This window comes from Comamonas sp. DB36, from assembly GCF_057914905.1.
The window spans coordinates 1433141-1547274 of record NZ_CP196631.1; the positions used below are offsets into that span (position 1 = coordinate 1433141).

A 114134-nucleotide genomic window follows, 5' to 3' on the forward strand; every position below is an offset into this window, starting at 1 on the left:
AGGGCTTCACCCTGTACGTGGTCGGCGAAGGCATTGAGAAGAAGGTGGACGACTTCGCTGCTGAAGTGGCTGCCCAAGTGGCTGCTGCCAAGGCTGGCGCTTAAGTCATCCGTAGACCGTTTTCTTTCCCCTGATCCCATTTTTTACCGTACGGAGTATTTTTCATGACCCACGCAGCACCAGCCCACAAGCGCATCTTGCTCAAGTTGTCTGGTGAGGCGCTCATGGGCGACGACTCCTTCGGCATCAACCGGGCCACCATCGTTCGCATGGTGGAAGAGATCGCTGCCGTCACCCGCGTGGGTGTGCAGGTGGCGGTCGTTATCGGGGGCGGAAACATCTTTCGTGGCGTGGCGGGCGGCTCCGTAGGAATGGACCGTGCAACGGCCGACTACATGGGCATGCTGGCCACGGTCATGAATGCCCTGGCCCTGGCCGATGCCATGGACAAGCAGGGCCTGACGGCCCGCGTGATGTCGGCCATTGCGATCGAGCAGGTGGTCGAGCCTTACGTGCGCCCCAAGGCGCTGCAGTACCTCGAAGAGGGCAAGGTCGTGGTGTTCGCCGCTGGTACGGGCAACCCGTTTTTCACCACCGACACCGCCGCCGCGCTGCGCGGTGCGGAAATCGGTGCCGAAGTCGTGCTCAAGGCGACCAAGGTGGATGGCGTTTATACGGCCGATCCGTTCAAGGACCCTGAAGCAACCCGCTACACGAAGCTGAGCTTCGATGAAGCCATTTCGCGCAATCTGGGCATCATGGATGCAACCGCTTTCGCGCTGTGCCGCGACCAGAAGCTGCCGGTGCGGGTGTTCTCCATCGTCAAGCATGGAGCGCTGCTGCGCGTGGTGATGGGCGAAGACGAAGGCACCTTGGTGTACGCTTGAGCATCATGCACCACGCAGGTGCATAGCCGATCCCCGAGGAATAGACATGACGATTGCTGACATCAAGAAAACCACCGAAGCCAAGATGGACCAGTCCATCACGGCGTTCAAGAACAACCTGGGCAAGATCCGTACGGGCCGTGCCAGCGCCGGCATGCTCGACAGCATCATGGTCGAATATTACGGCTCCATGGTGCCGCTGACGCAGGTGGCCAACGTGTCGCTGCTCGATTCGCGCACGCTGAGCGTCCAGCCCTGGGAAAAGCCCATGGGAGCCAAGATCGAAAAGGCCATCCGCGAAAGCGATCTGGGCGTGAACCCTTCGTCGCTGGGCGATCTGATCCGCGTGCCCGTGCCGCCGATGAGCGAAGAGCGCCGCAAGGAAATGACCAAGCTGGCGCGCAATGAAGCCGAAGGCGCGAAGATCGCCATCCGCAACCTGCGCCGCGATGCCAACGATTCGGTCAAGAAGCTGGTCAAGGAAAAGCTCGCGTCCGAAGACGACCAGAAGCGCGCCGAAACCGACGTGCAGAAAGTGACCGACCGCCACATCGCTGAAATCGATCAGCTGGTGGCGGCCAAGGAACAAGAGATCATGGCGGTTTGACAGGTCACGTCACCGTAGATCACGCCTTGCAGACGTTCACCGAACTTTCCGTGCCCGCGCATGTTGCCATCGTCATGGATGGCAACGGTCGCTGGGCCAAGCGCCGCTTCATGCCCCGGCTGACGGGGCACGCGCAAGGCGTCAAGGCCTTGCGCCGCTGCGTCAAGGCCTGTCTCGAGCGCGGAGTGAAGGTGCTCACGGTGTTTGCGTTTTCCTCGGAGAACTGGCAGCGGCCCGAAGACGAGGTCTCCGGCCTGATGGGCCTGCTCACTTCGGCGCTGGGCCGCGAAGTGGCGCAGCTGGGCCGCGAAGGCGTGCAGCTGCACTTCGTCGGTGAACGCCGCGGCCTGAGCGAGCGCATCTGCGCCGGGCTCGATGTCGCCGAGCGCGAAACGGCGCACAATAGCCGCCTGGTGCTCAATATCTGTTTCAATTATGGCGGACGCTGGGACATCACCCAGGCGGCAGCCGGTCTGGCCGCCCGCGGCGAGCCCATCACCGAAGCCAGCCTGAACGCGGCCATGGGGCTGGCGCATGTCGCCGATCCCGATCTGCTGATACGCACGGGCGGAGAAATGCGCATCAGCAATTTCCTGCTGTGGCAGCTGGCCTACTCGGAACTGTTTTTCAGCCCTGTCCTGTGGCCCGACTTCGACGAAGCGGCATTGGACGAGGCTTTTGCTGCCTACGGCGCGCGCGAGCGCCGCTTTGGCAAAACTTCTGCACAAATTCAGTCGGCCCCTCCCGCGCAGTTGCCGGTCTGAGAAAGGGAACCATGCTCAAGCAGCGTGTCATTACCGCTCTGGTCCTGCTGGCTATTCTTCTTCCCGCATTGTTCTATCCGGACCCGCTGCCGTTCTCGGTGGTGGTGCTGGTATTGATGACCGCGGGTGCCTGGGAGTGGGGGCGCATGCACGGCCTGGGCCAGGCCGGCGCGAGCGCGCTGGGTGCGGCCTGCCTGCTGCTGTGTGGCCTGAGCTGGTATCTGGGCTGGCTTGAGCAGCCGCTCAATCGCCTGTGGCTCATAGGCGGCAGCCTGTGGGTGCTCCTGGGCGCGGCGCTGCTGCGCGCGGGCGTGGGCGCCTGGGCGCGGGTGCCGCTGGCGCTGCGCCTGGTCGGCGGCGTGCTCGCGCTGTGGCTGGCCTGGCTGGCCGTGCTGCAGGCGCACCGCATGGGTGTCAATTTCCTGCTGTCGGTGCTGCTGCTGGTCTGGGTGGCCGACATCTTTGCCTATTTCGCGGGCCGCGCTTTCGGCCTCAAGTTCACGCGCAACAAGCTCGCGCCTTCGATCAGTCCCGGCAAGAGCTGGGAAGGGGTCTGGGGCGGCATGGCCGGCGTGCTGGTGCTGGCCGCGGTCTGGGTGCTCGTCGACCGCCAGCTGGGCGCGACGCTGCCTAGCTTCTATTCTCTTTTGCTGCGCCAGGGCCTGTGGTTCCTGGTGCTGGCCGTGGTGTTCATGGGAGCCATGAGCGTGGTCGGCGATCTTGTCGAGTCGCTGGTCAAGCGCAGCGTCGGTGTCAAGGACAGCAGCGCGCTGCTGCCGGGCCACGGCGGCGTGCTCGACCGCATCGATGCGCTGCTGCCGACTCTGCCATTGGCCATGATGCTTTCTTCTTTTGTAAATCCATGAAACAACGTCTCACCATTCTCGGCTCTACGGGCTCTGTCGGCACCAGCACGCTGGATGTCGTGTCGCGCCACCTCGAGGATTACGAGGTGTTTGCGCTGAGCGCAGCGACCCAGGTCGAGCTGATGCTGGCGCAGTGCGCGCAGTTCAAGCCGCGCTTCGCGGTGATGGCCAGCCCGGCCCATGCGCGCGAACTGGCCGAAAAGATCAAGGCCAACGGCCTGGCGACCGAAGTGCTGCAGGCGCCCGATGCGCTCGAGCAGATTGCGGCGCATGAAGACGTAGACGCCGTCATGGCAGCGATTGTCGGTGCCGCGGGCCTGGGGCCCTGCCTGGCCGCAGCCCGGGCCGGCAAGCGCCTGCTGCTGGCCAACAAGGAGGCGCTGGTCGTCGGTGGCGCGCTGTTCATGGACACCGTCAAGCGCCACGGCGCGACGCTGCTGCCCATAGACAGCGAGCATTCGGCGATCTTCCAGTGCCTGCCCGAGGACCGCACGACCTGGGCGCAGCGCGTGGACAGCATCCTGCTCACGGCCTCGGGCGGGCCGTTTCGCGCGCGCGATCCCGCGAGCCTGTCGCAGATCACGCCCGAACAGGCCTGCGCCCATCCGAACTTCTCCATGGGCCGCAAGATTTCGGTCGACTCCGCGACGATGATGAACAAGGCGCTGGAGGTCATCGAGGCGCGCTGGTTGTTCGACATGGCGCCCGATCAGATCAAGGTGGTGATCCACCCGCAGCAGATCGTGCACTCGATGGTGCAGTTCAACGATGCCTCGGTGCTGGCGCAACTGGGCACGCCCGACATGCGCGTGCCGATTGCCTGCGGCCTGGCCTGGCCCGAGCGCATCACGAGCGGCGCGGCGCGGCTGGACTTCTCCAAACTCAGCGCGCTCACGTTCGAGGACGCCGATGCCCAGCGCTTTCCGGGCCTGCACCTGTCCTGGCAGGCGCTGCGCGCCATCGAAGGCACGACCACGGTGCTCAACGCGGCCAATGAAATGGCCGTGGATGCCTTTCTGCAGCGCCGGCTGACTTTCGACCGCATCCATGCGGTCAACCTCGAGACGCTCGAGAAGATGCAGCTGCCGCAGGCTCCGGGCTCGCTCGAAGACCTGCTGGCCGTCGATGCCCAGGCGCGTGCCTGCGCGAACGCCGCGGTCGAACGCTGGGCGCTGGCCTGAACGGCCGGGCCCGACCCTCTTTTTTTCGAGATAGGCGCCACCCATGTTGATGACTGTCCTCGCTTTCGCGCTGGCGCTGGGCGTGCTGATCGCCGTGCACGAGTACGGCCACTACCGCGTCGCGGTGGCCTGCGGCGTCAAGGTGCTGCGTTTCTCGGTGGGCTTCGGCAAGCCCTTGCTGCGCTGGACGCCCAAGGGTTCGTCGACCGAGTTCGTGCTGGCCGCGTTTCCGCTCGGCGGCTATGTGCGCATGCTCGACGAGCGTGAAGCACCGGTGGCCGAAGGCGAGCGCCATCTGGCGTTCAACAACAAGCCCTTGCGTGCGCGCGCGGCGATTGTCGCGGCCGGCCCCGCGGCCAACCTGCTGCTCGCGGTGCTGCTGTATGCGGGTGTGAACTGGATAGGGGTGCAGGAGCCCAAGCCCTATGTGGCCAGCCCGCCGGCCGGCTCGCTGGCCCAGGCTGCGGGCCTCAAGGGCGCGGAGCTGGTGCAGGCCGTGGCGCGCGGCGATGGCCCGCTCGAGCCCGTGGTGTCGTTTGACGAGCTGCGCTGGGCGCTGGCGCGCGCAGCGCTCGAAGGCCAGGATGCACGCCTGCAGATCGTGCGGCCACAGACCGCCGCGGCGACCGAGCTCAAGCTGCCGCTGGGAACGCTGGAAACGCGCGAAGCCGACGAAAAACTGTTCGAGCGCATAGGCGTGGTCGCGCCCTGGACGCCGGCCGTCATGGGCGAACTGCTGCCCGACGGCGCGGCCCGGCGCGCAGGCCTGCGTGAAGGCGACAAGGTGCTCGCCGTGGGCGCGGTCCCGGTGGTCGACGGCCAGCAATTGCGCGGCCTGATCCGCGCCTCGGTGCGCGGCACCGAAGCCGTGGCGCAGGACTGGCGCATAGAGCGGGGCGGTCAGCCCATGCAGCTGTCGGTACGCCCGGATGCGGTGCAGCAGGACGATCAGTGGGTGGGGCGCATAGGCGCATTCGTGGGCGCCGCGCCCGAAATGACGCTGGTGCGCCGCGGCTTTGTCGAAGGCCTGCAAAATGGCGCGCAGCGCACCTGGGATCTGTCGGTATTGACGCTGCGCATGATGGGCCGCATGGTCATCGGTGAAGCGTCGCTGAAGAATATCAGCGGTCCGCTGACGATTGCCGACTATGCGGGCAAATCGGCCAGCATGGGCTTCACGCAGTACCTGGCTTTCCTCGCGCTGATCAGCGTGAGCCTGGGTGTTCTCAACCTGCTGCCCCTGCCCGTTTTGGACGGCGGGCACCTGATGTATTATCTTTGGGAAGGCGTGACGGGCCGGCAGGTGTCCGAAGCTTGGATGGAAAGATTGCAGCGTCTCGGCGTGGCTGTGCTGCTGCTGATGATGTGCATCGCCTTTTTCAACGATATCAACCGGCTCTTGGGCTAACTAATTTTGCCGAATTTTGCCAAGCAAGTCGGCGGCAATTCACTCATGAAAAAACACATCAATCGCTTAGGCGCGCGTACCGCTTCGGCCTTGACCGCCATGGTTCTTGCGGCCAACGCCGCCTGGGCACTGGAGCCTTTCAAGGTCCAGGACATCCGCGTCGAAGGTCTTCAGCGGGTGGAAGCGGGTACCATTTTTGCGTCCATCCCCCTGCGTGTGGGTGATGATTACAACGACGAAAAAGGCTCGGCCGCGATCCGTGCGCTGTTCGCTCTGGGCCTGTTCAAGGACGTGCGTCTCGAAGCCAACGGCAACGTGCTCACGGTGGTCGTAGAGGAACGTCCGACGATTGCCGACGTCAACTTCGCCGGCACCAAGGAGTTCGACAAGGACACCTTGAAGAAAGCCATGCGCGACGTGGGTCTGGCCGAAGGCCGGCCTTTCGACAGCGCGCTCGCCGACCGCGCCGAGCAGGAACTCAAGCGCCAGTACATCAACCGCAGCCTCTATGGCGCGGAAGTCGTCACCACCGTGACGCCCATCGAGCGCAACCGCGTCAACCTGACGTTCACGGTGACCGAAGGCGAACCCGCGAAGATCAACGAGATCCACGTGGTCGGCAACAAGGCCTTCAGCGAATCCACGCTCAAGGGCCTGTTCGACCAGGACACCGGCGGCTGGCTCAGTTGGTACACCAAGTCCGACCGCTATGCGCGCTCCAAGCTCAATGCCGATCTGGAGACGCTGCGCTCGTACTATCTGCAGCGCGGCTATCTCGAATTCCGCATCGAGTCGACCCAGGTCGCGATTTCGCCCGACAAGCAGACGATTTCGCTCACGGTGAACATCCACGAAGGCGAACGCTATGTGGTGTCGGACGTCAAGCTCGAAGGCAACTACCTCGACCGCGACGACGAGTTCAAGTCCATGGTCACGATCAAGCCCGGCGAGCCCTACAACGCCGACCAGGTCACGCAGACCACCAAGGCGTTTTCCGATCACTTCGGCAACTTCGGCTTTGCGTTTGCGCGCGTCGAGGCCGTGCCCGAGATCGACCGCACCAACAACCGCGTGTCCATCGTGGTCAAGGCCGAGCCTTCGCGCCGCGCCTATGTGCGCCGCATCCAGGTCAGCGGCAACAACCGCACGCGCGACGAAGTGATTCGCCGCGAGTTCCGCCAGTTCGAAGCCTCGTGGTACGACGGCGACAAGATCAAGCTGTCGCGCGACCGCGTCGACCGCCTGGGCTTCTTCACCGAAGTCAATGTCGAGACCCAGGAAGTGCCCGGTTCGCCCGATCAGGTCGATATCGTCGTGTCCGTGGCCGAGAAGCCCACAGGCTCGTTGCAATTGGGTGCAGGTTTTTCAAGTGCTGAAAAAATCTCGCTGTCGTTCGGCATCAAGCAGGAAAACGTCTTCGGGTCCGGTAACTATCTGGGTATTGATGTAAATACCAGTAAATACCGCCGTACCCTGGTGCTGAGCACCACCGATCCTTATTTCACCAAGGAAGGCATCTCGCGCACGCTTGACGTCTACTACCGCACCGACAAGCCTTACGAAGACCAGGGCGGCAACTACGAACTCGTCACGGCCGGTACGGGCGTGCGTTTCGGCGTGCCGTTCAGCGAGCTCGACACGGTGTTCTTCGGCGCCGGCCTGGAGCAGACGCGCATCAAGCCGGGCACCAATATTCCCGCAGCCTATCTGGCCTATGGCGACACCTATGGCTATACCAGCACGGCCGTGCCGCTGACCATAGGCTGGTCGCGCGACAGCCGCGACAGCGCGCTCGCTCCCAATGCAGGCCGCTACCAGCGCCTGAACACCGACTGGTCGGTGGCCGGCGATGCGCGTTACGTGCGCGCCAACTACCAGATCCAGCAGTACGTGCCGCTGAGCAAGAAGTTCACGCTGGCCTTCAACGGCGAGCTGGGCTGGGGCAAGGGCCTCAATGGCCGGCCGTTCCCGGTGTTCAAGAACTTCTACTCGGGCGGCCTGGGCTCGGTGCGCGGTTTCGACCAGGGCACGCTGGGTCCGCGTGACGTGATCGGCTCGTCGCTCGGCGGCCCGAAGAAAGTCACGCTGAATGCCGAATTCATGGCGCCGCTGCCAGGCGCCGGCAATGACAAAACTTTGCGTGTGTTCACCTTTGTTGACGTCGGTAATGTGTTTGGCGACCGCGAAACGGTTGACTTCTCGCTGATGCGGGCTTCGGCTGGCATTGGTTTGAGCTGGATTTCCCCGTTGGGGCCATTGCGCTTGGCGTATGCTCATCCCGTGCGTAAATTCGCTGGGGATAAAATCCAGAAACTTCAATTCCAAATCGGAACGTCCTTCTAATGAAATCACTTTCTCGCCAAATCTCTCTGGCCGTGCTGATGAGCACCATGGCTCTGGCTGCGCATGCGCAAGAATTCAAGGCCGGGTTTGTCAATACGGACCGTATCTTCCGCGAAGCCACCACGGCCAAGGCTGCACAGGCCAAGCTCGAAGCCGAATTCTCCAAGCGCGAAAAGGAGCTGGTCGACGCCGGCAACACGCTCAAGACCGCTTCGGACAAGTTCGAGCGCGAAGCCCCCACGCTGTCGGAATCGCAGCGCACCGCACGCCAGCGTCAACTGGTCGACCAGGACCGTGAATTCCAGCGCAAGCGCCGCGAATTCCAGGAAGACCTGAACTCGCGCAAGAACGAAGAGCTGTCGCAAGTGCTAGAGCGCGCCAACCGCGTGGTCAAGACCGTTGCCGAAGCCGAAAAGTACGACGTGATCCTGCAGGAAGCCGTCTACATCAACCCCAAGCACGACATCACCGACAAGGTGCTCAAGGCGCTCAACGCCGCCAAGTGATCTGCTGCTGAAGACGTACAGACAGTGAGCTTGCTACTCGGGCAAATTGTGGGTGCGCTGGGGGGGACGCTGGAGCTGGCGGACAGCGATACGGAAATTTCCCGTATTGCTCCGCTGGACTCCGCAGGCGCGGGAGACTTGAGTTTCCTGAGCAATCCACGCTACCAGCAGCAACTGGCCGCCTCCAAGGCGGCCTGTGTCATTGTGGCGCCTGCCATGCGGGACGCTGCAATGCAACGTGGCGCCTGTATCGTGGCGCCCGATCCCTATGTGTATTTCGCGCGCGCGACCCAGTTGTGGAAGCGTCTGCACGAGCGCGCGCCGCTCAGCGGCGTGCATGCCAGCGCCGTGGTCGACCCCGAAGCGGTGATCGATCCAACGGCCTATGTAGGCCCGCTGTGCGTGGTCGAGCGCGGCGCGCGCATAGGCGCGCACACGGTGCTCAAGTCGCGCGTCACGGTAGGCGAGAACTGCGTCGTGGGTGCGCGCTGCCTGCTGCATGCGGGCGTGGTGCTCGGCTCCGACGGCTTCGGCTTCGCGCCCGAGCGCGGAACCTGGGTGAAAATCGAGCAGCTCGGCGCGGTGCGCATCGGTGATGATGTGGAAATCGGTGCCAATACCTGCGTGGATCGCGGCGCGCTCGATGACACTGTGATTGAAAACGGCGTGAAGCTGGATAATCTCGTCCAGATCGGACATAACGTCCATGTCGGACAGCATGTCGCCATGGCCGGGTGCGTGGGCGTGGCGGGCAGTGCGCGTATCGGTGCGCATTGCACCGTCGGCGGCGGCGCCATCGTTCTCGGGCATTTGCAATTGGCCGAAAATGTACATATCTCGGCGGCGACTGTGGTGACGCGTTCTTTGAACAAGCCCGGCGTCTATACAGGAATGTTTCCTGTCGATGAAAACAACAAATGGGAAAAAAATGCTGCCACTCTGAAGCAGCTGCACAGCTTGCGCGAGCGCATCAAGGCGCTTGAGCAGCAGCAGCCGCAGGGCAGCAAGATCGGAACGCAATGATGGATATCCACGCAATTCTCAAGCAACTGCCCCACCGCTACCCGTTTCTGCTGGTGGACAAGGTTCTGGAGCTCGAGAGCAACCAACGTATCAAGGCGATCAAGAACGTCACGTTCAACGAGCCTTACTTCCAGGGCCATTTCCCCGGCCGTCCCGTGATGCCCGGCGTGCTGATGCTCGAAGCATTGGCCCAGGCCGCGGGCCTGCTGGCGTTCGACGCCATGGGCAAGGTGCCGGACGAAAACAACATCTACTATTTCGTGGGCATCGATGCCGCGCGCTTCAAGCGCCCGGTCGAGCCCGGCGATCAGCTGGTGCTGGAAATCACCATCGACCGCGTGCGCGGCGGCATCTGGAAGTTCAAGGGCGTGGCCCGCGTCGGTGACGAAGTGGCCTGCGAAGCAGACCTGATGTGCACCATGCGGGCCGTGGGCTGAAAGCGCTGGGTTGGTCGTGAGCCGTATTCACTCTACCGCGCTGGTTGATCCGGCGGCCCAGCTCGACGCATCGGTGACCGTGGGTCCCTATGCGGTGATCGGTCCCGATGTGCGCATAGGCGTCGGCACTTCGGTGGGCGCGCATTGCGTCATTGAAGGCCATACGACGATAGGCGCGGACAACCAGATTTTCCAGTTTGCCTCGCTGGGCGCGCAGCCGCAGGACAAGAAGTACGCGGGCGAGCCCACGCGGCTGGTCATCGGCGATCGCAATACCATCCGCGAGTTCTGCACGTTCAATCTCGGCACGGTCCAGGACCAGGGGCTGACCCAGGTCGGCGACGACAACTGGATCATGGCCTATGTGCACATTGCGCACGACTGCGTCGTGGGCAATCACACGGTGCTGGCGAACAATGCCACGCTCGCCGGCCATGTGAAGGTCGGCGACCATGCAATTCTGGGCGGCCTCACGGGCGTGCACCAGTTCACGCAGATCGGCGCGCATGTGATGGCCGGTTTCGCCAGCCATATCTCGCAGGACGTGCCGCCGTTCATGCTGGTCGACGGCAATCCGCTGTCGGTGCGCGGCTTCAACCTCGAAGGCCTGCGCCGGCGCGGTTTTTCGCCCCAGCGCCTGGCCGCGGTCAAGCAGATGCACAAGCTGCTGTACCGCCAGGGGCTGACGCTCGAAGCCGCACGCCAGGCGATTGTCGCGCTGGCCGCGCAATTTCCCGAAGCCGTCGCCGATATCGACGCGCTGAGCGCGTTCATCGCCGGCTCCAGGCGCGGTCTCGCGCGCTGAACGGGAGCTTCCAATGACTGCAGCGCGTGTGGCGATGGTGGCCGGCGAGACTTCGGGCGACCTGCTGGCCGGCCTGATTCTCGACGGTCTCAAGACCCAGTGGCCGGCGCTGCAGAGCGCAGGCATAGGCGGCCCGCAGATGCGCGCGCGCGGCTTCGACGCCTGGTGGGACAGCCAGCGGCTGGCCGTGCACGGCTACAACTGGGAAGTGTTCCAGCGACTGGCCGAGCTGCTGCGCATACGCCGGCAATTGCGCGATCGGCTGCTGGCCGATCCGCCCAGCGTGTTCGTCGGCGTCGATGCGCCTGATTTCAATCTCGGGCTCGAAGCCGATCTGCGCGCCAAGGGCGTCAAGACCGTGCATTTCGTCTGCCCGTCGATCTGGGCCTGGCGTGCCAACCGCGTGGAGAAGATCCGCCGCGCGGCCGACCATGTGCTGTGCATTTTTCCGTTCGAGCCCGAGCTGCTCGCCGGCCATGGCATTGCGGCGACCTATGTAGGTCATCCGCTGGCCAGCGTGATTCCCCTTGCGCCCGATCGCCAGGCCGCGCGCCAGCGTCTGGGCCTGGCGCAGGACGCGCTGGTGCTGGCCGTGCTGCCCGGCAGCCGGACTTCCGAAATTCGTTATATCGCGCCCGCGTTCTTCGCGGCCGCAGCCCTGGTCAGCCAGGTATTTCCGGCGGTGGAAATCATCGTTCCGGCCGTGCCTTCGCTGATCGACACCGTGCGCCAGGCGGCGCGTGCCGCGGGCATCGAGGCGCGCATCCGCATTCTGTCGGGCCAGTCGCACGACGCGCTTGCGGCCTGCGACTGCACGCTGATTGCCAGCGGCACGGCCACCCTCGAAGCGGCGCTGTTCAAGCGCCCGATGGTGATCGGCTACCGCATGCAGTCGCTGAGCTGGCGGCTGATGCGCCGCAAGCAGCTGCAGCCCTGGGTCGGACTGCCCAATATCCTGTGCGGCGAGTTTGTCGTGCCGGAATTGCTGCAGGATGCCGCCACGCCCCAGGCGCTGGCCGCCGAGGTGCTGCGCTGGCTGCGCGCGCGCGATGATTCTCCTTCAACCATTGAGGCGCTGGAGCAGCGCTTCACAGCGCTGCACCATCTGCTGCGGCGCGATACCGCCCGATTGGCCGCTGATGCAATCCAGAAAGTTGTCTCTTCCACCTGAACAGGTCTGCTTGCCGTGGCATCCGCCCGGCCTGGTAGCCGGGGTGGATGAGGCGGGGCGCGGTCCTCTGGCCGGCCCGGTAGTGGCGGCCGCCGTGATTCTCGACGACCTGAACCCGATAGCGGGCCTGGCCGACTCCAAGAAGCTCACGGCCGCGCGCCGCGAAGCGCTGTTCGACGAAATCCGCGCGAAGGCGCTGTGCTGCTCGATTGCCGAAGCCAGCGTGCAGGAGATCGACGAGCTCAACATCCTGCAGGCCACGATGCTGGCGATGCGCCGCGCCGTCATGGGGCTGCGCCTCAAGCCCGTGCTGGTGCTGGTCGACGGCAACCGCATTCCGGTGCTCGACATGCATGCCGAAGCCATCGTCAAGGGCGATGCGCTGGTCAAGGCGATTTCCGCGGCGTCCATTCTCGCCAAGGTGCACCGCGACCGCTGGTGCGAGCGCCTGGACGCGCAATACCCCGCCTATGGCTTTGCCGGCCACAAGGGCTATGGCACGCCCGCGCACCTGAGCGCCTTGCAGGCGCATGGCGCCTGCCCCGAGCACCGCCGTTCGTTTTCGCCTGTCGCCCAGGTGCTGGCCCCTTCCTTTTCCTGAACTGCCATGACTTCACCTGTGACCGCCATCCATTCGCGTGACAACGCCTTCGTCAAGGAGTTGCGCAAGCTGTCGCACGACAGCACGGCCTACCGCAAGCAGGGTCAGGTCTGGCTCGAAGGCGACCACCTGTGCCGCGCGGCGCTGGCGCGCGGCCTGCGTCCCGCGGTGGCAGTGTTTGCCGAATCGTTCTGGCCCCAGGTGCCGGCCGAATGGGCCCAGGCCGCGGACAAGGTGGTGGTGCTGGCCGACGCGCTGTTTGCCGATATCAGCGGCCTCGAATCGCCGGCGCGCATGGGCTATCTGCTCGAATGGCTGCCGGGCCAGGCGCCGCAGGCCGGGCTGGCGACCGTGGTGCTGGACCGCGTGCAGGACGCGGGCAACGTGGGCTCCATTCTGCGCAGCGCCGCGGCTTTTGGTTTCCTGCAGGTGGTCGCGCTCAAGGGCACGGCCGCGCTGTGGAGTCAGAAGGTGCTGCGCGCAGGCATGGGCGCGCATTTCGGCCTGCATCTGGTCGAGTCGGCCGATGTGGAGGCGCTCGACGCGCTGCAGGTGCCGCTGATCGTCACCAGCTCGCACCAGGGCAAGCTGATCCAGCACACCCAGCTGCCCTGGCCCTGCGCCTGGGCCATGGGCCATGAAGGGCAGGGCGTGGGCGCGGCCGTCGAGGCGCGCGCAGCGCTGCAGGTGCGCATAGGCCAGCCCGGCGGCGAGGAATCGCTCAATGTGGCGGCGGCGGCGGCAATCTGCCTGCATGCGAGTGCGCTGACGGCGGCCGTATAGGTGCGGCCGGCCAGGTGCGGCCGGCGAGGTGCGGCCGGCGAGGTGCGGCCGGCGAGGTGCGGGACTGTAGGGCAGGCCGTTCATGGTTCGACGGGCTCACCACGAACGGTTTTCCCCGGTCGCCCTGAGCCTGCCTGCGCAGCCCGGTCGAAGGGTCAACGGCCTGCCCTAGGAAAAGATGCAAAAGCCTCTGGCAAGGCGCATCACAAACGCGCGCAACGTGCGCCTATAGGTCCTCTGCGCTCTCGGGTAATCCCGGGCGCGGCCACGGGCCTGTCATGGCACACGGCTATAATGGGCGGCTTTCAAGCATTCCACATCTACGCCTAGCGCCGCTTCGAGCCTTCCCCCGCAACACAAGCTATAGCCAGACTCACGTCTAGGCTCGCTGGGCGTAACCGTAATTAGAACCGGAGAACCCAGTGCTTTTGTCTCTCAAGGGATCCTTCCCCCCAGCCATCCTGGCGCTCGCAGACGGCACGGTCTTTATCGGCAACTCGATCGGTGCAGTCGGCACCACCGTCGGCGAAGTGGTGTTCAACACCGCGATCACCGGCTATCAAGAAATCCTCACCGACCCAAGCTATTGCCAGCAGATCGTGACCCTCACGTATCCGCACATCGGCAACTATGGTGTCAATGCCGAGGACATCGAGGCTGAAAAAGTCCACGCCGCAGGTTTGATCATCAAGGATCTGCCGCTGCTGGCAAGCAACTTCCGCTTGACCCACACCTTGCCCCAGTACCTGGTGCGCGAGAACACCGTTGCCATCGCCAACATCGACACCCGCAAGCTCACGCGCCTGCTGCGCGACAAGGGCGCGCAAAACGGTGCGATCGTCGGCCTGGCCGAAGGCGAAAGCGCGACCCCCGAGCGCATCGCGCAGGCCGTGGCTGCAGCCCAGGCCGCGCCGTCGATGAAGGGCCTGGACCTGGCCAAGGTGGTGTCGACCACCAAGACCTACACCTGGGACCAGACCGAATGGCAACTGGGACAGGGCTACGGCCAGCAGACCGCGCCGCGCTTCCACGTCGTCGCCTATGACTACGGCGTCAAGCTCAACATCCTGCGCATGCTCGCCGAGCGCGGCTGCAAGCTCACCGTGGTGCCCGCGCAGACGCCGGCCGCCGACGTGCTGGCAATGAACCCCGATGGCGTGTTCCTGTCGAACGGCCCTGGCGATCCACAGCCCTGCGACTACGCCATCCAGGCGACCAAGGAGTTGATCGAGGCCGGCGTGCCCACGTTCGGCATCTGCCTGGGCCACCAGATCATGGCCCTGGCTTCGGGCGCGACCACGTTCAAGATGGCCAACAGCCACCATGGCGCGAACCACCCGGTCAAGGACCTGGACACCGGCCGCGTGAGCATCACCAGCCAGAACCACGGCTTCGCGGTCGACATGGCATCGCTGCCGGCCAACCTGCGGCCCACGCACGTGAGCCTGTTCGACGGCACGCTGCAAGGCCTGGAGCGCACCGACAAGCCCGCGTTCTGCTTCCAGGGTCACCCCGAAGCATCGCCCGGCCCGCACGACATCGCCTACATGTTCGACCGCTTCACGGCACTGATGGCCAAGGCCCAGGAGAATAAATAATGCCAAAGCGCACAGACCTCAAAAGCATTCTGATCATCGGCGCCGGCCCCATCGTCATCGGCCAGGCCTGCGAGTTCGACTACTCGGGCGTGCAGGCCTGCAAGGCGCTGCGCGAAGAGGGTTACAAGGTCATCCTGATCAACAGCAACCCCGCGACGATCATGACCGACCCGGCCACGGCCGACGTCACCTACATCGAGCCCATCACCTGGCAGACGGTCGAGAAGATCATTGCCAAGGAGCGTCCCGACGCCATCCTGCCCACCATGGGCGGCCAGACCGCGCTGAACTGCGCGCTGGACCTGTGGCGCAATGGCGTGCTTGACAAGTACAAGGTCGAGCTGATCGGCGCCACGCCCGAAGCCATCGACAAGGCCGAAGACCGCCTGAAGTTCAAGGACGCCATGACCAAGATCGGTCTGGGCTCCGCGCGCTCTGGCATCGCCCACAGCATGGACGAAGCCTGGGCAGTGCAAAAGCAGATGGGCTTTCCCACGGTGATCCGCCCCAGCTTCACGCTGGGCGGCACGGGTGGCGGCATTGCCTACAACCCCGAAGAGTTCGAGACCATCTGCAAGCGCGGCCTCGAAGCTTCGCCGACCAACGAGCTGCTGATCGAAGAGTCGCTGCTCGGCTGGAAAGAGTATGAGATGGAAGTGGTGCGCGACAAGGCGGACAACTGCATCATCATCTGCTCGATCGAGAACCTGGACCCCATGGGCGTGCACACCGGCGACTCGATCACCGTGGCACCCGCACAGACACTGACCGACAAGGAATACCAGATCATGCGCAATGCCTCGCTGGCAGTGCTGCGTGAGATCGGTGTCGACACCGGTGGCTCCAACGTGCAGTTCTCGGTCAACCCCGTCGACGGCCGCATGATCGTCATCGAGATGAACCCGCGCGTGTCGCGTTCGTCGGCGCTGGCGTCCAAGGCCACGGGCTTCCCCATCGCCAAGGTCGCGGCCAAGCTGGCCGTGGGCTATACGCTCGACGAACTCAAGAACGACATCACGGGCGGCGCGACCCCCGCGTCGTTCGAGCCCTCGATCGACTACGTGGTCACCAAGATCCCGCGTTTCGCGTTCGAGAAGTTCCCCACCGCAGACAACCGCCTGACCACGCAGATGAAGTCGGTCGGCGAAGTCATGGCCATTGGCCGCACCTTCCAGGAATCGTTCCAGAAGGCGCTGCGCGGCCTTGAAGTCGGCGTCGACGGCATGAACGAGAAGACCCAGGACCGCGAGACGCTGGAAAAGGAACTGGGCGAACCCGGTCCCGACCGCATCTGGTACGTGGGCGATGCGTTCGCCATGGGCCTGTCGGTCGATGAAGTGTTCGCGCTGACCAAGATCGACCCCTGGTTCCTGGTGCAGATCGAGCAGATCGTGAAGATCGAACTGGAACTCGACGAGCTGTATGCCGCCAAGGGCGAAGGCGCGCTGGCCGCGCTCGACGCCGCGACGCTGCGCTCGCTCAAGCAAAAGGGCTTCTCGGACCGCCGCCTGGCCAAGCTGCTGCACACCACCGAGCATGTGGTGCGCGCCGCGCGCCATGCGTTCAATGTGCGCCCCGTGTACAAGCGCGTCGACACCTGCGCCGGCGAGTTCGCCACCGACACGGCCTACATGTACTCGACGTATGACGAAGAGTGCGAAGCCGCGCCCACCGACAAGAAGAAGATCATGGTGCTCGGCGGCGGTCCCAACCGCATCGGCCAGGGCATCGAGTTCGACTACTGCTGCGTGCATGCCGCGCTCGCCATGCGCGAGGACGGCTATGAAACCATCATGGTCAACTGCAACCCCGAAACCGTGTCCACCGACTACGACACCTCTGACCGCCTGTACTTCGAGTCGCTGACGCTCGAAGATGTGCTCGAGATCGTCGCCGTCGAGAAGCCCGCGGGCGTGATCGTGCAGTACGGCGGCCAGACGCCGTTGAAGCTGGCTCTGGGTCTGGAAGAAGCCGGCGTGCCCATCATCGGCACCACGCCCGACATGATCGACGCCGCCGAAGACCGCGAGCGTTTCCAGCAGATGCTGCACACGCTGGGCCTGCGCCAGCCGCCCAACGCCACCGCGCGCACCGACGCCGAAGCGCTGGAAAAGGCCGCCACGCTGGGTTACCCGCTGGTCGTGCGTCCCAGCTATGTGCTGGGCGGCCGCGCGATGGAAATCGTGCACGAGCAGCGCGACCTCGAGCGCTACATGCGCGAAGCCGTCAAGGTCAGCCATGACTCGCCGGTGCTGCTCGACCACTTCCTGTCGAACGCCATCGAATGCGATGTCGACTGCATCCGCGACGTCGAAGGCAAGGTCTTCATCGGCGGCGTGATGGAACACATCGAACAGGCCGGCGTGCATTCGGGCGACTCCGCCTGCTCGCTGCCGCCTTACTACCTGGCCAAGGACACGATCGAGGAAATCAAGCGCCAGACCGCGGCCATGGCCGAAGGCCTGAACGTGGTGGGCCTGATGAACGTGCAGTTCGCGATCCAGGAACGCGACGGCAAGGACGTGATCTACGTGCTGGAAGTCAACCCGCGCGCCTCGCGTACCGTGCCTTTCGTCTCCAAGGCCACGGGCATACAGCTGGCCAAGGTCGCGGCACGCTGCATGGTCGGCCAGACGCTGGCCTCGCAGGGCGTGACCAAGGAAGTGACGCCGCCTTACTTCAGCGTCAAGGAAGCCGTGTTCCCGTTCGTCAAGTTCCCCGGCGTGGACACCATCCTCGGCCCCGAAATGAAGTCGACCGGCGAAGTCATGGGCGTGGGCAAGACCTTTGGCGAAGCTTTCGTCAAGAGCCAGCTGGGCGCGGGCACGCTGCTGCCGCAGTCGGGCCGCGTGTTCCTCACCGTGAAGAACAACGACAAGGCGCGCGCCGTGAACATCGCGCGCGAGCTCGCCGCCATGGGCTTCGAGCTGGTGGCGACCAAGGGCACGGCCGCGGCCATTGCCGAAGCCGGCATCGCGGTGCAAGTGGTCAACAAGGTCACCGAAGGCCGTCCGCACATCGTCGACATGATCAAGATGGGCGACATCGCGATGGTGATCAACACCGTCGAGGAACGCCGCAACGCGATCGCCGACTCGCGCGCCATCCGTACCAGCTCGCTGCTGGCACGCGTGACCACCTTCACGACCATCTTCGGCGCCGAAGCCGCCGTCGAAGGCATGAAGAGCATGAACAACCTGGAGGTCTATTCCGTCCAGGAGCTGCATGCGCAGCTGGCCCAGGCCTGAACGCCGGGCCGGGTTATACCGGGTGAATGCCGCGCCAAACGCGGCATAATGAGCCCATGACCAGAAACCGCCGCGCGGCAACGTGCGGCGGTTTGCTTTTGGGGCGTGCGTTGGCCGCCCCGGGCTACGCAGCCCCGTGTCACGGGCATCCGCTGGTTTTTTTATGAATTGCCGCGCAAGCCGCGGAGCATGCTGAACGTGGAGATTCAACAATGACCACCATTCCTATTACCAAGCGCGGTGCGGAAAAACTCAAGGCCGAGCTGCACCGTCTGAAGACCATAGAGCGCCCCAGCGTGATCCAGGCGATCGCCGAGGCGCGCGCCCAGGGCGACCTGAGCGAAAACGCCGAATACGAAGCCGCCAAGGACCGCCAGGGCTTCATCGAAGGCCGCATTCTTGAAGTCGAGGGCAAGCTGTCGGCCGCGCAGATCATCGATCCCACGGCCGTGGACGCGGGCGGCCGCGTGGTGTTCGGCGCCACCGTCGACCTCGAGGACGAGAAGACCGGCGACAGCGTGACCTACCAGATCGTGGGCGAGGACGAAGCCGATCTCAAGCAGGGTCTGATCAACATCTCCAGCCCGATCGCGCGCGCGCTGATCGGCAAGGAAGAGGGCGATACCGCCGAAGTCCAGGCCCCGGGCGGCCTGCGCCGCTACGAAGTGGTGGCCGTGCGCTACCTCTGAGCCCAGGCGATGGCGAATTTCGCTTCCCGGCTGTCCGAGCGCCTGCCGGCGCTGGCCGCGGCGCTGTGGTGGGGCGGGCTGAGCGTGGTCGGCTTCATCGTCGTGCCGCTGCTGTTCGCCCACCTGCCTTCGCCAGCCGTGGCCGGGCGCATGGCGGCGACGCTGTTCGCGGCCCAGACCTGGGTGTCGGTGGCCTGCACCGCCTTGCTGCTGGTGCTGGCCAAGCGCCGCCATGCCGAGGCCGAGGAGCCCTGGGCGCGCGATGTGCTGGTATGGGTGATCGTCGGCATGCTGCTGGCGCTGCTGGTGCAGTTCGGCGTCGCGCCGCGCATTGTCGCCAAACAGGACCTGAAGCTGTGGCACAGCGTGGGCACGCTGATGTATGCGGTGCAATGGCTTTGCGCCTTGCGCGTGCTATGGCGTCTGTGCGCCGCGCAGCGTTGAGCGCCGCGGCGCGGCGCGCCGGAGCGAAAAAAAGGCGGTTCCAAGGAACCGCCTTTTTTGTCTGTCCGGGCGCCGGGCGCCCGGCAGAATCACTCGTGCCAGTAGTCCGCGACCCAGGTCGCGGGTTTGATGAAGCGAAAACGGCGGTTGCGTCGGCCGGCCAGTGCGTCGGGCGGGTTGCATTCGCCGTGGAAGATCACCACGCGCGCGCCTGCGGGCACGAACGGCGCTTTCCAGTAGTTGGTCGGCCAGGGCGGAATGCCGTGGTATTTGAAGCTCGGGCACCACTCGGCGGGCCAATACTGCAGCTTTCCCTGGCGGTGCAGGAAGTCGGACAGATAGGCCTGCTCGTTGCGGAACTGCTTGCGTATCTCCTCGAAGTGGCTGCGAAAGTACGCGAGCACATCGGGATGCGCACCCAGCTCCCAGCGGTACACGGAAGAATTGCCCGTGATTCGCCAAGGGCGCTTGTAGTCGTGGATGATCAGGAACTCGCCGGGCTGCGTGAAGAAGTCGTCCAGCGGGCCGGTGACAACCACGTCGACGTCGAGAAACAGCGCCGTGCCGCGCAGACCGTGAAGGTCGGGCGTGAACGTGGCGAGCTTGGTCCAGCCGCGCTCGGGCAAGCCCTTGGGCAGGTCCAGCGAGGGAATCGGCAGGCACTCGACCTCGGCGCGAATCCCCTGACTGTCGTCGGTCAGGCAGATGAAGCGAAAATCACCTTGCAGATTGCGCCGCACCATGGCGTAGAGCCGGTTGACGTATTCAGGGCCGTATTTCGTGCCCCACTTCATGCAGATGACATGGCGCTGGCGCGCTGGAATATTCGGAATGGCGTTCATGGACAGCGCAACAAAAAGACTTTAGTCGCCTTGTTGGCGCTTTTTGACGGATTTTTGTTTCACTTTGGCGCGTTTTACCATGCCGCCTGCGGTCAGGCGCTGGTTGCCCAGCACGCGCAGTTGCTTGACTTCGGGGCGCTGGCCACCACGCGAGCTGAACTTGAGCACCTTGACGTCGCGTGGGCCGGGCATGCGGTCCTCGTCGACGGTCTTTTCCTTTTCGGGAATCGGGCGCCACAGCACGAGCAGCTTGCCGATGTGCTGGATAGGAGCGGCGCTGAGTTCTTCGGCGAGTTGTTGGTAGATCTGGTCGCGTGCGGCACGATCGTCATTGAAGACGCGAACCTTGATCAGACCGTGCGCATTGAGCGCCGCGTCTATCTCTTTTTGCACGGCGGGCGTGAGGCCGTCGCCACCGATCATGACCACGGGGTCGAGATGGTGGGCGTTGGCGCGGTGTTCCCGGCGCTCGGCGGGAGTCAATTGAATTTGGGGCATGGCCCGTATTATCTAGGCAGGACGTAATCAGCATGAAAACCAAGACCAAAAGCAAGAAGGTCAATAAGGCATGGCTCAATGACCATGTCAACGACACCTATGTGAAACTCGCCAAAATTGAGGGCTTTCGCGCCCGCGCGGCCTACAAGCTCAAGGAGATCGACGAGCAGCTCAACCTGATACGGCCCGGCGATTTCGTGGTCGATCTGGGCTGCACTCCCGGGGCCTGGAGCCAGTACGTACGCCGCAAGCTGTCTCCCAAGGGCGCTGCGGTGGGCGAACTCAACGGCCGCATCATCGGGCTCGATATCCTGCACATGGAGCCCATCGAGGGCGTGCATTTCCTGCAGGGCGATTTCCGCGAAGAGTCGGTGCTCGCCGAGCTTGAGGCCCTGCTCGAAGGCAAGAAGGTCGATGTGGTGGTGTCCGATATGGCACCAAATTTGTCGGGTAATGACGCCACCGACGCCGCGCGCATTGCGCTGCTGGTCGAATTGGCCGTGGATTTCACCAAGCAGCACATGAAGCCCGAAGGCGCGCTGGTGGTGAAGCTGTTCCACGGCAGCGGCTACAGCGAGCTCGTCGAGCTGTTCAAGCAGACCTTCAAGGCCGTCAAGCCGATCAAGCCCAAGTCGTCGCGCGTCAAGTCGTCGGAAACCTTTCTGGTCGGCATGGGTCTGAAGTAGACGCAGCGCCGGATCCGCCTCGGTCAGCCGCTGTCATCTGCCCAGGGAATACCCTCGAATGTCCTGCGCATCTGCGCGACATGAAGGGAATTAGGGGTGCGTCGCCTTGAAGCACCTAAAATGGTCCCCAAATAGGTCATGAAGATTTCGTGACCCTTTCTCTGCATTCCATCTGGAGCCCCGCTTGAACAATCAGTGGTTTTCAAAAATTGCCGTGTGGCTGGTCATCGCCATGGTGCTGTTTACGGTGTTCAAACAATTTGACACCCGCACCAGCGCTGCGTCCGGTCACATCGGCTATTCCGAATTTCTGGAAGAAGTTCGCAACAACCGCATCAAGAGTGCGACCATCCAGGAAGGGCAGGGCGGCACCGAGATCGTCGCTGTCGCGGCGGACGGCTCCAAGCTGCGTACGACGGCCACCTACCTGGACCGTGGTCTGGTGGGCGACCTGATCGCCAATAACGTCAAGTTCGACGTCAAGCCCCGCGAAGAAGGCTCGCTGCTGATGTCCCTGCTCGTGAGCTGGGGCCCCATGCTGCTGCTGATCGGCGTGTGGGTCTACTTCATGCGCCAGATGCAGGGCGGCGGCAAGGGCGGCGCCTTCAGCTTCGGCAAGAGCAAGGCGCGCATGCTCGACGAGAACAACAACACCGTGACGTTTGCCGACGTCGCGGGTTGCGACGAAGCCAAGGAAGAAGTCAAGGAAGTCGTCGACTTCCTCAAGGACCCGACCAAGTTCCAGAAGCTTGGCGGCCGTATTCCGCGCGGTCTGCTGCTGGTCGGCCCTCCGGGTACCGGCAAGACCTTGCTGGCCAAGTCGATCGCCGGCGAAGCCAAGGTGCCGTTCTTCAGCATCTCGGGTTCGGATTTCGTCGAAATGTTCGTCGGCGTGGGCGCGGCCCGCGTGCGCGACATGTTCGAGAACGCCAAGAAAAATGCCCCCTGCATCATCTTCATCGATGAAATCGATGCGGTCGGTCGCCAGCGTGGCGCGGGCGTGGGCGGCGGCAACGACGAACGCGAACAGACACTCAACCAGATGCTGGTCGAGATGGACGGCTTCGAGACCAACATGGGCGTGATCGTGGTCGCGGCCACCAACCGTCCCGACATTCTCGATGCGGCGCTGCTGCGTCCCGGTCGTTTCGACCGCCAGGTCTATGTGACGCTGCCCGATATCCGCGGCCGCGAGCAGATCCTCAACGTGCACATGCGCAAGATCCCTGTGAGCCAGGACGTGAACCCCGGCATCATTGCCCGCGGCACGCCCGGCATGTCGGGTGCCGATCTGGCCAACCTGTGCAACGAAGCCGCCCTGATGGCCGCGCGCCGCAATGCGCGCACCGTCGAGATGCAGGACTTCGAGAAGGCCAAGGACAAGATCATCATGGGCCCCGAGCGCAAGTCCATGGTCATGCCCGAGGAAGAGCGCCGCAACACGGCCTACCACGAAGCCGGCCATGCGCTGATCGGCAAGCTGCTGCCCAAGTGCGATCCGGTGCACAAGGTCACCATCATTCCGCGCGGCCGCGCGCTGGGCGTGACCATGAGCCTGCCCGAGAAGGACCGCTACTCCTTCGACAAGGAGTTCATGCTCAACCAGATCGCCATGCTGTTTGGTGGCCGCATCGCCGAGGAAGTGTTCATGCACCAGATGACCACGGGCGCGAGCAACGACTTCGAGCGCGCGACGCAGATTGCGCGCGACATGGTCACGCGCTACGGCATGACCGAAGCGCTGGGCCCCATGGTCTACGCGGAAAACGAAGGCGAAGTCTTCCTGGGCCGTTCGGTGACCAAGACCAACAACGTCAGCGAGCAGACCATGCAGAAGGTCGACGAGGAAGTGCGCCGCATCATCGATGAGCAGTACGCTCTGGCGCGCAAGCTCATCGAAGACAACAGCGACAAGATGCACGCCATGGCCAAGGCCATGCTCGAGTGGGAAACGATTGACGCCGAGCAGCTGGACGACATCATGGCCGGCCGTGCGCCGCGTCCGCCCAAGGACTGGACGCCGCGCATTCCTCCTTCGGGCGGCGACGATGCCAGCGGCGGCACGCCTGCGGTGAAGGCCGATGCCGCGGCAACGCCGCCAGCAACGCCTGGCGCGGATGCGGCGCCCAACGCCGCATGACGCCTCAGGCAGCGACAGCATGACAGCGGGGCCCTAGGGCCCCGCTTTCTTTTGGGTAAGGACTTTTCAATTCGGAACAATGACCATGCAGCAATGGCAAACCAGCCGCTTCCTGTTGGACCTTGAGCGCCCGCAGGTGATGGGCATCGTCAACGTGACGCCCGATTCGTTCTCGGACGGCGGCGCGCACGACAGCCTGGGCGCCGCGCTCGCACATTGCGAGCAGCTGCTCAAGGACGGCGCCGACATTCTCGATATCGGTGGTGAATCCACGCGCCCGGGCAGCCCTGCGGTGGGCCTCGCGGATGAGCTGGCGCGCGTTGTGCCGCTGGTGCGCGAAGCCGTGAAGCTGGGCGTGCCGATCTCGGTCGACACCTACAAGCCCGAAGTGATGCAGGCCGTGCTCGACCTGGGCGCGGACATCATCAACGACATCTGGGCGCTGCGCCAGCCGGGCGCGGCCGCGGTGGTGGCAGGGCACGCGCAGTGCGGCGTCTGCCTGATGCACATGCACAGCGTGCCGCAAAGCATGGACCGCGACCACATGCAGGGCGATGTGGTGGTCCAGGTACGCGACTTCCTGCAGGCTTCGGCGCAGGCGCTGCAAGCGCTGGGCGTGGCGCGCGCGCGCATCGTGCTTGACGCGGGTACGGGTTTCGGCAAGACCGTGGCACAGAATTTCGCGCTGCTGGCGCGTGAGCCGGAGCTGGCCGCGCTGGGCTATCCGCTGCTGGCCGGCTGGTCGCGCAAGGGATCGCTGGGTCAGGTCACGGGCCTGCCCGTGGGCGAGCGCATGGTGCCCAGCGTCGCCGCGGCGCTGCTGTCGGTGGAGCGCGGCGCGCGCATTGTGCGCGTGCATGACGTGCGTGACACCGTGATGACGCTCAAAGTCTGGCAGGCCATGAACGACAATGCAGCATGGGCCGGTTGACCGCCGGCATTAATCCAGACAAGAAGGTTTGCAATGGCTCGTGAATATTTCGGCACCGATGGCATTCGAGGCACCGTGGGGCGCACGCCCATCACTCCCGACTTTGTGCTGCGCCTGGCGCATGCGGTAGGGCGCGTGCTGCGCCGCACGCAGGAGCGCCCCACGGTGCTGATCGGCAAGGACACGCGGATCTCGGGCTACATGCTCGAAAGCGCGCTCGAGTCGGGCTTCAACTCCGCAGGCGTCGATGTGGTGCTGCTCGGGCCGCTGCCGACACCGGGCGTGGCCTACCTCACGCGCACCCAGCGCGCGAGCCTGGGCGTGGTGATCAGCGCCAGCCACAACCCCTATCCCGACAACGGCATCAAATTCTTCAGCGCCCAGGGCAGCAAGCTGCCCGACAGCTGGGAAGAGGATGTCGAGCGTGCATTGAAGGAAGACCCCGTGTGGGCCGACTCCGCGGCGCTGGGCAAGACCCGCCGGCTCGATGACGCCGCGGGCCGCTACATTGAATTCTGCAAGAGCACTTTTTCGCACGAACTCACGCTCAAGGGCTTGAAGATCGTGGTCGATGCGGCCCACGGCGCGGCCTACCAGATCGCGCCCAAGGTGTTCCACGAGCTGGGCGCCGAAGTCATCGCCATGGGCTGCGCGCCCGATGGCCTGAACATCAACGACGGCGTGGGCGCGACCCATCCCGAGGCAATGGTGCGCGCGGTACGCGCCAATAATGCCGACTACGGCATTGCGCTGGACGGCGATGCCGACCGCCTGCTCGTGGTCGACGCCAAGGGCCGGCTGTACAACGGCGACGAACTGCTGTATCTGCTCGCGGCTGACCGCCTGGCGCGCGGCGAGAACGTTCCCGGCGTGGTCGGCACGCTGATGACCAATCTGGCCGTGGAATCGGCGCTCAAGGCCCGGGGCGTGGGCTTTGTGCGCGCCAAGGTCGGCGACCGCTATGTGCTCGAGGAGCTCGCGCGCAATGGCTGGCTGCTGGGCGGCGAAGGCTCGGGTCACCTGCTGGCGCTCGATTGCCACAGCACGGGCGACGGCCTGATCAGCGCGCTGCAGGTGCTCGAGGCCTGTGTGCGCAGCGGCAGGACGCTGGCGCAATGGCTCGAAGCCGTTCCGCTTTATCCCCAGGTGCTGATCAACGTGCGCCTCGCGCCCAGCCAGGACTGGAAGAACAACCAGCTGCTCGAGCAGACGCTGGCGGCCGTGCAGGCCGAGCTCGGCGATACCGGCCGCGTGCTGATTCGTCCCAGCGGCACCGAACCGCTGCTGCGCGTCATGGTCGAAGCGCGCGATCAGCAGCAGGCCAGCCGCTGCGCGCAGCAGCTCGCCGACGCAGCGCGCGCAGGCTGACCACTGCTGTGCGCCTGAAACGGGCGCGCGGGGCTCAGAGCGGCAGGGCGGGCGTTTTGGAGAACCCCGGCGCCTGGCGGCTGCGCAGGAATTGCAGCAGGTCCTCGCCGGGCGGCAGGGGACGGCTGAAGTAGTAGCCCTGGGCTTCGTCGCAGCCCATGTCGCGCAGGAACTGCAGCTGGGCTTCGGTTTCCACGCCTTCGGCCGTGGTCTGCATGCCCAGCGCCTGGGCCATGCGGATGATGGCGCTGACGATGGCGCGATCGTTGCCGTCGTGGTCCAGATCCTGCACGAACGACTGGTCGATCTTGAGCTTGTAGATCTGGAAGCGCTTGAGCTGGCTCAGCGACGAGTAGCCCGTGCCGAAGTCGTCTATCGACAGGCGCACGCCGCGCGAGCGCAGCTGGTCCATGGTCGCGGTCGCGGCGCGCGGGTCGTCGACGGCCACGCCTTCGGTCAGCTCGAGCTCCAGCGCATCGGGCGGCACGGCCGCCGCGTGCAGGATCTGGCTGACCAGATCGGGCAGCTGCGGCTGGTGGAACTGGATGGCCGACAGATTGACCGCGACCTTGAGATCCGTGAGGCCCGATTCGCGCCAGGCCTTGAGCTGCTTGACCGCATTGCGCAGCACCCATTCACCGATCTGCAGGATCTGGCCCGTGTCCTCGGCCACGGGAATGAACTCCGAAGGCGAGATAGGGCCGAGCTTGGGGTGGTTCCAGCGCAGCAGGGCTTCCACGCTGTGCACGCGGCCCGTGCGTATGCGCACCTGGGGCTGGTAGTGCAGTTGCAGCTCGTCGCGCTCGAGCGCGCGGCGCAGCGCATTTTCCAGCTGCAGCGCGCGCAGCGACTGGGCGCGCATCTCGGGCGTGAAGAAGCGGAAGGTGTTGCGGCCGTCGAGCTTGGCGTGGTACATCGCGACATCGGCCGACTGGGTCAGCGTGTCGAAGTCCATGCCGTCCTGGGGGTACAGCGCAATGCCCATGGACGGCGCCATGGTCAGTTCGTGGTGGTCGATCTGGTAGGGCTGGCGCGAGGCCTCTAGCAGCTTGTCGGCGACGCGCGCCGCGCCGTGCGCGTTGGCGCCGGGCAGCAGCAGCACGAATTCGTCGCCGCCTATGCGCGAGACCGTGTCCTTTTCGCGCACCACGGAGCGCAGGCGCTTGGCGATCTGCACCAGCAAGGTATCGCCCACGCGATGGCCCAGCGAATCGTTGACATGCTTGAAGTGGTCCAGGTCCAGAAAGATTGCGGCCAGCGGCGTGTCGTTGTCGCGCGCCAGCTGTATGGCCTGGGTGCTGCGGTCGGCGAGCAGCGTGCGGTTGGGCAGGCCGGTCAGCGGATCGTAATGCGCGAGCCAGTAGATGCGGTCCTGGTCGCGCTTGCGGTCGGCCATTTCGCGGTGCAGGTCTTCGACCGTGGCGCTGAGTTCGCGCGTGCGGTCGCGCACCTGCTGCTCGAGCTGCTCATGCACCTTGGCCAGCGCGGCCTGGGCCTGGGTGCGTTCGGTGATGTCGACCGTGATCCAGATCGTGCCCTGGCTGGGATCATTGGCGTCGATGAGCTTGCAGCGCACCTCGCAGATGACCGTGCCGCCGTCCTTCTTGCAAAGCATCATCTCGCCCTCGAAGCTCAGGCCCACGGTCAGCTGGCGCGTGAAATTCTCCTCGAGGCGCTCCCATTCTGCGGTGCTCGCGAACCAGTTGTGCGCGCTGGTGCCTATCAGCTCGCCGGGCCCGTAGCCCAGCATGGTCTCGAAATGGCCGTTGCAGCGCGTCAGATGTCCGCGGCGCATGAAGATGATGCCCACGCTCGCATGGTCGAACAGCAGCTGCTTTTCGCGCAGCGCGGTGTTGAGCATGGTCTGCGCCTGGCGCTGCTCGTCGATGTCGTTGAGCGTCCAGATGGACCCTTCTTCGGGCCGCGTGGGATTGATCAGCCGGCCCGTGACGCCGCCCCAGAAAAGCGCGCCGTTGCGGCGGCGCAGCTGGCATTCGGTGCGAAAGGTGAGGCCCTTGGCCATCCGCACCCGCGCAAGCTTGCCCAGGCGATAGAACGTTCGGGCATCTGGATGAAATGACGCCCCATGGCGCCCCAGCATCTCGTCGGCCGCGGAATGGCCGAAGATTTCGGCGCAACGTTCGTTGCAGCGAACGATTTCCTGTCGATGCATGAAAGCAATGCCTACGCCGGCGCTTGCCAGAAGGGTGTGCTGCTCGCGCATGATGCGCTCAATTGCGTCGATTGGGACGGTATTGGAGGACGGCACGTGGAGCGCTCTAGCGAATGGGGTGGGCCCGGTGCGGCAAATGCTGGCGCTCCACTGGGCAATGGATGTTACTGAAGTGTAGCATTTGATACTTCTTCACCAGTCCCTCGGGTTCTCCCTGGTTGTGGGGCTGACTCTTTCATGTGTCGGCACATTAAGGTAGGACCGGCGCCGTCGCGCGCAGACCATACAGCAGGCCGTGGCGCAGCGATCCCTGGGTGACGCGCATCTGTTCTATACCGAACAGCTCGAACACGGCCTGCATCACGCTCACGCCGCCGCCTATCACCGGGCGCAGCTCTTCGCGCAGGCCCGCAAGATGCACGGCGCTGCTGTGGCCGTCCTGCTGCAGCCGCGCCTGAAGCCAGGTCAGGCCGGTGCGCGTGATCAGGCCGGGGACACCGGTCTGTGCCGCGAGCACCCGGCTGATGGCACCGGCCGTGCCCGACGCTCCATAGGCCTGTTCCCAGTTCGTGGCGGCGAAGTCCTCGGCCTGGGGTTGTAGCAGCGCCAGCGCGCTGGATCGGGCGGCTTCAAATTGCGCAGGCCGCAGTCCCCCGTCGACAAAATGCCGCAGCGACCAGGCCACGCTGCCTATCTCCACCGAGCGCGTGACCCGGGCTTCGAAACCCTGGCCCAGGCACAGTTCGGTGGAGCGGCCGCCGATGTCTATCACCAGGCGTCTGCGCGCCGAGGGCGGCAGCAGCCGGGCCACGCCCTGATAGATCAAACGCGCTTCTTCCTCGCCATTGATCACTTCGATCGGAACGCCCAAAATATCGCTACCGCGCGCGAGAAAAAGTGCCCGGTTGGTGGCTTCGCGCAGCGTCTGGGTCGCCACGGCGCGCACGCGTTCGCGCGGCAGATCGGCGATCAGCGGTGCGAAGCGTTGCAGGCAGGCCCAGCCCCGCTCCATGGCTTCGCTGCTGAGTTGGCCCTGCGCGTCCAGCGATCCGCCCAGGCGGATGGTTTCTTTGCGGCAGGTTTGTGACACGAGGCGATCACCGACGAAATGTCCGATCTCCAGCAGGCAGCTGTTGGAGCCGATATCGATGGCGGCGAGCAGGCTGGCATCTTGCATGGAAGAAGGGAGATAGGTCAAAAAAGCGCGCAGCTTAGCACCTTAGCTGCGCATCGTCCGAGCTCCATGCCAGTCGCAGGCGCAAGACAGCTTGCGCGATGGCTGAATGTCATTGTCATCTTGCTGACACAAACGCGGTCAATACTCAGCGGCGCCGCGTCTTTCGCACGTTGTAGGATTGTTTGTGACCACTCTGACCTCTACCCATCCGGAGCGCGCTGCCCCTTTGGAGGCCGAATCGATAGACCTGACATCGCCTTCGGACGGCGATCCCTCGGGCGTCGAATCCCCCTCCGACGCGCAGGCCGCTGCGGTCGAACCCATGGACATTGCCGAGCCCGAGCCCGAGTCGGTCCACAGGCTTGTGGCTCTGCCCGGCAGCGTGCTGCTGGACCGCGATCACTGCATCCTGGCGTTCAACGACCGGGTCCTCGATTGGGCGGTGCGCGCCGACGTCCCCTTGCTCGAGCGTCTGCGCTACCTGTGCATCGTGTCGTCCAACCTCGATGAGTTCTTCGAGGTCCGGGCCGCGCCGCACATCACGGCCGAACTCAGCGGCGACGGGCAGGGCGTCTACACGACGGCCTCGTTCCAGGCCTTGATGGAGCAGGCCCACAACCTGGTCGCACGCCAGTACGAGCTCTACAACAAGGCGCTGGTGCCGGCGTTCGAGCGCCATGGCATACGCATTCTTTCGCACGGCGATCGCTCTAGCGTGCAGCGGCGCTGGGTGCGCGAATATTTCCTGACCGAAGTCCGGCCCTTGCTGATTCCGCTGGGGCTGGACCCCGCGCATCCGTTTCCCCAGGTCGCGAACAAGGCGCTGAACTTCATCGTGCGGCTCAAGGGCCCCGATGCGTTCGGTCGCACCAATGAGGTTGCGATCGTGAAGGTGCCGCGCGCCTTGCCCCGGCTGGTACGCCTGCCGGCCAAGGTCGCGGGAAAGCAGCGCGTGTTCGTCAGCCTGTCGAGCATCGTGCGCGCCCATCTCAAGGAGCTGTTCCCCGGGCGTGAAGTGGTCGAGTTCTCGCAGTTCCGCGCGACCCGCCACTCGGAGCTGGCCGTGGACGAGGAAGATGTCGGCAACCTGCGCATGGCCTTGCGCCAGGGCCTGCACCACCGGCATTACGGCCAGGCCGTGCGCCTGGAAGTGTCCGCGGGCTGCTCGCCGTTCCTCGCCGATCTGCTGCTCGCGCAGTTCCATCTGCCGCCGCAGGCGCTGTTTCGCGTGCCCGGCCCGGTCAATCTGGTGCGTCTGGGACAGCTCGTCGATCTGGTCAACGATCCCGCGCTGCTGTTTCCGCCATGGCAGCCGGTATGGCCGCGCCAGTTGCAGCGCGGCGTGTCCATCATGGGCCAGCTGCGCCAGCGCGATGTGCTGATCCACCAGCCGTTTGAGAGCTTCGAAGGCGTGCTGGCGCTGCTGCGCGAGGCCGTCAACGACCCCAACGTGCTGGTCATCAAGCAGACCATTTACCGCACCGGCTCCGACTCTGAACTCATGGATCTGCTCGCCGAGGCCGTGCGCCGCGGCAAGGAGGTCATGGCCGTGGTCGAACTCAAGGCGCGCTTCGACGAGGAAGCGAACATCAACTGGGCCGAGGCGCTGGAGCTGGTGGGTGCCCAGGTGGTCTACGGCGTGGTCGGACTCAAGACCCATGCCAAGATGATGCTGATCACGCGGCGCGAAGGCCGCAGGCTGCGCCGCTACGGGCATCTGTCGACGGGCAACTACAACCTGCGCAGCGCCAGGCTCTACACCGACCTGGGCTACATGACCTCGGACCCGACGGTGACGGCCGACATGGACGAAGTCTTCAACCATCTGGCCAGCCACAACCATCTGCCGCAGCTGCAGCGCCTGATCATGGCGCCATTCCATCTGCACAGCCGGATGCTTGCTTTTATCGCCCAGACCGGCGAGGCCGCGGCCAAGGGCCAGCCCGCGCGCATCGTCGCGAAGATGAACGCGCTGACCGACGAGGCGCTGATCCACGCGTTGATCGCGGCCGGGCAAAAGGGCGTGCAGATCGATCTGATCGTGCGCGGCGCCTGCATGCTCGCGCCCCAGCGCCCGGGCCTGACCGACAACATCCGCGTGCGTTCCGTGATCGGGCGTTTTCTCGAGCACACGCGGGTGTTCTACTTCCGTCAGGGCGACAAGGAGGAGCTGTTCCTGTCGAGCGCCGACTGGATGAACCGCAACATGATGCGGCGCATCGAGCTGGCCTGGCCGGTGCGCGACGCCGCGCTGCGCCAGCAGATCGTCGACGAATGCCTCGTGGCCTATCTGCACGATGACCGCGATGCCTGGACGCTCAATCCGGACGGCACCTATACGCGCTCGCCCAGGCCTTTCGACGGCAACGGCGCGCAGAATGCGCTCATGGGGCGCTACGGGCCGGCGCTGCAGGCCCAGCCGGAATAAGAAAAAGCACTTCTACCCCCTGCCCTAGGGGGGGTTTCAATTCCAGTTCAGCTCGAGTTGCCAGTGGGTCTTGAGCCAGGCCTGCTGCTCTTCCTCGAGCAGGAATGCCGATTGGGGATATGTCGCTGACCAGTTGTTGCCGGCGCTGAGCTTGAAGCACGGGCCGTCGGCTTCGATCTGCAGGCTCGCGAGTTCGGGCGGGCGCCGCGCATGGCACAGCAGCACGGCCAGGCGCAAGGCCAGCAACGGGTAGACATTCCGTGGCTCTATGAGCATTTCGGGCTCGAGCTTGCGCAGCTTGCCGCGCTGGCCGCAGACCAGCTGGGCGAGCAGGTCGCGCTCGGCCTGCGTGAAGCCCGCGGCCGACGTGTTCTGCAGCACATAGGCGCCATGGCGGTGGTAGTTGCTGTGAGCGATATGGCTGCCGATCTCGTGCAGCAGCGCCGCATGGCGCAGCGGTTCGTGGTGTTCGGCCGAGGTCTCGGGGGCGAGCTGTTCGAGCAGGTTGCGCGCGACACCGGCCACGCGCTGTGCCTGGTCGGCATCGACGCAATACTTCTGCATCAGGCCCTGTACGGCGGCGCTGCGCAGGTCGGTGCACAGCGGGTCCTGCTCGACCAGCGTGTGCAGCACGCCCTGGCGCAGTGCGCCTTCGGCCACGCGCAGAGAGCGCAATTGCAGCAGGTCGAACAGTGCCTGCATGATGCTCACGCCACCTGCAATCACCGCGCGCCGCTCTTCCTTGAGACCGGCGAGCCGGATCTGGTCCGTGCTCTGGGCACGCACCAGACTGTCGTGCAGCCATTCGAGCCCTTCCAGGTCGATGATGCCCGGCGTGCGTCCGCTCGCGGCCAGGATGTCGCCAATGGCCGCGGCCGTGCCCGAGGATGCGTAGACGGTGTCCCAGTCGCCGCCATGGATGATGTCCAGCGCTTCGTCGAGCACCGCGCGCGCGGCCACGGCCGCGAGCGAGAAGGCCGCACGGCTGAGCTCGCCTTCAGGGAAATAGCGCTGCGACCAGGCCACGCTGCCCAGGCGCAGCGACAGCGCCTGCTGGGCTTCCTGCTGCCGGCCCAGCACCAGCTCGGTCGAACGTCCGCCGATGTCGATCACCAGGCGCCGCTCGTCCGAAGGCGGCAGCAGGCTGCTCACGCCGCGGTAGATCAAACGGGCTTCTTCCTCGCCGGAAATGATTTCAATCGGGTAGCCCAGCAGTTCGGAGCCGCGCTTCACGAAGGCCTCGCGGTTGCGCGCTTCGCGCAGTGTCTGGGTTGCAACCGCGCGTACATGGGCTGCGGGAAAGCCCGCGAGGCGCTCGCCGAAACGCGCCAGGCAATCCCAGCCACGCTGCATTGCCTCTTCGGACAGATAGCGCTCGGCGTCCAGGCCGCCGCCCTGGCGCACGGTTTCCTTGAGGTACTCCACGCGCTGGAAGTGGTGGTGGGAGAAGTGGCCGATCTCGAGCCGAAAACTGTTGGATCCGAGATCGATGGCGGCAAACGATTGGGCGTGGGGCATGGGCTGAAACCGGTCACGAGACGCTGGGCGTGGAGGGCAATGGGTGGTGGTGCCGCGGCACGCACCACCTCGTGGAGCAGGAGCGTACACCCGGAATGTGGCAAATGCGTGAAATTGATGCAACAGAAGTGATGTCTGGCGCGCTGACCACGTTGGATGCGCCGCCGAAGAAGCCGCTGCGCGCGCAGCTGCCAAGTTTTCGTGGTTTATCTGTAATAGCTATTGATTTAAAAATCCAATAAATTTTTAAAATCTCATAAAATAGTCAAAGACTATCAGCAAATTTGTTTGATTGTTTTTAGGAATTCGCTGTCGATGCAGGGGGCGCATTTCCAGGTCCTCGACATTCTTGACCATCGGCTCACGAATCCCTTAGTTCTCTTGAATGGAAATGAAGATGAATCGTGAATTGATGGGTTTCAAGAAAAGCTCCACCGCCATCGCCGTGGCCTGCGCGGTGATGGCTTCGAGCGGCGCGGCGCTGGCTAATGAACGCGGCCAGATGCTGGACGCCATAACGCGGCGCGACGTGCAATTGCACGCAATCCCGCCGCCGGCTCCTGCCCCCCCGGCCGCACCGACTCCGTTCGACAATCTGCGGGCAAAGCTTTCCGCATATGCCGCGCCGCCTGTGCAGTCGGAGTCGGACGATGAGGAATGGAACTTGCCGGTAACCCCTTCCGTGCCGCCACCCCGACCCGCACGGGCAATCGCACCCCCATCTGCACCTCTACGTGCCCCTGTACCTTCGTCCGCGCCACCGATTGCGCACCAGGACGATGGTATTCAGGATTCCGCCTTCCTGCTCAAGGCCTTGATGCAGCGCAGGACCCGGGTACACGGTGAAAGTGAGGACCATGCGTCTAAATCGCCGCCACCGCCCCCGAGGAGGCTAGGCCCTTCGATAGGCCAGGAGATTCTGGCACTGCATCGCAAACCGGCGAGTCCGCAGCACGCTACACCAGCGCTTCCACAGCAAACGACGGTCCTCCCGCCCTCCGGCGATGATTCGCCGGTGGACGGCCAGCCCGGGCAAGCGCCTGCCCTCATCGTTGCGCCAGCCGTGATGACTTCCGCGGTGCCGGTCGTCGTCCCTGCACCAGTGCCCGCCGCGGCTGTTGCCATCGCACCAGCATCTGTTGGCATGCCGGCGCCGCAGCCTGCCGTGACCGTGCTGCCACCGACTTTGTCTGCGTCGACCTCCGCGCCCGCAGGTTCGCAGGCTTGCGCCCGGCAGCCACAGGCACCCGTCAAGCCGGCCCCGCAGGGCTTGGCCCGGCCGCTTGCAGCTTCGCCGGTTGCAGCCGCGACAGCGCCTGCAGTTTCTCCAGTGGCAGCCGCGACAGCGCCTGCCAGTTCGCCCCCTGCTGCGGCGCTGCCGGCAAAGGCCCTGCCAAAATCCTTCCAGCCCGGCGCATCACTGCCGCCGCCCGCAGCCGTTGCAACGCCAGCGCCAGCGCCGCTGCCGCCATCGACGGCGCGCAAACGCCCCGCCGATCTGACCGTCGACATCGACACCCGCATGGAGTTCGACGGCAAGATGGGGCGCGCGGCCAGGCTCGTCAAGCGCGGACGCGGCACGCTGGTGTTGAACCAGGCGGGCGAGATGCGCAACGGCGTGCATCTCAAGCAGGGGCGTATCGAGCTGGGCCATGCAGCGGGACTGGGAGCGGGCAGCCTGGTCATGGACGATGGCAGCGCCATCGACCTGGCCGTCGGCAGCCTGGTCGTTGCCAACGATCTCCATATGCCGGGCAGCGATGATCCGGAAATCAATACCGGCGACCACCATCAGACCTGGGCCGGCGCGATCAGCGGCACGGGCTTTCTGACCAAGCAGGGCACGGGCAGCCTGACGTTGACCAGTGCGGCCAACCGCTACAGCGGCGCGACCGAAGTGGCCCAAGGTACGCTGCAGGCCGGTGGCGTCAATACTTTCAGCGCCGCCTCGGTGCACGGCGTGGCCGCCGCTGCGACCTTGCACCTTGCAGGCTTTGATCAGACGCTGGCCGGCCTGAGCAACCGCGGCACGGTGCAGCTCAGCGCGGCATCGGCAGCGCCGGGCAGCGTATTGACGCTCACCGGACCGTATGTGGGCCAGGGCGGTGAACTGGCCGTCGCGGCCAGCGCCGATGCCAGTGACCGCATGCTGCTCAGCGGCGCGGCGGCCGTGGCCAGCGGAAACACCACCGTGCGCATCACCAATGTGGGGGATCTGGGCGTGGCGACCACGGGCAGCGGCATTGAAGTGATCGTCACCGAAAACGGTGCGCGCCTCGAGCCCGAAGCTTTTTCGCTGGCCGGCGGCCATGTGGATGCGGGTGCCTATGAATACCGCCTGCACCAGACGGAGCAGGGCGCAAGCCTGCAGTCGGCCTATCGCGCGGAAGTTCCGCTGCTCGCGGCGCTGCCGGCACAACTGCGCCAGGCCGACCTGGACATGCTGGGCGACATGCACCAGCGCCTGGGCGACGCGCCCGGCAATGCCGGCAATGACCGCCGCGCCTGGGGGCGCCTGCTGCGCACCGCGCCCCGCATCCGCCAGCAAGGCGCGGCGAGCCCGCAAAGCAGCGGCCATCTCGAGGGCTTTCAGACCGGGCTGGACCTGTATGCGGGCAGCAGCGCTAACGCTGGCTTCTATCTGGGTCAGCTCAAGGGTCACATGCGTGTCAACGGCCTGGCCAGTATTGCCATCGACAAGCACGCAGGAGCGAACCGCCTGCACGGCCGTTACCTGGGCCTGTATGCGAGCTGGCGGGGCGATAGCGGAATGTATGCCGACACCGTGCTCCAGTGGGCCGACCATCGCAGCCATTCGCATGCGCAGGAAAGCCAGGCCCAGACCAAGGGCCGCAGCCGGCTCGCATCGCTCGAATTGGGCCAGCCCTTGGGGCTGGACAGCCGCTGGCAGATCGAACCCCAGGCGCAGTTGGTGTACCGCCAGTTGCGCCTCGATGACACGGCCTTGCGCCATGCGGCGGTGCAGCACAAGACGCCCGGCGACTGGACGCTGCGCGTGGGCGCGCGCATCAAGGGCAGCTTCGTGACCAGCGCCGGCGTGCTCCAACCCTACGGCAGCGTCAATGTCTACAAGGCCAGCAGCACTACGGATGTCGCCCGCTTCGTGGTGCCCGCGGCGACCACCGACATCCAGACCCGCGGCGGTCACATCGGCACGGCGCTGGCGGCCGGCGCAACGCTGCAGGTCAACCCGCGCACCAGCTTCTACGGCGAGCTGAGCCACCATTGGGCCAATGGCGGAAATGCGCGGGTCGGCAGCGGGGTGCAGGCCAGTGCAGGCGTGAAGCTGCGCTGGTGACAGCGCCGCCCCGGCCCCGGCCGCTGTCACAAGAGACATGTCAACTTGTCACGAGGCCGTCATAAAAGGTTTCTAAAGTCACGCACATCACAGTTTTTTCCAACCTGAGAGGTGCGTTCATGAAGTGGTCCGTGATTCAAATTCTGGTGGCTGGTGTTGTAGCTGGCTCCGGCGTGGGCACAGCCTTCGCTCAGCAAGAAGCCACCGGCGCCGGCGCCAGCTTCCCCGCACCGCTGTATTCCAAGTGGGCGGCTGATTACAACAAGGCCACAGGCGTCAAGATCAACTACCAATCGGTGGGTTCGAGCGCCGGTCTCAAGCAGATCGAAGCCAAGACCGTTGACTTCGGCGCTTCGGACGAGCCGCTCAAGGACGACGAACTGGCCAAGAAGGGCCTGGTCCAGTTCCCCACCGTGATCGGCGGCATCATCCCCGTGGTCAACATCGCCGGCATCAAGCCCGGCGAACTCAAGCTCACCGGCAAGGTGCTGGGCGACATCTACCTGGGCAAGATCACCAAGTGGAACGATGCCGCCATCGTCGCGCTCAACCCCGGCGTGAAGCTGCCCGACGCGACCATCGCTCCCGTGCGCCGCGCCGACGGTTCGGGCACGACCTTCGGCTTCACCAACTACCTGAGCGCAGTGAATGCCGAGTGGAAGGAAAAAGTCGGCGAAGGCAAGGCCGTGAACTGGCCCACGGGCGCGGGTGGCAAGGGCAATGAAGGCGTCGCCGCCTTTGTCGGCCGCCTGCCCAACTCCATCGGCTACGTCGAGTACGCCTATGTGAAGCAGAACAAGATGACCTACGCGCTGCTGCAGAACCGCGACGGCAACTTCGTCTCGCCCGATGACACGTCGTTCAAGGCCGCTGCCGCCGGCGCCGACTGGACCAAGAGCTTCTACCAGATCCTGGGCAACCAGCCTGGCAAGGATGCCTGGCCCATCACTTCGGCCACGTTCATCGTGATGCACAAGGTGCAGGACAAGCCCGCGCAAGCCGCCGCTTCGCTGAAGTTCTTCGACTGGGCCTACAAGTCGGGCGATGCCACGGCCAGCGGCCTGGACTATGTGCCCATGCCCGAGCAAGTGAAGAAAGTGATCTACAAGGCCTGGGCCGAGATCAAGGACTCTTCCGGTAACACCATCGCTGTAAAGTAAGCGTGCCGAAGGCGGTGCACCCTCGGTGCACCGCCTTTTCGGTGCTTGTGTGATGAACCTATTTTGAAGAGGCGCTCAGCGTGTCCACTCCATCGACTGCCCGTCCGATGCCTGCGTCCGTAAAGACTGCAGCCACACCACGCGGCCCAACCCCCCGCCGCCTGAACGCCCTGTCCGGCGCCTGGGCAGACCGCGGCTTTGCCTGGCTCGCGCGCGCCGCGGCCGTGCTGACCCTGGGTCTGCTCGCCGCCATCCTGGGCTCGCTGCTGGTCGGCGCCTGGCCCGCCATCCGTGAATACGGACTTGGATTCTTCACCAGCAGTGTCTGGGACCCCGTGCAGAACCAGTACGGCGGGCTGGTGATGATCTACGGCACGCTGGCCACCTCGATCATCGCGCTGGTGATCGCCGTGCCCGTGAGCTTCGGCATCGCCCTGTTCCTGACCGAACTCTCCCCGGCCTGGCTCAAGCGCCCGCTGGGAACGGCCATCGAACTGCTGGCCGCCGTGCCCTCCATCGTCTACGGCATGTGGGGGCTGATGGTTTTTGGCCCCGTGCTCGCCACCTACGTGCAGATGCCGCTGCAGTCGCTGTTTGCGGGCGTGCCTTATCTCGAAGCTTTCGTGTCCGGCCCGCCCGTGGGCATAGGCATCCTGTCGGCCGGCATCATTTTGGCCATCATGGTCATTCCGTTCATCGCCTCGGTGATGCGCGATGTGTTTGAAGTCACGCCGGCCCTGCTCAAGGAGTCGGCCTACGGCCTGGGTGCGACCACCTGGGAAGTGGTCTGGAAAGTCGTGCTGCCCTACACCAAGACCGGTGTGCTCGGCGGCGTGATGCTGGGCCTGGGACGCGCGCTGGGCGAGACCATGGCCGTCACGTTCGTGATCGGCAACATGAACCAGCTCAACTCGCTGTCGGTGTTCGAGGCCGCCAACAGCATCACCTCGGCGCTGGCCAACGAGTTTGCCGAAGCCGGCGAAGGCCTGCACCAGGCCTCGCTGATCTATCTGGGACTGATCCTGTTCTTCATCACCTTCGTGGTGCTGTCGATGTCCAAGGTGCTGCTGTCCCGCCTGCAGAAGAATGAAGGAACCCGCTCATGAGCCAGACCCCTGTGAACGGCACGGCCCAACGGGTCCTGCAGGCGGCCGAACTGGCCGCCCAGCGCCAGGCACGCTATGCCTCGCGCAAGCGTGTCAACCAGGTCGCGCTGACGCTGGCGCTGGCCGCGATGGCCTTCGGCCTGTTCTGGCTGATCTGGATCCTGTGGGAAACCATCCGTCTGGGCCTGGGTGGCCTGAACCTGATGCTTTTCACCGACATGACGCCGCCGCCCAACGAAGCCGGCGGCCTGGCCAATGCCATCGTCGGCTCGCTGATCATGGTGACCATGGCGACGCTGATAGGCACGCCCATCGGCATCCTGGCCGGCGTGTATCTGGCCGAGTACGAGCAGCGCGGCTGGCTGGCGCGCACCACGCGCTTTGTCAACGACATCCTGCTGTCGGCGCCGAGCATCGTCATCGGCCTGTTCGTCTACGCCGTGGTCGTGGCCCAGCTCAGGAGCTTCTCCGGCATCGCCGGTGTGGTGGCACTGGCGCTGATCGTGATTCCGGTGGTGATCCGCACCACCGAGAACATGCTGATGCTGGTGCCCTCGAGCCTGCGCGAAGCGGCCTACGCACTGGGCACGCCCAAGTGGAAAGTCATCATGATGGTCACGCTGCGTGCCGCGCGCGCCGGTGTGATCACCGGCGTGCTGCTGGCCGTGGCGCGGATCGCGGGTGAGACCGCGCCGCTGCTGTTCACCGCGCTGAACAACCAGTTCTGGAACGCCGACCTGAGCAAGCCCATGGCGAGCCTGCCGGTGACCATCTTCAAGTTTGCAATGAGCCCGTACGAGAACTGGCAGCAGCTGGCCTGGGCCGGCGTCTTCCTGATCACCGTGGCCGTGCTGGGTCTCAATATCCTGGCGCGTGTGCTCACGCGCCAAAAATAAGGCAAGGTAACTTCCCATGTCGACCACTCTTTCTCCCGTTTCCGCGCTGTCGTCCAAGCTGACGGTGCGCAACCTCAATTTCTACTACGGCAAGTTCCACGCTCTCAAGGGCATCAACCTGGACATTCCCGAGAAGAAAGTCACGGCCTTCATCGGTCCTTCGGGCTGCGGCAAGTCGACGCTGCTGCGCACGTTCAACCGCATGTACGAGCTCTATCCCGACCAGCGCGCCCAGGGCGAAATCCTGCTCGATGGCGAGAACCTGCTGACCAGCAAGCAGGACGTGGCGCTGATTCGCGCCAAGATCGGCATGGTCTTTCAGAAGCCCACACCGTTTCCGATGTCGATCTACGACAACATCGCGTTTGGCGTCAAACTGTTCGAGCGTCTGAGCGCCACCGACATGGACGACCGCGTCGAATGGGCGCTGCGCAAGGCCGCGCTGTGGAACGAAGTCAAGGACAAGCTGCAGCAAAGCGGCTCGGGCCTGTCGGGCGGTCAGCAGCAGCGCCTGTGCATCGCGCGCGGCATTGCAATCAAGCCCGAAGTGCTGCTGCTCGACGAACCCTGCTCGGCGCTGGACCCGATCTCTACGGCCAAGATCGAGGAGCTGATTGCCGAGCTGAAGAACGACTACACGGTGGTGATCGTCACGCACAACATGCAGCAGGCAGCGCGCTGCAGCGACTACACCGCCTATATGTACCTGGGCGACTTGATGGAATTCGGTGAAACCGAGCAGATGTTCTTCAAGCCCCAGCGCAAGGAAACCGAGGATTACATCACTGGCCGTTTCGGCTGAGGAGACAGGCAACATGACAGAAAAACACCTCTCGTCGCAGTTCGACTCCGAACTCAATCGCATCTCCTCGCGCGTGATGGAGCTTGGCGGCATGGTCGAGTCGCAGATCCGCCTGGCCATCTATTCGCTGGCCGAGTTCAGCGTCGAAGCCGCCGAACAGGTCGATGCGGCCGAGCAGCGTATCAATGCGATGGAAGTCGAGATCGACCACGAGCTGTCGTCGATCATCGCCCGGCGCCAGCCCACGGCGCGCGACCTGCGCCTGCTGATCGCGTTCTCCAAGGCCACGGCCAACCTCGAACGCATGGGCGACGAGGCGCACAAGATGTCGCGCATGGTGCGCTCCATCGTCAGCAGCGGCTCGGCGCGGGTCCTGCCCTCGAACGAGCTGCGCGTGGCCGCCGACCTCGCGTCGGGCCTGCTGCGCAAGACGCTGGACGCGCTCGCGCGCCTGGACACCAAGGCCGCGGTCGCCATCCTCAAGGAAGACGACCAGATCGACCAGGAATTCGACGGCTTCGTGCGCAAGCTCATCACCTACATGATGGAAGATCCGCGCACCATCTCGGCCAGCCTGGACCTGCTGTTCCTGGCCAAGGCCATCGAGCGCATAGGCGACCACTCGAAGAACCTGGCGGAACTGATCATTTACCTGGTGGAAGGCAAGGACGTGCGCCACCAGACCATGGCCGCCATTGAATCGGCCGTGCTCTAAGCCAGAAAGACGACAGGGATGAAAAAACTGCCCTTGGTCCTCATTGTCGAGGACGAGCCCGCGATTGCCGAGTTGATTGCGGTCAATCTGCGGCACAACGGCTTCCAACCCATCTGGGCGGAAGACGGCATCTCGGCGCAGCGCGAGCTCGACGCCGTGCTGCCCGACGTGATCCTGCTGGACTGGATGCTGCCCGGCACCAGCGGCATCGCGCTGGCGCGCAAGTGGCGCGCCGACGCGCGCACCAAGCCCGTGCCCATTCTGATGCTCACGGCCCGGGGCGACGAGCCCGACAAGGTCGCGGGCCTGGACGCGGGCGCCGACGATTACATCACCAAGCCGTTCTCCACCCAGGAACTGCTGGCGCGCATCCGCGCCGTGCTGCGCCGCCGTGCTCCCGAGCAGCTGCAGGACCAGGTCAGCGCGGGCGCCCTGGTGCTCGACGCCGCGGCCCACCGCGTGAGCTACAGCGGCGAGCCGCTCAAGCTCGGACCCACCGAATTCAAGCTGCTGCATTACTTCATGAAGCACCCGGAGCGCGTGCACAGCCGCTCGCAACTGCTCGACAAGGTCTGGGGCGACCATGTGTTCATCGAGGAGCGCACAGTCGACGTGCATGTCAAGCGCCTGCGCGAGGCGCTGGGCGAAGCCAGCGGCCTGGTCGAGACCGTGCGCGGTGCGGGTTATCGGCTGAGCCTGCCAGCGCAGGTCTGAGAACTTGAAACTGGCGCAGCGCATGCGCCAGGGGCGCGCGGCCGGACATCCCGGGTCGGCGCAGCAAAAGGCGAAAAATATGGTGTGGCGTAGTTTCTGGTTTCTGGGGATGCAACTGCTCGGGGGCACAGCGGGCTGGTGGCTGGGCAATCTGCCGGGTGCGCTGATCGGTGTGCTGGCGGGCAGCTGGCTCTGGCTCGCGCAGGACAGCTGGAGTGCGTCGCGGCTGTTGTCCTGGCTGCGCAGCTCGGAACTTGCGAATGCGCCCGCGCAGCGCGGTCTCTGGGGCGAGATCGGTCAGCGCACGCGCCGCTGGCTGCGCCTGCAGAGCCAGCGCACCCAGGCCAGCGACGAGCGTCTCAACGACATGCTGTCGGCGCTGCAGGCCAGCCCCAACGGCGTGGTGCTGCTCGATGAAGAGGGCCGCATCGAATGGTGCAACCAGATCTCCAACACGCAGTTCGGCTTCGACGCGGCGCGCGACCGCATGCAGAACATCGGCAACCTGGTGCGCGACCCGTCATTCAGCCACTATCTGCACACCCAGGACTTCAGCCACGATCTGATACTGCAAGGCCGCGACAGCACGCCCGGACGGCCGGTGCGTCTGTCGGTGCAGCTCTATCCCTATGGCGATGGCCGGCGCCTGCTGCTGGCGCGCGATGTCACGGCGCAGGAGCAGGCCGAAGCCATGCGCCGCGACTTCGTCGCCAATGTCTCGCATGAAATCCGCACGCCGCTCACGGTGCTGGTCGGCTTTGTCGAAACGCTGCAGACGCTGCAGCTGCCCGACGAGGAGCGCGCACGCTATCTGACGCTGATGGCCCAGCAGTCGGCGCGCATGCAGCATCTGGTCGAGGATCTGCTGGCGCTGTCGCGCCTCGAAGGCAGTCCCTTGCCCGGCTTCTCGCAGTGGACTTCGGTCGCGCTGCTGCTGCGCCAATGCGAAGACGAGGCGCGCGGGCTGTCGGTGGCCCTGACGCGGGCGCAGAACCGGCCCCATGTGATTGAATTTCCCAATTCCCCGCCGGGCGCGGCGCTGGGCGATATCGCTGGCGCGGCGACCGAGCTGCAAAGCGCTTTTTCCAACCTGCTGGCCAATGCGCTGCGCTACACGCCGGCCGGCGGCCGCGTGGTCGTGCGCTGGGAAAAGAACGCCGATGGCAGCGCCACCTTCTCGGTGCAGGACGCAGGCCCGGGCATAGATCCGGCGCACCTGTCGCGGCTGACCGAGCGCTTCTACCGCGTGGACCGCAGCCGCTCGCGCGACACCGGCGGCACGGGCCTGGGCCTGGCCATCGTCAAGCATGTGCTGCAGCGCCATGGCGCGACGCTGGCGGTGCGCAGCACCGTGGGCAGCGGTTCGGTGTTTTCCGTCACCTTCCCAGCGCAGCGCCTGCGCCAGGCACCGGTGCTGGGCGCGGCCGAAACCGCGTCATGACGCGGCCGGCACGCTGTATCTGCGCAGCGTGCGCCACAGCAGAGCGCTGAAGGCGAAGGCGGTCACGCCCAGCGCCAGCGCGCTCATGGCCCAGAACGGCGCGGGCGTTGGTGCGCCGCTCCAGGGGCCAATGCCGCCATAGGCCAGCCAGTAGCCGCCGGCCAGTCCGCCGCCCCACAGCAGGACGCAATAGGTCAGCAGCGGCGCGACCGTGATCCGGTAGCAGCGCAGCACGAAAATGCAGAACGTCTGCACCGCGTCGGCCGCATGGTAGGCCGCGACCCACAGCAGCAGCGAAGCGGCCAGCGCCGCGACCTGGGCGTCGCTGGTATAGACCCAAGCCAGCAGATGGCGGGCTGCGAGCAACAGGCCGCTGAGCACCAGGCCCATCACCGCGGCCAGGCGCAGGCCCAGCACCACCAGCTGGCGCGCGCGCAGTTCATCGCCCGCGCCGCGCCACCAGCTCACGCGCGCGCTGGTCGCGATCGCCAGCGACAGCGGCACCATGTAGCAGACCGCGGCCAGGTTGGCGGCGATCTGGTGGCTGGCCGCGGCCAGATTGCCCTGGCGCGCAACAAACAGCGCGACCAGCGTGAACGACGTCACTTCAACCAGGATCGCCATGCCCGCGGGCAGGCCCAGGCGCAGGAACTGGCCGATCTGGCCCCAGTCCGGGCGCTCCATGCGCTGCCACAGCTGCAGCGGCGCATACAGCGACTGGGTGCGCATCAGCCACAGTCCCACGCCCAGCAGCGAATAGTTGACGACCAGCGTGGCCCAGGCGCAGCCGGCCACGCCCAGCGCCGGCAGGCCCGCGCCGCCGAACGTGAACCAGATCGACAGCGGCAGCTTGAGCGCCAGCGCGCCGACCTGCAGCCAGGTCACGAGCTGGGGCCGGCCCAGCGACTGGTTGAGCGTGCTGTAGATGCGAAACAGCATCGCGGGCGGCAGGCCCCAGGCGAGGATGGTCAGATAGTTGCGAACGTCGGCCTTCAAGGCCTCGGGCACATCGGTCCAGCGCAGTACCGCCTCGGGCGACAGCAGCACGGTCATGCCGACCACGCAGATGCCCAGGCACAGATACAGCGACTGGCGCAGCGAGCGGCCCATGGCCGGCAACCGGCCCGCGCCGCGCTGCTCGGACCACAGCGGCAGCAGCGCCTGCAGAATGCCCATCAGCGAGATGTAGACGCTGACGAACACCGCCGAGCCCACCGACAGCGCGGCCAGCGCCGCGGGCGAGTAGCGGCCGGCGACGATGGTGTCGGTCACGCCGAACGCCATGATGGCCAGCTGGCCCGCGAGCACGGTGAGTGCGTGGCGGGCAATGGTCGAAAGTTCGGACTTCATCGACCGGGGCGTTTGCGCAGCAGTATCAGTTGATCGTTCTTGACGGTGGGCCGCGCGATGCGCGCCACGGGCTGCCAGCCGCGCTGCAGCGCGCGGTCCTGGGTCGCGTCCCACATCTGCGCATCGGCGACCAGCCAGTCGCAGGGCCGGCGGTCTTCGCTGATGGTGGAGATCTGCGTGGTCGCGACCCGGCCGTGGAATTCCAGGCCGGTCAGCTGCGCGCGGCTCAGGCCGTAGGTGGCGACGCAGCGCGGCGCCGGCTCGCCGATCGCGGCCATGACCTGCTGGATCTGGGGTGCGTAGCTGCGCGCGTAGTCGAGCAGCGGCAGCCACAGCGTCATCAGCAGCAGCCAGCCCAGCGTTGCGCCGCCGGCGGGCAGCACCAGCGTCTTCCAGATGGCCGCGCGATTGCGCGAAGTGCGCCAGACCACCAGCGCGCACCAGGCCACACTGGCCGTGAGCGCGACGATGAACGCCAGCAGCGAGAATTCGGGAACGAAGCCCGGAGCGAGCTTGGCGACGTTGGCCGCGGGCTTGGCGGGCACGCCGGTCTGCATGGAAATCCAGATCACCCAGATGGCGATGGCCGACACGCTGAAGAAGATCAGCGTGAACCAGTCGATCAGCGCGCCTATGCTGCGGCGCAGCGTGGGCAGCGCGAATGCGGCCAGTGTGGCGATGGCAGGCAGGCCGGGCAGCAGCGCACGGTCCGCGGGCTGGGTCAACACCGCGGCGATGAAGGCCAGCCCGGCAAACCAGATCGGCAGCACCAGATGGCGGTGGCGCATGGGGTGGGCAATCTGCCGGCGCCAGCGCCACAGCGTCCACAGGGCCAGCGGCCAGGCGGGCCAGCTGAACCAGGCGAGCAGGCGCAGCAGGCTGGCCCATTCAGGGCTGTCCAGCGGCGGCAGCGCGATGCGCCATTGCCACAGGTCCAGCGCCGTGGCCAGCAGGCCGGCAAGCGCCGTGCTCGCGAGCCAGGCCAGGCTCCAGCCGCGCGCCGCGCAGGTGGCTTCGGCGGGCGGCGAAAACCAGGCCAGGGCCGCGCAGCCCAGGCCCATCAGCACCGCCATCGCGGGCGCGCCGCTGAGCACCAGACCGGCCATTCCCAGCAGCATCGCCGCGGCTGGGGCGCTGCGGCGGTAGGGCATGGCGGCGGCGGCGAAAAAGACCAGCGTGGTGCAGGCCAGCTGCGTCACATAGCTGGTGGTCTCGTGCGACAGCTGGGCCAGGCCCAGGCAGGCGATCAGTGCCAGCAGGCCGCCATCGGCCATGGCGCGCGCGTAGTCGATGGGGTTGGCTTCGCCGCCGAACGCAAACGCCACGGGCTGGGCGCCGGGGCTGCGCGCGAGGCAGTACACGCCCCACCAGGTCGCGGCCATGGCCACCAGCAGCAGCAGCATGAAAGGCAGGCGCACGGCCATTTCCGCGGGCATCGCGGCCGGCGCCAGCTGCAGCGCCCAGGCGCCCAGCCAGTAGGGCAGAAGGCCATCGGGCTGGGGCACCATGCCGGCGAGCAGAGGTGACATCCATTCGGTGCGGCCCTCGAACAGCGCGAGCATGTAGCCGAAGGCCGTGATGTCGGTGTTTCTCCAGGGCGCGCGACCGACGAAGCCCGGCACGACATAGGCCAGGCACAGCAGGACCAGCGCCCAGCGCGGCAGGGTGCGCACGGCCTGTTGTGAAACGATGGCGGGGGTAGGTTGGTTCACGCGGAGAAAGACATCAAGGGAAATGGCAAGAATACGCGAACCCGGGCCGATTTTTCGGGCGCAGGTGTCCGGTCATGGCCGTCGCGTCGGGTGCGGGCAAAGAAAAAGGCAGCCTGGTTGCCCGGGCTGCCTTTGGCGTGAACGCGCTGAAATTACTTTGCAGCAGTCTTGCCGAAACGGTTGCGGAAGCGCTCGACGCGGCCGCCCATGTTGTCGACCGACTTTTGCGTGCCGGTGTAGAAGGGGTGCGATTCGCTCGAAGTGTCCAGCTTGAACATAGGCAGTTCGCGGCCGTCTTCGGTCGTACCCTTTTCCTTGGTGTTCACGCAGGAACGGGTCACGAATTTGAAGCCGTTGGACAGGTCAACGAACAGCACTTCGCGGTAGTTGGGGTGAATTCCTTCTTTCATGATCTTCCTTAGGTCAAGTGCGGTAGCCGTGCCCAACCCGATGCAACCTTTGCACCGGTTCGAATTGAACGTACTTTCCGCAATAGAAAAGCCCCCGAGTATACCTCGGGGGCTTTGGGTCAAGGCACAGCCTTGCGGCGCGGTGGGAATTAACCGCCGCGGCGCATCATGTCGAAGAAGTCGTTGTTGGTCTTCGTGGCCTTCATGTTCTTGATCATCAGCTCGGTGGCTTCGACGTCGTCCATGTTGTAGAGGAACTGGCGCAGGATGCGCGTCTTGTTCAGGATCTCGGGCGAGAGCAGCAGCTCTTCGCGGCGCGTGCCGCTCTTGTTGAGCTCGATCGCCGGGAACACGCGCTTCTCGTAGAGGCGGCGGTTCAGGTGCAGTTCGCTGTTGCCCGTGCCCTTGAATTCTTCAAAGATCACTTCGTCCATGCGGCTGCCGGTATCGACCAGCGCCGTGGCGATGATGGTCAGCGAGCCGCCTTCCTCGACCTTGCGCGCCGCGCCGAAGAAGCGCTTGGGGCGCTGCAGGGCGTTGGAGTCGACACCGCCCGACAGCACCTTGCCCGACGAGGGCACGACGTTGTTGTAGGCGCGGGCCAGACGCGTGATCGAGTCCAGCAGGATCACCACGTCCTTCTTGAGTTCGACCAGGCGCTTGGCGCGCTCGATCACCATTTCGGCCACATGCACGTGGCGCGTCGCGGGCTCGTCGAACGTCGAGGCAATGATTTCGCCCTTGACCGAGCGCTGCATTTCCGTGACTTCTTCCGGGCGCTCGTCGACCAGCAGCACCATCATGTGCACGTCGGGATGATTGGCGGTGATCGCGTGGGCGATGTTCTGCATCATCATCGTCTTGCCGCTCTTGGGCGGGGCGACGATCAGCGCGCGCTGGCCGCGGCCTATGGGAGCGATGATGTCGATGATGCGGCCGGTGATGTTCTCTTCCGACTTGATCTCGCGTTCGAGACGCAGCTGCTCCTTGGGGAACAGCGGCGTCAGGTTCTCGAACATCACCTTGTGCTTGTTCTGTTCTGGCGGCCCGCCGTTGACCTTGTCGAGCTTGGTCAGCGCGAAATAGCGCTCGCCATCCTTGGGCGTGCGCACTTCGCCTTCGATCATGTCGCCAGTGTGCAGGTTGAAGCGGCGCACCTGGCTCGGCGAGATGTAGATGTCGTCCGTGCTCGCGGTGTAGCTGGTGTCGGGGCTGCGCAGGAAACCGAAGCCGTCGGGCAGGATTTCAAGCACGCCGTCGGCAAACACTTGTTCACCGGCTTTTGCGCGCTTCTTGATGATGGCAAACATGATTTCCTGTTTGCGCATCCGGCCAACGTTTTCGATCTCGAGCTCTTCGGCCTGCTTCAAGACTTCAGACACGTGCTGTGCCTTGAGTTCGTTAAGGTGCATGGGGTTACTCCTTGGCGGAGTTAGTGGAATCAGGAATGAGGCGGAAGGCTGGGCGATACACGGGGTCGTGGGCCAAGCTTGCCTAGGGATCTCGAAACGGCCGTCAATGCAAGGGGCCGGTGATCTGCTCAGATTATGACAGGAAAAGATCTGCAGGTCTGAAATAAACAACTGGGGAGCGTCGCGCTGCCCCAGATTCAAGCCCGGCCCGGGCGCAGCGGCTGCGCGCCGGGCCGTCTGGGAATCAAGCCAGCTGTTCGTCGAGGAATGCGGTGAGCTGGGCCTTGCTCAATGCACCGACCTTGGTCGCGGCGAGTTCGCCGTTCTTGAACAGCATCAGCGTGGGGATGCCGCGGATGCCGAACTTCGCGGGGATTTCGCGGTTTTCGTCGACGTTCATCTTGGCGATGGTGACCTTGCCCTGGTAGGTGCCCGCGACTTCGTCGAGGATGGGGGCGATCATCTTGCAGGGACCGCACCACTCCGCCCAGTAGTCCACCAGCACCGTGGTGCCGGCTTGCAGCACTTCGGCTTCGAAGGAGGCGTCGGAGAGATGTTTGATGAGGGCGCTTGCCATGGATTTTTCCTTGGTGTGTTGGCTGAATGGGGCGAAGGTTCGCTACTGGTTTCGATTGTGACAGAAACCCATCTCCAGTCGCTGCGTGTGGGCGACACTTGGTGCTATGACTGTCATAGCGGAAAACGATGAGAATACGGATGTGGCAGTGCGCGCTGCGGATGCGCGTGCGGCCGATTTGTCTTAACGAGGAACACCTGAATGACCGAAGCCCCCACCCACAATGCGCCACTGGACTGCGAGGTCGCCATCGTCGGTGGCGGGCCGGCCGGCCTGATGGCCGCCCAGCGCCTGGCGCAAGCCGGCGCCAGCGTGCATCTGTTCGATGCCATGCCTTCGGTGGGGCGCAAATTCCTGCTGGCCGGCAAGGGCGGGCTGAACCTGACCCACTCCGAGCCCGCCGATGCGTTTGCGGGGCGCTTTGGCGCGCGCCGCGCGCAGATCGAGCCCATGCTCCAGGCGTTCGGCGCCGAGCAGGTCAAGACCTGGGCCGCGGCCCTGGGCGTGGAAACCTTTGTTGGAACCTCGGGTCGTGTATTCCCGGTGGGAATGAAAGCCGCGCCGCTGCTGCGTGCCTGGCTGGTGCAACTGCGCGGCCTGGGCGTGCAGTTCCATACGCGCCACCGCTGGCTGGGCTGGGACGGCGAAGGCGCGCTGCGCTTTGCCACGCCCGCGGGCGAGCAGCTGGTGCGCGCGCGCGCCCTGGTGCTGGCGCTGGGCGGCGCGAGCTGGCCGCAGCTGGGCTCCGACGGCGCCTGGGCGCCCTGGCTGCAGGAGCGCGGCGTGCAGATTGCGCCGCTGCAGGCCGCCAACTGCGGCTTCGATGTGCTCAACGTTGCTTCGGGCAGCGCGGAAACGCGGCGCAGTTTCCTGCGCGAACTCGTGGGACTGGAGACCGCGCCGGCGCGCGGCTGGACGCCGCATTTCAAGGAGCGCTTTCCGGGCCAGCCGGTCAAATCGGTGGAACTGTCCTTTACCGACAGCCAGGGCCATGAATTCGCGCGGCGCGGAGAATTCGTGGTCACCGAAGCCGGCATCGAAGGCAGCCTGGTCTATGCGGCTTCGCAATGGCTGCGCGATGAAATCAGCGCCCAGGGCCATGCCACGCTGCACCTCGACCTGCTGCCCGAGCACGACGCCGAGCGCGTCGCCGCCGAAGTGCGCCATCCCCGCGGCTCGCGCAGCCTCAGCAGCCACCTCAAGAGCCGCCTGGGCATAGACGGCGTGAAGATGGGCCTGCTGTATGAAGTGCTGGGGCGTGACGGCGTCAACGACCCGCAGGCGCTGGCCGCGGCCATCAAGGCGCTGCCGCTGACGCTGATCGCGCCCCGCCCGGTCGCCGAAGCGATCAGCACCGCAGGCGGCGTGGCGTTCGAAGCGCTGGACGCCAACGGCATGCTGCAGGCGATTCCCGGCGTGTTCTGCGCGGGTGAAATGCTCGACTGGGAAGCGCCCACGGGCGGCTATCTGCTGACGGCCAGCCTGGCCAGCGGCGTGCAGGTCGCCGAAGGCGTGCAGCAGTTTCTGCGCGAAGCTTCCAGGAGCTGATGGGGATTGCGGCCGGCGCAGTGCGCTGGCCGCAAACGAAAAAGCCCACGCGCGGTGGGCTGATGTATCAAATGGGGAAGGGCGCCAAGGCGGCGGCGCCTTGTGTCGCGAGGACCTCTGCGATGGCAGACATCCTGAAAAGAAGTTGACGAGCCTTACCCCCGGCACTGACTCTACAGTTAGGGCTGCTTGGTTCCCCACCTGACCCGGTTGGCTGCTTCGCCATGCGGGGAGGCCCGTCACTGGCAATTGTAGCGCAGACTGGGCCGTGGGTTTGAAAAGAGACCCCAGGCCGGGCCCGGGGTCGGTCTTCAGAGGCGAAACGCGCTGAGCGAACGGTTGAGCTGCGCCGCCTGGACTTCGAGCGACTGGGTCGCGGCCGAAGATTCCTCGACCAGCGCGGCGTTCTGCTGCGTCATCTGGTCCATCTGGGCAACGGCCTGGTTGACCTGCTCGAGGCCGGCCATTTGTTCGCTGCTTGCGTGGCTGATTTCGCCGACCAGGTCGGTGACCTTCTGCACGCCCTGGACCACCTTGTCCATGGTGCCGCCGGCCTGCTCGACCAGGCGGCTGCCCGTGGCGATGCGCTGTCCCGAAGCGTCGATCAGGCCCTTGATTTCCTTGGCCGCGTTGGCGCAGCTTTGCGCCAGGCTGCGCACATCGCCCGCAACCACAGCAAAGCCCCGGCCCTGTTCGCCCGCGCGCGCGGCTTCGACGGCGGCGTTGAGCGCGAGGATGTTGGTCTGGAACGCGATCTTGTCGATCACGCCGATGATGTCCTCGATGCGCTTGGAGGTCTGCAGGATCTCGGCCATGGTGCGCACTACCTGGTTGACCGACTCTCCGCCCTGAACCGCCAGCACCGACGTTTCCTTTGCCAGCTGGTCGGCTTGCTGGGCGCTCGCGGTGTTGTTGCGCACCGTCGAGGTCAGCTCCTCCATCGAGGCCGCGGTCTGCTCCAGCGAGCTGGCCTGCTCCTCGGTGCGCGCCGACAGGTCGAGGTTGCCCGAGCTGATTTCAGCCGCGGCATTGGCCACCGAATCGCTTCCCTTGCGCGCTTCGGAGACCAGGCGGCGCAGGTTGGTTTCCATCTGCGACAGCGAATGCATCAGTTGCGCGGTCTCGTCGCGCCCGCGCATGCTTTCTTGCGGGATCTCGAGGTGCAGGTTGCCGCCCGCGACTTCGTCGGCGATCTTCACCGCAGCGCGCAGTGGACGCACGATTCCCATGCTCAGCACGGCGGCGATGACCGCGCCGATGGCGACGATCAGCACGCTCAGCAGCAGCAGCAGGTTGCTGCTGGTCTGGTAGGTGCGCTCAATGGCTGCGGCCGTGCTGTCGATTTCCTTGCGCTGCAATTCGAGCAGGGCCTTGATGCTGTCCACATAGGCCTGGGTGCTGGGCGCATAGACGTTGTTGAAGATGGCCTCGGTCTCGAGTCCTTCGTCCTTGGCCTTGGTGACTTGGGCGCGCGCTGCGTTGTACTTCTCGCGGGTCTGGCTCGCATGCGCGAACAGCGAGCGCTCGGCGTCAGAGTTGATCAGCGGCTCGAAGCGCTTGAGCAGGGCACCGGCATCGGCCGAGGATTTGCGCGCCGTTTCCGCGAAAAAGCGGCCGAGTTCGGCGTCAGGGCTGCGGACAATGGCGGTGGTGCGCTGCGAGCCCGCGAGCACCAGTGCGTACCAGTCGGCAATCAGGCGCTCCTTGGCGAGCGGGTTGTTCATCATGGTGCGCGTCTGCTGCGCGACGCTGGACAACTGGATCAGGCTCGCGGCGAGGCCGACGATGGTCAGCAGCAACACGGCTGCGAAACCCAGGGCAATACGTTGCCCGATTTTCAAGGAAGAGAAACGCATCGAAATCTGTGGTTCGTAGGGGTAATTATGAGTAGACGGAATATGTAAAAAGCGCTTACGGATGATAAGCCTTGTAGCAATTTCGCCGCTGGCGCCCGGCCAATGACCGCCATGCATAAGCGGTCACCCGCAGGGCAATGGAGCCGGCCGGAAACGGGCCGCGCAGCGAAAAATCCCGGGATGGCCACCGGTCCCGGCCGGCCCCCGTAGAATCGCAGCCATGTCCTACCTCGTGCTTGCCCGCAAATACCGTCCCCGCAATTTCTCCGAAATGGTGGGGCAAGAGCACGTCGTGCAGGCGTTGTCGAATGCCCTGACACAGCAGCGCCTGCACCACGCCTACCTGTTCACGGGAACGCGCGGCGTCGGCAAGACCACGGTGTCGCGCATTCTGGCCAAGTCGCTCAACTGCCAGGGCGCCGATGGCCAGGGCGGAATCACCGCCACGCCCTGCGGCGTCTGCGCCGCCTGCACCGAGATCGACAGCGGCCGCTTTCCCGATTACACCGAGCTCGACGCGGCGTCCAACCGCGGCGTCGACGAAGTCCAGGGCCTGCTCGAGCAGGCCGTCTACAAGCCGGTGCAGGGGCGCTTCAAGGTCTTCATGATCGACGAAGTGCACATGCTCACGAACACGGCGTTCAACGCCATGCTCAAGACGCTCGAAGAGCCGCCCGAATACCTGAAGTTCGTGCTGGCGACGACCGATCCGCAGAAAGTGCCGATGACGGTGCTGTCGCGCTGCCTGCAATTCAACCTGCGGCCCATGGCGCCCGAGACCGTGCTCGACCATCTGGGCCAGGTGCTGGCCGCAGAGAACGTTCCCGCCGAACCCCAGGCGCTGCGCCTGCTCGCGCGCGCCGCGCGCGGCTCGATGCGTGATGCGCTGTCGCTGACCGATCAGGCGATTGCGTTCGGCAGCGGGCAACTGCTGGAAGCCGGCGTGCGCCAGATGCTGGGCAGCGTGGACCGCTCCTATGTGTTTCGCCTGATCGCCGCGCTGGCCGAAGGCGATGGCCGCAGCGTGGTGGAAACCGCCGATGCATTGCGCCTGAACGGCCTGTCGGCTGCGTCCACGCTGGAAGAAATGGCCGCGGTGCTGCAGCGCATGGCCGTGGTCCAGGCCGTGCCGCAGATGGCGCATGACGCCAGCGACCCCGAAGCCAGCGAGATCGCGCGCCTGGCCGATGTGATGCCGGCCGACGAAACCCAGCTGCTCTACAGCATCTGCCTGCACGGGCGCGCGGAACTCGGGCTCGCGCCCGACGAATACGCGGCGCTGACCATGGCGCTGCTGCGACTGCTGGCCTTCAAGGCACCGGCTGAAAAAAAAACTCCAGCGATAGCTGATACGGCCCCGGCCGCCGCGCCCAGGCCGGTGGCGCCTGCCCCGGCCCCCGGACCTGCGCCAGCTGCCGTTGTTGCTCCGGCTCCCATGCCGGCTCCGGCGCCGATCGCTGCGCCGACTCCAGCTCCAACGCCGATTGCTGCGCCACGCCCGGCGCCCGCGCCGCTGCGCGCAACCGCGCCCCTGGCCGCTCCCGCCCCGGCAATGGTTGCGGCGCCCGCGCCGCGCCAGCGCGTCGAGCCGGCCGCCGCACAGCGCCAGCCCATGCCCGAAGCCGTGGCCTTTGACACCGACGGCGACGCCATAGGCATGGACAGCGTCGAATTCGCGCCGCTGGAAGTTCCGCCCTGGGAATCGCTGCCGTCGGACGCCGCCGAACCTGTGGCGCGCGCCCCCGTCCAGCGGCTGGCGCCGGTGGAGCATTCCCCCGAATCCGAACCCGCGCCCGAGCCCATCGTGGTGGCCCGGCCTGCCTGGACACCTTCCGAACCGTCAGGCGAACCCGTGGCGACCACGCCCGAAGGCGACCGCTGGTATGCGGCCGTGCAGCAGCTGATTGCCAGCGAAGCCATCACGGCGCTGGTGCGCGAGCTCGCGCTGCAGTCGCAGCTCATGCACTGCGAAGGCGATCATTGGACGCTGTGCGTGCAGCGCCAGTCGCTGAACCAGGCGACGGCGCGCGAACGCCTGCGCGCGGCGCTGGCCGAGGCCGGCCTGGCGCAGCAGCTGAGCGTGGAGATAGGCGCGGTCAGCGACACTCCCGCGCGCCGCAATGCGGCCGCGGCGCAGCAGCGCCAGCGCGTGGCCGAAGAGATCGTGATGAACGACCCCCTGGTGCAAACATTGATGCGCGAGCATGGCGCGCGCATTGTGCCGGGTAGTATCAAACCTGCTTAAACACTGAAAAGGAAACAACATATGTTCAACAAAGGACAACTCGCCGGTCTCATGAAGCAGGCCCAGGCCATGCAGGACAACCTCAAGAAGGCCCAGGATGAGTTGGCCCATGTCGAGGTCGAAGGCGAATCCGGCGCCGGCCTGGTCAAGGTGCTGATGACCTGCAAGCACGACGTCAAGCGCGTGACCATAGACCCCAGCCTGCTGGCCGAAGACAAGGACATGCTCGAAGATCTCGTGGCCGCGGCCTTCAACGCTGCGGTGCGCAAGGCTGAAGAGACTTCGCAGGAAAAGATGGGCAAGCTGACTGCCGGCATGCCTGGTCTGCCCGGCGGCATGAAATTCCCCTTCTGACGGTGGCGGTTGCAGGGCAGCCCTGCAGGCCCTTGCCGTGACCTGCCTCGTGCAGGTCTTTTTTTGTCGTCGGGCCGCCCCAGGACAAAAAGCCCCCTTGGGGGGCAGCGGCTAGGCGCAGCGAGCAAGCGTGGGGGCCGTTCTTTCTGTGTTTTCCGGAGTATCCATGGCCGTCCCCGATGTACATCCCCTCGACGATTTGATCCAGGCCTTGCGTCGCCTGCCCGGCGTGGGTGTCAAGTCGGCCCAGCGCATGGCCTACCAATTGCTGCAGCGCGACCGCGAAGGCGCGCTGCAGATCGCGCGCGCGCTGGACACCGCGCTGCAGGAGGTACAGCATTGCGCCCAGTGCCATACCTTTACCGTGGGCCGGCTGTGTGCGATCTGCCAGGACGAAAGCCGCGACGCGGCGCGCCTGTGCGTGGTCGAGACCCCGGCCGATCTCGCCGCGATGGAGCGCACGGGCGCCTATCAGGGCCGTTATTACGTGCTGATGGGCCGCCTGTCGCCGCTCGACGGCGTGGGTCCGCGCGACCTGGGCCTGCCCGAGCTGCTCGAGCGCACCGTCCAGGACGGCGTGCAGGAAGTGATTCTCGCGACCAGCTTCACGGCCGAAGGCGAGGCCACCGCGCATGCGATCAGCGAGGCGCTCAAGAGCCGCGGCGTGCATGTGACGCGGCTGGCGCGCGGCGTGCCAGTGGGCAGCGAGCTGGAGTATGTGGATCTGGGCACGATTGCGCATGCGCTGGTGGATCGGCGCTGAACGCGCCGCCGCTGCTAAGCTGTCCCGAACGAAGTCTTTCACTGCGTTCTAGATCATCGTTCGCCCTGAGCCTGTCGAAGGGCCTGCGGCGCAAGCCCAAGGAACTGCCATGAATGCCCTGACCCCCCATTTCACCGTTGCCTACTGGTGCGTGCTGATCGCCGCGCTGCTGCCCACGGTCTGCGCCTACCTGGCCAAGAGCCGGGGCTTTGGCAAGTCCGGCGGGGAGGGCGGCTTCGACAACCACAACCCGCGCGCCTGGCTGCAGCAGCAGACGGGCTTTCAGGCGCGCACCAATGCCGCCCAGGCCAACAGCTTCGAAGCCCTGCCGTTCTTCATCGGTGCGGTGATCATTGCCCATCAGCTGGGCGCGCAGCAGACCTGGCTGGACCTGCTGGCGCTGCTGTTCGTGCTGCTGCGCGGCTTCTACATCCTGATGTATGTGGCCGACATGGCCACGGCGCGCAGCCTGGTCTGGGCTGCGGCCATGCTCGTCAACGTGGCAATCCTGTTCATCGGTTACCACTGAGCCCGCTGCCCGCGCGCGGCATGGGTCAGCGCTTGCGCACCTTGGACGGCGTGCCGCCCTTCTTGCTGGTCTGCGCGGGCGCCTTGGCCGAACGCGTCGAGACCGCCACCTTGCCGCTGGCGCGTGGACCGGCGGCCGATGCCGCGCGCAGCGGCAGGAACATGACGATCGATTGTCCCGCCTTCAGGCTCGCGCCGACCTTGAGGTCGTTCCAGTCGGCCAGATTGGCGACGCTGACGCGGTGGCGCTGCGCGAGGCTGGCCAGCGTGTCGCGTTTTTTCGCCCTGACCGTGGTGCGGCGCGTGACGATTTCGGGCGCGAACGCCACATGGCCGTTGTCGGCTACCTGGCTGGACACATCGGCCAGCGTGCTGGCGGTGCGCGGCACCATCAGCGCCGAGCCGGCCTTGATCACCATGCGCGGCGGAATGTTGTTGATCGCGCGCAGGCCGTCCTCGCTCATGCCCACGCGCTGGGCCGCATCGGCCACCGTGAGTGTCGAAGGCGCGGTCCAGACCGTCCAGCTCGAATACTGGCCCTTGCCGTAGGCATCGAGATTGCGCTCGAACACCTTGGCGTTGTCCCAGGGCAGCAGGATCTGCGGCGTGCCGGCGGCGAAGATCACGGGCCGGCTCAGCGAAGGATTGAGCGCGCGGAAGTCGGCGGGCGTGACGTCGGCGAGCTTGGCGGCAAGTTCCACATCGATGTCGCGCTTGATGTCCACGGCCTGGAAATAGGGGTGGTTCTCGATCAGCGGCAGCTCGGCGCGGAAGGCTTCGGGCGTGTTGACGATGTTCTTCACGGCCTGCAGCTTGGGCACGTACATGCGTGTTTCCGCGGGCATGTTGAGTTCGGCGTAGGAGATGCCCAGGCCGGCCTTGCGGTTGCGCGCGATCGCGCGGCCCACGCTGCCTTCGCCCCAGTTGTAGGCGGCCAGCGCGAGGTGCCAGTCGCCGAACATGCCGTGGAGCTTTTGCAGGTAGTCGAGCGCGGCGCGCGTCGAGGCCAGCACGTCGCGGCGATCGTCGCGGAAGACGTTCTGCTTGAGGTCGAAATAGGTGCCGGTGGCGGGCATGAACTGCCACATGCCCGCGGCCTTGGCGCTGGACACGGCCTGGGGGTTGAACGCGCTCTCGATGTAGGGCAGCAGCGCCAGTTCCGTGGGCATGCCGCGGCGCTCCAGCTCTTCGACGATGTGGAACAGGTACTTGCTCGAGCGCTCGGTCATGCGCAGGATGTAGTCGGGCCGGCTCGCATACCACTGCTCGCGGTCCTGCACCAGTTCATGGTCCAGATCGGGCATCGCAAAGCCGCGGCGTATGCGATCCCAGAGATCGGCCGGCGCTGACAGCGAGGCCACGCCGGGCGTGGTCACCTGGGCGCGGGTGATGGGGCTCAGCGCGCCATTCGGATAGCGCGGCGTGTGCGCGGCCGTGGTCTCGGCATCGGCCGGGTTGGCGGCGTCGGGGGTGACGGTGGCGCAGCCGGCGAGCCAGAGCACGCTGCTGAGCAATACGGGGTAGAGAAGATTCATCAGAAATCGTTTTTCCAGGCACGCAATGCCGCAAGCACCTCGTGGGCTTGCTGCGGGTGGATACGCGTGTCATGGCGGTGGGCGGCTGCGACCACCGCGGTTTCACGCGTACGAAGAAAGGGGTTGATGCTGCGTTCCAGCACCATGCTCGAAGGCAGGGTGGGTCGGCCCTGTGCACGCAGGGCCTCGCAGTGCTCCATGTGGTGGAGCAGGGCGGCGTTGTTTGGTTCCACCGCCAGCGCAAAGCGAAGGTTAGAAAGTGTGTATTCATGCGCGCAGCACACCTGGGTGCTGTCGGGCAGCGCGGCCAGTGCGTCGAGCGACTGCTGCATCTGCGCGGGCGTGCCCTCGAAAAGCCGCCCGCAGCCGCCCGAGAACAGCGTATCGCCGCAGAACAGCACGGGCTCGGGCATGGCCGTGGCGCTGTAGTAGGCAATATGGCCCGCGGTATGCCCGGGCACGTCAATCACCTGCCAGGGGCCGCCCAGCACGTCGACCTGATCGCCGCCCTGCACGCGCGTCACCGGCTCGGGCAGGGTCTCGCGCGCCGGGCCCCAGACCTGCGCGCCGGTGGCCGCGCGCAGCGCTGCCACGCCGCCGACATGATCAGGATGGTGGTGCGTGATTAGAATGGATTGCAATTGCAGCGCATGGCGCTCCAAGGCCGCGAACACGGGAGCCGCCTCGCCCGGGTCTATGACCAGGGCATTGCGGCCGTCGTGCAGCATCCAAATATAGTTGTCAGAAAAAGCGGGCAGCGGCAACAGGTTCATGAGCGACAAAATTATAGGGATGCACCACTGGCTTGATTCCCCTACCGGGCGCTATCTGCTCGACTGGGAGCAGCAACGCTGCGACGAAGCCGTGGCGGATGTGTTTGGCTACCATAGCCTGCAGCTGGGGTTGCCTATGCTACAGGGCTTGCGCGCCAACCGCATGCCCCATCGTTGGCTGGCGCTCGAATCGGGTGCCGAGGCCGCCGCATGGGCCGGCACTGCGCCCGCACAGGACTGGCCCGCCCAGGCCGTGCTCGAAGCGTCGGCCCTGCCGTTTGCCGAAGCCAGCCTCGACCTGCTGGTGCTGCCGCACACGCTGGAACGCACCGCCGACCCGCATGGCGCGCTGCGCGAAGTGGCGCGCGTTCTGGTGCCCGAAGGGCGGGTAGTGATTTGCGGCATCAACCCTGCGAGCTGGTGGGGAATGCAGTCGGCGCTTTCGCCGCGCAGCGCGCGCCTGCCCGATGTGCGCAGTGCCATAGGCTATTGGCGGCTGCGCGACTGGCTGCGGCTGCTGGCGCTGGACGTGCAGGCGGTCGAGTTCGGCTGCCACCGGCCCGCGGTGCAATCCGCGCAATGGCATCAGCGCTGGGGCTGGATGGACGCGCTGGGCGAGCGCGCGTGGCCCATACTCGGGGGCGTTTATTGCGTGGTGGCGACCAAGCGCGTGCCGGGAATGCGACTGCTGGAGCCGGCCTGGCGCCAGCGCCAGCAGTCCGCGGCCGCCGCGGCCGCGCCGCTGGCCCACCGCAGCCATCGAGAAACCTAGAGAAAGACGAAGTTGAATCAAGTAGTGATCTATACCGACGGTGCCTGCAAGGGCAACCCCGGACCCGGAGGCTGGGGCGTTCTGATGCGCGCCGGGACCATGGAAAAGGAATTGTTCGGCGGCGAGTTGGGCACGACCAACAACCGCATGGAAATGCAGGCGGTGATCGAGGCCCTGGCCGCGCTCAAGAGGCCTTGCGACGTGACGCTGTTCATCGACAGCCAGTACGTGCTCAAGGGCATCACCGAATGGATACACGGCTGGAAGGCCAAGGGCTGGCGCACGGCCTCCAAGGAGCCCGTGAAGAACGTGGAACTCTGGCAGCGCCTGGACGAACTGGTCAGCAAGAGCGGCCACCGCATCGACTGGCGCTGGGTCAAGGGCCATGCGGGCGATCCGGGCAACGAGCGCGCCGACATGCTGGCCAACAAGGGCGTGGAAAAGGCCCTGGGTCGGGGCTGACCTCAGTCGCGCGGCAGCCTGGCGAGTTCGGCCGCGAGCGTCGCGCCGTCCAGCGGGCGCACGCTGCGGCCCACTTCCTGGCCGTCGCGCAGGAGCACCAGCGTGGGCCAGAGCTTGACGCGAAAGCTGCGCCCCAGGGGCCGGCCCGGGCCGTCTTCGATCTTCAGATGCTGCACATCGGCGCGCGATTCTAGCGCTTCGCGGATCAGCGGCTGCGCGCCCTTGCACCAGCCGCACCAGTCGGTGCCGAACTCCAGCACGGTATTGCCACGCAGGGCCGCAACGTCTTGCGCGGAAGGGGCAGGAGTGATGGGCTGGGTCTGGAAAGGCATACGGGGTTCCTGTTGAATGAGTGAAGACCGGGCCACTGCCCGGCCAGGGCTTCAGCCGTCGCTGTTGCGCACCGCGCGCACCTGATCGCGGCCTTCTTGTTTGGCACGGTACAGCAACTGGTCTATGCGTTCAATGCAGTCGGCCAGCTCCTGGCCGGGTTCGATCTGGCCCACGCCCGCGGAAATCGTGATGGGCATGGGCAGCATGTCGGCGCAGGCCTGGCGCACCGCATGCCGGCAGCGGTCCAGCGTGGCGACGGCATTGGCCTGGTCGCAGCCCGGCATGATCAGCAGGAATTCCTCGCCGCCCCAGCGGATGATCTTGTCGCTGGTGCGCAGGCATGCGGCCACGGTCCTGGCCACCGTGGTCAGCACCTTGTCGCCCGTGGGATGGCCAAAGCGGTCGTTGACCTGCTTGAAATAGTCGACATCGACCAGCGCCAGCGCGAGTGCGGCGCCGACCGCGCGCGACTCGGCGACGGCCTTCTCCAGGTGCAGGCTGCCCGAGGTGCGCGTCAGCGCGCCGGTCAGGCTGTCGTGCTGCATCTGTTCGCGAAAGGCGCGCTCCGACAGCACCTTGGCCGTGATGTCGCGCACCATGCTCACATAGTGCGTGACCTCGCCTTCGCGGTTGCGCAGCGGCGTGATGCTCTGCTCGCAATGCACCTCCGTGCCGTCGGTGCGCTGGTTGATGAATATCTCGCGCACCGGCCGGCCGTCCTTGAGCCTGGCCCAGAGTTCGGTATAGAACGCCGGCTCATGCTGACCGGACTGGGCGACCGAAGGCTTGCGGCCTATCAGTTCGCTGGCGCGCAGGCCGGTGATCTTTTCGTAGCCCTGGTTGGCGAACTCGATGATGCCCAGATGGTTGCAGATCAGCACGCCGTCCTCAGTCGCATCGAGCGTGCGCGCGAAGATGTCCGACGACGCCCTGGCCATGGCCAGCGCACTCAGGTCGTGCTGCACCGAAACGAAGTGGGTGATGCGCCCATCAGCGTCGCGCACCGGCGAGATGTTCCATTCGAGCAGGTAGGGCGTGCCGTCCTTGCGGTAGTTGAAGGTCGAGCCCTTGAAGAACCGGCCTTCGGCAACGCAGCTGCGCAGTTCCGCGATTACCATGGGGCAGGTGTGCGGGCCCTGCAGCATGCGCGGATTGCGCCCCAGCAGTTCGTGCGCCGCATAGCCGGTCATCGCGCACAGCGCGGGATTGACATAGACGATGCGGTGGTCGTTCTCGGCGGCATCGGTGATCAGCACGGCATTGAAGGCCTGCTCGATGGCTTGCAGCAGCAAGGCCGGCAGGGCATCGGTCGCGACTTCGGCAGTCGGTGGCGGAGAAGGCGAACGGGAACGCATGCAGATGTTGTCGTGCCCTGAAGGGGTGGCAAAAATGCTGCGCCTCCAAGGAGGCAGACCAGCGCCTGAGCGCCGATTATGCCGGCTCGGGGGTGATTTGTAAGGTCATATCGCGCCGTCGAACATCAGCACGTCGACGGCCTGGCCGGCCTGCACCGTCGCCTGGTCATGGTGCAGCACGATCAGGCCGTTCGCCTGCACCATCGAGCTGAGCACGCCCGAGCCCTGGTTGCCCGTGGTGCGCACCTGCAGCCGGCCGTCGGTGCCGGTGCTGACGATGCCGCGCTGGTACTCGGTGCGGCCCGGGCGCTTGCGCAGGGTTTCGCCGCTGACGGCCTGCAGCAGCGGCTGGGGCTGTGCGCGCCTGCCCATCATCTGCTGCAGCGCGGGCTGCACCAGCGCAATGAAGGCCACCATGGCCGCGACTGGGTTGCCCGGCAGGCCGAACAGTATGGCGGGCCGGTGTCCGCTGCCCAGCCGCCCCACGGCCAGCGGCCGGCCGGGACGCATCGCGATGCGCCAGAAGATCACTTCGCCCAGGCGCTGCAGCAGTGGCCGCAGATGGTCGGCGTCGCCCGTGCTCACGCCGCCGCTGGTGATCACCGCATCTGCTTCGTCGGCCGCGCGCCGCAATGCGGCTTCGAGCAGCGCCGGATCGTCGCCCACGGGCGGGCCTTCGATGACTTCGACACCCAGCCGGCGCAGCAGCGCGCAGATGGTGTAGCGGTTGCTGTCGTAGACCGCGGCGGCGCGCGGTGCCTCGCCGGGGCTCAGAATCTCGTCGCCGGTGGAGAAATACGCGACGCGCAGCCGGCGAAAGACCTGAACCTGCGCCAGCCCCAGGCTGGCGAGCAGGCCGAGGGCCGCCGGCGTGAGGTGTTCGCCGCGCGCCAGCGCCACCGCGCCTTGGCGCAGGTCTTCGCCGCAATGGCGGCGGTTGGCGCCGGGCTGCAGCAGATCGGGCGCGATCTCGACATGGCCGTCGTCGGCCAGCGTCACGAGCTCCTGCGGCACCACGGTGTCCAGGCCCGGCGGCATGACCGCGCCGGTCATGATGCGCAGGCATTCGCCGGGCGCAAGCGCACGCTCCCAGGTGGCGCCCGCATGCGCGCGGCCCGCGATGCGCAGCTTCAGGGCCTGGCCGGGCTGCAGCGCGCCGCCGGCGAACGCATAGCCGTCCATTGCGGAGTTGTCGTGCGCGGGCACGTTGATCGGCGAGATCAGGTCATGCGCCAGCACCCGGTCCAGGGCCTGGCTCAGCGCCAGGGTTTCGGTTTCTTCGGGCGCGCTCACCAAGGCGCTCAGAAAGCGCTGGGCCGTGGCGACGTCCAGGTCGTCGGGGTCATAGCCTTGCAGGCGGGCGGCAATTTCCGGCAGGGAGGTCATCGGGCGTTTTCCAGTGCGTGCAGTTCTTCCAGGGTGTTGGCGTTGGCGAAAGCGCGCGCGTCGTCTTCGGGGCGATCGAACGCCACGCTGATGCAGCGGTGCGCGCGCGCCCAGGTGTCGATCTTGCGTCCGCCCTGGGTCGTGTAGTGCGCCAGGCTGGCTTGCAGCGTGGTGCGCATGAGGCAGAACACGGGTTGCTCGCGCCAGCGCGTGCGGCCCTGGGCGTCGGTTTCCCGGCCCGCGGCAAACACGATGTCGGCATCGTGCGCGACCGCAGCCTGGGCCAGGCGCTGCGCGAGATCGTGCGGGAACAGCGGCGTGTCGCAGGGCACGGTCAGCAGCCAGTGCGTGCTGCAATGCGCCAGGCCGCTGAGAAAGCCGGCCAGCGGCCCCGCGTAGTCGCTGAGGCTGTCTGGCCAGACCGGCACGCCGAAGCCGGCGTAGTGGTCAAGATGGCGGTTGGCGTTGATCAGGCAGCTGCCGACCTGTGGCGCGAGCCGCTGCAGCGCATGCTGGGCCAGGGGCAGGCCGCGAAACGGCTGCAGTCCCTTGTCTATGCCGCCCATGCGCGTGCCGCGGCCTCCGGCCAGCACCAGGCCGGTGATGTCGTGGGGGGGGGCTTCAGCCACCGATGTAGCTCATCTCTATGCGCCGGCCGGGGCTGGCGCTGCTGGGCGGCAGACTGCTGCGCAATTGCGAATATTGGTCGCTGCGCTGCTGCCACAGCGGCGCGATCGCGCCGGCCAGCTCTGCATCGCTGGCGCCGGCGCGCAGCAGGCTGCGCAGATCCCAGCCCTGAGAGGCGAACAGGCACAGGTACAGCTTGCCTTCGGTCGACAGCCGGGCGCGGTTGCAGTCGCCGCAGAAGGCTTCGGTGACGCTGCTGATGAAGCCGACTTCGCCCAGAGCGGGATCGTATTCGCCCTGAGCGTTCGCATAGCCCCAGCGCGCCGCGGTCTCGCCCGTGCTGCCCGGCGCGAGCGCGACCAGCGGGAATTCGGACTGCAGGCGTTCGCGCACCCGGGCCGAAGGCAGGACTTCATCCATGCACCAGCCGTTGGTCGCGCCCACGTCCATGTATTCGATGAAGCGCAGCGTCACGCCCGTGCCGCGGAAAAAGCGCGCCATCGGCAGAATCTGGTCGTCGTTGGTGCCGCGCTGCACCACCATGTTGACCTTGATGCGCCCGAAGCCCACGGCCTGGGCGGTTTCTATGCCCTTGAGCACGTCGGTCACGGCAAAGTCGACATCGTTCATGCGGCGGAACACCGCGTCGTCGAGCGCGTCCAGGCTCACGGTGAGCCGGTTCAGGCCCGCATCCTTGAGCGCGCGTGCCTTGCGGGCGAGCAGCGAGGCATTGGTGGTCAGCGTCACGTCGGGCGCAAGGCCTGCGGCGGTGCGCAGCGCCGCGAGCTGCTCCACCAGGGCCTCGAGGTTCTTGCGCAGCAGCGGCTCGCCGCCGGTGAGGCGGATTTTCTGCACACCGTGGGTCAGGAAGACGCGCGCCAGGCGCGTGATTTCCTCGAAGCTCAGCAAGGCGCTGTGCGGCAGGTAGGTGTAGTTCTTGTCAAACACCTCCTTGGGCATGCAGTACTGGCAGCGGAAGTTGCAGCGATCGGTGACGCTGATGCGCAGATCACGCAGCGGCCTGCCCAACTGGTCAAGCAAATGACCGGAAGGGGAGGTGGGCAGTTGCGGCACAGCCGCCGTCAAGGCTGCTGTGCGCTGATCTACCAGAGGAATCACTCGTACAGCCATGGGAGGTATTTTGCCGCAATCGGCGGCGTTCGGCCCAGGCGGGCGGGATGCTTGAGTGGGCACCGGGGCTAGGCGCCGGACTTGCCGGCCACGGGCTGGGGGCGCCAGTGCACGAACTGCGGGTAGTGCGCGGCCACGCCCGGGCCGTCGAAGTCCCAGCCCAGGCATTGGCCCAGGTGGCGTGGCGGCTGGCCGGGGTCGCCGTCGGCGAACACGTTGGGCATAGACTGGAACGCCGCCGTCGCCATGTTGAACAGCAGTTCGCGCAAATGGGTGCAGCTGCTGACGCCGCCCAGATGTTCCTGGATGGACTTGCGCCAGCCGCGACCCATATGGCAGCCCACCATCTTTTGCAGCGCGGCCGCGGCTTCGGGGCAGTTGCCCAGCGGGTGGGAGTCCATGGCCACCTCGATGGCCTGGACCTGCAGCGCGTCGTTGATGGTGGCGCGTATCCACATGTGGTGGATGGCGGTGCCCGCGCGCAGCAACTGGCCGCTATTGAGCACGCGGTCCACGGCCTTGCTGTCGTGCAGCTCGCCTTCTATGTCCCAGAGGCCGTCGGGGCGCTCGAAGCTGCGATAGCGCACATCGCGCAGGTGCTGGGGGGTGCGGTGGGGAATTTCTGTCAGGGGCATCGTGGATTCTTCGGGACCGGCGCTGTCGTTGAGCTGCCGCATGCCCCGACCGTAGCGAACAAACGCCGCCCAGGCAAGCACCTGCGGCTCAAGCCGCAGCCACGCTGTACTCGCGCAGCTTCGCCAGGTCCAGGATCTCCAGCTTGCCGCGGTACAGGCGGATCATGCCGCGCTGCTGCAGCTCCTGCAGTATCTGGTTGGTGGTCTGGCGCGACAGCGCGAGCATGCGCGCGAGCTGTTCCTGCGACAGATTGAGCATGCGCCGCGACTGCGTGGTGTCCAGGCGCAGGCCGTAGTCTTCGGCCATGGTCACCAGCCGGCGCGCCAGCCGCTGCGGCGCGGCGAGCACCGACTGGTCCTCCAGCGTGATCAGCGCCTGGCGCAGCTTGAGCGTGACCAGCAGCGCCAGCGAGCGCCAATGTTCGGGATGCTGCTCCAGCCATTGCAGCAGCGGCGCCAGCGGCACCTGCAGCACGCAGCTCGGTTCGGTGGCGTAGACATCATGGATGCGCGGCGACTGGTCGAACAGCGACAGTTCGCCAAACCAGGCCGGCGACTCGAGCAGCGTCAGCAGCGTGCTGCGCGCGTGGGCGCCGCTGCCGGCGCTGGAGATGGACAGCGTGCCGCGCAGCACCGCGTAGAGCCCGCCGGGTGGATCGCCGCGCACGAACACGGCTTCGCCGGCGGCGAGCTGCTGCACGCGGGCCAATCCCGTGAGCTGCTGGGCCAGGGCCTTGGGCAGTTCATGGAACCAGCGGCCCGAACGCAGGATGATCAGGTGTTCGGGCAGCAGCGGCGAATAGAGAGGTGAAGGCGCTTGCGTCAGCATCACGACATACCGGGCGGTGAATGGACAACACCCTATTGACGCATGCCTGCGGATTTTAATAACGCATGGAAACCCTGAGGTCAAAAACAGTGCATGCGAGCGCTGTCGCCTGGTTGCCGGGTTGATTTTCCCGGTGCATGCCGGGGCGACCCGAGGCTGCGCCTAAAATCATGGCCAATCCCGCTGCGGACCTCTTGTTTCACTCAACTCAACATCATCATGTCCTTCGACAAAGTCTCCCCTGGCAAGAATGCGCCCGACACGTTCAACGTGGTCATCGAAATCTCGGCCAACGCCCATCCCGTGAAGTACGAAGTCGACAAGGAATCGGGCGCGATCTTCGTCGACCGTTTCATGACCACGGCCATGCACTACCCCACCAACTACGGCTATGTTCCGCAAACCCTGTCGGGCGATGGCGATCCGGTCGACGTGCTGGTGATGACGCCGTTCCCGCTGCCCCCGGGCGTGGTCGTGCCCTGCCGCGTGCTGGGCATTCTGATGATGGAAGACGAAGCCGGCGTCGACGGCAAGGTGCTGGCCGTGCCCACCGCCAAGATCCTGCCGCAATACGCCAAGATCGAATCGATTGCCGACGTGCCTGAAATCACGCTGGCGCAGATTTCGCACTTCTTCGAACACTACAAGGACCTCGAAAAGGGCAAGTGGGTCAAGGTGCAAGGCTGGCAAGGCGTGGACGCCGCCAAGAAGGAAATCGTCGACGGCATCGCCAACTACAAGGCCTGAGCCGCAGCGCAAGCCATGGCCTGCCGCACGCGCTTTCAGCGACGCCGTTGCAGAACGGCGAGCCGGGCGTGCCTACCGGGCGATGGGCGTTGAATTCGCAGCGTGTTGTCAGCAATGACAGCACGCTGTTTTGTTGTGGGGCATCCGCCTGCAGGTGCCGGGGAGGTGCGCGCGGGCGGATGAGGGAATGGCAAGCATTGGAAAGACAAACACAATGAAGTTGGCTGATATGCGCCTGGGATTGAAGCTGGGGCTGGGATTTTTTCTGGTGGTGCTGTTGACCGTGGCGGTCGGCGGCCTGGCGCTGTGGCAGTTGCAGAAAATCAATGCGGCCGCGAGCTTTCTCGGCGGGCAGGCACTGCCAAGCGTGTCGGATACCGGTGATATCCGCGTGCAGTGGAACCGTCTGCGGCGCCTGGACGCCGGCCTGATGTCGGCCAAGAGCGCCGAGGAAGCTGCCGCGCTGGCAACGCAGGCACCGGCCATCATGGAGCAGCTGCAGACGCTGGAACGCGCCTATGAAGCGCTGGACCACAATGCCGAAGAAGGCACGCTGATGGCCCAGTACCAGACCGAACGCAAAAGCTATGTCGGCAGCCGCGAAGCGCTGTTCCAGGCGGCCAAGGAAAAGGATTACACGCTGCTCGAGCAGGATTCGCTGCTGGGCGACGCGGTCGGCAATGTCTACCGCGGCGCGTCGGAAACTGCGTTCGTGGCGCTCACGGAAACCGTGGGCCGGCTCAATGCGATCAGCCAGCAGCGCGCCCGGCAGGCCCAGCAGGCGGCGGCCGCGGCCTATGACAGCGCACGCCTCTGGGTGGTGGCCGGAGTGGCCCTGAGCGCCGTCATCGCGGCATTGTTCGGCGCACTGGTGACGCGCTCCGTGACGCGGCCTGCGCGGCAGGCGGTCGATGCGGCGAACCACATCGCCCTGGGCGATCTGTCGCAGTCGATTGCGCCGGGCAACAAGGACGAAATGGGCGATCTGCTCACGGCCTTGCAGCGCATGCAGATCAGCCTGGTGCAGACCGTCAACAGCGTGCGCAACAACGCCGAGGGCGTGGCCACGGCGAGCGCGCAGATCGCCTCGGGCAACAGCGACCTGTCGGGCCGCACCGAAGAGCAGGCCAGCGCGCTCGAGCAGACCGCGGCGTCAATGGAGCAGCTGGGCTCGACGGTGCGCCAGAACGCCGACAACGCGCGCCAGGCCAACCAGCTGGCGCTGAATGCGTCGGCGGTCGCGGCACAGGGCGGTGACGTGGTCGCCCAGGTGGTCGGCACGATGAAGGGCATCAACGAAAGCAGCCGCAAGATCGCCGACATCATCGGCGTGATCGACGGCATTGCGTTCCAGACCAACATCCTCGCGCTGAACGCGGCCGTGGAAGCCGCGCGTGCGGGCGAGCAGGGCCGGGGCTTTGCCGTGGTGGCCAGCGAAGTGCGCAGCCTCGCGCAGCGCAGCGCCGAAGCCGCCAAGGAGATCAAGTCGCTGATCTCGGCCAGCGTCGAGCGCGTGGCGCAGGGCACGCAGCAGGCAGATTTGGCGGGCGAGACCATGACCGAAGTGGTCGGGGCGATACGCCGCGTGACCGACATCATGGGCGAGATCAGCGCGGCCAGCAGCGAGCAGAGCACGGGCGTGGCCCAGGTCGGCGAAGCGATCACGCAGATGGACCAGACAACGCAGCAGAACGCGGCGCTGGTCGAGGAAAGCGCGGCTGCAGCCGACAGTCTGCAGCGCCAGGCGCAGGACCTGGTCCAGGCCGTGGCGGTGTTCAGACTCGCGCAGGACGCGCACCAGCGCGCCGCGAGCGCCAGTGCGCAGCCCACAGTCCAGCACCCCACTGCGCGCGCCACCGAGCTGCCTGCGGCGCCGCGCGCTCCGGCCAAGGTGCCGCAGGTGGCCGCAGCGCCGGCTGCCGCAGCACCGGCTGCCGCAGCACCGGCTGCCGCAGCACCGGCTGCCGCAGCACCCGCGCCAGCGGCATTGGCGCCGGCCGCTCCAACTGCCGTGGCGCGCCAGACCGCCGACAGCGATTGGGAAACGTTCTGACGCGACAAGTCCTTTTTTTGGGGCCTGCCCTCGCTTTTTAGTGACAATATGTAATCCGGTCGTGCGCGGGCGCTGCCCATGCCGCCGGATCCCCATTCACACAGACCTGGAATCGGCGCGGGAGACAAGGCTTGACGCCTGTGGCCCGCCGTGCATCCGCGATCCAGATGCGTCCGCCAACGCGGCGATCTCAACCCAAGGGAGCCTTCATGCTTTCGAATCTTTCTTCTTCCGGCGGCCTGCGTTCGCGCTCCGCTTCCCAGACGGCCCAGGTGGCCAAGGCCGAGTTCCTGACTTTTCAGTTGGGCCAGGAAGAGTACGGCATCGACATCCTGCGCGTGCAGGAAATCCGCTCCTATGAGACGCCCACGCGCATTGCGCACGCGCCCGACTTCATCAAGGGCGTGGTCGATCTGCGCGGCGTGATCGTGCCCATCGTCGACCTGCGCATGAAGCTTGGCTGCCCCACCGTCGAGTACACGGCGTTCACCGTGGTGATCATTCTCAATGTGGCCGACACCGTGCTCGGCGTGGTCGTGGATTCGGTCGCCGATGTGGTCAATCTGGCGCTGGACGCGATCCGCCCCACGCCCCAGTTCCAGTCGCAGGTCGACGAAGCCTTCATCAAGGGCATCGCCACCGTCGGCGAGCGCATGCTGATCGTGATGGACATCGAAGCCCTGTTGAGTTCGGCCGACATGGGCCTGCTCAAGGCCGCTGTGGGCTGACCCGACACGCAGGAGCGGCCTGTGCGCCGCTCGGGCAATGGCGTAGTGATGCTCCGGGGCATTTTCGTCTCAGCTAGAGTGCGCGAGACAATTCATTACATTGATCCCGGGCCACCGGGGCGATTCATCAGAGGCAAGACTCATGCGCTACGCACACTTGAAAATCGGCACCCGCCTGACCCTGGCGTTTTCCATCCTGTTGTTGATTACCGCCGGGATCGCCGGCATGGGCGTCTGGCGCCTCGAGTCGCTCAAGGAGGCCAATCAGGCAATTGCCACGGTGCACACGCAGCGCAGTCTGCTCACCCAGCGCTGGGCGTCGTGGATCGAAGCCAACTGGGTGCGTACTTCGGCCGTCATGCGCAGCAGCGATCCGGTTTTTCTCGCGACTTTGCGCAAGGACATGGCGGCCGCCAGCGATAGCGTCAGCGCGGCGCAAAAGCAGATCGAAGCCATGGTGCAGGACGAGCAGAGCCGGGCACTGATGGCGGATGTGGCACAAAAGCGCAAGGCGTATTCGGAACTGCGCGCCAGTCTGCAAAAGCGTCTGGCACAGGGCGACGATGTCTCCCAGGAGCTCGAGACCCGGCTCAAGCCGCTCGCCGACAGCTACCTGAATTCCGTTTTCCAGGTCGCCGACAGCGCCGCCAAGAGCCTGCTGGCCGTACAGGCAGATGCCCAGGCTTCGGCCACCACCAGCCAGATGGTGCTGGCCGCCGGCGCAGCGCTGGCGCTGCTCGCTGGCCTGCTGCTGGGCGCGCTGACCACGCGTTCGATCACCCGCCCGATTCAGCGGGCTGCCGATGTCGCCGGTGCCATCCGCAATGGCGATCTGACTTCGCAGATCGACGCCAGCGGCAAGGACGAAACCGCGCAGATGCTGCGCCGCCTTGCCGGAATGCAGGACAACCTGCGCAACATCGTGGCCAACGTGCGCCAGGGCTCCGAAGCCGTGGCCACGGCGAGCGCCCAGATCGCTTCGGGCAACAACGACCTGTCGGGCCGCACCGAAGAGCAGGCCAGCGCACTCGAGCAGACCGCGGCGTCGATGGAGCAACTGGGCTCGACCGTGCGCCAGAACGCCGACAACGCGCGCCAGGCCAATCAGCTGGCGCTCAACGCCTCGACCGTGGCGGTGCAGGGCGGCGACGTCGTGGCCCAGGTGGTGGGCACGATGAAGGGCATCAACGACAGCAGCCGCCAGATCGCCGACATCATCGGCGTGATCGACGGCATTGCGTTCCAGACCAATATTCTTGCGCTCAACGCCGCCGTCGAAGCGGCGCGCGCGGGCGAGCAGGGCCGGGGCTTTGCGGTCGTGGCCAGTGAAGTGCGCAGTCTGGCGCAGCGCAGCGCCGAGGCGGCCAAGGAAATCAAGGCGCTGATCACGGCCAGCGTCGAGCGCGTGGCGCAGGGCACGCAGCAGGCGGATCTCGCGGGCGAGACCATGACCGAAGTGGTGGGCGCGATACGCCGCGTGACCGACATCATGGGCGAGATCAGCGCAGCCAGCAGCGAGCAGAGCACGGGTGTGGCCCAGGTCGGCGAAGCGATCACGCAGATGGACCAGACAACGCAGCAGAACGCGGCGCTGGTCGAGCAAAGCGCGGCCGCGGCCGACAGCCTGCAGCGCCAGGCCCAGGAACTGGTCCAGGCTGTCGCGGTGTTCCGTCTCGATGACGGCCATGCCAGCGTTGCCCGGGTGCAGCCCGCAGTACGCAGCGCCCCGCCGCCAGCCGCGCCGCGCAAGCCTGTGGCAGTGAAGGCGGCGCCTGCCGTGCCGAACGCCGCCGCGCCCGCGGTGCCGCTGAGCGTCAGCTCGCGCGGCCGGCCTGCGCAGGCCGGCTCCGGTACCGACGACTGGGAAAGCTTCTAAGGCTGCGGCTGCGCGGCCGGCGGGCTGGCTGCGCGCAGCGGACTGTGCGCGTGCAGCTCCTCGAGATAGTCCTGCACGCCCGCGCCTTCGCGCGCGAGAAACCGGTCCACGGCATCGGCAAACGCCGGGTGGGCGATCCAGTGGGCGCTGGCCGTGGGCGTGGGCAGCAGCGCGCGCGCCATCTTGTGCTCGCCTTGCGCGCCGCCCTCGAAGTGCGCCACGCCGTGCGCAATGCACCATTCGATAGGCTGGTAATAGCAGGCTTCGAAGTGCAGGCAATCGACGCGCTCGAGCGCGCCCCAATAGCGCCCATAGGCGACGCCGCCTGACGCGCCCGCATCTTCGGCCGCAGCGGCGTTGAGCGCGATCAGGCTTGCGGCGATGGGCGCGCCCGCGCGCTCGGCGATGAACAGCAGCCAGTGCGAAGCCATCTGCGCGCCCAGGCGTGCGAAGAAGTCGCGCGAAAGATAAGGTGCGTTGCCATGCTCGTAATAGGTGCGCGCGTAGCAGCTGTAGAAGAAATCCCAGTCCGCGGTCTCTATCTGTGCGCCATGCAGCGCACGAAACGTGACGCCGGCCGCGGCCACCTTGCGGCGTTCCTGGCGGATCTTCTTGCGCTTTTCCTGCTGCAGTTGCGCGAGAAAATCGTCGAAATCGCGCAGCGCGCGCGGGCCGGCGGCATCGACCGCTTGGTTGTTCCAGTGGAACTGCACGCCGCCGCGCTGCATCCAGCCGTCGGCGCGGCAGGCCGCGAGATCGGCCTCCTCGGTGAACAGTGCGTGCACCGACGACCAGCCGTCCTGGGCCTGGACCCAGCGGCGCACGGTCTGCGCCAGCAGCGCGCGCAGCGCCGCGTCGCGCGCCAGCAGGCGCGAGCCGGGCACGGGCGTGAACGGCACGGCAATCACCGCCTTGGGGTAGTACTCGAGGCCATGCTCGGCATAGGCGCGCGCCCAGGCCCAGTCAAACACGTATTCACCCGAAGAATGGTTCTTGGCATAGAGCGGGCATGCCGCGACCAGTTCTTCGCCTGCCCACAGCGTGATGAAGCAGGGCTGCCAGCCGGTTTCCAGCGTTGCGCTGCCGCTGGATTCGAGCGCTGCCAGGTACTCGTGGCGCATGAAAGGCGTGGGCACGGGCTGGCGCGCGAGCAGCTCATTCCAGGCCTGCGCGGGGATCTCCTGCACCGCGGTGAACACGCGGGTGATAATTGCGCTTTCAGCCATGCCTGCTCCCGGCGCCGCGTGCCGAATTTCCTGCTCCGGGAGAAGCGCTTTTGCGATGGGCCTTGTCGGCCTGATTTCTATCCATGACGTTCTCCATCTGCACTGCTCAGCGCAATTTTGTTGTGGGCGACCTGCCTGGCAATGCGCAAAAAATCATCGACGCCGCACGCGCGGCCCATGCGGCCGGCGCGCGCGTGCTGCTCACGCCCGAACTCGCGCTGTGCGGCTACGCGGCCGAAGACCTGCTGCTGCGGCCCGCGTTTCTCGATGCCTGCGAGCAGGCGCTGCATACCGTAGCACGGGAAACCGCCGACCTCACGGGCCTGGCGATTGTGCTGGGCCATCCGCGGCGCGTGGCCGGCGAGCGACTGTGCCACAACGCGGCCAGCGTGCTGCGCCACGGGGTTGTCGAAGCCAGCTATGCCAAGCAGGCCCTGCCCAATTACGGCGTGTTCGACGAGCAGCGCTATTTCACGCCCGGCGACGCGCCCTGCGTGTTCGAGGTCGACGGCGTGCGCATCGGCCTGCTGGTCTGCGAGGACGCCTGGCTGCCCGGCCCGGCGCAGCGCGCCGCCCAGGCCGGCGCGCAGCTGCTCGCCGTCATCAATGCTTCGCCTTTCCATGGCGACAAACCCTCGGTGCGCGAAGCCATGCTGCGTGAGCGCGTGCAGGAAACCGGCCTGCCCGTGGTCTATGCCCATCTGGTCGGCGGCCAGGACGAGCTGGTGTTCGACGGTCATTCTTTCGCGCTCGGCGCCGACGGCGCGGTGGTCGCGCGCGCGCCGGGCTTCGAGGAAAGCCTGATGAGCGTGCAGGTGACGGCCCAGGGCGGCGCGCTGGCGCTGCAGGGCGAGGTGCAGCCGCTGGCCAGCGCGCACGAGCAGCTGTGGCGCGCGCTGGTGCTGGGCCTGCGCGACTATGTGGGCAAGAACCGTTTTCCCGGCGTGCTGCTGGGCCTGTCGGGCGGCATAGACTCGGCGCTGGTGCTGGCGATTGCCGTCGACGCGCTGGGCGCCGACAAGGTGCGCACGGTGATGATGCCTTCGCCTTATACGGCGGACATCAGCTGGATCGATGCGCGCGACATGGCCGAGCGCGTGGGCGCGGCCTACGAGGAAATTTCCATCGTGCCGCAGTTCGAGGCCTTCAAGGCCGCGCTGGCCGCCGATTTCGCCGGCCGCGCCGAAGACACGACCGAAGAGAACCTGCAGGCGCGCATCCGCGGCACGCTGTTGATGGCGCTGTCGAACAAGTTCGGCGCGCTGGTCGTGACCACGGGCAACAAGAGCGAGATGTCCACGGGCTACTGCACGCTCTACGGCGACATGGCCGGGGGCTTCGCGGTGATCAAGGATCTGGTCAAGACCCAGGTGTTCGCGCTGGCCAACTGGCGCAATGCGCACGATCCGTTCGCCACCGGCAGCAATCCGATTCCCGAACGCATCATCACGCGCCCGCCCAGCGCCGAGCTGCGTCCGGACCAGAAAGACCAAGACAGCTTGCCGCCTTATGAAGTGCTCGACGCCATTGTCGAGCGATACATGGAAAATGACGAATCGGTGCAGGATATCGTGGCCGCGGGCTTTGCCGCGGCCGATGTCGAGCGCGTGACGCGCCTGATCCAGATCAACGAGCACAAACGCCGTCAGGCGCCGATAGGCGTGCGCCTCACGCGCCGCAGCTTCGGCAAGGATTGGCGCTATCCGATCACCAATAAATTCCGGGCGTGATGCAGCAATGCATGGCGCCAACGCATTCCCACATCCAGGAGTTCCCATGAAAATGATCACCGCTGTCATCAAGCCGTTCAAACTCGAAGAGGTGCGCGAAGCGCTGGCCGATTGCGGCGTCACCGGCCTCACGGTCACCGAAGTCAAGGGCTTTGGCCGCCAGAAGGGCCATACCGAGCTGTACCGTGGCGCGGAATACGTGGTCGACTTCCTGCCCAAGGTGAAGATCGAAGTCGTGGTCAAGACCGAAGATGTGGACCGCTGCGTCGACGCCATCGTCAACGTGGCGCGCACCGGCAAGATCGGCGACGGCAAGATCTTCGTCACGCCAGTGGAGCGCGTGGTGCGCATCCGTACCGGCGATCTGGACGCTTCCGCCATCTGATCTTCGAGCGCAGGATTTGGCGACCTGCGTCGTCGGTCCTCCATCTTGGCTCGGGTGCGGCCAGCCTTCGGCGCGGCCGGCGAGGCAGGCTCAGGGCGAACGGTCGCAGCGCTGCCCAATCGCCGCGCCTCAGATAACTTCGCGCAGCGCCTTGGTTTCGTCGGCCGTGCCCGCGGCCTCGATCAGCGACGGCAGCAGCACGGCCGCGTCGGCATGGTGCTCTATCAGCCCCATCTGCCATTCGCCCATCAGGCCGCTTTGCACGCTGGTGGCCAGGAACGTCAGCAGGTTGTCGTAATAGCCATCGGTGTTGAGCAGGCCTATGGGCTTGTCGTGGTAGCCGAGCTGGCGCCAGGTCCAGACTTCGAACAGTTCCTCGAAGGTACCTATGCCGCCGGGCAGCGCCAGAAATGCATCCGAGCGTTCGGCCATCATCGCCTTGCGCTCGTGCATGGTCTGCACGATGTGCAGCTCATCGCAGGCATGGTTGGCCTGTTCCTTGTCGACCAGCGCCTGGGGAATGATGCCGACCACGCGGCCGCCGGCCAGGCGCGTGGCTTCGGCCACGGTGCCCATCAGGCCCGAGCGTCCGCCGCCATAGACAAGCTGGCCGCCATGCGCGCCTATCCACGTGCCGACTGCGATCGCGGCTTCGGTGAACAGCGGGTTGACGCCGGGGCGCGAGCCCAGGTAGACGCAAAGGGAAAAAGCAGGTTTGGTGGAGTTCGTCATAGGAATTTCAAGTAAAGGGCGGACAGCCAGGTGCCCGCGCACAGCAGTACGGCCAGCAGCACCGCGGCGCTGCCCATGTCCTTGGCGCGCTTGGAAAGCGCATGCCATTCGGGGCCTATGCGGTCTATCGCGGATTCGATGCCGCTGTTGAGCAGCTCGACGATCAGCACCAGCACGACGCTGGCGACCAGCAATACGCTTTCGCTCCAGCTGCGGCCCAGCCAGGGAGCAAACGGCAGCAGGCACAGCGCCAAAATGGCTTCGGTGCGAAACGCTTTTTCGCCCCAGCCCGCGCGCAGGCCTTGCAGCGAGTAGCCGGTGGCATGCCATATGCGGTGCAGACCGCGGCGGGTTTTCTGCAGGTTGACCGGTGGAATCTCTGGAGGCATGGGCCGAGAGGATACGCTAGCCTAGGCCAGTCCGTCGGCCTTGCGCCGCTTGAGCCGGGCGCGCGCTTCACCTTGGGCGTCGTGCACCAGGCGCGTGCCGGCCAGCGCATCGTGCAGGAACTGGCGCTGCGGGTGCAGGCGGCTGAGCAGCGCCCAGACCGCGATCCAGCCCAGCATCAGCACCGTGGTCTCGCCCGCGGGCAGCTGGAACGGCGCAATCACCGCCAGCGGCGGCAGAAACCACAGCCAGCTGAGCAGATAGCGCGCCAGCGCCCGGCCCTGGCTCAGCGCCCGGCCCGACTTGTCGGTCACGCGGATATGCCAGGTCTTCATCGCCAGCGTCTGGCCCTTGGACCAGAACCAAGTGAAATAGATGCCGAACACCACGAACAGGAAGGCCTGCAGCGCGTGGCGGTTGTCCATCGCATTGCGCGTCTGGCTCAGCGTGCCGAACAGATAGCCGGCGATGAACACCACGCCGAACAGCAGCAGTCCTTCATAGAGCCAGCAGGCCATGCGCCGGCGCAGGCCGGGAGTGTGCGGTTCAGCCGTGGAAAGCGTGTCGGAGGAAGGCATTACGGTGGTGGCGGATCGCCCAGCCCCGTGCCCGCGGTCGTGTCACCGCCTAGAGGCGCCAGCGCTGGCAGGGGCAGGGCGGTTGCGGTCGACAGGTTGACGGGCGCGGTCTCGACCACGCTGGGCATGGTCACCGGACGGGTTTCGACGGCGACCGCCGGCGCGGGCGGCGCGATATGGTGTGTGGCCTGGGCCGTGGGCGTGGGAATCTTGGGCAGATTGGGCAGGTTGGGGGCGGTGGTCACGGTCGCCGTGGCGGCCGGCACGCGTGCGAGCTTCTTCGCCGGCACGGGGCGCAGCGCCGGCGCCGCGCCGCCCGCGGGCTTGGCCGCGGCGGCCTTGGCCGCAAGCGCGCGCTTTTGTTCGTCGCTGAGCGCCTGGTAGGCTTCCCACTGCGCCCATTTGTCCTTGGGCGCCATGCGGTTGGTGATCGCGTAGTTGAGCCTGGCCTGGCTGCGCTGCTGGGCGCTGAGGCTGGCCCAGGACTCCATGCGGTCGCGCAGCTTGAGCTGTTCCTGCGCGGGCAGCGTGTCGAAGGTGCCGGCCAGCACGATCCAGCGGCTCTTTTGCACTTCGCCCATGAAAGGCCAGCGCTTTTCCAGCGGCTGCAGCACGCGTTGCTGGGCTTTCGTGAGCTCACCCCAGTTCGGCCCGGCGGCCAGCAGGCGGCGCTGCGACAGGCCGTTGCGCGGCGCGTCCGAATCCGCGGAAGGCGCCTGCGCGACCGTGGCCATGGCCAGCGCGCTGGGCGCCTGCCGTACCTGCGGCACGACCCAGGCCGCAAGCGCGGTGAACGCCAACAGCAGCGCCGACGCAAGGGCGACGCTGCTCAAATTACGGTGTTCAGTGCGCGGGACAGGGGGCATGCAACCGGGAAATCGCTAGGATCAGAGTGTCGAGACCGCGGGCGGTGTCTGGATGAATTGCAGGAAGCCTGGATCGGTGTAGGCCGAAGGCGGCAGGTCGTCGGTGAGCAGCGCGGCGTCCACTTCAGCGACTTCGTGCGTGCCGAAATCGGTCTGCGAGGTGATGAAGACCGCAAGGCTGATGGCCAGACCGACCAGCGGCGCCGCGGTGAGCGCACCGCGCCACCAGCTGTGCCGTCCGGGCGCGCCCAGGGAGGCGACGCCGCCCTGGTTCTGCACGGCGCTGGCCGTGACGCGCTGGTGGACCAGCACTTCACGCCGGCGCTCGGACAGCGCGCGCTCGCGCCCGGCGCGCAGACGTTCGCTGATGTCGTAGGCCAGCAATTGGTTGTTTTCGCTCAGGCGCGCGGTCACGCGCCGGGCGAAATGATCGGCGGCCTGCTCTACCGAGGGTGATACTGCAATGTTCATAACTGGATTCCTTTGGCCTTCAGTGCCTTGCTGAGGGTCTGAATGGCGCGAAAGCAGTGTGTCTTCACACTGCCTTCAGAGCAACCCATGGCGGCTGCGGTCTCTGCGACGTCCATCTCCTCCCAATAACGCATCAAAAAGGCTTCGCGTTGACGTGTTGGCAGCTCCTGGACCTCTTTTTCTATGCTTTGTAGCGTTTGTACCCGCTGAGTGTGCTCTTCCGCACTTTGTACCGTCTGTTCATTTCCGTTGCCAGCATAGGTCTCGAGCAGGTCAAAGTCCATGCCGTCGTCGCCTTCGGGCTCGAAATCGCTCATGCGCGAGAACACCGCATTGCGTGTTTTCTGCCGCCGGAACCAGTCGAGCGTGCAGTTGGACAGGATGCGCTGGAACAGCATGGGCAACTCTGCAGGCGGCTTGTCCCCGTAATGGTGGGCCAGCTTGAGCATGCTGTCCTGGACAATGTCGAGCGCCGCCTCATCATCGCGGACATGGTAGAGCGCGCGCTTGAAAGCGCGTTTTTCCACATCCTTGAGAAATTGCGAGAGTTCTTGTTCGGTTGCCAAAGAGATCAGCCTGCCGCGAAAAGGGCGCCGTGGCCAGAAAGGGATTGCGGCTGCGGCCTGCCGATTACGGCGGGCGTCAGCTCAGGTCGAAGCGAATTATCGCATCCATCGAATATTTTGCCGCACCTGGATGCCAGGGCATTGCGCCGCAGTGCGATAATCCGGGCGCAAATCAAAAAAGCAAACGGGTCACGGTCCGGCGTCCACACATTTCGCCCATGGCCATGGCCTCAAGTCCCAAACCGGCCTCACAAGGGCTCAGGCCAGGGGCACCCAAGGTTTTTCGTTAGAGAAATTCGCAAAGGTTGATCATGGAAATTTCCAAGGCAGAGCTCTCCTCCGCTGCCGCTGCAGCAGCGTCGTCCACTCCGCGTCCCACTGAATTGATGGGTGCCGAAATCCTCGTCAAGTCGCTCCAGGCCGAAGGCGTGCAGCATCTGTGGGGTTATCCGGGTGGCGCTGTGTTGTATATCTACGACGCACTCTACAAGCAAGACACCATTCAGCATGTGCTGGTGCGCCACGAACAGGCGGCCGTACATGCCGCCGACGGCTTTGCCCGCGCGACCGGCGAAGTCGGCGTGGCGCTGGTCACCTCGGGCCCCGGCCTGACGAATGCCGTCACCGGCATCGCCACCGCCTATACCGACAGCATTCCGCTGGTCGTGATCAGCGGCCAGACATCGACGGCCTCCATCGGCACCGACGCCTTCCAGGAATGCGACACCGTCGGCATCACGCGCCCCATCGTCAAGCACAACTTCCTGGTCAAGGATGTGCGCGATATCGCGGCGACGATGAAGAAGGCCTTCCACATCGCGCGCTCGGGCCGTCCCGGTCCGGTCGTGGTCGACATCCCCAAGGACGTGTCCTTCAAGAAGGCCGCCTGGACCGGTTATCCGCAGAGCATAGAGATGCGCTCGTACAACCCGGTCAAGAAGGGCCACAGCGGCCAGATCCGCAAGGCGCTGCAGCTGCTGCTGAGCGCCAAGCGCCCCTATATCTATACGGGCGGCGGCGTGCTGCTGGGCAATGCCTGCAACGAACTGCGCACGCTGGTCGACATGCTGGGCATGCCGGTCACGCACACGCTGATGGGCCTGGGCGCCTATCCCGCGAGCGAACGCAAGTATCTGGGCATGCTGGGCATGCACGGCACCATTGAAGCCAACAACGCGATGCAGAACTGCGACGTGCTGCTGGCCGTGGGCGCGCGCTTCGACGACCGCGTGATCGGCAACCCCAAGCACTTCCTGTCGGTCGAGCGCAAGATCATCCACATCGACATCGATCCTTCGTCGATTTCCAAGCGCGTGCGTGTCGACGTGCCCATCGTCGGCGACGTCAAGGACGTGCTGGGCGAGCTGATCGCCATGCTGCGCGAGACGCCCGCGCGTCCCGATGCCGGTGCGCTCGCCGCCTGGTGGGACACCATCGAGGGCTGGCGCGAGCGCGACTGCCTGCGTTACGACAACAGCAATCCCGATGTCATCAAGCCGCAGTACGTGGTCGAGACGCTGTTCAACATGACGCGCGGCACCGACACCTACATCACATCCGACGTGGGCCAGCACCAGATGTGGGCCGCGCAGTACTACCGCTTCGACGAGCCGCGCCGCTGGATCAACTCCGGCGGCCTGGGCACGATGGGCGTGGGCATCCCCTATGCCATGGGCATCAAGCTGGCCAAGCCCGACGCCGAAGTGTTCTGCATCACGGGCGAAGGCTCGGTGCAGATGAACATCCAGGAGCTGTCCACCTGCCTGCAGCACAACACGCCGATCAAGATCTGCTCGCTCAACAACCGTTATCTCGGTATGGTGCGCCAGTGGCAGGAGATCGAGTACTCGGGCCGCTACAGCCACAGCTACATGGACGCGCTGCCGGACTTCGTCAAGCTCGCCGAGGCCTACGGCCATGTGGGCCTGCTGATCGAGCGCCCCGAAGACGTCGAGCCTGCGCTGCGCGAGGCACGCCGCCTCAAGGACCGCACGGTGTTCCTCGACTTCCGCACCGATCCGACCGAGAACGTGTTCCCCATGGTCCAGGCCGGCAAGGGCATCACCGAAATGCTGCTCGGCACCGAAGACCTCTGAGCGCAGGGGCCGCGGCCCCAACGCCTCACTTCCCGGCCATCTTCCGATGGCCCCCATTTTGACGAATCTATTGTCCGCCAAGTCCGCGCATTACCGTGCGCGGGGGAGGGCGGCGAAAAGAGGAATCTGTACCCATGAAGCACATCATTGCAGTCTTGCTCGAGAACGAACCCGGCGCGCTGTCGCGCGTGGTCGGATTGTTTTCGGCGCGAGGCTATAACATCGAGTCCCTGACCGTGGCGCCGACGGAAGATCCGTCGCTGTCGCGCATGACCATCCAGACCACGGGCTCGGAAGACGTGATCGAGCAGATCACCAAGCACCTGAACCGCCTCATCGAGGTGGTCAAGGTGGTGGACCTGACCGAAGGCGCCTATGCCGAGCGCGAGCTGATGATGGTCAAGGTCCGGGCCGTGGGCAAGGAGCGCGAAGAAATGAAGCGCCTGGTCGACATCTTCCGCGGCCGCATCATCGATGTGACCGACAAGAGCTACACCATCGAACTCACGGGCGACCAGTCCAAGAACGACGCCTTTTTGCAGGCCATCGAACGCGCTGCGATCCTCGAGACCGTGCGCACCGGCGCGAGCGGCATCGGTCGCGGCGAGCGCATCCTGCGCGTTTGAATTTCCCCCCCCTGCCTTTCCTTTTTTACCCCCTAAGAACCCATCCACTGGAGCCAACATGAAAGTTTTCTACGACAAAGACTGCGACCTGAGCCTGATCAAGGGCAAGACCGTTGCAATCATCGGTTACGGCAGCCAAGGCCATGCACACGCACAGAACTTGAACGAAAGCGGCGTGAAGGTCGTGGTCGGCCTGCGCAAGGGTGGCGCTTCGTGGCCCAAGGTCGAAAAGGCCGGTCTCAATGTGATGGAAGTCAACGACGCAGTGAAGGCCGCTGACGTGGTCATGATCCTGCTGCCCGATGAAGACATCGCAGCCGTGTACAAGAACAACGTCGAACCCAACATCAAGCAAGGCGCTTCGCTGGTGTTTGCCCACGGCTTCAACGTGCATTACAACCAGGTCGTGCCGCGCGCCGATCTGGACGTGTGGATGGTCGCTCCCAAGGCTCCCGGCCACACCGTGCGCAACACCTACACGCAAGGCGGCGGCGTGCCCCACCTGATCGCCGTGCACCAGGACAAGTCGGGCAAGGCCCGTGACCTGGCGCTGTCGTACGCGATGGCCAACGGTGGCGGCAAGGCCGGCATCATCGAGACCAACTTCAAGGAAGAGACCGAGACCGATCTGTTCGGCGAACAGGCTGTTCTGTGCGGCGGTGCGGTCGAGCTGATCAAGATGGGCTTCGAAACCCTGGTCGAAGCCGGCTACGCGCCTGAAATGGCCTACTTCGAGTGCCTGCACGAACTCAAGCTGATCGTCGACCTGATCTATGAAGGCGGCATCGCCAACATGAACTACTCGATCTCGAACAACGCCGAATACGGCGAGTACGTGACCGGCCCCGAAGTGATCAACGCCGAATCGCGCCAGGCCATGCGCAATGCGCTCAAGCGCATCCAGGACGGCGAATACGCGAAGATGTTCATCCTGGAAGGCCGCACCGGCTACCCCAGCATGACCGCCCGCCGCCGCAACACCGCCGATCACCAGATCGAAAAGGTCGGTGGCCAGCTGCGCGCCATGATGCCCTGGATCGCCAAGAACAAGCTGGTCGATCAAACGAAAAACTAAGCACCCCCTGAGCGCCTTCGGCGCTTCCCCCTCTCAACCTTCGGTGGAGGGGGGGCGCCCGGCTAGGGACGGCAGCCTCGGTGCGGGGCGGCCCTTCCTCGCTGCCCCTGACCTGGGGTCAGCCAGTTGTCAGCCGCTGCTACCAAAGCCACCGCAAGGTGGCTTTTTTTATGCCCAGGCCAAGGATGGGCCGGCTCCTACACCCGCGGCGCATGCGGGGCCCCATATTTATGAATGTCGGTGCAGTCCACGCGGGTACACTGCAACACACATGGAGCGCGTCAAGGCGCTCCTTCTCATATGGCGATTTCAGCGGTCCGTTCGAACGGGCACGGTGGTGGAGGTTTATTACATGCATGACGGCAACGATTTGACGGAAACCCCGGGTGTGGTGGTGCGCAAGCGCCGCAAGGGCATCTATATCCTGCCCAATCTGTTCACGCTGGCAGCGCTGTTCGGCGGCTTCTATGCGATCGTGATGGCCATGAACGGCCGTTTCGAGCTGGCGGCCATCGGCGTGTTCTGCGCCATGGTGCTCGACAGCCTCGACGGCCGCGTGGCGCGCATGACCAATACACAAAGCGCGTTTGGCGAGCAGATGGATTCCTTGTCCGACATGGTGTCGTTTGGCGTCGCGCCGGCGCTGATCGCCTATGAGTGGGCGCTCAAGGGCCTGGGACGCTGGGGTTGGATCGCGGCCTTTGTCTACTGCTCCTGCGCGGCGCTGCGCCTGGCACGCTTCAACGTCAACACGGCCGTGGTCGACAAGCGCTACTTCCAGGGCCTGCCTTCGCCAGCCGCTGCCGCGCTGGTCACGGGTTTCATCTGGCTGCTCAGCGACTCGGGCCTGATGCGCGGCGCCGACGGCCTGCTGACCTGGACGCAACTGACCTGGACCATGTTCGCGCTGACGCTGTACGCGGGCCTGACCATGGTCACCAACGTGCCTTTCTACAGCTTCAAAGATGTCCACATGAAGCGCAGCGTGCCGTTTGCGGCCATCGTGCTGATCGCGCTGGCGATCGCGGTGATCAACATCCACGCGCCCACGGTGCTGTTCGGCGTGTTCGTGCTCTACGGCTTCAGCGGCTACGCGGTCTACGCCTGGCGCAAGGCCAAGGGCCAGCAGGTCAGCGTGATCAGCACCTCCAAGGATGAGCCCGAAGAACGCGGTTTACACAAATAAGGCAAGTGCCAAATTATTTGTGCTAAAGTGATCCTCATGCAAAACCTGTCGCTAGCCCTACTAACCATGTCCCACGGGCAGATCTAGTAGCGCGCGCGCATTCCCCCTACTTACGGCCCGTAGCATCAGCGACGGGCCGTTTTGTTTTGTGGAACGCTGGTGCACACCCCCCTTTTCAATTTTCCGAAAGAGCCAAGATGTTGCAGAATCCCGCCAGCAAGTACCGTGCATTTCCCCCCGTCCGCCTCGTTGACCGCACCTGGCCCGATGCGGTGATCAGCCAGCCTCCGGTGTGGTGCAGCGTGGACCTGCGGGACGGCAACCAGGCCCTGATCGAGCCCATGGACATTCCGCGCAAGATGCGCATGTTCGAGCAGCTGGTGGAAATTGGCTTCAAGGAAATCGAAGTCGGTTTTCCTTCCGCGTCCCAGGTCGAATTCGACTTCATGCGCAAGCTGATCGAGGAAGACCGCATTCCCGAGGACGTCACGGTGCAGGTGCTGACCCAGGCGCGCGAGCCCCTGATCCGCCGCACCTTCGAAGCCCTGGCCGGCGTGCCGCGCGCCATCGTCCACCTCTATAACGCCACCGCGCCTGTGATGCGCCGTGTGGTGCTGAACATGAACGAGGACGAGATCGTCGAACTCGCGCGCAGCAATGCCCAGCTGTTCAAGGACATCGCGGCCGACTATCCGCAGACCGACTGGACCTTCCAGTATTCGCCCGAAATGTATTCGGACACCGAGCTGGCCTTCTCCAAGCGCGTGATCGACGCCGTCACCGCCGTGTGGCAGCCCACTCCCGAGAAGAAGTGCATCATCAACCTGCCGACCACGGTCGAGCATTCGACGCCCAATCTGTTCGCCGACATGGTCGAGTGGACCCACCGCCACCTCGAGCGCCGCGATTCGATCGTGCTGTCGGTGCACCCGCACAATGACCGCGGCACGGGCACGGCCGCGGCCGAGCTCTCGCTGATGGCCGGCGCCGACCGCCTCGAAGGCTGCCTGTTCGGCAACGGCGAGCGCACCGGCAACCTCGACATCGTCAACGTCGCGCTCAACATGTACATCCAGGGCGTGCATCCCGGCCTGGACTTCTCGCAGATCGACGACATCCGCGCCACGGTCGAGCACTGCAACCAGCTGCCCGTGCACCCGCGCCACCCCTATGTCGGCGACCTGGTCTACACCTCGTTCTCGGGCTCGCACCAGGACGCGATCAAGAAGGCCTTCAGCGCGCGCCAGGAAGGCGACATCTGGGACATGCCTTACCTGCCCATAGACCCCAAGGACCTGGGCCGCAGCTACGAAGCCGTGATCCGCGTCAACAGCCAGTCGGGCAAGGGCGGCATCGCCTATCTGCTTGAAAGCGAATACGGCCTGCAATTGCCGCGCCGCCTGCAGATTGAATTCAGCCAGGCCGTGCAGCGCGAGATGGATGCCAGCGGCAAGGAGTTGACCGCGCAGAATCTCTGGAGCCTGTTCCAGACCGAATACCGCCTCGACGCCACGCGCCGCCCGCAGTACCGCCTGAGCGGCGAAAGCGGCACGGTGGCCATCAGCGGCGAGTTCCTGATCAACGGCGAAGTGCGCGCCTTGAGCGGCGAGGGCACGGGCCCCATCGATGCGTTTGTCGGCGCGCTCAGCGAAGCCACGGGCCGCAGCATCCGCGTGCTCGACTACGCCGAGCATGCGGTGAGCGCCGGCGCCAACGCCCAGGCCGCGGCCTATGTGGAGCTGCGCGTTGATGACACGCATGTCGTGTATGGCGTGGGCATGGACGCAAACATCGTCTCGGCGTCGATCAGCGCCATTGTTTCGGGCCTGGAGCGCGCTCCGGTCGCCGTGGCCGCCGCCACGGTCTGAGCCCGCAAGGCCTGGTAACCCCGGGCCGGTGTCGGAAGTTGTCGGAGTAAAGTCGGCGGATGTCTCTTTCTGGAGCGTGCATATGACAGACCAACTCATCATTTTCGACACCACCTTGCGCGACGGCGAGCAGTCGCCGGGCGCATCCATGACGCGCGACGAGAAGCTGCGCATCGCGCGCCAGCTCGAGCGCCTCAAGGTGGATGTGATCGAGGCCGGCTTCGCCGCGAGCTCCCAGGGCGACTTTGAGGCGGTGCAGGCCATCGCGCGCGCCATCAAGGACTCGACCATCTGCTCGCTGGCGCGCGCCAACGACCGCGACATCTCGCGTTCGGCCGAAGCGCTGCAGGATGCGCAGCGCGGGCGCATCCACACCTTCATCGCGACCAGCGCGCTGCACATGGAGAAGAAGCTGCGCATGACGCCCGAGCAGGTGCTCGAGCAGGCGCGCCAGTCGGTGCGCTTCGCGCGCAACCTGATTGCCGACATCGAGTTCAGCCCTGAAGACGGCTACCGCAGCGACCCCGACTTCCTGTGCCGGGTGATCGAAGCCGTGATCGCCGAAGGCGCGACCACGATCAACGTGCCCGATACCGTGGGCTATGCGATTCCCGAGCTCTACGGCGAGTTCATACGCAACCTGCGCGAGCGCATTCCCAACAGCGACCAGGCGATCTGGTCGGTGCATTGCCACAACGACCTGGGCATGGCCGTGGCCAACTCGCTGGCCGGCGTGAAGATAGGCGGCGCGCGCCAGGTCGAGTGCACGATCAACGGCCTGGGCGAACGCGCGGGCAACTGCTCGCTCGAGGAAGTGGTGATGGCCGTGAAGACGCGGCGCGACTACTTCGGCCTCGACGTGAACATCGCCACCGAACATATCCTCGCCGCCAGCCGCATGGTCAGCCAGACCACGGGCTTCGTGGTGCAGCCCAACAAGGCCGTGGTCGGCGCGAATGCGTTTGCCCATGCCTCGGGCATTCACCAGGACGGCGTGCTCAAGGCGCGCGACACCTACGAGATCATGCGCGCCGAGGATGTGGGCTGGTCGGCCAACAAGATCGTGCTGGGCAAGCTCAGCGGGCGCAATGCATTCCGCCAGCGCCTGCAGGAACTGGGCGTGGACCTCGACAGCGAAGCCGCGGTCAACGAGGCTTTCACGCGTTTCAAGGAGCTCGCCGACCGCAAGAGCGAGATTTTCGATGAGGACATCCTGGCGCTGGTCAGCGAGCAGGGCGCGCTGGGCCACCACGATCCGTTCGTGTTCGTCTCGCTGGCCCAGCACAGCGAGACCGGCGAGCGCCCGCATGCGCGTGTGGTGTTCAGCCGCGATGGCGTGGAACTCAAGACCGAGTCGGATGGCAACGGGCCGGTCGATGCGTCGTTCAAGGCGATCGAGTCCCAGGTGCAAAGCGGTGCCGACATGGTGTTGTATTCGGTCAACGCGATCAGCGATTCGACCGAGAGCCAGGGCGAGGTCACGGTGCGGCTGCAACGCAGCGGCAGGGTAGTCAATGGAGTGGGCGCTGACCCCGATATCGTGGTCGCATCGGCCAAGGCCTACCTCAGCGCGTTGAACAAATTGCACAGCAGCAGCGAAATGGTGGTGGCGCAAGGTTGAAGGTCGGCTCTATAATCTCGCTTACATTCTCATGAAAGTCGTGCAACTTGTTGTTTTGTGCGACTTTTTTGATTCGGCTTCCCTGTTTTTCTATTTTTTGCTGCTTGGAGCATTTGGATGCACCACCGTCACCGCACCGTGATCGCCCGTCTATTTCAGGTCTCGGCCGCCTTTGCATTGAGCGGAGCACTGGCCTTTTCCGGGGCTTCCGCGGCGCAAAAGAAAGTGGCGAAGAAGCAGCAGGCCAGCAGCGCGAGCAAGCCCGCGCGCGCCAGCAAGGCCGTCAACACCGCCAAGGTCAAGGCCGCGCCGCGCAAGCAGGCCGCCGCTGGCAAGGCCGGCCGGGCCGTTGCCGCCAGTGCGCGCAGTCCGGTGCGAGCGGTCGCTTACGCGCCCGCACGCCAGTCGTTCGGTCAGCTCGCGGGCCTGCATGACGTCACCGACCCGCTCGATCTGAAGTCCAGCGTGGCCCTGGTCGTGGACCAGGAAACGCATGAAGTGCTGCTGAGCAAGAACGACCATGCGGTGCTGCCCATTGCATCGTTGACCAAGCTCATGACCGGGCTGATCATCTCGCAGGCGCGTCTGCCCATGGACGAGGTCCTGACCATCACCCAGGACGACGTGGACACCGAAAAGGGCAGCAGTTCGCGCCTGCGCGTGGGCGCGACGCTCACGCGCGGCGAAATGCTGCACCTGGCACTGATGTCGAGCGAAAACCGCGCCGCCCATGCGCTGGGCCGTACCTATCCCGGTGGTCTCGTGGCATTCGTCACGCAGATGAATGTCAAGGCCAAGCTGCTGGGCATGGCCGACACCAAGTATGTCGAGCCCACGGGGCTGTCCAGCCGCAACCAGTCGAGCGCGCGCGATCTCGCGGTGCTGGTCAACGTGGCCCATGGCGATCCACTGGTGCGCGAGCTCAGCACTTCGCCCAGCTACGAAGTGGCCCAGGGCCCACGCACGCTGCAGTACAACAATACCAACCGCCTCGTGAAGAGCCCGGCCTGGGAAATCGGTCTGCAAAAGACCGGCTATATCTCCGAGGCCGGCCAATGCCTGGTGATGCAGGCCGAAGTCGCCGGCCGCAAGCTGATCATGGTGTTCCTCGATTCCGCGGGCAAGTTCAGCCGCCTGGCCGATGCCGAGCGCGTGCGCCACTGGGTCGAGAACCAGTCGGGTGCGTCCGCGGTTCTGGCCAGCCATAAAATCAAGGGTTGAAGGCCGCCGGCCTTTGACAGGTCCGCAAGGACCGCAAGACATGAGCCCTCCGGCGGTGCAGACCGCTGGGGGGCTTTGTCTTATCCGGCCGTACTGCTGGCAGGCATGCCGTCGACCGAGCGCCAGCCCGCAAAGCCCAGCGACATGGAAATTTCCGCGGCCGTGGACTGCAGCCGCGGCAGCCAGCCGTCGTCGATGCGGTCGGCGGGCGCCGAGATCGACAGTCCCGCGACCAGCTTGCCCTGGTCATCGTAAATTCCGGCCGCGATGCAGCGCACGCCCAGTTCCAGCTCCTCGTTGTCGCGCGCAATGCCGTATTGGCGCGTCTTGGCGAGTTCGCTCTCGAGCACGCCCAGCTGGGTGATGGAGTTGTGGGTATTGCCCGCGAGGCCGGTGCGCGTGGCGTAGGCACGCACGCGCTGCGGATCGTCGGCGGCCAGGAACAGCTTGCCCGTGGAAGTCAGATGCAGCGGCGCATGGCCGCCGATGGCGCGCACCACCTGCATGCCCGAGCGCTCGCTGTAGGTGCGCTCGACGTAGACGATTTCGTCGCCCTGGCGCACGCTCAGGTTCACAGGCTGCTGGATCTGCTTGTGCAACAGGCGCATGGGTGCCATCGCGGCCTCGCGCACGTTCAGCCTGGCTTTGACCAGGTTGCCCAGCTCGAGCAGGCGCATGCCCAGCCGGTAGCTGCCCGATTCGGGGCGGTCGACGTAGCGGCCTATGGTCAGGTCGTTGAGAATGCGGTGCGCGGTGGACGGATGCAGGCCGGTCTTTTCACTGATTTCCTTGAGCGACACCGCTTCCTCGCGCGAGGCCAGCACGTCGATGAGGGTGAACATGCGCTCGAGAACTTGGACGCTGGGTATGGAAGGAGTGCCGGGATCGGTGATTTTCATAATGCGGAAGCGGGGCGGCAATGCGCGATTCTAGCGCCTGCCCGCAGGCGCGCGCACGAGTGGCGCTGCGGGCCTACGAAACCGCTTCCTCGCGCGCGTCGCGCGGCCGCCGGTCTATGCGTTCCCAGAGGTCCTGGATGCGCACTTCATGCGGCAGAAAGCGTGATTTGTAATCCATTTTGGCGCTGCCTTCTATCCAGTAGCCGAGATAGACGTAGGGCAGGCCCATGGTGCGCGCCTGGTCGATCTGCCACAGCACATTGAACGTGCCGTAGCTCACATGCGGTTCGGGCTCGTAGAAGGTGTAGACCGCTGACAGGCCGTCTTCGAGCACGTCGAGTATGGAGACCATTTTCAGCGCGCCGGGCGCGTCGTCGGTCGCGGGCGCCCGGAATTCGACCAGTCGCGAATTGACGCGGCTTTGCAGCAGGAACTGGGTGTATTGGTCGATGCGGTCTTCGTCCATGCCGCCGCCGCTGTGGCGCTGGCGCTGGTAGCGCAGGTAGAGCTGGTAGTGTTCGTCGCTGAAGCTCAGGCGGCAGATGGAAGCCTGCAGGTCCTGGTGCTGCGCCATGGCGCGGCGCTGGCTGCGATCAGGCTTGAAGGCCTGGGTCAGCACGCGCAGCGGAACGCAGGCGCGGCAGCCGTCGCAGTAAGGGCGGTAGGTGAACATGCCGCTGCGCCTAAAGCCCATCGTGACCAGCTCGGAATAGGTCGCGTTCTGTATCAGATGGCTGGGCGTTGCCACCTGCGAGCGCGCCATCCTCCCGGCAACGTAGCTGCAGGGATAAGCCGCAGTTGCATAGAACTGCAGTGCCTGAAGAGGGAGGTCGTTGAGTTGCGTCATGCGGTGCTCAGCTCGTCCCAGTATACGGCGTCGAAGCGCCAATCCATGCGCGGCTTGTGGCGCTGGCGCTCGACTTCGGCCAGAAAATCCCGCCGCGCCATGGTGCGCGCGCCCAGCGAAGCCAGGTGGGGCGTGGCCTGCTGGCAGTCGATCTGCGCTGCGCCCTGGCGGCGGCACAGCGCGACCAGTGCGGCCAGCGCGATTTTCGAGGCGTCGGTGGCGTGCGCGAACATCGACTCGCCAAACACGGCATGGCCCAGCGCCACGCAGTACAGGCCGCCCACGAGCTGGCCGTCGACCCAGGTCTCCATGCTGTGCGCGTCACCCTGGCGGTGCAGCTCGCAATAGGCCTGAACGATGCTCTCGACGATCCAGGTGCCGTCCTGGCCGTCGCGCGGCGTCTGCGCGCAACTGCGGATCACGGCTTCGAACGCGCTGTCCACGCGGATCTCGCAGCCCGGCGTGGCGCGAAAGCGTTGCAGTGTCTTGCGCAGCGAGCGGTGCAGCCGGAAGGCATCGGTCTGCAGCACCATGCGCGGGTCGGGCGACCACCACAGGATGGGCTGGCCCGCGCTGAACCACGGGAAGATTCCCTGGCTGTAGGCGCTGCGCAGGTGCTGGGCATCGAGCTGACCGCCCGCGGCCAGCAGGCCGGGAATGGGATCGCTTTCGCCCCAGGTCTGTTCAACGCCGGGAAAGGGGTCGTGCGGCGCAAGCCAGGCGAGGGATTTGGACATGGGATCGTTCCGTATGGGACGGTGGCATTTTCGCAGGCCTGCGGCGCGAGGGTCGCCTGAATGGGGTAGGGGCGCATCCTACAGCCGATGGTGTCTTGTGTTGACAGAGGTCGCGCCCGCTTGCCCTTAATTTACGTCTATCGGCAGACGTTGCAAATGCCTGTGTTGCGCGCAAGCCGTGAAGGAGGAGCAGACATGTTGTTCAGCAGAATCTTTGGTGGGAGCTTGTCCGAACCCCGCTATATCCGCCGCACACGCGCCTACCTGCAGGAAGCGCGCATGGCCGTGCTCGAGCACACGATTGCCGCCGAGTACTACCAGTCCTCCGCGGAGATGTATGCCACACGCGCCCAGCGTCTGGAGCAGGAGATCCATGAATGGGAAGAGCAGGCCTTCCAGCGGCACAGCGCGGCCAAGGGCTTGGCGCCGGCGCGCAAGGAGCCGACGACAGCCGTGCCCACGCCTACGGTGGTTCCCACGCCTACGGTGGTGCGCGCGGCCTGACGCGCAGTCGCGCGCGCCGGGCAGGTCAACGTCTGCGCGTGGCGGGCGGCCTGGCTGTGGAGGGAGAGGAAAAGGGGGGGGCGCCTGCCATCGGTCTATTCAGTCTTCACGCCCGAACTCGCAACCACTGACGCCCAATGCGCGGCCTCTTTCTGCACGAAGCTCCTGAAGTTTTCCGGGCCCGCAGGCGTGCCGACCTCCACGAACAGTTGCTCCAGGCCCTTGCGCACCGCGGGATCAGCCAGCGCGGTGTTGAGATGCTGGTTGAGTCTGCGCACCGACTCGGCGGGCGTTCCGGCGGCGGAAAACAGGCCGAACCACCCTTCCTGCACAACGTTTGGATAGTTCAGTTCCTTGAAGGTGGGTACATCGGGAAGAAAGCGGCTGCGCTTGTTGGAGGCAACTGCCAGCGGTTTGAGCATTCCCGACTCCAGATAGGGCGCAACCGCGCCCGCGGTGGCAAACATCATGCTGATGCGCGCGCCCACCAGGTCCTGCAGTGCCGGCGGACTGCCGCGGTAGGGCACATGCAGCAGCGGCGCTGCCGTGGCCTGACCAAACACATGGCCGAGCAGATGCGCCGTTCCGCCTATGCCGGTCGAGCCGTAGCTGATGGGCGCATTGCCATTGGGGGTGAGCAGGGCCTTGAGGGTTGCGGGTCCCTTGGCGGGCACCACCAGCACGCTGGCCGTGCTGCCGATGAAGCCTATGGACTCGAAGTCCGCCACCGGGTCGTAGGGCCGCGGCGTGTGCACGGCCGGAGCAATGGCATTGGTGGCAATGTGGCCCAGCAGCAGCGTGTGGCCATCGGGCCTGGCCTGGGCCACGAACTTGGTGCCGATCACGCCGCCGGCGCCGGCCTTGTTGTCGACTATCACGTCCTGGCCCAGCGTGGCGCTCATGCGGGCGGCAATCAGCCGCGCGACGCCGTCGGTGGCCCCGCCTGCGGGGCCGGCAACCACGATGCTGATGGGGCGCAGCGCCGCGCCCTGCTTGTCGTTGACGGCCGCGCCGGCGCTGGTGGCCAGCGGGCCGCACAGGCCCAGCCCGCCTAGCCCTATGAGGCAGCTGAGCACGCCGCGCACGAGGCGGGAGGCTTGGAGGTCGGGGCGGGGCGTGGGGCGATGGCTCATGGCGGGCTGGATCATTCGATGAAAAGGCATGCGGCGGCTTGACCGGCTGCACGACGGCAGCGGCAATACGCAAGGAAGGGGGGCGCGTTTACTGCGCGCGGTCGCTGACCTGGGTGCGGTACATCAGGCGCCGAGCACTGGGATCGAAGGCATCGCGCCGGTGCAGCGTCACGCGGTTGTCCCAGGCAACCAGGTCGCCGGCCTGCCATTGCTGGCGCCAGGTGAATTCGTCCTGCGTGGCATGGGTCCAGAGGGTGTCCAGCAGGTCCTCGCTATCGGTCAGCGACAGACCGGGAACATAGGCATTGCGGCGGCGGCCCAGGTACAGGCTCCTGCGGCCTGTCACCGGGTGGATGCGCACCAGCGGGTGGCGCGCACCTACGGTATGCCGGGGATCGGTCACGCGGGCAAAGCCCAGGCGTAGCTCGCCCGCGCTGTTGAGGCTGGCGTCATGGATGCACTCCAGCGTGGCAATCGTCTGCTGCAGTTCGGCGCCCAGGCTTTCATAGGCGGCGTAGAGGTTGAGAAACTGGGTGTCGCCGCCGCTGGCCGGAACTTCGTGCGCGTGCAGCAGCGCGGCGCGCGGTGGAGCGGGGTTGTAGGTCATGTCGGCATGCCAGACGGATTCGCCGTCGCCCAGACCGCCTATGGGCTGCTCGTCGATCTTGACATTGGAAATCACGGCGATCTCCTCGGGCAGTTGCTGGGCGCTGGCGTGCATTGCCTTGCTGGCAATGGGGCGCTTGTCGAGCGCGCCGAAGTGGCGCGAAAAGGCAATATGGCCTTGCAGGCTCAGGTGCGACTGGCCGCGAAAGCGCAGCACCAGGTGACGCTCCCAGGCGTCCTTGAGAAAAGCCACGGCCTGGGCATCGAGCGGCGCTGCGAGATCGATGCCGTCAATCTGGGCGCCAATGGTTTTGCCAAGTGCAGTGGCGCGAAGTGCTTGTGTGGCGGCGTGGGTCATGGTGTGCGCGGCGGGGCGGGAAGCGAAATCCCGATGCTAGGCAACACCGTTGCTGTATGGAATGAATAAAAAATCATTTCCATAGTTGGAAAACGCGCTTGGGGCCCCATGCACCCGGGCGTGATCGAAGTCGCGCGGCAAAGAAAAAAGGCTTGCAACGTAAACGCTGCAAGCCTTTTATTTGGCTCCTCAACCTGGGCTCGAACCAGGGACCTACGGATTAACAGTCCGGCGCTCTACCAACTGAGCTATTGAGGAATATCTTCACTGATCGCCCTGTACAATTGCAGGGCTTTAATTTTGGCTCCTCAACCTGGGCTCGAACCAGGGACCTACGGATTAACAGTCCGGCGCTCTACCAACTGAGCTATTGAGGAATATTTTGGTACTGACTTGACGCTATGCCTTGTGCGATTGCAAGGCAAAAAATTCTTGGCTCCTCAACCTGGGCTCGAACCAGGGACCTACGGATTAACAGTCCGGCGCTCTACCAACTGAGCTATTGAGGAAGAAGACTTGAATTATAGGACGAAAAATTCAGTGTTCAGGAAAGATGGGCATTTTTTGCAAATTTTCTTCTGAATGCTGTTTATTTCGCTGCGCCGGGCTCGGGCCGCAACCAGAGCCAGACCAGCACGCACGACATGCTGCCCAGCGAAAACCAGCGCACCCAGACCGGTACGGGTGCCCAGCAGACCACGATGGCGCCCAGGGCCATGGCGGCGCTCGCGCTCCACTTCGCGCGCCGGCTCACGCGCCCGCCCGCGGCCCAGTCGTGCAGCATGGGGCCGAACAGCCGGTGGCGCCACAGCCAGTTGTGCAGCCGCTGCGAGCTGCGCGCTGCGGCCCAGCCGGCGATCAATATGAAGACCGTGGTCGGCAGGCCGGGAATGAACACCCCGGCAATGCCCAGCGCAAGGCTGATGCCGGCGCAGGCCTGCAGCAGCCAGCGCAGCGGCCGCGACGGCAGCATGCGCAGCGGCGGAACGCTGGGCGTGGGAAGAGGGGTGGGCTGCTCAATCTCGGGCATGGCCTATTGTGCCGTGGGGGCGCGGGTGCGCAGACGGCGCGCTATGCTTGTCCGCATTGCCAAGGATTTCTTATGACTGTACGCACTATCTTGAAGATGGGCGACGCGCGCCTGCTGCGCGTGGCCCGGCCCGTCACGGCTTTTGACACCGATGAACTGCATCTGCTGGTCACCGATCTGCTCGACACCATGGCCGCGGCCAACGGTGCGGGCCTGGCCGCGCCGCAGATCGGCGAGGACCTGCAGCTCGTGATCTTCGGCTCGGGCGCGCCCAATCCGCGCTACCCCGACGCGCCGGTGATACCGCGCACGGTACTGATCAACCCGCAGATCACGCCGCTGGGCGAGGAAATCGAGAACGACTGGGAAGGCTGCCTGTCGGTGCCCGGCATGCGCGGCGTCGTGCCGCGCTGGCAGCGCATACGCTATACCGGCTTCGACCAGTACGGCGATCCCATAGACCGCACGGTAGATGGTTTCCACGCGCGCGTGGTGCAGCACGAATGCGACCATGTCTGGGGCAAGCTGTACCCGATGCGCATGACCGATTTCTCGCAGTTCGGCTTCACCGAGGTGCTGTTTCCGGGAATCAGCGCGGCCGAGGATGATTGAGGCAGACCGCCAACTGAAGGCGAGAATTGCGCGCTGAAACGCCCGCTGCCCGTTCTTGCTGAGCAGGGTAGCGAGGCCAAGCCCTGTAGGCGCTCAAAAGAAACAGTGGGCCTCGCCCCCGTTCGTCCTGAGCCTGCCTCGCCGGCCGCGTCGAAGGATGAACGGCCCGCCCTCAAAAAGCGCTTCCAACCCCTAGAACGACAGGGCTTCGATCAGTTCAGTCTCGATCGCGATCTGCCTGGCGTTGTGCTGCAGCTCCGCGCCTTCTATCAGGAAAGTATCTTCGACGCGTTCGCCCAGCGTGCTGACCTTGGCCAGCTGCACGCTCAGGCGGTGGCGCGCGAGCAGGCGGGCAACCACATAGAGCAGGCCCGCGCGGTCTATCGCCGAAATGCTCAGCAGCCAGTGCTGGGCTTTCTCGTCGGGGCTCAGGCTCACGCGCGGCACCATGGGAAAGCTCTTGACGCGGCGCGACACGCGCCGCTGTGAAGGCTCGGGCAGTTCGCCGCCGCGCTCTATGGTCTGCACCAGCTCGGTCTCGACCAGGTTCATGAGTTCGCGGTAGCGCTCCTGCATGGCGGGGGCGACGATCTGGAAGGTGTCGAGCGCATAGCCGTTGCGCGCGGTGTGCACGCGCGCGTCGAGAATGCTGAAACCCGCGCGGTCGAAGTAGCTGCAGATGCGCGCAAACAGATCGGCCTGATCGCGCGCATAGACCAATACCTGCAGGCCTTCGCCGGCCAGCGACTTGCGCGCGCGCACGATGGGGTGGGGCGCGCCCACGTTGCGCGACAGGTGGCGCGTATGCCAGGCGATGTCGGCGGCTTCGTGGCGCATGAAATAGCTCACGTCCAGCGTGTCCCAGAGCTTCTTGTGCGACTCGAACGGCTGGGCCGACAGCGCCAGCTGCACCAGCGCTTCGCGCTTGCGTGATTCGATCTCGGCGGCGGCGTCGGGCGCGCGCCCGCCCAGCACGCGCAGCGTCGCGCGGTAAAGGTCTTCAAGCAGCTTGCCTTTCCAGGCGTTCCAGACCTTGGGGCTGGTGCCGCGGATGTCGGCCACGGTGAGCAGGTACAGCGCGGTGAGCCGGCGCTCGTCACCCACGCGCTGGGCAAACGCGCCTATGACTTCGGGATCGGCCAGGTCCTGCTTTTGCGCGACCTGGCTCATGGTCAGGTGTTCGCGCACCAGGAATTCGACCAGCGCCGCGTCGGCCCGGTCTATGCCGTGGGCGCGGCAAAAGCGCTTGACTTCCACGGCGCCGATCACGGAGTGGTCGCCGCCGCGGCCCTTGCCGATGTCGTGGAACAGCGCCGCGAGGTACAGCAGCCAGGGCTTGTCCCAGCCGCCCGCGAGCTGCGAGCACATCGGATACTCGTGCGCATGCTCGGCCATGAAGAAGCGGCGCATGTTGCGCAGCACCATCAGGATATGCTGGTCCACGGTATATACATGGAACAGGTCGTGCTGCATCTGGCCCACGATGCGCCGGAACGGCCAGAGGTAGCGCCCCAGCACCGAGGTCTGGTTCATGAGCCGCATCGCATGCGTGAGGCCGCTGGGCTGCTGCAGGATCTTGAGAAAGGTGGCGCGGTTGACCGGGTCGTGGCGAAAGCCGCTGTCCATCAGCCCGCGCGCATGGTAGAGCGCGCGCAGCGTGCGCGCCGACAGATCGGTCAGGCCGACATTGGTCTCGTAGACCAGGAAGGTCTCGAGAATCGCATGCGGATGACGCTCGTAGAGATCGTCGCTGGCGATCTCTATCATCCCCGCCTTGTTGAAGAAGCGTTCGTTGATCGGCACGAGCTCGTGCGCGCAGGGGTTGAAGCGCTCCTCGATGTTCAGCCGCAGGATATGGCTGAGCTGCGAGACCGCCTTGGCCGCCCAGTAGTACTCGCGCATCAGCGCTTCGCTGGCGCGCAGCGCCAGGCGCTGGCCGTCGGGCGCCGTGGATTCGAAGCCGAAGCTTTCGGCGACCGCAGTCTGCAGATCGAACACCAGCCGGTCTTCATGCCGGCCCGAGATCGCATGCAGGCGCGCACGTATCAGGCTCAGCAGGGCTTCGTTGGCCTCGAGCTGCTGGGCTTCGAGTTCGGTCGCCAGCCCGTTGATCGCGAGTTCGCGCCAGCTGTTGCCCAGGCCCGCGGCGCGCGCCAGCCACATGATGTATTGCAGGTCGCGCAGGCCGCCCGGCGACTCCTTGCAGTTGGGTTCGAGCGCGTAGGGCGTGTTTTCGTATTTGTTGTGGCGCTGGCGCATTTCCAGCGTCTTGGCGACCATGAAGGCGCGCGGGTCCATCTGCGCGCGATACTGGCGGCCGAAATCGTCGAACAGCGCCGTGCTGCCGCAGATGCAGCGCGCTTCGAGCAGCGCGGTCTGCACGGTCACGTCGCGCTCGGATTCCTCCAGGCATTCGGCCGTGGTGCGCACGCTCGAACCTATTTCCAGCCCCGCGTCCCAGCAGCTGCCTATGAACTGCTCGAGTCGGGCCGCGAGCGCGCTGCCCGCGCTGGCGTCGGCGTTCAGCGGCAGCAGCACCAGCACATCGACATCCGAGCCGGGAAACAGCTGGGCACGGCCATAGCCGCCCACGGCCAGCAGCGCAGCCTCGGCCGGCAATTCGGCCTGGTCCCAGAGCCGGCACAGCAGGCGGTCGGCCAGTGCACTCAATTGGTGCAGTGACGCCCGGATGTTGCGCTTGTTCGTTGCAGGCGTGAGCAGGGCGGCCACGAGGGCGGCCTTGTCGCGGCGGTAGGTGTCACGCAGGGCGTGCAGAGGATTCATGGTCAATAGGGTAAAGGAAAAGACCCGCAGCCTTACTTGCAAGAATCATGCGCGTTCCCGGTGCGCGCTGCGGGATCAGCAGCTGGTCGTGGTGACGAACTCAGGCAGTGGGGGCGAGCCCGCCGACAGCGTCATGACTTCGTAGCCCGTGGGGGTCACGACCAGCGTGTGTTCCCACTGTGCGGACAGGCTGTGGTCCTTGGTGACTATGGTCCAGCCGTCGCGGCCCAGTTCCTTGATGTCGCGCTTGCCCAGGTTGAGCATGGGCTCTATCGTGAAGATCATGCCGGCTTCGAGCACCGTGCCCTGGCCGGGCTTGCCGTAGTGCAGGATCTGCGGCTCCTCATGGAACTTCTTGCCTATGCCGTGGCCGCAGAATTCGCGCACCACCGACAGCCCATGGCCTTCGGCAAAGCGCTGGATCGCGTGGCCGATGTCGCCCAGCGTATTGCCGGGCTTGACCTGCTGAATGCCCAGCCACATCGATTCGAACGTGAGTTGCGACAGGCGCTTGGCCGCGATCGAGCATTCGCCGATCATGTACATGCGCGAGTTGTCGCCGTACCAGCCGTCGGCGGTGATCACGGTGACGTCGACGTTGACAATGTCGCCTTTCTTCAGCGGCTTGTCGTTGGGAATGCCGTGGCACACCACATGGTTGACGGATGTGCAAAGATGGCCGGGATAGGGCGGATAGCCCGGGGGCTGGTAGCCTATGGTGGCCGACACGGTGCCCTGCTGGGCCATGCATTCGGCGCCCAGGCGGTCGATTTCGGCGGTGGTGATTCCGGGCTTGATGTGGGGGGCAATATAGTCCAGCACTTCGGAAGCCAGTCGGCAGGCGACGCGCATGCCTGCTATGTCTTCGGCGGTTTTGATGGTGATGCTCATCGCGCAATTATCCCATTGCACCTCCGGGCCTGCTGGTATCAGGGCTGCGCGAAGGCGCGCACATCGGTAAAATGCCGGCCATCCCCCACGGCGCGCCTTCTTCGGGCGCGCTGTCCCACGCCTCCTATTCCCGACAGGCTGCCACGTGACTTTGCATCTGACCCAGCTGGAGGGCGGCAACGCCCTGAGCTCTTTCCGCGCCCGACAACTGCTCTCCTCCCTGGAAGCCATCCACCCCAAGATCAGCGGTGTGGCCGCGCGCTTCGTGCACCTGGTGGCCACCGAGACCGCACCCGATGCCGACGCACACCGCCGCCTCGCGGCGCTGCTGACCTACGGCGAGCCCTATGCGGGCAGCAGCGAAGGCCTGGCCATCGTCGTCACGCCGCGCCTGGGCACGATTTCGCCCTGGGCTTCGAAAGCCACCGACATCGCGCGCAACTGCGGCCTGGCGATACAGCGCGTCGAGCGCGTGACCGAATACCGCATCCAGCTCAAGACCGGCCTGCTGGGCGGCACGCCCGAACTCACGCCCGAGCAACTGGGCCAGATCGCGGCACTGCTGCACGACCGCATGACCGAGTCGGTGATGACTTCGCGCAACGAAGCCGCGAAGCTGTTCACCGAACTGCAGGCCCAGCCCATGGCGTTTGTCGATGTGCTGGGCGGCGGCGCGGCCGCGCTGCTGGCCGCCGACAAGGCCTGGGGCCTGGCGCTGGCCGAAGATGAAATCAGCTATCTGGTCAACGCCTTCCAGGGCCTCAAGCGCAATCCCACCGATGTGGAATTGATGATGTTCGCCCAGGCGAACTCCGAGCACTGCCGCCACAAGATCTTCAACGCCAGCTTCACCATCGACGGCGTGGCGCAGGAGAAGTCGCTGTTCGGCATGATCCGCAACACCCACCAGGTGTCGCCCCAGCACACTGTCGTGGCTTATTCCGACAACGCATCGATCATGGAAGGCCATGAAGTCGAGCGCTTTGTCGCCCGCCTCGATGCGGGTGCGGGCAGCGCGCCGAGCTATGTCAAGCAGGCCGCGACCCACCATGTGCTGATGAAGGTCGAGACGCACAACCACCCCACGGCGATCTCGCCTTTCCCCGGCGCCTCCACGGGCAACGGCGGCGAGATCCGCGACGAAGGCGCGACCGGCCGCGGCTCCAAGCCCAAGGCCGGCCTCAGCGGTTTCACGGTCTCCAAGCTCTGGGGCAGCACCATAGGCAAGCCCGAGCACATCGCCAGCCCGCTGCAGATCATGACCGAAGGCCCGCTGGGCGGCGCGGCGTTCAACAACGAGTTCGGCCGTCCCAACCTGGCCGGCTACTTCCGCGAATATGAGCAGGAAGTCGGCGGCGTGGTGCGCGGCTACCACAAGCCCATCATGATTGCCGGCGGCCTGGGTGTGATCGACAAGGACCAGACCAAGAAGATCGAATTTCCTGCCGGCTCGCTGCTGATCCAGCTCGGCGGCCCCGGCATGCGCATCGGTATGGGCGGCAGCGCGGCCAGCTCCATGGCCACGGGCACCAACGCCGCCGAACTCGACTTCGACTCGGTGCAGCGCGGCAACCCCGAGATCGAGCGCCGGGCGCAGGAAGTCATCAACCACTGCTGGCAGCAGGGCGACGCCAACCCGATTCTCGCCATCCACGACGTGGGCGCGGGCGGTCTGTCGAACGCCTTCCCCGAACTGACCAATGACGCCGGCCGCGGCGCGCGCTTCGATCTGCGCGCCGTGAACCTCGAGGAGTCGGGCCTGGCGCCCAAGGAAATCTGGTCGAACGAAAGCCAGGAACGCTATGTGCTGGCGATCGCTCCCGAGTCGCTGGCGCAGTTCACCGAATTCTGCGAGCGCGAGCGCTGCCCGTTTGCGGTGATCGGCACGGCCACCGAAGAGCGCCAGCTGGTGCTCGAGGACACGGCCGTCGTCGCTGGTGACCAGAAATTCCCGGTCGACATGCCGATGAACGTGCTGCTGGGCAAGCCGCCCAAGATGCACAAGGACGTGAGCACGCTGGAGCGCGAACTGCCGGCCATGGACCTGACCGGCGTGGCGCTCGAGTCCGCGGTGATCGACGTGCTGGCCCACCCCACGGTGGCGTCCAAGCGCTTCCTGATCACCATCGGCGACCGCGCGGTCGGCGGCCTGACCCACCGCGACCAGATGGTCGGCCCATGGCAGGTGCCCGTGGCCGACGTGGCCGTGACGCTGGCCGACTACCGCGGCTTCGCCGGCGAAGCCATGGCGATGGGCGAGCGCACGCCGCTGGCCTCGATCAACGCCCCGGCCTCGGGCCGCATGGCCGTGGCCGAAGCCATCACCAATCTGCTGGCCGCGCCCATCGAGCTGCCGCGCGTGAAGATGTCGGCCAACTGGATGGCCGCCTGCGGCGAGCCCGGTGAAGACGCAGCGCTGTATGCGACCGTCAAGGCCGTGGGCATGGAACTGTGTCCGGCGCTCGATATCTCCATTCCCGTGGGCAAGGACTCGCTGTCGATGCGCACGCAGTGGCAGGATAACGGCGTGACGAAGAAAGTCACTTCGCCCGTGAGCCTGATCATCACCGCCTTTGCATCGATTGCCGATGTGCGCGGCACGCTCACGCCCCAGCTCGACGCGCAGGAAGAAGACAGCACGCTGGTGCTGATCGACCTGGGTCGCGGCAAGATGCGCATGGGCGGCTCCATCCTGGGTCAGGTGCTCAATCAGAGCGGCAACGAGACGCCTGATCTTGACGACGCCAAGGACCTGGTGCAACTGGTCAGCGCCGTCAACGCGCTGCGCGCCCAGGGCCAGATCCTGGCCTACCACGACAAGGGCGACGGCGGTCTGCTGGCCACGGCGGCCGAAATGGCCTTTGCCGGCCATGTGGGCGTGGCGCTCAACGTCGACATGCTGGTCACCGAAGGCGACGGCATCTCCGACAGCCGCATGGACAGCGGCGACAGCAAGAACTGGGCGCAGCAGGTCAGCGGCCGGCGCGAGGAACTGACGCTGAAGGCGCTGTTCAACGAAGAGATCGGCGTGGTCCTGCAGGTCAGGACTTCCGAGCGCAATGCCGTGATGCAGACGCTGCGCGAGCATGGCCTGTCGCAGTGCAGCCATTTCGTCGGCAAGACCCGTCCGCTGTCGAGCACCATCGATGCCGGCAAGGGCCAGCTGCAGGTCTGGCGCGATGCCAAGGCGGTGTTCAGCGCCTCGCTCAGCGACCTGCACCAGGTCTGGGACGCGGTGAGCTGGAAGATCGCGCAGCAGCGCGACAACCCGGTCTGCGCCGACGCCGAGCACGCCGCTGCCGGCGAAGCCACCGATCCGGGCATGCACCTGGAGCTGACGTTCGACGCGCAAGAGAATGTCGCCGCGCCATACCTGAACCTTGCCAAGCCACGCGTTGCCGTGCTGCGCGAGCAGGGCGTGAACTCGCATGTCGAGATGGCCTATGCGTTCACCGAAGCCGGCTTCGAAGCCGTCGACGTGCACATGACCGATCTGCAGACCGGCCGCGCCAAGCTGCAGGACTTCGCCGGCGTCGTCGCCTGCGGCGGCTTCAGCTATGGCGACACGTTGGGCGCGGGCATTGGCTGGGCGCGTTCGATCACCTTCAACGAGCGCCTGTCGCAGGAGTTCCAGCAGTTCTTCGGCCGCAGCGATACCTTCGGTCTGGGTGTATGCAACGGCTGCCAGATGTTTGCCGAGCTTGCCGAGATCATTCCCGGTGCCCAGGACTGGCCGCGCTTCACGCAGAACCAGAGCAACCGTTTCGAAGCGCGTCTGTCCATGGTCGAAGTGCTCGAATCCCCCAGCCTGTTCCTGCAGGGCATGGCCGGCAGCCGCCTGCCGATTGCCGTCGCGCATGGCGAAGGCTTTGCGAACTTCAGCGAGCGCGGCAATGCGGCCCAGGCGCTGGCCGCGATGCGCTTCGTGGACAACCACGGCCAGCCCACCGAGCAGTACCCGTTCAACCCGAACGGCAGCGCGGGCGGCCTCACGGCAGTGACCACGGCCGACGGCCGCTTCACGGCCATGATGCCCCACCCCGAGCGCGTGTTCCGCAATGTGCAGATGAGCTGGACCACGGGCGACAAGAGCGCGTTCAGCCCCTGGATGCGCGTGTGGCGCAACGCGCGCAAGTGGGTCGGTTGATCTGACGCACACCTCGGGCCGCTGAGGCGGCCTGGCGGGCGGGTCCCGGCGCCTTGCGGCGCCTGGGCCCGCCTTTTTTTTAGAGCAGGTTCTCCACCAGGCTCTTGTTGCGCGGCGTGCTGCGTTCTTCCTCGGCACGGAAGTTGACCATCTTCTTCATGGTCTGCAGCAACTGCTGTTCGGTCTGCCGCGTGGCCTCGCTCAGCTTGCCCTTGACGGTCTCGACCTTGGTCGAAGTGCGCGTGCTGTCGTCCACGGTGAAGACGTCGTAGTTGCCCGAGGCCGTGTCCAGCATCACGCCGCCGCGCGACTGCATGTATTGGCCCTGCAGTGTTTCCTCCTGCGTCTGCTCGGCCCTCAGGTCCTCGGCGCCCGCGGTCTGCTTGACTTCGGTCTGCTGGCTCAGCCGGTAGTCGACATGGCCCTTCTCGATGACTCCGCCATAGCGTCCGGTGCGCTCGAAATCGCCGCTGAAGCTGGCCTCGAAATCGGCCAGGCCGCTGAGCAGGGGCTGGATGCGGGACGCCGCTTCCTGGCGCTCCGGGGTGACCGCGGCCGACGCGCTGCCCGCGGTGGAGATGGAGTGCAGCTGGGTGAACGCATCCTTGAACATTCCCACGAGCTGGCTGTCTGCATGGCTGCGCTGGGCCGCGGCATCGAACTGGCGCAAAAGACCGTCGATCGCGGACTGGCGCTGGCGGGAATCGACCGCGCCCAACGGACTCTGGGCGTCGACCGCGAGCGCGGTCTCGCCGAGCAGGCCCTTGAAATCCAGCGTCTTGCGCTCCGGACCCAGGTGCAGATTGAACGTGGACAGCGGCTGCGACGCCTGGGGATTCTTGACCGAAAGATCGACGCTTTTGAGCACGCTGCTGTCGAAATCGAGCAGGTTGGCAAGATCCATTTGGGGCTTGTCTGCCTGGCCCAGACCTTCGAGCGCCTTGTCGAAGCCCTGCGCCAGTTTGGCCAAAGCCGTTTTCTCGCTGCTGCTCAGCGCTCCCGACGACTTGATCTCCACTTGCAAGCCATTTTTGCCCGGAGCGTTGTCGACGGCGATGATGAATTCCACCGTCTGGCCCGAGCGCGTCTGCACCTTGAAGCTGGCCTTGGCGGCCTTGCCGCTGAAACCGTCGAGCGCGGCGGCGTCCAGGGATTGCGTGGTCACGCCCGGTGTATCCGCGGCCTGGTAGTTCACCAGCGCTTGCCGGTAGTTCGCGCCCGTGGTCGCAAACTGGTTGATCAGCGCGCTGCCCAGACCGCGCCAGCGGCCCGCGAGGCCTTCCGTGCTGCTGCGCGCGCTGTTGGTCGCCATCAGCGAGCTCACCGCATCCCGGGTCTGGCTGGCCCATGCCTGGCGCGGCGTATAGGGCGCAGGCTTGGTGTAGATAACGTCGACGGCGGTCATGGTGTCCAGGCTCAGCACGGTGGACGGCGTGGACGCCACGCTCTCGGCGGCGTCGGCAGCGGAAACCTTGGCCGCGGCCGCCGTCGACGTGCTGCGCATGGCCTGGCTGGTCAGGACGCTGGAAAGGGTGGGGGAAATAGTGCTCACGGTCCGTCATCTCCTTTGTTCGGGCCATCGAAGTCGCGCCGGCCCTGGGTCTTTATCGGCATATCCGCCGCATTCTGAAGCGCGGATCTGCCCCTGGATTGTCGGCGCTGCGGCGGCCGTGGCGCGGCGTTGCGGCAAAGGATTGCACCGATTTGAGAATCATTCTCATCGGAGTCTATAATTCGCGCACTCCCGCTTGCCAGGCGCAGCTGGGCTGCGTTGTTTTGCTGGCTTGGATTGGACCGTGCTGACCCGTTATTACCGCGAACTGCTGAATTTCTGCCTGCGCAAGGTGCGCGACCGGGATGTCGCGGCCGATCTCGCGCAGGAAAGCTATGCACGCGTGCTTTCCATGCAGCAGTCGGGCCAGGTGATTCTCGAGCCCGGGGCCTTGCTGCGCCAGGTCGCGCTGCGCGCCAAGATCGATCTGGACCGGCGCGCTGCCCTGCGCCAGCATGACGATATCGATGGGCTGGACGATGCCGACCAGCCGGTCAGTCCCGCGTATCTGCAGCCCGAGCAGGCCTATGCGTCGTCGCAGGCGGTCGATGCCTACCTCGAGACCATAGAAGCGCTGCCGCCGCGCTGCCGCGAAGCGTTCTGCATGTATCTGTTCGACGAGCTGTCCAACCAGCAGATCGCGCAGCGCATGGGCGTGTCGCTGAGCATGGTCAACCAGTACATCAGCCGCGGCAAGATCGCCTGCGCCGCGCGCAGAAAGGCGCTGGACCATGGCCAGTGACGACAAGCCAGGTTCCCGTCGCGGCGCAGGGTGCAGTTTTGCGCCTGTTCGCGCGTCTATATTCATAAGATGAGCCGTTTCCCCCTGCCTTCTTCTTCCAGCGCCCCGTTTGACGAGGCGCAGGAAGCGCGCGCGCTCGCGGAGTTTCTCGGCCCGCAGGACCCGGTCGATGTCGCGGCCGCCGATTGGCATACGCGCGCCGAACAGGGCCTGGACGCGGCCGCGCAGGACGCGCTGGCGCAGTGGCTGGCGGCCGATCCCGCGCATGCCGCGGCCTGGCGCGGCCTGGACCAGGACCTGGCCGCGCTGCGCGCGCTGCCCTCCGCGCGCGTGGCGCGCTTGCGTGCAGGCGCGGCCGCACCGGCCGCCGCGCCGCCGCAGATGCGGCTGGCGCGCAGATGGCCCGCATGGCGCATCGCGCTGCCACGTCCGGCCTTGCTGGCCGCCTGCTGCGCGGCGCTGCTGGCCTTGGGCGCGGGCTGGCACCAATGGCAGCAGCCGACCTTCACCGGCCAGTACGCGGCCGAGCGCGCGCAGCGCAAGACCATCACGCTGCCCGACGGCACGCAGCTGGCGATGGACGCCGATACCCAGGCCCAGGTCGCGCTGTACCGCGACAGGCGCGAAGTGCGTCTGGTCCAGGGGCAGATCCTGTTCGCTGTCTCGGCCGACAGCCGCAAGCCGTTCCATGTGCTGGCCGGGCCGGCGCGCGTGAGCGTGGTCGGCACGCGCTTTTCGGTGCGCTACCGCAGCGAGGGCATGGATGCGGGCCTGGTCAAGGTCGCGGTCGAGCAGGGGCATGTGCGCGTAGCGGGCCTGCCGATCGCCGGCAATGGATTCACCGCGGCCGCCGTGGATCTGGTTGCGGGCCAGGCGCTGAGCGTGGCCGCCGACGGCAAGGTCGGCGCCGTGGCGACCGTCGCGCCCAGCGGCATTGCGCTGTGGCGCAAAGGCCTGGTGCGCTTCGAGAACACGCCGCTGGCCGATGCGCTGCGCGAACTCGAGCGCTATGGGCCCACGGGCCTGGTGATACGCCATCCCGCGGTCGCGGCCCTGCCCATAGGCGGCAGCTACCCCGTGGACCAGCCGGCCGAATTCGCGCGCATGGTCACGCAGATCCTGCCCGTGAAGCTGGTCGCGGGTGCGGGTGGAATCACCGAAATCACCAGCGCGCCCTGAGCGCTGGCGGATTTTTCAGGAAATCGCTGCGCCTGGGGTGCAGTTCCTGCGCGCTGGTGCGTCTTTAAGAGTAGTGCGTCTCATTTTCATTCACTACCCGCTACCTGGAAGACCTGTCCATGCGCTCAACGCAGCTCCCCCGTTTCCGTCCCGCACCTCTTGCCCTGGCCGTCGCGCTGGCCTTGTCCACGCCGCTGATGGCCTGGGCCCAGACCACGGCGCAGGGCCAGAATTCCCAGCCTTCGGCGAGTGCGCAGCCGCTGGACGCCGCGCTCAATGAGCTGTCCGCGGCCACGGGCACGCCGATAGGCTTTGCGCCGGCATTGGTCGCGGGCAAGACCGCGCGCGCGTTCAGCGCGGGCGCCACGCCGCGCCAGGCGCTGGACCAGCTGCTCGCGGGCAGCGGCCTGGTGGCCGTGCCCGAAGGCCGGGGCTTTGTCATCAAGGCCGCGCCCGCGGCCGGCGAAGCTGCGGCGCTGGGCACCGTGACCGTGACCGCCCAGGCCCATAGCGACGGCGCGACCGAAAACACCGGCAGCTACACCCAGACCGGCCCCAGCCGCACGGCCACCGGCCTGAGCCTCTCGCTGCGCGAGACGCCGCAGTCGGTCAGCGTGATGACGCGCCAGCGCATGGACGACTTCAAGCTCGAGACGCTGGCCGATGTGATGGAGCAGACGCCGGGCATCAGCGTCTACCGCCAGGGCAATGCCACCGATTTCCAGGCGCGCGGCACCGGCGTCAATCTGCAGGTGGATGGCATGGCCCAGGTCAGCAGCGGCTGGTACTACCTGACCAGCACGCTGTTTTCGCTGGACGACATGGCGGAGATCGACCGCATCGAAGTGCTCAAGGGCTCATCGGGCCTGGTCGTGGGCAAGGGCAACTACGGCGCCACGGTGAACATGGTGCGCAAGCGTCCGACGCGCGAGTTCCAGGCCAGCGTGCGCGCCAGCGCGGGCAGCTGGGATAGCTACCGCGCCCAGGCCGATATCAGCGGCGCGCTCAACGAGGCAGGCACGCTGCGCGGCCGGCTGGTGGCCTCGGCCATGGACGCCGGCGGCTTTCGCGACCATGAGAAAAGCAACAGCCAGATGCTGTTTGGCGCGCTCGAGGCCGACCTGTCGCCCGACACGCTGCTCAACCTGGGCTTCACCTACCGCCGGCGCGAAGCCGGCGGCATAGGCACGACCCAGCCGATACAGCGCTATTCGACCAAGGGCGCCGAAGTGCCGTGGATGGCGCGTTCGTTCAACACCGGCGCGCCCTGGGGCGGCTACGCGCAGGACCAGCTCAATCTCTTTGGCAGCGTGGAGCAGCGCCTGGCCAACGACTGGACGGCGACGTTCAAGTTCTCGCACCAGCGCGCGGCCATGGACGACATGAAGGCCGGCTACTTCTACGACCAGCAGCGCGCGAGCTTCGGCCGCTGGCGCGACATGACCAACAACAACTGGACGGCCAACCTCGATGTCAAAGGCCCGTTCAGCCTTTTCGGCCGCACGCACGAGCTGCTTGCGGGGGCGGGCATTTCGCGCTTTCGCAGCCATGCGCTGCTGCCGCTCAACGCATTGTCGCTGGCGCCGCTGGCCGACCTGGGGGTGAGCTTTGCGCAGGGCGGGGCGGCGCTGGCCGAGCCCGATTACAGCAATCTGCGCTACGGCGACAACCGCTTCAACCAGAAGCAGCGCTATGCCTATGCGGCCGGGCGCTTCCAGGTCTCCGATCCGCTGCAGCTGATTGCGGGGCTGCGCGTGAGCCAGTACCACGAACTCGTCACCACGCCTTACTGGTGGAACTCCGACATGAAGGAAAACGGCGTGGTCACGCCCTATGCGGGCCTGGTCTACGAAGTGCATCCCAACGTGTCGCTCTATGGCAGCTACGCCAATATCTTCCAGCCGCAAAGCAGCCTGAACGAATTCGGCGGCACGCTGCCGCCCGAAAAGGGCAACACCTTCGAGATCGGCGCCAAGGCCGAGTTCTTCGACCGGCGCCTGAACGCCAGCATTGCCCATTTCTGGATGAAGACCGAGAACACCGCCGAGGAAAGCGGCGGCCTCACGCCAGCCGGCGATCCCGCCTACCGCGCGGTTTCTGCGGCCACGCGCCGCGGCTGGGAGCTCGAGATGTCGGGCGAGCTCGCGCCCGGCTGGCAGGCGCAGGGCAGCGTGGTGCAGCAAAACAGCTCGCTCACCGGCGCCACGGCCTATCCCAAGTACCAGTTGAAGCTGGGCACGACCTACCGCTTCGGCGGCGGCGCGCTCGCCGGGCTGACCGTGGGCGCGGCCACGCGCTGGCAGGACCGGACTTCCGTCAGCAACAATGCGGCCACGCTGGCGCAGCAAGGCTATGCGCTGCTGGATCTGATGGCGCGCTACCAGGTCGACCGGCAGCTGTCGTTCAGCGTCAATGTGAACAACGCGCTGGACAAGAAATATCTGGCCGGCATGACCAACTTCAGCGCCGCCGGCCTGTTCTACACCTGGGGTGCGCCGCGCAGCGTCAACGTCGGCATGCGCTACGACTTCTGAGGGGGAGCGCAGGCTTCAGGCCTGCAGCAGCTCGCGGCGCGCGCGCACGAAAGCGGCCTGGGCGCTGGCGCGCAGCGGGTGGCCGCGGGGCAGCACGCGCTGCTGGCCCGCAACCCAGACCGCATGCACGGCCGAAGTCCGGTGGCTGGCAAACACATGGCCGGCCAGCGCACTGTCGGCAGGCAGCGCGCACAGCGCCACATGGCGTGCGTCGAGAATGATGAAGTCGGCCTGCTGGCCGGCGCCCAGGCCGGCAATCGCGCGGCCCGAAGCCTGGGCACCGCCAGCGACGGCCTGCAGCACCATGGCGGTCGCGGTCTGCGACTGCTGCGCATGCGCGAGCACATTGCGTTCGCGCCGCTGCAGGCGCTGGCCGTACTCGAGCAGCATCAGCTCCTCGGCCACGTTGACGCAGACCTGGCTGTCGGAGCCCAGCCCCCAGCGCCCGCCGTGCTGCAGCCACTGCGGCAGATCGAAGATGCCGTCGCCCAGATTGGCCTCGGTGCTGGGACACAGTCCGGCCACGGCGCCGCTGCGCGCGGCGGCTGCGCATTCCGCGGGCGTCATGTGCGTGGCATGCACCAGGCACCAGCGCGCATCGACGGGCGCATGGTCCACAAGCCATTGCACCGGCGTCTGCCCGCTCCAGGCAAGGCAGTCCTGCACTTCCTGCTGCTGCTCGGCAATATGGATATGCACCGGCGCGCGCGGCAGCAGCGCGTGCAGTCCCGCGACGCCGGCCAGCAGGCTGGCCGGCGGCACGGCGCGCAGCGAATGCGGCGCCAGGCCCAGCGCCGCGCCCTGGGCCCGGGCAACGGGCGCGAGCCGCTGCAGCAGGTTCAGCAGCTGCTCGGTGCCGCAGACAAAGCGCGCCTGCTCGGGCCGCGGCGGCACGCCGAAGCCGCCGCTCTGGTAGAGCACGGGCAGCAGCGTGATGCCTATGCCCACGCGGCGCGCGGCGCGCAGCAGCGCCAGGCTCAGCGTGGCATCGTCGGCATAGGGCTTGCCGTCCGCGGCGTGGTGCAGATAGTGGAACTCGCAGACCGAGGTATAGCCGGCTTCCAGCATCTCGAGGTACAGCCAGACCGCGATGGCTTCCAGCGACTCGGGCGTGATGCGCCGGGCGAATTCATACATCCGGCGGCGCCAGCTCCAGAAGCTGTCGGCTTCGCCGGCGCGCACTTCGGTCAGGCCCGCAAATGCGCGCTGGAAGGCATGCGAGTGCAGATTGGGCATGCCCGGCAGCATGGGGCCGGCGGCGCGCGCCACGCCCGCGGGCGCCGGCAGGTCGGCCTGCACCTGGGTGATGTGGCCGCTGGCGTCCCACTGCAGCAGCACGTTGCGCGCCCAGCCCTGGGGCAGCAGCGCGTCCTCGGCCCAGAGCGCGCGCACCGGGGCCAGCAGATGGGCCCAGGCGGTGTTCATGCGGCAATGCGCCCCTGGCGAACGATGCGGCAGGGCGGGCGCTGGCCCAGCCAGTAGGCCAGCTCCGCGGCTGCGTCCAGTTGCCACAGCACGAAGTTGGCGGGCCGGCCGGAGGCAATCAGCCCCAGCGAATCCTGCAGGCCCAGCGCGCGCGCCGCATGGCATGTGATGCCGGCCAGCGCTTCGGCCACGGTCAGGTGAAACAGGGTGCAGGCCATGTTGGCCATCAGCAGCAGGCTCAGGCAGGGCGAGCTGCCGGGATTGTGGTCGGTGGCCACGGCCAGGGGCACGCCGGCGGCGCGCAGTGCGTCTATCGGCGGGCGCTGAATGTCGCGCAGCGTGTAGAACGCGCCGGGCAGCAGCACGCCCACCGTGCCCGCGGCCCGCATGGCGGCAATGCCCCGGTCCGACAGATGCTCCAGGTGGTCGCATGAAAGCGCGCCGTGGCGCGCGGCCAGCGCCGCGCCTTCCATGTTCGACAACTGCTCGGCGTGCAGCTTGACGCGCAGACCCAGACGCTGCGCCGCGTGAAACACCTGCTGTGTTTCGGCCAGCGAGAACGCGATGCGCTCGCAGAACACATCGACGGCGTCGACCAGGCCTTCGGCCGCGAGCTTGGGCAGCATGTGGTCGCAGACCTGGTCGATATAGGCCTGGCTGCGGCCCGCGAACTCGGGCGGCAGCGCGTGCGCGCCCAGAAAGGTGCTTTGCACGGTCACGCCGCACAGCCGGCCCAGCCGGCGCGCCACGCGCAGCTGCTTGCGCTCATGCGCCAGCGCCAGCCCGTAGCCGGACTTGATCTCGATCGCGCACACGCCTTCGGCGAGCAATTGCCGCAGCCGCGGCAGCGCCTGGGCCAGCAGCTCGTCTTCGCTCGCGGCGCGCGTGGCGCGCACGCTCGCCAGAATGCCTCCGCCGGCGCGCGCGATCTGCTCGTAGCTGGCGCCCGCGAGCCGCGCGGCGAATTCATCGGCGCGCTGGCCGCCATAGACCAGATGCGTATGGCAATCGATCAGGCCCGGCGTGGCCAGCCGCCGCTGGCCGTCATGGCGCGGCAGATGCGCATGGCAGGCGGGCAGGGCGGCTTCGGGGCCGACCCAGACCACCTGCCCATGGTCGACGACGATGCACGCGGCTTGGTCGGCGGCCACGCGTACATCGGCCCGGCAGAGATCGGGCGCGAGCCGCAGCGGCTGCCAGCGGCCGTCGGCGCAGGGCAGCGATTCCAGTGGCGCGGTCGTTTGCATGGCTTCAGCGCAGCATCGGCAGGTTGAGGTCGTGGCGCCTGGCGGCGGCCAGCGCCTGGGCATAGCCCGCATCGGCGTGGCGCATCACGCCGCTGGCCGGGTCGTTCCACAGCACGCGCGCCAGGCGCGCGGCCGCGGCGTCGCTGCCGTCGGCAACGATCACCATGCCCGCATGCTGGGAGTAGCCCATGCCCACGCCGCCGCCCTGGTGCAGGCTGACCCAGGTCGCGCCGCTGGCGGTGTTGAGCAGGGCGTTGAGCAGCGGCCAGTCGGCGACCGCATCCGAGCCGTCGCGCATGGCCTCGGTTTCGCGGTTGGGGCTGGCGACCGAGCCGCAATCGAGGTGGTCGCGGCCGATCACGATGGGCGCCTGGAGATCGCCGCTGCGCACCATGGCGTTGAAGGCCAGCGCCGCCTGGTGGCGCTCGCCCAGGCCCAGCCAGCAGATGCGCGCGGGCAGTCCCTGGAAGGCAATGCGTTCTCGCGCCATGTCGAGCCAGCGGTGGATGTGCCGGTCTTCTGGAAACAGCTGCTTGATCCTGGCGTCGGTGCGGTAGATGTCCTCGGGATCGCCCGACAGCGCGACCCAGCGGAACGGCCCCTTGCCCTCGCAGAACAGCGGCCGGATGTAGGCGGGAACGAAGCCCGGGAAGTCAAAGGCGTTGACCACGCCCGCATCGCGCGCGACCTGGCGGATGTTGTTGCCATAGTCGACGGTGGGAATGCCCATCGCGTGGAAGTCGAGCATGGCGCGCACCTGCAGCGCGCAGCTGTAGGCGGCCGCGTCCTTGAGGCGCGCGTGCTCGGCGCCATCGCGCGCCGCGGCCTGCCACTGCGCCACGCTCCAGCCGCGCGGCAGGTAGCCGTGGATCAGGTCGTGCGCCGAAGTCTGGTCGGTGACGATGTCGGGGCGCATTCCGCCGGCGCGCGCGCGGCGCACCAGTTCGGGAAAGACTTCGGCTGCATTGCCCAGCAGTGCCACCGAGATCGGCTGGCGCTTTGCCGTGTGCTCGGCGATCAGCGCCAGCGCCGCGTCGAGATCGCGCGCCTGCTGGTCGACATAGCGCGTGCGCAGCCGGAAATCGATGCGGCTTTGCTGGCATTCGACGGCCAGCACGCAGGCCCCGGCCAGCACGCCCGCCAGCGGCTGGGCGCCGCCCATGCCGCCCAGGCCGGCGGTGAGAATCCAGCGCCCCGAAAGATCGTTGGCATAGTGCTGACGCCCGGCCTCGACAAAGGTCTCGAACGTGCCCTGCACTATGCCCTGGGCGCCGATGTAGATCCAGCTGCCGGCCGTCATCTGGCCGAACATGAACAGGCCCTTGCGGTCGAGTTCGTGGAAATGCTCCCAGTTCGCCCAGCGCGGCACCAGATTGGAATTGGCCAGCAGCACGCGCGGCGCGTTCTCGTGCGTGGTGAACACGCCCACGGGCTTGCCAGACTGCACCAGCAGCGTCTGGTCGGTCTCCAGCGCCTGCAGCGCCGCGAGTATCCGGTCGTAGCACTCCCAGTTGCGTGCCGCCCGCCCTATGCCGCCGTAGACCACGAGGTCCTCGGGGCGCTCGGCGACTTCGGCGTCGAGGTTGTTCTGCAGCATGCGGTATGCGGCTTCTATGAGCCAGTTGCGGCAGCTGAGCTGGCGCCCGCGCGGCGCGCGGATGCTGCGCGTGGCGTCGTGGCGCAGGGTGATGTCGTTGTGCATGGGGTGACTCCTTTCAGCGCCCGTGGTGCGGTGAAGCCGCGTGGCTGGGCAGGCACTGCAGCAGCGCGCCCGGCCAGTCGGATTGATGCGCCCACAGCCGCATGGCTTCGATGTCGGGCGCCAGGCAGCGGTCCTGCGCGAGGAAGGCCACGCGTTCGCGCACCGCGCCGAACTGGGCTTCGAGCAGCGGCGAGCTGCGCAGGCTGCGATCGAACTCCAGGCCCTGGGCCGCGGCCGCGGCTTCTATTCCCACGATCACCGCGGTGTTGTCGACCATGGCCGCGAGCCGGCGCGCGGCAAACGTCGCCATGGAAACATGGTCTTCCTGGTTGGCCGAGGTGGGCAGGCTGTCGACGCTGGCCGGGTGGGCCAGCGACTTGTTCTCCGAAGCCAGCGCCGCAGCCGTGACCTGGGCCAGCATGAAGCCGGAGTTCAGGCCGCTGTCGGGCACCAGAAACGCCGGCAGGCCCGACAGATGGGTGTCCATCAGCAGGGCAATGCGGCGTTCCGACATGGCGCCGATCTCGGCCACGGCCAGCGCCATGCCGTCGGCGGCGAAGGCCACGGGTTCGGCATGGAAGTTTCCGCCCGACAGTACGTCGCCGTCGGTGAACACCAGCGGGTTGTCGGTTGCCCCATTGGCTTCGATCTCGAGCACGCGCGCCGCATGCCGCAGCTGGTCCAGGCAGGCGCCCATGACCTGGGGCATGCAGCGTATCGAGTAGGGGTCCTGCACGCGCGCGCAATGCGGGTGCGAGGCGGCGATGGCGCTGCCAGAAAGCAGCGCGCGCAGCGCCGCGGCGACCGCGATCTGGCCGGGCTGGCCGCGCGCCGCATGGATGCGCGCGTCGAACGGCGTGACCGAACCCTTGATGGCTTCGAGCGACAGCGCGCCCGCCACCACCGCCGCGGCCAACACGTTTTCCGCGCCGAACAGCGCCGCCAGCGCCAGCGATGTCGATACCTGGGTGCCGTTGAGCAGGGCCAGGCCTTCCTTGGGGCCCAGCACGAACGGCGAGCGGCCTATGACCTGCAGCGCCTCGCGGCCGGGCAGCACGCGGCCCTGGTGCCTGGCCTGGCCTTCGCCCATGAGCACGCAGGCCAGATGGGCCAGCGGCGCCAGATCGCCCGAAGCACCCACCGAGCCTTTGGCGGGAATCAGCGGCAGCACCTGGGCATTGGCCAGGTCCAGCAGCGCCTCGGCGATGCGCGGGTCCACGCCCGAGTGGCCACGCGCCAGGCCCACGGCCTTGGTGACCAGCACCAGGCGCACCACGGCGTCGTCCAGCGCCTGGCCCG

Annotated in this window: 101 protein-coding genes, 3 tRNA genes and 1 other RNA gene (2 of these 105 running past the window's edge); 60 read left to right on the top strand and 45 right to left on the bottom strand. The window is 66.0% G+C overall.

The features are described from left to right. From tsf to ACSVDO_RS06940, 19 genes are all read left to right on the top strand, one after another. On the top strand, positions 1–104 hold the end of the coding sequence (gene tsf, locus ACSVDO_RS06850; RefSeq protein ID WP_332538842.1) for a translation elongation factor Ts. 793 nt of this gene lie to the left of the window's left edge; the window shows 104 of its 897 coding nt (coding positions 794–897); its start codon lies beyond the left edge, outside the window; it ends in the stop codon at positions 102–104. Positions 105–164: 60 nt separating this feature from the next. Next, on the top strand, positions 165–887 hold the full coding sequence (gene pyrH, locus ACSVDO_RS06855; protein ID WP_213293203.1) for a UMP kinase: 723 nt from the start codon (positions 165–167) through the stop codon (positions 885–887). A 46-nt stretch (positions 888–933) separates the two neighbouring features. Beyond that, complete coding sequence (gene frr / locus ACSVDO_RS06860) at positions 934–1494, top strand: ribosome recycling factor (RefSeq protein ID WP_332683670.1); 561 nt, start codon at positions 934–936, stop codon at positions 1492–1494. 74 nt (positions 1495–1568) lie between these two features. Further along, positions 1569–2258, top strand: a complete 690-nt coding sequence (gene uppS, locus ACSVDO_RS06865; protein ID WP_489596347.1) for a polyprenyl diphosphate synthase — start codon at positions 1569–1571, stop codon at positions 2256–2258. A gap of 11 nt (positions 2259–2269) precedes the next feature. Next, positions 2270–3124 carry a phosphatidate cytidylyltransferase gene (locus tag ACSVDO_RS06870; RefSeq protein ID WP_489595543.1) on the top strand — a complete coding sequence of 285 codons (855 nt, stop codon included), beginning with the start codon at positions 2270–2272 and terminating at the stop codon, positions 3122–3124. Continuing rightward, the gene (gene ispC / locus ACSVDO_RS06875) at positions 3121–4305 is read left to right on the top strand and encodes a 1-deoxy-D-xylulose-5-phosphate reductoisomerase (protein WP_489595545.1); all 1185 of its coding nucleotides are present in this window, start codon (positions 3121–3123) and stop codon (positions 4303–4305) included. The genes ACSVDO_RS06870 and ispC overlap by 4 nt, the downstream gene beginning before the upstream one ends. Positions 4306–4348: 43 nt before the next feature. Beyond that, the gene (rseP, locus tag ACSVDO_RS06880; RefSeq protein ID WP_489595547.1) at positions 4349–5713 is read left to right on the top strand and encodes an RIP metalloprotease RseP; all 1365 of its coding nucleotides are present in this window, start codon (positions 4349–4351) and stop codon (positions 5711–5713) included. 45 nt (positions 5714–5758) lie between these two features. Next, positions 5759–8056 (top strand): outer membrane protein assembly factor BamA, encoded by a 2298-nt coding sequence (gene bamA / locus ACSVDO_RS06885; RefSeq protein ID WP_332538848.1) that lies wholly within the window; start codon positions 5759–5761, stop codon positions 8054–8056. Next, entirely contained in the window at positions 8056–8562 is a 507-nt protein-coding gene (locus ACSVDO_RS06890) for an OmpH/Skp family outer membrane protein (protein WP_332538849.1), read from the top strand. Before bamA ends, ACSVDO_RS06890 begins: the two co-directional genes overlap by 1 nt. Before the next feature lie 24 nt (positions 8563–8586). After that, positions 8587–9585, top strand: a complete 999-nt coding sequence (lpxD, locus tag ACSVDO_RS06895) for a UDP-3-O-(3-hydroxymyristoyl)glucosamine N-acyltransferase (RefSeq protein ID WP_332549578.1) — start codon at positions 8587–8589, stop codon at positions 9583–9585. Next, positions 9582–10022, top strand: coding sequence for a 3-hydroxyacyl-ACP dehydratase FabZ (fabZ, locus tag ACSVDO_RS06900; RefSeq protein ID WP_213293195.1), 441 nt, complete (start codon positions 9582–9584; stop codon positions 10020–10022). The genes lpxD and fabZ overlap by 4 nt, the downstream gene beginning before the upstream one ends. 16 nt (positions 10023–10038) lie before the next feature. After that, entirely contained in the window at positions 10039–10827 is a 789-nt protein-coding gene (gene lpxA / locus ACSVDO_RS06905) for an acyl-ACP--UDP-N-acetylglucosamine O-acyltransferase (protein WP_489595549.1), read from the top strand. A 13-nt stretch (positions 10828–10840) separates the two neighbouring features. Beyond that, positions 10841–11998: a lipid-A-disaccharide synthase gene (gene lpxB, locus ACSVDO_RS06910; protein WP_332538854.1), complete on the top strand. Its 1158-nt coding sequence runs from the start codon at positions 10841–10843 to the stop codon at positions 11996–11998. Further along, positions 11967–12599: a ribonuclease HII gene (gene rnhB, locus ACSVDO_RS06915; RefSeq protein ID WP_332549577.1), complete on the top strand. Its 633-nt coding sequence runs from the start codon at positions 11967–11969 to the stop codon at positions 12597–12599. The genes lpxB and rnhB overlap by 32 nt, the downstream gene beginning before the upstream one ends. Positions 12600–12605: 6 nt before the next feature. Then, positions 12606–13382 (top strand): TrmH family RNA methyltransferase, encoded by a 777-nt coding sequence (locus ACSVDO_RS06920; protein WP_332538856.1) that lies wholly within the window; start codon positions 12606–12608, stop codon positions 13380–13382. 422 nt (positions 13383–13804) lie between these two features. After that, entirely contained in the window at positions 13805–14980 is a 1176-nt protein-coding gene (carA, locus tag ACSVDO_RS06925) for a glutamine-hydrolyzing carbamoyl-phosphate synthase small subunit (RefSeq protein WP_332538857.1), read from the top strand. Next, positions 14980–18228, top strand: a complete 3249-nt coding sequence (gene carB / locus ACSVDO_RS06930; protein ID WP_489595552.1) for a carbamoyl-phosphate synthase large subunit — start codon at positions 14980–14982, stop codon at positions 18226–18228. Before carA ends, carB begins: the two co-directional genes overlap by 1 nt. A gap of 212 nt (positions 18229–18440) precedes the next feature. Continuing rightward, positions 18441–18917 (top strand): transcription elongation factor GreA, encoded by a 477-nt coding sequence (gene greA, locus ACSVDO_RS06935; RefSeq protein WP_332681642.1) that lies wholly within the window; start codon positions 18441–18443, stop codon positions 18915–18917. 9 nt (positions 18918–18926) lie between these two features. Further along, positions 18927–19361 (top strand): DUF4149 domain-containing protein, encoded by a 435-nt coding sequence (locus ACSVDO_RS06940; RefSeq protein WP_489595553.1) that lies wholly within the window; start codon positions 18927–18929, stop codon positions 19359–19361. 89 nt (positions 19362–19450) lie between these two features. Here ACSVDO_RS06940 and ACSVDO_RS06945 read toward each other — a convergent pair whose 3' ends face one another. Both ACSVDO_RS06945 and ACSVDO_RS06950 read right to left on the bottom strand, forming a co-directional pair. Then, a complete protein-coding gene (locus ACSVDO_RS06945; RefSeq protein ID WP_332540352.1) occupies positions 19451–20203 on the bottom strand; it encodes a glycosyltransferase in 753 nt (250 codons plus the stop codon). A 21-nt stretch (positions 20204–20224) separates the two neighbouring features. Beyond that, positions 20225–20701: a YhbY family RNA-binding protein gene (locus tag ACSVDO_RS06950; protein WP_332549240.1), complete on the bottom strand. Its 477-nt coding sequence runs from the start codon at positions 20699–20701 to the stop codon at positions 20225–20227. A 32-nt stretch (positions 20702–20733) separates the two neighbouring features. Here ACSVDO_RS06950 and ACSVDO_RS06955 point away from each other — a divergent pair, with 32 nt between their 5' ends. The 4 genes from ACSVDO_RS06955 (at position 20734) to glmM (ending at position 25826) form a co-directional block, all read left to right on the top strand. Continuing rightward, a complete protein-coding gene (locus ACSVDO_RS06955) occupies positions 20734–21387 on the top strand; it encodes an RlmE family RNA methyltransferase (RefSeq protein WP_332540355.1) in 654 nt (217 codons plus the stop codon). Between the two features lie 184 nt (positions 21388–21571). Continuing rightward, positions 21572–23527 carry an ATP-dependent zinc metalloprotease FtsH gene (gene ftsH, locus ACSVDO_RS06960; RefSeq protein ID WP_489595555.1) on the top strand — a complete coding sequence of 652 codons (1956 nt, stop codon included), beginning with the start codon at positions 21572–21574 and terminating at the stop codon, positions 23525–23527. Positions 23528–23612: 85 nt separating this feature from the next. Next, a complete protein-coding gene (gene folP, locus ACSVDO_RS06965) occupies positions 23613–24458 on the top strand; it encodes a dihydropteroate synthase (protein ID WP_332539789.1) in 846 nt (281 codons plus the stop codon). 33 nt (positions 24459–24491) lie between these two features. Further along, complete coding sequence (glmM, locus tag ACSVDO_RS06970; RefSeq protein ID WP_332539790.1) at positions 24492–25826, top strand: phosphoglucosamine mutase; 1335 nt, start codon at positions 24492–24494, stop codon at positions 25824–25826. Between the two features lie 34 nt (positions 25827–25860). On the opposite strand, the gene ACSVDO_RS06975 is transcribed toward glmM, so the two are convergent. Continuing rightward, positions 25861–28029, bottom strand: a complete 2169-nt coding sequence (locus ACSVDO_RS06975; RefSeq protein ID WP_489596349.1) for a sensor domain-containing protein — start codon at positions 28027–28029, stop codon at positions 25861–25863. On the opposite strand from ACSVDO_RS06975, the gene ACSVDO_RS06980 reads away from it, so the two are divergent. Beyond that, positions 27913–28170, top strand: coding sequence for a hypothetical protein (locus tag ACSVDO_RS06980; protein ID WP_332539801.1), 258 nt, complete (start codon positions 27913–27915; stop codon positions 28168–28170). The two genes, ACSVDO_RS06975 and ACSVDO_RS06980, sit on opposite strands and share 117 nt — an antisense overlap. Before the next feature lie 79 nt (positions 28171–28249). Here ACSVDO_RS06980 and ACSVDO_RS06985 read toward each other — a convergent pair whose 3' ends face one another. After that, positions 28250–29176 carry a Ppx/GppA phosphatase family protein gene (locus ACSVDO_RS06985; protein ID WP_489595557.1) on the bottom strand — a complete coding sequence of 309 codons (927 nt, stop codon included), beginning with the start codon at positions 29174–29176 and terminating at the stop codon, positions 28250–28252. 322 nt (positions 29177–29498) lie between these two features. Between ACSVDO_RS06985 and ppk1 the strand changes: the two genes are divergently transcribed. Then, complete coding sequence (gene ppk1 / locus ACSVDO_RS06990) at positions 29499–31604, top strand: polyphosphate kinase 1 (RefSeq protein ID WP_489596350.1); 2106 nt, start codon at positions 29499–29501, stop codon at positions 31602–31604. A gap of 36 nt (positions 31605–31640) precedes the next feature. Here ppk1 and ACSVDO_RS06995 read toward each other — a convergent pair whose 3' ends face one another. Then, complete coding sequence (locus ACSVDO_RS06995; RefSeq protein ID WP_332539793.1) at positions 31641–33122, bottom strand: Ppx/GppA phosphatase family protein; 1482 nt, start codon at positions 33120–33122, stop codon at positions 31641–31643. Between the two features lie 104 nt (positions 33123–33226). On the opposite strand from ACSVDO_RS06995, the gene ACSVDO_RS07000 reads away from it, so the two are divergent. Next, complete coding sequence (locus ACSVDO_RS07000; protein ID WP_489595559.1) at positions 33227–33364, top strand: hypothetical protein; 138 nt, start codon at positions 33227–33229, stop codon at positions 33362–33364. 130 nt (positions 33365–33494) lie between these two features. Here ACSVDO_RS07000 and ACSVDO_RS07005 read toward each other — a convergent pair whose 3' ends face one another. Next, a complete protein-coding gene (locus ACSVDO_RS07005; RefSeq protein ID WP_489595561.1) occupies positions 33495–33638 on the bottom strand; it encodes a hypothetical protein in 144 nt (47 codons plus the stop codon). An 814-nt stretch (positions 33639–34452) separates the two neighbouring features. Here ACSVDO_RS07005 and ACSVDO_RS07010 point away from each other — a divergent pair. From ACSVDO_RS07010 to phoR, 8 genes are all read left to right on the top strand, one after another. Further along, the gene (locus ACSVDO_RS07010; protein WP_489595562.1) at positions 34453–36441 is read left to right on the top strand and encodes an autotransporter family protein; all 1989 of its coding nucleotides are present in this window, start codon (positions 34453–34455) and stop codon (positions 36439–36441) included. A gap of 119 nt (positions 36442–36560) precedes the next feature. Beyond that, complete coding sequence (gene pstS, locus ACSVDO_RS07015; protein WP_489595564.1) at positions 36561–37601, top strand: phosphate ABC transporter substrate-binding protein PstS; 1041 nt, start codon at positions 36561–36563, stop codon at positions 37599–37601. A gap of 107 nt (positions 37602–37708) precedes the next feature. Further along, the gene (gene pstC / locus ACSVDO_RS07020; protein WP_332536077.1) at positions 37709–38707 is read left to right on the top strand and encodes a phosphate ABC transporter permease subunit PstC; all 999 of its coding nucleotides are present in this window, start codon (positions 37709–37711) and stop codon (positions 38705–38707) included. Beyond that, a complete protein-coding gene (gene pstA, locus ACSVDO_RS07025; RefSeq protein ID WP_332536075.1) occupies positions 38704–39603 on the top strand; it encodes a phosphate ABC transporter permease PstA in 900 nt (299 codons plus the stop codon). Before pstC ends, pstA begins: the two co-directional genes overlap by 4 nt. Positions 39604–39619: 16 nt before the next feature. Beyond that, positions 39620–40405 carry a phosphate ABC transporter ATP-binding protein PstB gene (pstB, locus tag ACSVDO_RS07030; protein WP_332536073.1) on the top strand — a complete coding sequence of 262 codons (786 nt, stop codon included), beginning with the start codon at positions 39620–39622 and terminating at the stop codon, positions 40403–40405. A gap of 13 nt (positions 40406–40418) precedes the next feature. Further along, on the top strand, positions 40419–41120 hold the full coding sequence (phoU, locus tag ACSVDO_RS07035; RefSeq protein WP_332536072.1) for a phosphate signaling complex protein PhoU: 702 nt from the start codon (positions 40419–40421) through the stop codon (positions 41118–41120). Positions 41121–41138: 18 nt separating this feature from the next. After that, positions 41139–41834 carry a phosphate regulon transcriptional regulator PhoB gene (gene phoB / locus ACSVDO_RS07040; protein WP_332536071.1) on the top strand — a complete coding sequence of 232 codons (696 nt, stop codon included), beginning with the start codon at positions 41139–41141 and terminating at the stop codon, positions 41832–41834. 109 nt (positions 41835–41943) lie between these two features. Continuing rightward, entirely contained in the window at positions 41944–43275 is a 1332-nt protein-coding gene (gene phoR / locus ACSVDO_RS07045) for a phosphate regulon sensor histidine kinase PhoR (protein WP_489595567.1), read from the top strand. On the opposite strand, the gene ACSVDO_RS07050 is transcribed toward phoR, so the two are convergent. The 5 genes from ACSVDO_RS07050 to trxA all read right to left on the bottom strand — a co-directional run bounded on the left by ACSVDO_RS07050 (position 43270) and on the right by trxA (position 48736). Then, positions 43270–44625 carry an MATE family efflux transporter gene (locus tag ACSVDO_RS07050; protein ID WP_489595568.1) on the bottom strand — a complete coding sequence of 452 codons (1356 nt, stop codon included), beginning with the start codon at positions 44623–44625 and terminating at the stop codon, positions 43270–43272. The two genes, phoR and ACSVDO_RS07050, sit on opposite strands and share 6 nt — an antisense overlap. Beyond that, positions 44622–46337, bottom strand: coding sequence for a hypothetical protein (locus tag ACSVDO_RS07055; RefSeq protein ID WP_332536068.1), 1716 nt, complete (start codon positions 46335–46337; stop codon positions 44622–44624). The genes ACSVDO_RS07050 and ACSVDO_RS07055 overlap by 4 nt, the downstream gene beginning before the upstream one ends. 152 nt (positions 46338–46489) lie before the next feature. Next, entirely contained in the window at positions 46490–46747 is a 258-nt protein-coding gene (locus tag ACSVDO_RS07060; RefSeq protein ID WP_159913812.1) for a type B 50S ribosomal protein L31, read from the bottom strand. A 149-nt stretch (positions 46748–46896) separates the two neighbouring features. Beyond that, positions 46897–48159, bottom strand: coding sequence for a transcription termination factor Rho (gene rho, locus ACSVDO_RS07065; RefSeq protein ID WP_159913814.1), 1263 nt, complete (start codon positions 48157–48159; stop codon positions 46897–46899). Positions 48160–48403: 244 nt separating this feature from the next. Beyond that, positions 48404–48736, bottom strand: coding sequence for a thioredoxin TrxA (gene trxA, locus ACSVDO_RS07070; RefSeq protein WP_175504525.1), 333 nt, complete (start codon positions 48734–48736; stop codon positions 48404–48406). Between the two features lie 201 nt (positions 48737–48937). On the opposite strand from trxA, the gene ACSVDO_RS07075 reads away from it, so the two are divergent. Then, entirely contained in the window at positions 48938–50284 is a 1347-nt protein-coding gene (locus tag ACSVDO_RS07075) for a TIGR03862 family flavoprotein (protein WP_489595571.1), read from the top strand. A gap of 144 nt (positions 50285–50428) precedes the next feature. On the opposite strand, the gene ffs is transcribed toward ACSVDO_RS07075, so the two are convergent. Further along, positions 50429–50525, bottom strand: an RNA gene (gene ffs / locus ACSVDO_RS07080) — signal recognition particle sRNA small type. 70 nt (positions 50526–50595) lie between these two features. Further along, the gene (locus ACSVDO_RS07085; RefSeq protein WP_489595573.1) at positions 50596–52140 is read right to left on the bottom strand and encodes a methyl-accepting chemotaxis protein; all 1545 of its coding nucleotides are present in this window, start codon (positions 52138–52140) and stop codon (positions 50596–50598) included. A gap of 220 nt (positions 52141–52360) precedes the next feature. Here ACSVDO_RS07085 and dnaX point away from each other — a divergent pair, with 220 nt between their 5' ends. The 4 genes from dnaX to ACSVDO_RS07105 all read left to right on the top strand — a co-directional run bounded on the left by dnaX (position 52361) and on the right by ACSVDO_RS07105 (position 56031). Further along, the gene (gene dnaX / locus ACSVDO_RS07090; protein ID WP_489595574.1) at positions 52361–54385 is read left to right on the top strand and encodes a DNA polymerase III subunit gamma/tau; all 2025 of its coding nucleotides are present in this window, start codon (positions 52361–52363) and stop codon (positions 54383–54385) included. A 21-nt stretch (positions 54386–54406) separates the two neighbouring features. Further along, complete coding sequence (locus tag ACSVDO_RS07095; RefSeq protein WP_332536062.1) at positions 54407–54739, top strand: YbaB/EbfC family nucleoid-associated protein; 333 nt, start codon at positions 54407–54409, stop codon at positions 54737–54739. Between the two features lie 166 nt (positions 54740–54905). After that, entirely contained in the window at positions 54906–55502 is a 597-nt protein-coding gene (gene recR, locus ACSVDO_RS07100) for a recombination mediator RecR (protein ID WP_332536060.1), read from the top strand. Positions 55503–55611: 109 nt separating this feature from the next. Further along, entirely contained in the window at positions 55612–56031 is a 420-nt protein-coding gene (locus tag ACSVDO_RS07105; RefSeq protein WP_489595577.1) for an MAPEG family protein, read from the top strand. Between the two features lie 25 nt (positions 56032–56056). Here ACSVDO_RS07105 and ACSVDO_RS07110 read toward each other — a convergent pair whose 3' ends face one another. After that, a complete protein-coding gene (locus ACSVDO_RS07110; protein WP_489595579.1) occupies positions 56057–57565 on the bottom strand; it encodes a transglycosylase SLT domain-containing protein in 1509 nt (502 codons plus the stop codon). After that, positions 57565–58338 (bottom strand): hydroxyacylglutathione hydrolase, encoded by a 774-nt coding sequence (gene gloB, locus ACSVDO_RS07115; protein WP_489595581.1) that lies wholly within the window; start codon positions 58336–58338, stop codon positions 57565–57567. The genes ACSVDO_RS07110 and gloB overlap by 1 nt, the downstream gene beginning before the upstream one ends. Positions 58339–58357: 19 nt before the next feature. On the opposite strand from gloB, the gene ACSVDO_RS07120 reads away from it, so the two are divergent. Continuing rightward, complete coding sequence (locus ACSVDO_RS07120; RefSeq protein WP_489596352.1) at positions 58358–59110, top strand: class I SAM-dependent methyltransferase; 753 nt, start codon at positions 58358–58360, stop codon at positions 59108–59110. Positions 59111–59122: 12 nt separating this feature from the next. Next, the gene (rnhA, locus tag ACSVDO_RS07125; RefSeq protein WP_332536055.1) at positions 59123–59572 is read left to right on the top strand and encodes a ribonuclease HI; all 450 of its coding nucleotides are present in this window, start codon (positions 59123–59125) and stop codon (positions 59570–59572) included. Positions 59573–59574: 2 nt separating this feature from the next. Here rnhA and ACSVDO_RS07130 read toward each other — a convergent pair whose 3' ends face one another. The 7 genes from ACSVDO_RS07130 to ACSVDO_RS07160 all read right to left on the bottom strand — a co-directional run bounded on the left by ACSVDO_RS07130 (position 59575) and on the right by ACSVDO_RS07160 (position 65868). Next, complete coding sequence (locus tag ACSVDO_RS07130) at positions 59575–59904, bottom strand: thioredoxin family protein (RefSeq protein ID WP_489595583.1); 330 nt, start codon at positions 59902–59904, stop codon at positions 59575–59577. Between the two features lie 51 nt (positions 59905–59955). Continuing rightward, on the bottom strand, positions 59956–61260 hold the full coding sequence (locus tag ACSVDO_RS07135; protein ID WP_489595584.1) for a sensor domain-containing diguanylate cyclase: 1305 nt from the start codon (positions 61258–61260) through the stop codon (positions 59956–59958). A gap of 105 nt (positions 61261–61365) precedes the next feature. Further along, entirely contained in the window at positions 61366–62646 is a 1281-nt protein-coding gene (moeA, locus tag ACSVDO_RS07140) for a molybdopterin molybdotransferase MoeA (protein WP_489595586.1), read from the bottom strand. After that, on the bottom strand, positions 62643–63212 hold the full coding sequence (gene mobA, locus ACSVDO_RS07145; protein ID WP_489596354.1) for a molybdenum cofactor guanylyltransferase MobA: 570 nt from the start codon (positions 63210–63212) through the stop codon (positions 62643–62645). Before mobA ends, moeA begins: the two co-directional genes overlap by 4 nt. Positions 63213–63267: 55 nt before the next feature. Further along, positions 63268–64404 carry a GTP 3',8-cyclase MoaA gene (moaA, locus tag ACSVDO_RS07150; protein ID WP_489595588.1) on the bottom strand — a complete coding sequence of 379 codons (1137 nt, stop codon included), beginning with the start codon at positions 64402–64404 and terminating at the stop codon, positions 63268–63270. A gap of 68 nt (positions 64405–64472) precedes the next feature. Further along, complete coding sequence (locus ACSVDO_RS07155) at positions 64473–65039, bottom strand: DUF2889 domain-containing protein (RefSeq protein WP_489595590.1); 567 nt, start codon at positions 65037–65039, stop codon at positions 64473–64475. A gap of 88 nt (positions 65040–65127) precedes the next feature. Continuing rightward, the gene (locus ACSVDO_RS07160) at positions 65128–65868 is read right to left on the bottom strand and encodes a Crp/Fnr family transcriptional regulator (RefSeq protein WP_489595591.1); all 741 of its coding nucleotides are present in this window, start codon (positions 65866–65868) and stop codon (positions 65128–65130) included. A gap of 219 nt (positions 65869–66087) precedes the next feature. Here ACSVDO_RS07160 and ppa point away from each other — a divergent pair, with 219 nt between their 5' ends. The 4 genes from ppa (at position 66088) to ACSVDO_RS07180 (ending at position 71272) form a co-directional block, all read left to right on the top strand. Continuing rightward, positions 66088–66615 (top strand): inorganic diphosphatase, encoded by a 528-nt coding sequence (ppa, locus tag ACSVDO_RS07165; RefSeq protein ID WP_332536043.1) that lies wholly within the window; start codon positions 66088–66090, stop codon positions 66613–66615. Positions 66616–66829: 214 nt separating this feature from the next. Continuing rightward, a complete protein-coding gene (locus ACSVDO_RS07170) occupies positions 66830–68668 on the top strand; it encodes a methyl-accepting chemotaxis protein (RefSeq protein WP_489595593.1) in 1839 nt (612 codons plus the stop codon). A gap of 209 nt (positions 68669–68877) precedes the next feature. Further along, complete coding sequence (locus tag ACSVDO_RS07175; RefSeq protein ID WP_332536040.1) at positions 68878–69396, top strand: chemotaxis protein CheW; 519 nt, start codon at positions 68878–68880, stop codon at positions 69394–69396. A gap of 142 nt (positions 69397–69538) precedes the next feature. Beyond that, on the top strand, positions 69539–71272 hold the full coding sequence (locus tag ACSVDO_RS07180; protein WP_489595595.1) for a methyl-accepting chemotaxis protein: 1734 nt from the start codon (positions 69539–69541) through the stop codon (positions 71270–71272). On the opposite strand, the gene ACSVDO_RS07185 is transcribed toward ACSVDO_RS07180, so the two are convergent. Beyond that, positions 71269–72498, bottom strand: coding sequence for a GNAT family N-acetyltransferase (locus tag ACSVDO_RS07185; protein ID WP_489595596.1), 1230 nt, complete (start codon positions 72496–72498; stop codon positions 71269–71271). The two genes, ACSVDO_RS07180 and ACSVDO_RS07185, sit on opposite strands and share 4 nt — an antisense overlap. An 83-nt stretch (positions 72499–72581) precedes the next feature. On the opposite strand from ACSVDO_RS07185, the gene ACSVDO_RS07190 reads away from it, so the two are divergent. After that, positions 72582–74228: an NAD+ synthase gene (locus ACSVDO_RS07190; RefSeq protein ID WP_489595597.1), complete on the top strand. Its 1647-nt coding sequence runs from the start codon at positions 72582–72584 to the stop codon at positions 74226–74228. A 46-nt stretch (positions 74229–74274) separates the two neighbouring features. Continuing rightward, positions 74275–74613: a P-II family nitrogen regulator gene (locus ACSVDO_RS07195; protein ID WP_332536034.1), complete on the top strand. Its 339-nt coding sequence runs from the start codon at positions 74275–74277 to the stop codon at positions 74611–74613. A 129-nt stretch (positions 74614–74742) separates the two neighbouring features. Here the strand turns inward: ACSVDO_RS07195 and ACSVDO_RS07200 are convergent, their stop codons facing one another. Genes ACSVDO_RS07200 through ACSVDO_RS07225 form a run of 6 tightly spaced genes read right to left on the bottom strand, consistent with a single transcriptional unit; the run spans position 74743 to position 78213 of the window. Then, positions 74743–75345, bottom strand: a complete 603-nt coding sequence (locus ACSVDO_RS07200) for an LOG family protein (protein WP_489595599.1) — start codon at positions 75343–75345, stop codon at positions 74743–74745. Continuing rightward, positions 75342–75734: a diacylglycerol kinase gene (locus ACSVDO_RS07205; RefSeq protein WP_332536032.1), complete on the bottom strand. Its 393-nt coding sequence runs from the start codon at positions 75732–75734 to the stop codon at positions 75342–75344. Before ACSVDO_RS07205 ends, ACSVDO_RS07200 begins: the two co-directional genes overlap by 4 nt. Before the next feature lie 21 nt (positions 75735–75755). Next, positions 75756–76310: an RDD family protein gene (locus ACSVDO_RS07210; protein ID WP_489595601.1), complete on the bottom strand. Its 555-nt coding sequence runs from the start codon at positions 76308–76310 to the stop codon at positions 75756–75758. Beyond that, complete coding sequence (locus tag ACSVDO_RS07215; protein ID WP_332536030.1) at positions 76310–77143, bottom strand: DUF3106 domain-containing protein; 834 nt, start codon at positions 77141–77143, stop codon at positions 76310–76312. Before ACSVDO_RS07215 ends, ACSVDO_RS07210 begins: the two co-directional genes overlap by 1 nt. A 54-nt stretch (positions 77144–77197) precedes the next feature. Continuing rightward, on the bottom strand, positions 77198–77647 hold the full coding sequence (locus tag ACSVDO_RS07220) for a DUF3619 family protein (RefSeq protein WP_332536029.1): 450 nt from the start codon (positions 77645–77647) through the stop codon (positions 77198–77200). Then, on the bottom strand, positions 77644–78213 hold the full coding sequence (locus tag ACSVDO_RS07225) for an RNA polymerase sigma factor (RefSeq protein WP_332536028.1): 570 nt from the start codon (positions 78211–78213) through the stop codon (positions 77644–77646). The genes ACSVDO_RS07220 and ACSVDO_RS07225 overlap by 4 nt, the downstream gene beginning before the upstream one ends. A 311-nt stretch (positions 78214–78524) precedes the next feature. Between ACSVDO_RS07225 and ACSVDO_RS07230 the strand changes: the two genes are divergently transcribed. From ACSVDO_RS07230 to pbpG, 7 genes are all read left to right on the top strand, one after another. Then, positions 78525–80309, top strand: coding sequence for an acetolactate synthase 3 catalytic subunit (locus ACSVDO_RS07230; protein ID WP_332549159.1), 1785 nt, complete (start codon positions 78525–78527; stop codon positions 80307–80309). Between the two features lie 134 nt (positions 80310–80443). Next, a complete protein-coding gene (ilvN, locus tag ACSVDO_RS07235; protein ID WP_332536024.1) occupies positions 80444–80935 on the top strand; it encodes an acetolactate synthase small subunit in 492 nt (163 codons plus the stop codon). A gap of 58 nt (positions 80936–80993) precedes the next feature. Continuing rightward, a complete protein-coding gene (ilvC, locus tag ACSVDO_RS07240) occupies positions 80994–82010 on the top strand; it encodes a ketol-acid reductoisomerase (RefSeq protein ID WP_159913874.1) in 1017 nt (338 codons plus the stop codon). Positions 82011–82362: 352 nt separating this feature from the next. Then, positions 82363–83196: a CDP-diacylglycerol--serine O-phosphatidyltransferase gene (pssA, locus tag ACSVDO_RS07245; protein ID WP_332536022.1), complete on the top strand. Its 834-nt coding sequence runs from the start codon at positions 82363–82365 to the stop codon at positions 83194–83196. Positions 83197–83393: 197 nt separating this feature from the next. Beyond that, the gene (gene leuA, locus ACSVDO_RS07250) at positions 83394–85064 is read left to right on the top strand and encodes a 2-isopropylmalate synthase (RefSeq protein WP_332536021.1); all 1671 of its coding nucleotides are present in this window, start codon (positions 83394–83396) and stop codon (positions 85062–85064) included. An 82-nt stretch (positions 85065–85146) separates the two neighbouring features. Continuing rightward, complete coding sequence (locus tag ACSVDO_RS07255) at positions 85147–86685, top strand: 2-isopropylmalate synthase (RefSeq protein ID WP_332536019.1); 1539 nt, start codon at positions 85147–85149, stop codon at positions 86683–86685. Positions 86686–86802: 117 nt separating this feature from the next. Then, entirely contained in the window at positions 86803–87906 is a 1104-nt protein-coding gene (gene pbpG / locus ACSVDO_RS07260; RefSeq protein WP_489595605.1) for a D-alanyl-D-alanine endopeptidase, read from the top strand. Positions 87907–87986: 80 nt separating this feature from the next. Here pbpG and ACSVDO_RS07265 read toward each other — a convergent pair whose 3' ends face one another. The 3 genes from ACSVDO_RS07265 to aat form a co-directional block, all read right to left on the bottom strand. Then, positions 87987–88805, bottom strand: coding sequence for an IclR family transcriptional regulator (locus ACSVDO_RS07265; RefSeq protein WP_332536016.1), 819 nt, complete (start codon positions 88803–88805; stop codon positions 87987–87989). Between the two features lie 73 nt (positions 88806–88878). Further along, entirely contained in the window at positions 88879–89652 is a 774-nt protein-coding gene (locus ACSVDO_RS07270) for an arginyltransferase (protein ID WP_332536015.1), read from the bottom strand. Continuing rightward, positions 89649–90389, bottom strand: a complete 741-nt coding sequence (gene aat / locus ACSVDO_RS07275) for a leucyl/phenylalanyl-tRNA--protein transferase (protein ID WP_489595608.1) — start codon at positions 90387–90389, stop codon at positions 89649–89651. Before aat ends, ACSVDO_RS07270 begins: the two co-directional genes overlap by 4 nt. A gap of 195 nt (positions 90390–90584) precedes the next feature. Between aat and ACSVDO_RS07280 the strand changes: the two genes are divergently transcribed. Beyond that, on the top strand, positions 90585–90893 hold the full coding sequence (locus ACSVDO_RS07280; protein ID WP_332536013.1) for a hypothetical protein: 309 nt from the start codon (positions 90585–90587) through the stop codon (positions 90891–90893). Positions 90894–90988: 95 nt separating this feature from the next. Here the strand turns inward: ACSVDO_RS07280 and ACSVDO_RS07285 are convergent, their stop codons facing one another. From ACSVDO_RS07285 to ACSVDO_RS07310, 6 genes are all read right to left on the bottom strand, one after another. Further along, positions 90989–92026: a Bug family tripartite tricarboxylate transporter substrate binding protein gene (locus ACSVDO_RS07285; RefSeq protein ID WP_489595609.1), complete on the bottom strand. Its 1038-nt coding sequence runs from the start codon at positions 92024–92026 to the stop codon at positions 90989–90991. An 88-nt stretch (positions 92027–92114) separates the two neighbouring features. Next, positions 92115–92990 carry a TauD/TfdA dioxygenase family protein gene (locus tag ACSVDO_RS07290; protein WP_489595611.1) on the bottom strand — a complete coding sequence of 292 codons (876 nt, stop codon included), beginning with the start codon at positions 92988–92990 and terminating at the stop codon, positions 92115–92117. Between the two features lie 182 nt (positions 92991–93172). Continuing rightward, positions 93173–93248: transfer RNA gene (locus tag ACSVDO_RS07295), tRNA-Asn, on the bottom strand. Between the two features lie 43 nt (positions 93249–93291). Next, positions 93292–93367, bottom strand: a tRNA-Asn gene (locus ACSVDO_RS07300). A gap of 56 nt (positions 93368–93423) precedes the next feature. Next, positions 93424–93499: transfer RNA gene (locus ACSVDO_RS07305), tRNA-Asn, on the bottom strand. 80 nt (positions 93500–93579) lie between these two features. After that, a complete protein-coding gene (locus ACSVDO_RS07310; protein WP_489595613.1) occupies positions 93580–94020 on the bottom strand; it encodes a YbaN family protein in 441 nt (146 codons plus the stop codon). A gap of 72 nt (positions 94021–94092) precedes the next feature. Here ACSVDO_RS07310 and def point away from each other — a divergent pair, with 72 nt between their 5' ends. Further along, positions 94093–94632 carry a peptide deformylase gene (gene def, locus ACSVDO_RS07315; protein WP_332537983.1) on the top strand — a complete coding sequence of 180 codons (540 nt, stop codon included), beginning with the start codon at positions 94093–94095 and terminating at the stop codon, positions 94630–94632. Positions 94633–94824: 192 nt separating this feature from the next. Here def and ACSVDO_RS07320 read toward each other — a convergent pair whose 3' ends face one another. Both ACSVDO_RS07320 and map read right to left on the bottom strand, forming a co-directional pair. Continuing rightward, entirely contained in the window at positions 94825–97416 is a 2592-nt protein-coding gene (locus ACSVDO_RS07320; RefSeq protein ID WP_332537982.1) for a [protein-PII] uridylyltransferase, read from the bottom strand. Positions 97417–97491: 75 nt separating this feature from the next. Then, positions 97492–98307 carry a type I methionyl aminopeptidase gene (gene map / locus ACSVDO_RS07325; protein WP_489595614.1) on the bottom strand — a complete coding sequence of 272 codons (816 nt, stop codon included), beginning with the start codon at positions 98305–98307 and terminating at the stop codon, positions 97492–97494. Positions 98308–98452: 145 nt separating this feature from the next. Here map and purL point away from each other — a divergent pair, with 145 nt between their 5' ends. Further along, positions 98453–102454, top strand: a complete 4002-nt coding sequence (gene purL, locus ACSVDO_RS07330; protein WP_489595615.1) for a phosphoribosylformylglycinamidine synthase — start codon at positions 98453–98455, stop codon at positions 102452–102454. 79 nt (positions 102455–102533) lie between these two features. On the opposite strand, the gene ACSVDO_RS07335 is transcribed toward purL, so the two are convergent. Next, positions 102534–104006, bottom strand: a complete 1473-nt coding sequence (locus ACSVDO_RS07335; RefSeq protein WP_489595616.1) for a hypothetical protein — start codon at positions 104004–104006, stop codon at positions 102534–102536. A 244-nt stretch (positions 104007–104250) separates the two neighbouring features. Between ACSVDO_RS07335 and ACSVDO_RS07340 the strand changes: the two genes are divergently transcribed. The 3 genes from ACSVDO_RS07340 to ACSVDO_RS07350 all read left to right on the top strand — a co-directional run bounded on the left by ACSVDO_RS07340 (position 104251) and on the right by ACSVDO_RS07350 (position 108461). After that, positions 104251–104748 carry an RNA polymerase sigma factor gene (locus tag ACSVDO_RS07340; RefSeq protein ID WP_489595617.1) on the top strand — a complete coding sequence of 166 codons (498 nt, stop codon included), beginning with the start codon at positions 104251–104253 and terminating at the stop codon, positions 104746–104748. A 69-nt stretch (positions 104749–104817) separates the two neighbouring features. Continuing rightward, positions 104818–105927: a FecR family protein gene (locus tag ACSVDO_RS07345; RefSeq protein ID WP_489595618.1), complete on the top strand. Its 1110-nt coding sequence runs from the start codon at positions 104818–104820 to the stop codon at positions 105925–105927. A gap of 119 nt (positions 105928–106046) precedes the next feature. Next, the gene (locus ACSVDO_RS07350) at positions 106047–108461 is read left to right on the top strand and encodes a TonB-dependent siderophore receptor (RefSeq protein WP_489595620.1); all 2415 of its coding nucleotides are present in this window, start codon (positions 106047–106049) and stop codon (positions 108459–108461) included. Between the two features lie 15 nt (positions 108462–108476). Here the strand turns inward: ACSVDO_RS07350 and ACSVDO_RS07355 are convergent, their stop codons facing one another. The 4 genes in view from ACSVDO_RS07355 to hutH are tightly spaced (at most 13 nt apart) and all read right to left on the bottom strand, a layout consistent with a single transcriptional unit that may run on beyond the window. Continuing rightward, positions 108477–109886, bottom strand: coding sequence for a formimidoylglutamate deiminase (locus tag ACSVDO_RS07355; protein WP_489595621.1), 1410 nt, complete (start codon positions 109884–109886; stop codon positions 108477–108479). Further along, entirely contained in the window at positions 109883–111133 is a 1251-nt protein-coding gene (hutI, locus tag ACSVDO_RS07360; protein ID WP_489595622.1) for an imidazolonepropionase, read from the bottom strand. Before hutI ends, ACSVDO_RS07355 begins: the two co-directional genes overlap by 4 nt. Positions 111134–111137: 4 nt before the next feature. Then, entirely contained in the window at positions 111138–112835 is a 1698-nt protein-coding gene (gene hutU / locus ACSVDO_RS07365; protein ID WP_489595624.1) for a urocanate hydratase, read from the bottom strand. 13 nt (positions 112836–112848) lie between these two features. Further along, positions 112849–114134, bottom strand: partial view of a histidine ammonia-lyase gene (hutH, locus tag ACSVDO_RS07370; protein WP_489595625.1) — the 3' portion only. The gene runs 331 nt beyond the window's last position; 1286 of the gene's 1617 nt are visible here — the last part of the coding sequence; its start codon lies beyond the right edge, outside the window — the gene reads right to left on this strand; the stop codon is at positions 112849–112851.

Excerpts from the sequence above, each read along its gene's own strand:
- ACSVDO_RS07185 (WP_489595596.1), bottom strand. The coding sequence starts at position 72,498 with ATGGCTGAAAGCGCAATTATCACCCGCGTGTTCACCGCGGTGCAGGAG.
- ACSVDO_RS07190 (WP_489595597.1), top strand. The coding sequence starts at position 72,582 with ATGACGTTCTCCATCTGCACTGCTCAGCGCAATTTTGTTGTGGGCGAC.
- ACSVDO_RS07270 (WP_332536015.1), bottom strand. The coding sequence starts at position 89,652 with ATGACGCAACTCAACGACCTCCCTCTTCAGGCACTGCAGTTCTATGCA.
- ACSVDO_RS07160 (WP_489595591.1), bottom strand. The coding sequence starts at position 65,868 with ATGCTGACGCAAGCGCCTTCACCTCTCTATTCGCCGCTGCTGCCCGAA.
- pstA (WP_332536075.1), top strand. The coding sequence starts at position 38,704 with ATGAGCCAGACCCCTGTGAACGGCACGGCCCAACGGGTCCTGCAGGCG.
- ACSVDO_RS07110 (WP_489595579.1), bottom strand. The coding sequence starts at position 57,565 with ATGAATCTTCTCTACCCCGTATTGCTCAGCAGCGTGCTCTGGCTCGCC.
- aat (WP_489595608.1), bottom strand. The coding sequence starts at position 90,389 with ATGTCCAAATCCCTCGCCTGGCTTGCGCCGCACGACCCCTTTCCCGGC.
- ACSVDO_RS07085 (WP_489595573.1), bottom strand. The coding sequence starts at position 52,140 with ATGCGTTTCTCTTCCTTGAAAATCGGGCAACGTATTGCCCTGGGTTTC.
- ACSVDO_RS07060 (WP_159913812.1), bottom strand. The coding sequence starts at position 46,747 with ATGAAAGAAGGAATTCACCCCAACTACCGCGAAGTGCTGTTCGTTGAC.
- ACSVDO_RS06955 (WP_332540355.1), top strand. The coding sequence starts at position 20,734 with ATGAAAACCAAGACCAAAAGCAAGAAGGTCAATAAGGCATGGCTCAAT.
- phoR (WP_489595567.1), top strand. The coding sequence starts at position 41,944 with ATGCAACTGCTCGGGGGCACAGCGGGCTGGTGGCTGGGCAATCTGCCG.
- ACSVDO_RS07000 (WP_489595559.1), top strand. The coding sequence starts at position 33,227 with ATGCGTGAAATTGATGCAACAGAAGTGATGTCTGGCGCGCTGACCACG.
- trxA (WP_175504525.1), bottom strand. The coding sequence starts at position 48,736 with ATGGCAAGCGCCCTCATCAAACATCTCTCCGACGCCTCCTTCGAAGCC.
- ACSVDO_RS07255 (WP_332536019.1), top strand. The coding sequence starts at position 85,147 with ATGACAGACCAACTCATCATTTTCGACACCACCTTGCGCGACGGCGAG.
- ACSVDO_RS06890 (WP_332538849.1), top strand. The coding sequence starts at position 8,056 with ATGAAATCACTTTCTCGCCAAATCTCTCTGGCCGTGCTGATGAGCACC.
- ACSVDO_RS07105 (WP_489595577.1), top strand. The coding sequence starts at position 55,612 with ATGAATGCCCTGACCCCCCATTTCACCGTTGCCTACTGGTGCGTGCTG.
- ACSVDO_RS07195 (WP_332536034.1), top strand. The coding sequence starts at position 74,275 with ATGAAAATGATCACCGCTGTCATCAAGCCGTTCAAACTCGAAGAGGTG.
- ispC (WP_489595545.1), top strand. The coding sequence starts at position 3,121 with ATGAAACAACGTCTCACCATTCTCGGCTCTACGGGCTCTGTCGGCACC.
- hutI (WP_489595622.1), bottom strand. The coding sequence starts at position 111,133 with ATGCAAACGACCGCGCCACTGGAATCGCTGCCCTGCGCCGACGGCCGC.
- rnhB (WP_332549577.1), top strand. The coding sequence starts at position 11,967 with ATGCAATCCAGAAAGTTGTCTCTTCCACCTGAACAGGTCTGCTTGCCG.
- rho (WP_159913814.1), bottom strand. The coding sequence starts at position 48,159 with ATGCACCTTAACGAACTCAAGGCACAGCACGTGTCTGAAGTCTTGAAG.
- ACSVDO_RS07210 (WP_489595601.1), bottom strand. The coding sequence starts at position 76,310 with ATGCCTTCCTCCGACACGCTTTCCACGGCTGAACCGCACACTCCCGGC.
- ACSVDO_RS07310 (WP_489595613.1), bottom strand. The coding sequence starts at position 94,020 with ATGCCCGAGATTGAGCAGCCCACCCCTCTTCCCACGCCCAGCGTTCCG.
- ACSVDO_RS07005 (WP_489595561.1), bottom strand. The coding sequence starts at position 33,638 with ATGGCGTCCAGCATCTGGCCGCGTTCATTAGCCAGCGCCGCGCCGCTC.
- uppS (WP_489596347.1), top strand. The coding sequence starts at position 1,569 with ATGGATGGCAACGGTCGCTGGGCCAAGCGCCGCTTCATGCCCCGGCTG.
- ACSVDO_RS07075 (WP_489595571.1), top strand. The coding sequence starts at position 48,938 with ATGACCGAAGCCCCCACCCACAATGCGCCACTGGACTGCGAGGTCGCC.
- folP (WP_332539789.1), top strand. The coding sequence starts at position 23,613 with ATGCAGCAATGGCAAACCAGCCGCTTCCTGTTGGACCTTGAGCGCCCG.
- ACSVDO_RS06870 (WP_489595543.1), top strand. The coding sequence starts at position 2,270 with ATGCTCAAGCAGCGTGTCATTACCGCTCTGGTCCTGCTGGCTATTCTT.
- ACSVDO_RS07285 (WP_489595609.1), bottom strand. The coding sequence starts at position 92,026 with ATGAGCCATCGCCCCACGCCCCGCCCCGACCTCCAAGCCTCCCGCCTC.
- ppa (WP_332536043.1), top strand. The coding sequence starts at position 66,088 with ATGTCCTTCGACAAAGTCTCCCCTGGCAAGAATGCGCCCGACACGTTC.
- pssA (WP_332536022.1), top strand. The coding sequence starts at position 82,363 with ATGCATGACGGCAACGATTTGACGGAAACCCCGGGTGTGGTGGTGCGC.
- ACSVDO_RS07350 (WP_489595620.1), top strand. The coding sequence starts at position 106,047 with ATGCGCTCAACGCAGCTCCCCCGTTTCCGTCCCGCACCTCTTGCCCTG.
- mobA (WP_489596354.1), bottom strand. The coding sequence starts at position 63,212 with ATGGGCGGCATAGACAAGGGACTGCAGCCGTTTCGCGGCCTGCCCCTG.
- ppk1 (WP_489596350.1), top strand. The coding sequence starts at position 29,499 with ATGGACATTGCCGAGCCCGAGCCCGAGTCGGTCCACAGGCTTGTGGCT.
- recR (WP_332536060.1), top strand. The coding sequence starts at position 54,906 with ATGGCCGTCCCCGATGTACATCCCCTCGACGATTTGATCCAGGCCTTG.
- ACSVDO_RS07280 (WP_332536013.1), top strand. The coding sequence starts at position 90,585 with ATGTTGTTCAGCAGAATCTTTGGTGGGAGCTTGTCCGAACCCCGCTAT.
- ACSVDO_RS06940 (WP_489595553.1), top strand. The coding sequence starts at position 18,927 with ATGGCGAATTTCGCTTCCCGGCTGTCCGAGCGCCTGCCGGCGCTGGCC.
- pyrH (WP_213293203.1), top strand. The coding sequence starts at position 165 with ATGACCCACGCAGCACCAGCCCACAAGCGCATCTTGCTCAAGTTGTCT.
- bamA (WP_332538848.1), top strand. The coding sequence starts at position 5,759 with ATGAAAAAACACATCAATCGCTTAGGCGCGCGTACCGCTTCGGCCTTG.
- phoB (WP_332536071.1), top strand. The coding sequence starts at position 41,139 with ATGAAAAAACTGCCCTTGGTCCTCATTGTCGAGGACGAGCCCGCGATT.
- hutU (WP_489595624.1), bottom strand. The coding sequence starts at position 112,835 with ATGCACAACGACATCACCCTGCGCCACGACGCCACGCGCAGCATCCGC.
- ilvN (WP_332536024.1), top strand. The coding sequence starts at position 80,444 with ATGAAGCACATCATTGCAGTCTTGCTCGAGAACGAACCCGGCGCGCTG.
- ACSVDO_RS07220 (WP_332536029.1), bottom strand. The coding sequence starts at position 77,647 with ATGAACATTGCAGTATCACCCTCGGTAGAGCAGGCCGCCGATCATTTC.
- carB (WP_489595552.1), top strand. The coding sequence starts at position 14,980 with ATGCCAAAGCGCACAGACCTCAAAAGCATTCTGATCATCGGCGCCGGC.
- dnaX (WP_489595574.1), top strand. The coding sequence starts at position 52,361 with ATGTCCTACCTCGTGCTTGCCCGCAAATACCGTCCCCGCAATTTCTCC.
- ACSVDO_RS07130 (WP_489595583.1), bottom strand. The coding sequence starts at position 59,904 with ATGCCTTTCCAGACCCAGCCCATCACTCCTGCCCCTTCCGCGCAAGAC.
- moeA (WP_489595586.1), bottom strand. The coding sequence starts at position 62,646 with ATGACCTCCCTGCCGGAAATTGCCGCCCGCCTGCAAGGCTATGACCCC.
- ACSVDO_RS07265 (WP_332536016.1), bottom strand. The coding sequence starts at position 88,805 with ATGAAAATCACCGATCCCGGCACTCCTTCCATACCCAGCGTCCAAGTT.
- ACSVDO_RS07050 (WP_489595568.1), bottom strand. The coding sequence starts at position 44,625 with ATGAAGTCCGAACTTTCGACCATTGCCCGCCACGCACTCACCGTGCTC.
- ACSVDO_RS06950 (WP_332549240.1), bottom strand. The coding sequence starts at position 20,701 with ATGCCCCAAATTCAATTGACTCCCGCCGAGCGCCGGGAACACCGCGCC.
- pstB (WP_332536073.1), top strand. The coding sequence starts at position 39,620 with ATGTCGACCACTCTTTCTCCCGTTTCCGCGCTGTCGTCCAAGCTGACG.
- ACSVDO_RS07095 (WP_332536062.1), top strand. The coding sequence starts at position 54,407 with ATGTTCAACAAAGGACAACTCGCCGGTCTCATGAAGCAGGCCCAGGCC.
- gloB (WP_489595581.1), bottom strand. The coding sequence starts at position 58,338 with ATGAACCTGTTGCCGCTGCCCGCTTTTTCTGACAACTATATTTGGATG.
- pbpG (WP_489595605.1), top strand. The coding sequence starts at position 86,803 with ATGCACCACCGTCACCGCACCGTGATCGCCCGTCTATTTCAGGTCTCG.
- ACSVDO_RS07230 (WP_332549159.1), top strand. The coding sequence starts at position 78,525 with ATGGAAATTTCCAAGGCAGAGCTCTCCTCCGCTGCCGCTGCAGCAGCG.
- ACSVDO_RS07355 (WP_489595621.1), bottom strand. The coding sequence starts at position 109,886 with ATGAACACCGCCTGGGCCCATCTGCTGGCCCCGGTGCGCGCGCTCTGG.
- pstC (WP_332536077.1), top strand. The coding sequence starts at position 37,709 with ATGCCTGCGTCCGTAAAGACTGCAGCCACACCACGCGGCCCAACCCCC.
- ACSVDO_RS06920 (WP_332538856.1), top strand. The coding sequence starts at position 12,606 with ATGACTTCACCTGTGACCGCCATCCATTCGCGTGACAACGCCTTCGTC.
- ACSVDO_RS07135 (WP_489595584.1), bottom strand. The coding sequence starts at position 61,260 with ATGCGTTCCCGTTCGCCTTCTCCGCCACCGACTGCCGAAGTCGCGACC.
- map (WP_489595614.1), bottom strand. The coding sequence starts at position 98,307 with ATGAGCATCACCATCAAAACCGCCGAAGACATAGCAGGCATGCGCGTC.
- ACSVDO_RS06980 (WP_332539801.1), top strand. The coding sequence starts at position 27,913 with ATGGCGCCCCAGCATCTCGTCGGCCGCGGAATGGCCGAAGATTTCGGC.
- def (WP_332537983.1), top strand. The coding sequence starts at position 94,093 with ATGACTGTACGCACTATCTTGAAGATGGGCGACGCGCGCCTGCTGCGC.
- ACSVDO_RS06995 (WP_332539793.1), bottom strand. The coding sequence starts at position 33,122 with ATGCCCCACGCCCAATCGTTTGCCGCCATCGATCTCGGATCCAACAGT.
- moaA (WP_489595588.1), bottom strand. The coding sequence starts at position 64,404 with ATGGCTGTACGAGTGATTCCTCTGGTAGATCAGCGCACAGCAGCCTTG.
- ACSVDO_RS07345 (WP_489595618.1), top strand. The coding sequence starts at position 104,818 with ATGAGCCGTTTCCCCCTGCCTTCTTCTTCCAGCGCCCCGTTTGACGAG.
- greA (WP_332681642.1), top strand. The coding sequence starts at position 18,441 with ATGACCACCATTCCTATTACCAAGCGCGGTGCGGAAAAACTCAAGGCC.
- ACSVDO_RS07200 (WP_489595599.1), bottom strand. The coding sequence starts at position 75,345 with ATGACGAACTCCACCAAACCTGCTTTTTCCCTTTGCGTCTACCTGGGC.
- ACSVDO_RS07170 (WP_489595593.1), top strand. The coding sequence starts at position 66,830 with ATGAAGTTGGCTGATATGCGCCTGGGATTGAAGCTGGGGCTGGGATTT.
- leuA (WP_332536021.1), top strand. The coding sequence starts at position 83,394 with ATGTTGCAGAATCCCGCCAGCAAGTACCGTGCATTTCCCCCCGTCCGC.
- ilvC (WP_159913874.1), top strand. The coding sequence starts at position 80,994 with ATGAAAGTTTTCTACGACAAAGACTGCGACCTGAGCCTGATCAAGGGC.
- frr (WP_332683670.1), top strand. The coding sequence starts at position 934 with ATGACGATTGCTGACATCAAGAAAACCACCGAAGCCAAGATGGACCAG.
- ACSVDO_RS06945 (WP_332540352.1), bottom strand. The coding sequence starts at position 20,203 with ATGAACGCCATTCCGAATATTCCAGCGCGCCAGCGCCATGTCATCTGC.
- lpxB (WP_332538854.1), top strand. The coding sequence starts at position 10,841 with ATGACTGCAGCGCGTGTGGCGATGGTGGCCGGCGAGACTTCGGGCGAC.
- ACSVDO_RS07120 (WP_489596352.1), top strand. The coding sequence starts at position 58,358 with ATGCACCACTGGCTTGATTCCCCTACCGGGCGCTATCTGCTCGACTGG.
- rseP (WP_489595547.1), top strand. The coding sequence starts at position 4,349 with ATGTTGATGACTGTCCTCGCTTTCGCGCTGGCGCTGGGCGTGCTGATC.
- ACSVDO_RS07290 (WP_489595611.1), bottom strand. The coding sequence starts at position 92,990 with ATGACCCACGCCGCCACACAAGCACTTCGCGCCACTGCACTTGGCAAA.
- phoU (WP_332536072.1), top strand. The coding sequence starts at position 40,419 with ATGACAGAAAAACACCTCTCGTCGCAGTTCGACTCCGAACTCAATCGC.
- fabZ (WP_213293195.1), top strand. The coding sequence starts at position 9,582 with ATGATGGATATCCACGCAATTCTCAAGCAACTGCCCCACCGCTACCCG.
- ACSVDO_RS07155 (WP_489595590.1), bottom strand. The coding sequence starts at position 65,039 with ATGCCCCTGACAGAAATTCCCCACCGCACCCCCCAGCACCTGCGCGAT.
- ACSVDO_RS06985 (WP_489595557.1), bottom strand. The coding sequence starts at position 29,176 with ATGCAAGATGCCAGCCTGCTCGCCGCCATCGATATCGGCTCCAACAGC.
- ACSVDO_RS07180 (WP_489595595.1), top strand. The coding sequence starts at position 69,539 with ATGCGCTACGCACACTTGAAAATCGGCACCCGCCTGACCCTGGCGTTT.
- glmM (WP_332539790.1), top strand. The coding sequence starts at position 24,492 with ATGGCTCGTGAATATTTCGGCACCGATGGCATTCGAGGCACCGTGGGG.
- ACSVDO_RS07320 (WP_332537982.1), bottom strand. The coding sequence starts at position 97,416 with ATGAATCCTCTGCACGCCCTGCGTGACACCTACCGCCGCGACAAGGCC.
- pstS (WP_489595564.1), top strand. The coding sequence starts at position 36,561 with ATGAAGTGGTCCGTGATTCAAATTCTGGTGGCTGGTGTTGTAGCTGGC.
- ACSVDO_RS07205 (WP_332536032.1), bottom strand. The coding sequence starts at position 75,734 with ATGCCTCCAGAGATTCCACCGGTCAACCTGCAGAAAACCCGCCGCGGT.
- ACSVDO_RS07175 (WP_332536040.1), top strand. The coding sequence starts at position 68,878 with ATGCTTTCGAATCTTTCTTCTTCCGGCGGCCTGCGTTCGCGCTCCGCT.